The organism is Streptomyces sp. NPDC001970 (genome assembly GCF_053594115.1).
Map to the genome: position 1 here is coordinate 1 of NZ_JBSFDW010000029.1, position 114,426 is coordinate 114,426.

98 protein-coding genes and 8 pseudogenes are annotated in these 114,426 nt (G+C 70.9%); 41 read left to right on the top strand and 65 right to left on the bottom strand.

Features of this window, described 5'->3' with window-relative positions; all coding sequences use genetic code 11:
- Window positions 1-49: 49 nt before the first annotated feature.
- The 3 genes and pseudogenes from ACWCP0_RS29205 to ACWCP0_RS29215 all read left to right on the top strand — a co-directional run.
- Window positions 50-1,258 (top strand): annotated as a pseudogene (locus tag ACWCP0_RS29205) (tetratricopeptide repeat protein); the annotation flags it as partial.
- 410 nt (window positions 1,259-1,668) lie between these two features.
- The gene (locus ACWCP0_RS29210; RefSeq protein WP_451081762.1) at window positions 1,669-3,192 is read left to right on the top strand and encodes an urease accessory protein UreH domain-containing protein; all 1,524 of its coding nucleotides are present in this window, start codon (window positions 1,669-1,671) and stop codon (window positions 3,190-3,192) included.
- A 58-nt stretch (window positions 3,193-3,250) separates the two neighbouring features.
- On the top strand, window positions 3,251-4,954 hold the full coding sequence (locus ACWCP0_RS29215) for a protein kinase domain-containing protein (protein ID WP_451081763.1): 1,704 nt from the start codon (window positions 3,251-3,253) through the stop codon (window positions 4,952-4,954).
- Here the strand turns inward: ACWCP0_RS29215 and ACWCP0_RS29220 are convergent.
- Window positions 4,938-5,747: an SGNH/GDSL hydrolase family protein gene (locus tag ACWCP0_RS29220; RefSeq protein WP_451081764.1), complete on the bottom strand. Its 810-nt coding sequence runs from the start codon at window positions 5,745-5,747 to the stop codon at window positions 4,938-4,940. The two genes, ACWCP0_RS29215 and ACWCP0_RS29220, sit on opposite strands and share 17 nt — an antisense overlap.
- Window positions 5,748-5,918: 171 nt before the next feature.
- Here ACWCP0_RS29220 and ACWCP0_RS29225 point away from each other — a divergent pair, with 171 nt between their 5' ends.
- From ACWCP0_RS29225 to ACWCP0_RS29245, 5 genes are all read left to right on the top strand, one after another.
- On the top strand, window positions 5,919-6,323 hold the full coding sequence (locus tag ACWCP0_RS29225) for a hypothetical protein (protein WP_451081765.1): 405 nt from the start codon (window positions 5,919-5,921) through the stop codon (window positions 6,321-6,323).
- Window positions 6,324-6,656: 333 nt separating this feature from the next.
- Window positions 6,657-7,529 (top strand): glycosyltransferase family 2 protein, encoded by an 873-nt coding sequence (locus ACWCP0_RS29230; protein ID WP_451081766.1) that lies wholly within the window; start codon window positions 6,657-6,659, stop codon window positions 7,527-7,529.
- A complete protein-coding gene (locus ACWCP0_RS29235; protein WP_451081767.1) occupies window positions 7,526-8,650 on the top strand; it encodes a glycosyltransferase family 2 protein in 1,125 nt (374 codons plus the stop codon). The genes ACWCP0_RS29230 and ACWCP0_RS29235 overlap by 4 nt, the downstream gene beginning before the upstream one ends.
- Before the next feature lie 20 nt (window positions 8,651-8,670).
- Complete coding sequence (locus ACWCP0_RS29240; RefSeq protein ID WP_451081856.1) at window positions 8,671-9,435, top strand: polysaccharide deacetylase family protein; 765 nt, start codon at window positions 8,671-8,673, stop codon at window positions 9,433-9,435.
- Between the two features lie 84 nt (window positions 9,436-9,519).
- Window positions 9,520-10,614, top strand: coding sequence for a DUF5925 domain-containing protein (locus tag ACWCP0_RS29245; RefSeq protein ID WP_451081768.1), 1,095 nt, complete (start codon window positions 9,520-9,522; stop codon window positions 10,612-10,614).
- An 86-nt stretch (window positions 10,615-10,700) separates the two neighbouring features.
- On the opposite strand, the gene ACWCP0_RS29250 is transcribed toward ACWCP0_RS29245, so the two are convergent.
- The gene (locus ACWCP0_RS29250) at window positions 10,701-11,075 is read right to left on the bottom strand and encodes a GntR family transcriptional regulator (RefSeq protein ID WP_451081769.1); all 375 of its coding nucleotides are present in this window, start codon (window positions 11,073-11,075) and stop codon (window positions 10,701-10,703) included.
- 82 nt (window positions 11,076-11,157) lie between these two features.
- On the opposite strand from ACWCP0_RS29250, the gene ACWCP0_RS29255 reads away from it, so the two are divergent.
- Window positions 11,158-12,087, top strand: a complete 930-nt coding sequence (locus ACWCP0_RS29255) for a GNAT family N-acetyltransferase (RefSeq protein WP_451081770.1) — start codon at window positions 11,158-11,160, stop codon at window positions 12,085-12,087.
- Window positions 12,068-12,559 (top strand): DUF402 domain-containing protein, encoded by a 492-nt coding sequence (locus tag ACWCP0_RS29260; protein WP_451081771.1) that lies wholly within the window; start codon window positions 12,068-12,070, stop codon window positions 12,557-12,559. Before ACWCP0_RS29255 ends, ACWCP0_RS29260 begins: the two co-directional genes overlap by 20 nt.
- 277 nt (window positions 12,560-12,836) lie before the next feature.
- Here the strand turns inward: ACWCP0_RS29260 and ACWCP0_RS29265 are convergent, their stop codons facing one another.
- Genes ACWCP0_RS29265 through ACWCP0_RS29275 form a run of 3 tightly spaced genes read right to left on the bottom strand, consistent with a single transcriptional unit; the run spans window position 12,837 to window position 15,853 of the window.
- A complete protein-coding gene (locus ACWCP0_RS29265; protein ID WP_451081772.1) occupies window positions 12,837-14,333 on the bottom strand; it encodes a tripartite tricarboxylate transporter permease in 1,497 nt (498 codons plus the stop codon).
- A 3-nt stretch (window positions 14,334-14,336) separates the two neighbouring features.
- Window positions 14,337-14,873 carry a tripartite tricarboxylate transporter TctB family protein gene (locus ACWCP0_RS29270; protein ID WP_451081773.1) on the bottom strand — a complete coding sequence of 179 codons (537 nt, stop codon included), beginning with the start codon at window positions 14,871-14,873 and terminating at the stop codon, window positions 14,337-14,339.
- A complete protein-coding gene (locus ACWCP0_RS29275) occupies window positions 14,870-15,853 on the bottom strand; it encodes a Bug family tripartite tricarboxylate transporter substrate binding protein (RefSeq protein WP_451081774.1) in 984 nt (327 codons plus the stop codon). Before ACWCP0_RS29275 ends, ACWCP0_RS29270 begins: the two co-directional genes overlap by 4 nt.
- Before the next feature lie 230 nt (window positions 15,854-16,083).
- Between ACWCP0_RS29275 and ACWCP0_RS29280 the strand changes: the two genes are divergently transcribed.
- Window positions 16,084-16,761, top strand: coding sequence for a response regulator (locus ACWCP0_RS29280; RefSeq protein ID WP_451081857.1), 678 nt, complete (start codon window positions 16,084-16,086; stop codon window positions 16,759-16,761).
- A gap of 81 nt (window positions 16,762-16,842) precedes the next feature.
- Here the strand turns inward: ACWCP0_RS29280 and ACWCP0_RS29285 are convergent, their stop codons facing one another.
- Window positions 16,843-17,526 carry an alkaline phosphatase D family protein gene (locus ACWCP0_RS29285; RefSeq protein ID WP_451081858.1) on the bottom strand — a complete coding sequence of 228 codons (684 nt, stop codon included), beginning with the start codon at window positions 17,524-17,526 and terminating at the stop codon, window positions 16,843-16,845.
- 279 nt (window positions 17,527-17,805) lie between these two features.
- Between ACWCP0_RS29285 and ACWCP0_RS29290 the strand changes: the two genes are divergently transcribed.
- The 3 genes from ACWCP0_RS29290 to ACWCP0_RS29300 all read left to right on the top strand — a co-directional run bounded on the left by ACWCP0_RS29290 (window position 17,806) and on the right by ACWCP0_RS29300 (window position 19,695).
- A complete protein-coding gene (locus ACWCP0_RS29290) occupies window positions 17,806-18,708 on the top strand; it encodes an alpha/beta fold hydrolase (RefSeq protein WP_451081775.1) in 903 nt (300 codons plus the stop codon).
- Between the two features lie 85 nt (window positions 18,709-18,793).
- Complete coding sequence (locus ACWCP0_RS29295; protein WP_451081776.1) at window positions 18,794-19,213, top strand: NUDIX domain-containing protein; 420 nt, start codon at window positions 18,794-18,796, stop codon at window positions 19,211-19,213.
- Between the two features lie 149 nt (window positions 19,214-19,362).
- Window positions 19,363-19,695: a DUF4345 family protein gene (locus ACWCP0_RS29300; protein ID WP_451081777.1), complete on the top strand. Its 333-nt coding sequence runs from the start codon at window positions 19,363-19,365 to the stop codon at window positions 19,693-19,695.
- Window positions 19,696-20,482: 787 nt separating this feature from the next.
- Here the strand turns inward: ACWCP0_RS29300 and ACWCP0_RS29305 are convergent.
- Complete coding sequence (locus ACWCP0_RS29305; RefSeq protein WP_451081778.1) at window positions 20,483-20,887, bottom strand: hypothetical protein; 405 nt, start codon at window positions 20,885-20,887, stop codon at window positions 20,483-20,485.
- Between the two features lie 287 nt (window positions 20,888-21,174).
- Here ACWCP0_RS29305 and ACWCP0_RS29310 point away from each other — a divergent pair, with 287 nt between their 5' ends.
- Window positions 21,175-21,366, top strand: a complete 192-nt coding sequence (locus ACWCP0_RS29310) for a hypothetical protein (protein ID WP_451081779.1) — start codon at window positions 21,175-21,177, stop codon at window positions 21,364-21,366.
- Between the two features lie 142 nt (window positions 21,367-21,508).
- Here ACWCP0_RS29310 and ACWCP0_RS29315 read toward each other — a convergent pair whose 3' ends face one another.
- On the bottom strand, window positions 21,509-21,790 hold the full coding sequence (locus ACWCP0_RS29315; protein ID WP_451081780.1) for a hypothetical protein: 282 nt from the start codon (window positions 21,788-21,790) through the stop codon (window positions 21,509-21,511).
- A 418-nt stretch (window positions 21,791-22,208) separates the two neighbouring features.
- Window positions 22,209-22,589: a hypothetical protein gene (locus tag ACWCP0_RS29320; RefSeq protein ID WP_451081781.1), complete on the bottom strand. Its 381-nt coding sequence runs from the start codon at window positions 22,587-22,589 to the stop codon at window positions 22,209-22,211.
- Window positions 22,590-23,033: 444 nt separating this feature from the next.
- Here ACWCP0_RS29320 and ACWCP0_RS29325 point away from each other — a divergent pair.
- Both ACWCP0_RS29325 and ACWCP0_RS29330 read left to right on the top strand, forming a co-directional pair.
- Window positions 23,034-23,594 (top strand): annotated as a pseudogene (locus ACWCP0_RS29325) (serine hydrolase domain-containing protein); the annotation flags it as partial.
- Window positions 23,595-23,780: 186 nt separating this feature from the next.
- Window positions 23,781-24,134 carry a VOC family protein gene (locus tag ACWCP0_RS29330; RefSeq protein ID WP_451081782.1) on the top strand — a complete coding sequence of 118 codons (354 nt, stop codon included), beginning with the start codon at window positions 23,781-23,783 and terminating at the stop codon, window positions 24,132-24,134.
- Window positions 24,135-24,606: 472 nt separating this feature from the next.
- Here ACWCP0_RS29330 and ACWCP0_RS29335 read toward each other — a convergent pair.
- Window positions 24,607-24,753: pseudogene (locus ACWCP0_RS29335) on the bottom strand (IS630 family transposase); the annotation flags it as partial.
- Window positions 24,754-24,968: 215 nt separating this feature from the next.
- Window positions 24,969-26,507 carry an FAD-binding oxidoreductase gene (locus tag ACWCP0_RS29340; RefSeq protein ID WP_451081783.1) on the bottom strand — a complete coding sequence of 513 codons (1,539 nt, stop codon included), beginning with the start codon at window positions 26,505-26,507 and terminating at the stop codon, window positions 24,969-24,971.
- Between the two features lie 1,274 nt (window positions 26,508-27,781).
- On the opposite strand from ACWCP0_RS29340, the gene ACWCP0_RS29345 reads away from it, so the two are divergent.
- From ACWCP0_RS29345 to ACWCP0_RS29370, 6 genes and pseudogenes are all read left to right on the top strand, one after another.
- Entirely contained in the window at window positions 27,782-27,964 is a 183-nt protein-coding gene (locus ACWCP0_RS29345) for a hypothetical protein (protein ID WP_451081784.1), read from the top strand.
- 92 nt (window positions 27,965-28,056) lie between these two features.
- Window positions 28,057-28,801: pseudogene (locus tag ACWCP0_RS29350) on the top strand (transposase family protein).
- Between the two features lie 219 nt (window positions 28,802-29,020).
- Window positions 29,021-29,188, top strand: coding sequence for a hypothetical protein (locus ACWCP0_RS29355; protein ID WP_451081785.1), 168 nt, complete (start codon window positions 29,021-29,023; stop codon window positions 29,186-29,188).
- Between the two features lie 23 nt (window positions 29,189-29,211).
- The gene (locus ACWCP0_RS29360; RefSeq protein ID WP_451081786.1) at window positions 29,212-29,952 is read left to right on the top strand and encodes a hypothetical protein; all 741 of its coding nucleotides are present in this window, start codon (window positions 29,212-29,214) and stop codon (window positions 29,950-29,952) included.
- A gap of 204 nt (window positions 29,953-30,156) precedes the next feature.
- Window positions 30,157-31,653 (top strand): vanadium-dependent haloperoxidase, encoded by a 1,497-nt coding sequence (locus tag ACWCP0_RS29365; protein WP_451081787.1) that lies wholly within the window; start codon window positions 30,157-30,159, stop codon window positions 31,651-31,653.
- 117 nt (window positions 31,654-31,770) lie between these two features.
- Window positions 31,771-31,894 (top strand): annotated as a pseudogene (locus ACWCP0_RS29370) (Sir2 family NAD-dependent protein deacetylase); the annotation flags it as partial.
- Window positions 31,895-32,475: 581 nt separating this feature from the next.
- Here ACWCP0_RS29370 and ACWCP0_RS29375 read toward each other — a convergent pair.
- Entirely contained in the window at window positions 32,476-32,925 is a 450-nt protein-coding gene (locus ACWCP0_RS29375) for a tyrosine-type recombinase/integrase (RefSeq protein WP_451081788.1), read from the bottom strand.
- A gap of 391 nt (window positions 32,926-33,316) precedes the next feature.
- Here ACWCP0_RS29375 and ACWCP0_RS29380 point away from each other — a divergent pair, with 391 nt between their 5' ends.
- Window positions 33,317-34,318: a lytic polysaccharide monooxygenase auxiliary activity family 9 protein gene (locus tag ACWCP0_RS29380; protein WP_451081789.1), complete on the top strand. Its 1,002-nt coding sequence runs from the start codon at window positions 33,317-33,319 to the stop codon at window positions 34,316-34,318.
- 127 nt (window positions 34,319-34,445) lie between these two features.
- On the opposite strand, the gene ACWCP0_RS29385 is transcribed toward ACWCP0_RS29380, so the two are convergent.
- From ACWCP0_RS29385 to ACWCP0_RS29420, 8 genes and pseudogenes are all read right to left on the bottom strand, one after another.
- Window positions 34,446-35,327: an esterase/lipase family protein gene (locus ACWCP0_RS29385; RefSeq protein WP_451081790.1), complete on the bottom strand. Its 882-nt coding sequence runs from the start codon at window positions 35,325-35,327 to the stop codon at window positions 34,446-34,448.
- Between the two features lie 184 nt (window positions 35,328-35,511).
- Window positions 35,512-35,715 (bottom strand): annotated as a pseudogene (locus ACWCP0_RS29390) (hypothetical protein); the annotation flags it as partial.
- A gap of 234 nt (window positions 35,716-35,949) precedes the next feature.
- Entirely contained in the window at window positions 35,950-36,387 is a 438-nt protein-coding gene (locus ACWCP0_RS29395; protein WP_451081791.1) for a DUF4259 domain-containing protein, read from the bottom strand.
- 55 nt (window positions 36,388-36,442) lie between these two features.
- Window positions 36,443-36,976: an ISL3 family transposase gene (locus tag ACWCP0_RS29400; RefSeq protein ID WP_451081792.1), complete on the bottom strand. Its 534-nt coding sequence runs from the start codon at window positions 36,974-36,976 to the stop codon at window positions 36,443-36,445.
- A gap of 138 nt (window positions 36,977-37,114) precedes the next feature.
- The gene (locus ACWCP0_RS29405; RefSeq protein ID WP_451081793.1) at window positions 37,115-37,279 is read right to left on the bottom strand and encodes an SHOCT-like domain-containing protein; all 165 of its coding nucleotides are present in this window, start codon (window positions 37,277-37,279) and stop codon (window positions 37,115-37,117) included.
- A 19-nt stretch (window positions 37,280-37,298) separates the two neighbouring features.
- Window positions 37,299-37,559 carry a hypothetical protein gene (locus ACWCP0_RS29410; RefSeq protein ID WP_451081794.1) on the bottom strand — a complete coding sequence of 87 codons (261 nt, stop codon included), beginning with the start codon at window positions 37,557-37,559 and terminating at the stop codon, window positions 37,299-37,301.
- A complete protein-coding gene (locus ACWCP0_RS29415) occupies window positions 37,556-37,786 on the bottom strand; it encodes a DUF2089 family protein (protein WP_451081795.1) in 231 nt (76 codons plus the stop codon). Before ACWCP0_RS29415 ends, ACWCP0_RS29410 begins: the two co-directional genes overlap by 4 nt.
- 62 nt (window positions 37,787-37,848) lie before the next feature.
- Entirely contained in the window at window positions 37,849-38,514 is a 666-nt protein-coding gene (locus ACWCP0_RS29420; protein WP_451081796.1) for a DUF4097 family beta strand repeat-containing protein, read from the bottom strand.
- A 238-nt stretch (window positions 38,515-38,752) separates the two neighbouring features.
- On the opposite strand from ACWCP0_RS29420, the gene ACWCP0_RS29425 reads away from it, so the two are divergent.
- Window positions 38,753-39,508, top strand: a complete 756-nt coding sequence (locus ACWCP0_RS29425; RefSeq protein ID WP_451081797.1) for a helix-turn-helix domain-containing protein — start codon at window positions 38,753-38,755, stop codon at window positions 39,506-39,508.
- Window positions 39,509-39,532: 24 nt separating this feature from the next.
- On the top strand, window positions 39,533-39,715 hold the full coding sequence (locus tag ACWCP0_RS29430) for a TOBE domain-containing protein (RefSeq protein WP_451081798.1): 183 nt from the start codon (window positions 39,533-39,535) through the stop codon (window positions 39,713-39,715).
- 95 nt (window positions 39,716-39,810) lie between these two features.
- Here ACWCP0_RS29430 and ACWCP0_RS29435 read toward each other — a convergent pair whose 3' ends face one another.
- The 3 genes and pseudogenes from ACWCP0_RS29435 to ACWCP0_RS29445 form a co-directional block, all read right to left on the bottom strand.
- Window positions 39,811-40,773, bottom strand: coding sequence for a DinB/UmuC family translesion DNA polymerase (locus ACWCP0_RS29435; protein WP_451081799.1), 963 nt, complete (start codon window positions 40,771-40,773; stop codon window positions 39,811-39,813).
- Between the two features lie 128 nt (window positions 40,774-40,901).
- Window positions 40,902-41,129, bottom strand: a pseudogene (locus ACWCP0_RS29440) (hypothetical protein); the annotation flags it as partial.
- Window positions 41,130-41,212: 83 nt separating this feature from the next.
- Window positions 41,213-44,656 (bottom strand): DNA polymerase III subunit alpha, encoded by a 3,444-nt coding sequence (locus tag ACWCP0_RS29445; RefSeq protein WP_451081800.1) that lies wholly within the window; start codon window positions 44,654-44,656, stop codon window positions 41,213-41,215.
- Window positions 44,657-44,934: 278 nt separating this feature from the next.
- Here ACWCP0_RS29445 and ACWCP0_RS29450 point away from each other — a divergent pair, with 278 nt between their 5' ends.
- Window positions 44,935-46,062 (top strand): AI-2E family transporter, encoded by a 1,128-nt coding sequence (locus ACWCP0_RS29450; protein ID WP_451081801.1) that lies wholly within the window; start codon window positions 44,935-44,937, stop codon window positions 46,060-46,062.
- Window positions 46,063-46,108: 46 nt separating this feature from the next.
- On the opposite strand, the gene ACWCP0_RS29455 is transcribed toward ACWCP0_RS29450, so the two are convergent.
- A complete protein-coding gene (locus ACWCP0_RS29455) occupies window positions 46,109-47,194 on the bottom strand; it encodes a S1 family peptidase (protein ID WP_451081859.1) in 1,086 nt (361 codons plus the stop codon).
- Window positions 47,195-47,554: 360 nt separating this feature from the next.
- Between ACWCP0_RS29455 and ACWCP0_RS29460 the strand changes: the two genes are divergently transcribed.
- On the top strand, window positions 47,555-48,427 hold the full coding sequence (locus ACWCP0_RS29460; RefSeq protein WP_451081802.1) for an alpha/beta fold hydrolase: 873 nt from the start codon (window positions 47,555-47,557) through the stop codon (window positions 48,425-48,427).
- A 66-nt stretch (window positions 48,428-48,493) separates the two neighbouring features.
- Here ACWCP0_RS29460 and fxsT read toward each other — a convergent pair whose 3' ends face one another.
- From fxsT to ACWCP0_RS29485, 5 genes are all read right to left on the bottom strand, one after another.
- On the bottom strand, window positions 48,494-52,423 hold the full coding sequence (gene fxsT, locus ACWCP0_RS29465; RefSeq protein WP_451081803.1) for an FxSxx-COOH system tetratricopeptide repeat protein: 3,930 nt from the start codon (window positions 52,421-52,423) through the stop codon (window positions 48,494-48,496).
- Window positions 52,407-53,795 carry an FxsC protein gene (gene fsxC, locus ACWCP0_RS29470; protein WP_451081804.1) on the bottom strand — a complete coding sequence of 463 codons (1,389 nt, stop codon included), beginning with the start codon at window positions 53,793-53,795 and terminating at the stop codon, window positions 52,407-52,409. The genes fxsT and fsxC overlap by 17 nt, the downstream gene beginning before the upstream one ends.
- 73 nt (window positions 53,796-53,868) lie before the next feature.
- On the bottom strand, window positions 53,869-54,645 hold the full coding sequence (locus ACWCP0_RS29475; protein WP_451081805.1) for an aminoglycoside N(3)-acetyltransferase: 777 nt from the start codon (window positions 54,643-54,645) through the stop codon (window positions 53,869-53,871).
- Entirely contained in the window at window positions 54,635-56,860 is a 2,226-nt protein-coding gene (gene fxsBH, locus ACWCP0_RS29480; protein ID WP_451081806.1) for a radical SAM/SPASM protein FxsBH, inactivated beta-hydroxylase extension form, read from the bottom strand. Before fxsBH ends, ACWCP0_RS29475 begins: the two co-directional genes overlap by 11 nt.
- Window positions 56,861-56,900: 40 nt before the next feature.
- Complete coding sequence (locus ACWCP0_RS29485) at window positions 56,901-57,065, bottom strand: FXSXX-COOH protein (RefSeq protein WP_351232986.1); 165 nt, start codon at window positions 57,063-57,065, stop codon at window positions 56,901-56,903.
- 229 nt (window positions 57,066-57,294) lie between these two features.
- Here ACWCP0_RS29485 and ACWCP0_RS29490 point away from each other — a divergent pair, with 229 nt between their 5' ends.
- On the top strand, window positions 57,295-58,197 hold the full coding sequence (locus tag ACWCP0_RS29490) for a DUF4231 domain-containing protein (protein ID WP_451081807.1): 903 nt from the start codon (window positions 57,295-57,297) through the stop codon (window positions 58,195-58,197).
- A gap of 7 nt (window positions 58,198-58,204) precedes the next feature.
- On the opposite strand, the gene ACWCP0_RS29495 is transcribed toward ACWCP0_RS29490, so the two are convergent.
- From ACWCP0_RS29495 to ACWCP0_RS29525, 7 genes are all read right to left on the bottom strand, one after another.
- Entirely contained in the window at window positions 58,205-58,684 is a 480-nt protein-coding gene (locus ACWCP0_RS29495; protein ID WP_451081808.1) for a hypothetical protein, read from the bottom strand.
- Window positions 58,685-58,853: 169 nt separating this feature from the next.
- Window positions 58,854-59,759, bottom strand: a complete 906-nt coding sequence (locus ACWCP0_RS29500) for a S1 family peptidase (RefSeq protein WP_451081809.1) — start codon at window positions 59,757-59,759, stop codon at window positions 58,854-58,856.
- A 254-nt stretch (window positions 59,760-60,013) separates the two neighbouring features.
- Window positions 60,014-60,802, bottom strand: coding sequence for a DUF1684 domain-containing protein (locus ACWCP0_RS29505; protein ID WP_451081810.1), 789 nt, complete (start codon window positions 60,800-60,802; stop codon window positions 60,014-60,016).
- 5 nt (window positions 60,803-60,807) lie between these two features.
- Window positions 60,808-62,178, bottom strand: a complete 1,371-nt coding sequence (locus tag ACWCP0_RS29510) for an NtaA/DmoA family FMN-dependent monooxygenase (protein ID WP_451081811.1) — start codon at window positions 62,176-62,178, stop codon at window positions 60,808-60,810.
- Window positions 62,175-63,242, bottom strand: a complete 1,068-nt coding sequence (locus tag ACWCP0_RS29515) for an LLM class flavin-dependent oxidoreductase (protein ID WP_451081812.1) — start codon at window positions 63,240-63,242, stop codon at window positions 62,175-62,177. The genes ACWCP0_RS29510 and ACWCP0_RS29515 overlap by 4 nt, the downstream gene beginning before the upstream one ends.
- 190 nt (window positions 63,243-63,432) lie before the next feature.
- Entirely contained in the window at window positions 63,433-65,223 is a 1,791-nt protein-coding gene (locus tag ACWCP0_RS29520; protein ID WP_451081813.1) for an FAD/NAD(P)-binding protein, read from the bottom strand.
- 850 nt (window positions 65,224-66,073) lie between these two features.
- The gene (locus tag ACWCP0_RS29525) at window positions 66,074-67,300 is read right to left on the bottom strand and encodes a DUF5685 family protein (RefSeq protein WP_451081814.1); all 1,227 of its coding nucleotides are present in this window, start codon (window positions 67,298-67,300) and stop codon (window positions 66,074-66,076) included.
- A 297-nt stretch (window positions 67,301-67,597) separates the two neighbouring features.
- On the opposite strand from ACWCP0_RS29525, the gene ACWCP0_RS29530 reads away from it, so the two are divergent.
- A complete protein-coding gene (locus tag ACWCP0_RS29530; RefSeq protein ID WP_451081815.1) occupies window positions 67,598-68,032 on the top strand; it encodes a cell division protein SepF in 435 nt (144 codons plus the stop codon).
- Between the two features lie 47 nt (window positions 68,033-68,079).
- On the opposite strand, the gene ACWCP0_RS29535 is transcribed toward ACWCP0_RS29530, so the two are convergent.
- Together ACWCP0_RS29535 and ACWCP0_RS29540 are read right to left on the bottom strand one after the other, a co-directional pair.
- Window positions 68,080-69,270, bottom strand: coding sequence for an acyl-CoA dehydrogenase family protein (locus tag ACWCP0_RS29535; protein ID WP_451081816.1), 1,191 nt, complete (start codon window positions 69,268-69,270; stop codon window positions 68,080-68,082).
- A 77-nt stretch (window positions 69,271-69,347) separates the two neighbouring features.
- Window positions 69,348-71,156, bottom strand: coding sequence for an MFS transporter (locus ACWCP0_RS29540; protein WP_451081817.1), 1,809 nt, complete (start codon window positions 71,154-71,156; stop codon window positions 69,348-69,350).
- A 424-nt stretch (window positions 71,157-71,580) separates the two neighbouring features.
- Here ACWCP0_RS29540 and ACWCP0_RS29545 point away from each other — a divergent pair, with 424 nt between their 5' ends.
- Window positions 71,581-72,663 carry a phosphatase PAP2 family protein gene (locus ACWCP0_RS29545; RefSeq protein WP_451081818.1) on the top strand — a complete coding sequence of 361 codons (1,083 nt, stop codon included), beginning with the start codon at window positions 71,581-71,583 and terminating at the stop codon, window positions 72,661-72,663.
- 137 nt (window positions 72,664-72,800) lie between these two features.
- Here ACWCP0_RS29545 and ACWCP0_RS29550 read toward each other — a convergent pair whose 3' ends face one another.
- Window positions 72,801-73,016: an I78 family peptidase inhibitor gene (locus ACWCP0_RS29550; RefSeq protein ID WP_451081819.1), complete on the bottom strand. Its 216-nt coding sequence runs from the start codon at window positions 73,014-73,016 to the stop codon at window positions 72,801-72,803.
- A gap of 456 nt (window positions 73,017-73,472) precedes the next feature.
- Between ACWCP0_RS29550 and ctaD the strand changes: the two genes are divergently transcribed.
- Window positions 73,473-75,197 carry an aa3-type cytochrome oxidase subunit I gene (gene ctaD, locus ACWCP0_RS29555; RefSeq protein ID WP_451081820.1) on the top strand — a complete coding sequence of 575 codons (1,725 nt, stop codon included), beginning with the start codon at window positions 73,473-73,475 and terminating at the stop codon, window positions 75,195-75,197.
- On the opposite strand, the gene ACWCP0_RS29560 is transcribed toward ctaD, so the two are convergent.
- The 3 genes from ACWCP0_RS29560 to ACWCP0_RS29570 form a co-directional block, all read right to left on the bottom strand.
- Window positions 75,148-76,113: a helix-turn-helix transcriptional regulator gene (locus tag ACWCP0_RS29560; RefSeq protein WP_451081821.1), complete on the bottom strand. Its 966-nt coding sequence runs from the start codon at window positions 76,111-76,113 to the stop codon at window positions 75,148-75,150. The two genes, ctaD and ACWCP0_RS29560, sit on opposite strands and share 50 nt — an antisense overlap.
- Window positions 76,114-76,222: 109 nt before the next feature.
- Window positions 76,223-77,002: a hypothetical protein gene (locus ACWCP0_RS29565; RefSeq protein ID WP_451081822.1), complete on the bottom strand. Its 780-nt coding sequence runs from the start codon at window positions 77,000-77,002 to the stop codon at window positions 76,223-76,225.
- A complete protein-coding gene (locus ACWCP0_RS29570) occupies window positions 76,999-78,282 on the bottom strand; it encodes a glycosyltransferase family 4 protein (protein WP_451081823.1) in 1,284 nt (427 codons plus the stop codon). The genes ACWCP0_RS29565 and ACWCP0_RS29570 overlap by 4 nt, the downstream gene beginning before the upstream one ends.
- 263 nt (window positions 78,283-78,545) lie before the next feature.
- On the opposite strand from ACWCP0_RS29570, the gene ACWCP0_RS29575 reads away from it, so the two are divergent.
- Window positions 78,546-79,355 carry a hypothetical protein gene (locus ACWCP0_RS29575; protein ID WP_451081824.1) on the top strand — a complete coding sequence of 270 codons (810 nt, stop codon included), beginning with the start codon at window positions 78,546-78,548 and terminating at the stop codon, window positions 79,353-79,355.
- 113 nt (window positions 79,356-79,468) lie between these two features.
- A complete protein-coding gene (locus ACWCP0_RS29580) occupies window positions 79,469-79,738 on the top strand; it encodes a hypothetical protein (protein WP_451081825.1) in 270 nt (89 codons plus the stop codon).
- 166 nt (window positions 79,739-79,904) lie between these two features.
- Here the strand turns inward: ACWCP0_RS29580 and der are convergent, their stop codons facing one another.
- From der to ACWCP0_RS29610, 6 genes are all read right to left on the bottom strand, one after another.
- The gene (der, locus tag ACWCP0_RS29585; RefSeq protein WP_451081826.1) at window positions 79,905-81,353 is read right to left on the bottom strand and encodes a ribosome biogenesis GTPase Der; all 1,449 of its coding nucleotides are present in this window, start codon (window positions 81,351-81,353) and stop codon (window positions 79,905-79,907) included.
- Between the two features lie 78 nt (window positions 81,354-81,431).
- Entirely contained in the window at window positions 81,432-82,058 is a 627-nt protein-coding gene (locus ACWCP0_RS29590; protein ID WP_451081860.1) for a lysophospholipid acyltransferase family protein, read from the bottom strand.
- A gap of 38 nt (window positions 82,059-82,096) precedes the next feature.
- Complete coding sequence (gene cmk / locus ACWCP0_RS29595) at window positions 82,097-82,777, bottom strand: (d)CMP kinase (RefSeq protein ID WP_451081827.1); 681 nt, start codon at window positions 82,775-82,777, stop codon at window positions 82,097-82,099.
- 307 nt (window positions 82,778-83,084) lie between these two features.
- Window positions 83,085-84,170 carry a prephenate dehydrogenase gene (locus ACWCP0_RS29600; RefSeq protein ID WP_451081828.1) on the bottom strand — a complete coding sequence of 362 codons (1,086 nt, stop codon included), beginning with the start codon at window positions 84,168-84,170 and terminating at the stop codon, window positions 83,085-83,087.
- Window positions 84,167-84,529: a chorismate mutase gene (gene aroH / locus ACWCP0_RS29605; protein WP_451081829.1), complete on the bottom strand. Its 363-nt coding sequence runs from the start codon at window positions 84,527-84,529 to the stop codon at window positions 84,167-84,169. The genes ACWCP0_RS29600 and aroH overlap by 4 nt, the downstream gene beginning before the upstream one ends.
- Window positions 84,530-84,658: 129 nt before the next feature.
- Window positions 84,659-85,105 carry a YidB family protein gene (locus ACWCP0_RS29610; protein WP_451081830.1) on the bottom strand — a complete coding sequence of 149 codons (447 nt, stop codon included), beginning with the start codon at window positions 85,103-85,105 and terminating at the stop codon, window positions 84,659-84,661.
- 164 nt (window positions 85,106-85,269) lie between these two features.
- On the opposite strand from ACWCP0_RS29610, the gene ACWCP0_RS29615 reads away from it, so the two are divergent.
- Genes ACWCP0_RS29615 through ACWCP0_RS29630 form a run of 4 tightly spaced genes read left to right on the top strand, consistent with a single transcriptional unit; the run spans window position 85,270 to window position 87,782 of the window.
- Entirely contained in the window at window positions 85,270-85,953 is a 684-nt protein-coding gene (locus ACWCP0_RS29615) for a hypothetical protein (RefSeq protein ID WP_451081831.1), read from the top strand.
- Window positions 85,954-85,970: 17 nt separating this feature from the next.
- Window positions 85,971-86,633 carry a DUF6529 family protein gene (locus tag ACWCP0_RS29620; RefSeq protein WP_451081832.1) on the top strand — a complete coding sequence of 221 codons (663 nt, stop codon included), beginning with the start codon at window positions 85,971-85,973 and terminating at the stop codon, window positions 86,631-86,633.
- On the top strand, window positions 86,630-87,091 hold the full coding sequence (locus ACWCP0_RS29625; protein ID WP_451081833.1) for a Rieske (2Fe-2S) protein: 462 nt from the start codon (window positions 86,630-86,632) through the stop codon (window positions 87,089-87,091). Before ACWCP0_RS29620 ends, ACWCP0_RS29625 begins: the two co-directional genes overlap by 4 nt.
- Before the next feature lie 10 nt (window positions 87,092-87,101).
- A complete protein-coding gene (locus ACWCP0_RS29630) occupies window positions 87,102-87,782 on the top strand; it encodes a nucleotidyltransferase domain-containing protein (RefSeq protein ID WP_451081834.1) in 681 nt (226 codons plus the stop codon).
- A 51-nt stretch (window positions 87,783-87,833) separates the two neighbouring features.
- Here the strand turns inward: ACWCP0_RS29630 and ACWCP0_RS29635 are convergent, their stop codons facing one another.
- From ACWCP0_RS29635 to ACWCP0_RS29700, 14 genes and pseudogenes are all read right to left on the bottom strand, one after another.
- Complete coding sequence (locus ACWCP0_RS29635; protein WP_451081835.1) at window positions 87,834-88,625, bottom strand: nucleotidyltransferase domain-containing protein; 792 nt, start codon at window positions 88,623-88,625, stop codon at window positions 87,834-87,836.
- A gap of 107 nt (window positions 88,626-88,732) precedes the next feature.
- Window positions 88,733-89,755: an ADP-ribosylglycohydrolase family protein gene (locus ACWCP0_RS29640; RefSeq protein WP_451081861.1), complete on the bottom strand. Its 1,023-nt coding sequence runs from the start codon at window positions 89,753-89,755 to the stop codon at window positions 88,733-88,735.
- Between the two features lie 11 nt (window positions 89,756-89,766).
- On the bottom strand, window positions 89,767-90,621 hold the full coding sequence (locus tag ACWCP0_RS29645) for an NUDIX hydrolase (RefSeq protein ID WP_451081836.1): 855 nt from the start codon (window positions 90,619-90,621) through the stop codon (window positions 89,767-89,769).
- 5 nt (window positions 90,622-90,626) lie between these two features.
- Window positions 90,627-91,706, bottom strand: coding sequence for an AAA family ATPase (locus ACWCP0_RS29650; protein ID WP_451081837.1), 1,080 nt, complete (start codon window positions 91,704-91,706; stop codon window positions 90,627-90,629).
- A complete protein-coding gene (gene pnuC / locus ACWCP0_RS29655) occupies window positions 91,703-92,374 on the bottom strand; it encodes a nicotinamide riboside transporter PnuC (RefSeq protein WP_451081838.1) in 672 nt (223 codons plus the stop codon). Before pnuC ends, ACWCP0_RS29650 begins: the two co-directional genes overlap by 4 nt.
- 116 nt (window positions 92,375-92,490) lie before the next feature.
- On the bottom strand, window positions 92,491-93,537 hold the full coding sequence (locus ACWCP0_RS29660) for a pseudouridine synthase (protein ID WP_451081839.1): 1,047 nt from the start codon (window positions 93,535-93,537) through the stop codon (window positions 92,491-92,493).
- Complete coding sequence (scpB, locus tag ACWCP0_RS29665; protein ID WP_351233085.1) at window positions 93,537-94,109, bottom strand: SMC-Scp complex subunit ScpB; 573 nt, start codon at window positions 94,107-94,109, stop codon at window positions 93,537-93,539. The genes ACWCP0_RS29660 and scpB overlap by 1 nt, the downstream gene beginning before the upstream one ends.
- Window positions 94,110-94,153: 44 nt before the next feature.
- Complete coding sequence (locus tag ACWCP0_RS29670; protein ID WP_451081840.1) at window positions 94,154-95,275, bottom strand: segregation and condensation protein A; 1,122 nt, start codon at window positions 95,273-95,275, stop codon at window positions 94,154-94,156.
- A gap of 730 nt (window positions 95,276-96,005) precedes the next feature.
- On the bottom strand, window positions 96,006-96,578 hold the full coding sequence (locus ACWCP0_RS29675) for a hypothetical protein (protein ID WP_451081841.1): 573 nt from the start codon (window positions 96,576-96,578) through the stop codon (window positions 96,006-96,008).
- Window positions 96,563-97,699, bottom strand: a complete 1,137-nt coding sequence (locus ACWCP0_RS29680) for a ParA family protein (RefSeq protein ID WP_451081842.1) — start codon at window positions 97,697-97,699, stop codon at window positions 96,563-96,565. The genes ACWCP0_RS29675 and ACWCP0_RS29680 overlap by 16 nt, the downstream gene beginning before the upstream one ends.
- Window positions 97,700-98,128: 429 nt before the next feature.
- A complete protein-coding gene (gene ald, locus ACWCP0_RS29685) occupies window positions 98,129-99,244 on the bottom strand; it encodes an alanine dehydrogenase (protein WP_451081862.1) in 1,116 nt (371 codons plus the stop codon).
- A 147-nt stretch (window positions 99,245-99,391) separates the two neighbouring features.
- Window positions 99,392-101,498, bottom strand: a pseudogene (locus tag ACWCP0_RS29690) (tetratricopeptide repeat protein); the annotation flags it as partial.
- Between the two features lie 754 nt (window positions 101,499-102,252).
- Complete coding sequence (locus ACWCP0_RS29695) at window positions 102,253-102,879, bottom strand: NUDIX domain-containing protein (RefSeq protein ID WP_451081843.1); 627 nt, start codon at window positions 102,877-102,879, stop codon at window positions 102,253-102,255.
- An 87-nt stretch (window positions 102,880-102,966) separates the two neighbouring features.
- Window positions 102,967-104,616, bottom strand: a complete 1,650-nt coding sequence (locus ACWCP0_RS29700; RefSeq protein ID WP_451081844.1) for a CTP synthase — start codon at window positions 104,614-104,616, stop codon at window positions 102,967-102,969.
- 447 nt (window positions 104,617-105,063) lie between these two features.
- Between ACWCP0_RS29700 and ACWCP0_RS29705 the strand changes: the two genes are divergently transcribed.
- The 3 genes from ACWCP0_RS29705 (at window position 105,064) to ACWCP0_RS29715 (ending at window position 110,009) form a co-directional block, all read left to right on the top strand.
- Window positions 105,064-106,866, top strand: a complete 1,803-nt coding sequence (locus ACWCP0_RS29705; RefSeq protein WP_451081863.1) for a glycoside hydrolase family 15 protein — start codon at window positions 105,064-105,066, stop codon at window positions 106,864-106,866.
- A 91-nt stretch (window positions 106,867-106,957) separates the two neighbouring features.
- Window positions 106,958-108,340, top strand: coding sequence for an FAD-binding oxidoreductase (locus ACWCP0_RS29710; protein WP_451081864.1), 1,383 nt, complete (start codon window positions 106,958-106,960; stop codon window positions 108,338-108,340).
- 40 nt (window positions 108,341-108,380) lie between these two features.
- Window positions 108,381-110,009, top strand: a complete 1,629-nt coding sequence (locus ACWCP0_RS29715) for a PucR family transcriptional regulator (protein ID WP_451081845.1) — start codon at window positions 108,381-108,383, stop codon at window positions 110,007-110,009.
- 164 nt (window positions 110,010-110,173) lie between these two features.
- Here the strand turns inward: ACWCP0_RS29715 and ACWCP0_RS29720 are convergent, their stop codons facing one another.
- From ACWCP0_RS29720 to recN, 3 genes are all read right to left on the bottom strand, one after another.
- Window positions 110,174-111,265, bottom strand: a complete 1,092-nt coding sequence (locus tag ACWCP0_RS29720; RefSeq protein WP_451081846.1) for a glycosyltransferase family 4 protein — start codon at window positions 111,263-111,265, stop codon at window positions 110,174-110,176.
- Between the two features lie 89 nt (window positions 111,266-111,354).
- Window positions 111,355-112,092, bottom strand: coding sequence for a hypothetical protein (locus ACWCP0_RS29725; RefSeq protein WP_451081847.1), 738 nt, complete (start codon window positions 112,090-112,092; stop codon window positions 111,355-111,357).
- Window positions 112,093-112,552: 460 nt separating this feature from the next.
- Window positions 112,553-114,295 carry a DNA repair protein RecN gene (gene recN / locus ACWCP0_RS29730; RefSeq protein ID WP_451081848.1) on the bottom strand — a complete coding sequence of 581 codons (1,743 nt, stop codon included), beginning with the start codon at window positions 114,293-114,295 and terminating at the stop codon, window positions 112,553-112,555.
- Window positions 114,296-114,426 lie beyond the last annotated feature (131 nt).

Consider the following 114,426-nt stretch of genomic DNA (forward strand, 5'->3'; position numbering starts at 1 on the left):
GGCGCGGCGGGCGGGGGGCGCGGGGGGGGGGGGGGGGGCCTAACCCCCCCCCCCCCCGGCGGCGGCCACCGCGGTGGCCGCCGCGTCCGTGGCCGGGCAGGGCGTTGGTGCCCTGCAGGCCCACCTCAAGGCGCAGCCGAAGGACGCGACCGCCTGGGCGGCGCTCGGGGCCGCATACGTGGAGGAGGCCCGGGTCAGTGGCGACCCGTCCCGCTATCCGCAGGCCGAGAAGGCGTTCGCACGGTCCTTGCGGCTCCGGCCGGACGACAACGCCGAGGCCCTCGCGGGACGGGCCGCCCTCGCCGCCGCACGGCACGACTTCCCCGCGGCACTGCGGGACGCCGAGCGCGCGCTGGCCGTGAACGCCTACAGCGAGCGCGCTCTCGCCGTGCGGATCGACGCGCTCGTCGAACTCGGCCGGTACGGCGATGCGTCGAAGGCGGCGAAGCAGGCGGACACCCGCCGGCCCGGCATCCCCGTCTTCACGCGCTTCGCGTACGTCCACGAGCTGCGCGGCGACACGGCCGAGGCGCGGCGGGTGCTGGAACTCGCCCTGGACTCCGCCGCCGGCCCCGCCGACATCGCGTACACGGCCACCGCGCTGGGTCAACTCGCCTGGCACGAAGGCCAGTACGAGCAGGCGCTGCGGCACTGCGACCACGCGCTCAAGGCCGAGCCCGGGAACCTGGAGGCGCGGGAGTGCCGGGCTCGTGCTCGTGCCGGAAAGGGCGATCTCCCGGGCGCGATCGAGGAGTTCGAGGGCATTGTCGAGCGCGCGCCACTGCCGGCGCGACTCGTCGCGCTCGGCGAGCTGTACGAGGCGACCGGGCAGCGCGAACGGGCCGAGCAGCAGTACGCGGTCCTCGGTACCTGGACCGGCCTCGCCCGGGCGGGCGGGGTCAACCCCGACCTGGACACCGCGCTGGCCGCCGCCGACCACGGCAACCGCGCGGACGCCCTGCGCGCCGCCCGCGCCGAATGGCAGCGGCGCCGCACGGTCCACACGGAGGACGCGCTGGCATGGGCGCTGCATCGGTCCGGCCGGTCGGCGGAGGCGCTCTCCCATGCCAGGAAGGCGACCGCGACCGGGTACCGGAACGCCGTGTTCCTCTATCACCGCGGAATGATCGAGCGGGCGGCGGGCGACGAGGCGGGCGCGCGGAAGTCCCTGTCCCTGGCACTGGTACTCAACCCCGCGTTCTCGCCGACGGGTTCACGGGAGGCGCGACGCGCGCTGGACGGGCTGGAGGGGTCATGAGGAGGCAATTCCCGCGCTGGTTGGCAGGTTGGGTGTCCGGCGCCCGCGGCGGGCTGGGCGCCGCCCCGCATCCTCCGGCTCAATCCGGGCCCCACCGGCACTCGAGCACGGACACGCGGCACGACCGGACCATGCCGGTCCAATCCGGGCCCCACCGGCACTCGAGCACGGACACGCGGCACGACCGGACCACGCCGGTCCAATCCGGGCCCCACCGGCACTCGAGCACGGACACGCGGGCCCACACGGCGGTATCGGGCACGCACCGAGCCCGTCCGGCGTTCGAGGACGGACACGCGGGCCCACCCGGCGCTGCCGGGCGCGTCCCGGGGGGCCCGGGGGCGAAGCCCTCGGTTCGGGAAGGGGCGGGGAGGGGCAAGCTCCGCAGGACCCTCACCGGCTTCGCCGCCGTGCTCGCCGCCACCGTCGCCCTGCTGGCAGCGGGCGCCACCCCCGCCGCCGCGCACCCGCTGGGGAACTTCACCGTCAACCACTACGACGGTCTCGTCGCCACTGCGGGCGAGTTGAGGATCGACCACGTCGAGGATCTCGCGGAGATCCCGACCGCACGGGTCCGGCCCCAGACGCTCTCGGCGGCCGAGCTCGCCGCGTGGGCGCAGGCGCGGTGCGGGACGGCCGCGCAAGAGGCACGGCTGCGGGTGGACGGTCGGGCGGTACCGGTCGGTGCCGGCACCGCGCGGGCGGAGATCCGGCCCGGGCAGGCGGGGCTGCCGACGCTGCGCATGGAGTGCCGGATGACGGCACCGCTGCCCGACCGCGGCGCGACCGTGGACTTCCGGACGGGCACCGGCGGGCCGGGATGGCGGGAGATCACGGCGCGCGGCGACCGTACGACCCTGACCTCGTCGGACGTGCCCCGGGACTCCGTGTCGCGCAGGCTCTCCGCGTATCCGGCAGGCCTGCTCGACTCGCCGCCCGACCGCACCACCGCGACGCTGACGGTCGAACCGGGCGGCCCCGCCCTGGCCGAGGACACGGCAACCGCCGCGCCCCCTTCCGTGCTGCCGCGCGGCGTCGACCGCTGGACACAGGCCCTGACCGGGCTCGTCGAGCGGCGCGAGCTCACCCTCTCCTTCGGCGCGCTGGCCCTCGCGATCGCCGTCGGCCTCGGAGCGCTGCACGCTCTCGCCCCGGGTCACGGCAAGACACTCATGGCCGCGGCGGCAGCGGCGGGCGGACGGAGCTCGCTGCGGGACGTCCTGGCCCTCGGCGCCTCCGTGACGGTGACCCACACCCTCGGTGTGTTCGTGCTGGGTGCCGTCGTGGCCGCGGGCTCGACCGTCAGCCCGTCCGTCGTGGGCTGGCTGGGCGTGGCGAGCGGCGCACTGGTCACGGTGGCGGGCGCCCTGCTCGTACGCCGGGCCTGGCACCACCGCGCGCACGAGCACGGGCACGGGCACACCCACTTCCCCTGGCCCGGCGCCGGACACGCGCACTCCCACGGTCACAGCCACAGCCACAGCCACAGCCACGACCGTGCCGACGACAGCGCGGAGCCGGCCCACGAGCACCCCCACGAACACCCCCGCGGGCACTCGCACGACACGCCTCCCTCCCGCACGCAGCCGCTCCGCCGCACCGTCCTCCTCGGCTTCGCCGGAGGCCTGGTGCCCAGCCCCTCCGCCGTCGTCGTGCTCGTCGGCGCCGCGGCCCTCGGGCACGCCTGGTTCGGGTTGCTGCTCGTCGTCGCGTACGGCCTCGGCCTCGCCCTCACGCTCGCCGCCGCGGGCTTCGCCGTCGTACGGCTCGGGGCGCGCGCGGGTGCGTGGCTGGCCCGGCGGCGGGGCGGCGGGCGGCGCGGGGGACGGCTCATCGGCTTCCTGCACCGCACCGCTCCGCTGAGCACAGCCGTCGCCGTGCTCGTACTCGGGTGTGGATTGCTGTTCAGAGGGGCCGCAGGGACCATCAGTTGAGCTAGCTTGGAGAGGTTTTCACCGTGATGGTCGCTTTGCTGCGGATGGGGGGCTCGTGATGAGCGAAGTGCCGGGCGACGGCCGGAACGAGGGTCGCGACGACCAGCGGGACGACGAGGGGCTGGTCGCGGGGCGCTACCGCCTTCTCGACCGGCTGGGCGAGGGCGGCATGGGCGTCGTGTGGCGCGCCCGTGACGAGGTACTCGGCCGGGAGGTCGCGGTCAAGGAGGTCCGGGCACCCGACGCGCTCGGCACGACCGATGTGCGCCGGCTGTACGCGCGGCTGGAGCGTGAGGGCTGGGCGGCCGCCCGCATCTCGCAGCGCAACGTGGTGACGGTCTACGACGTGGCGTCCCACGACGGCCGGCCGTGGATCGTGATGGAGCTGATCCGCGGGCTCTCGCTCGCCGAGGTGCTCGAGGCCGAGGGCCCGATGCCCCCGCAGCGCGCCGCACGCATCGGGGCCGAGATCCTCGCCGCACTGCGGGCCGCGCACGAGGCCGGGGTGCTGCACCGCGACGTGAAGCCCGGGAACGTGCTGCTCGCCAACGACGGCCGGGTGGTGCTCACGGACTTCGGTATCGCGATGGTCGAGGGCACGTCGAATCTGACGATGACCGGCGAGCTGGTCGGATCGCCCGAGTTCCTGGCCCCGGAGCGGGCGTTGGGGCGCACCCCGGGCCCGGAGTCGGACCTGTGGTCGCTCGGGGTGCTGCTGTACGCCGCCGTGGAGGGGATCTCCCCGTTCCGCCAGGACACCCCTCTGAGCACCTTGCGGGCGGTCGTCGACGAAGAGCTGCCCCCGTCCCGCAGGGCGGGCGCGCTGGGGCCGGTGATCGCCGGACTGCTGCGGAAGGATCCCGCGGAACGGCTGTCCGCGGAGGAGGCCGAGCGCGAGCTGCGGATCGTGGGCGCCGGCGGCACTCCGCGCACCGGCTCCACTCCCCCGCAGCCCTCCGGCCCGTACGCCCCGACGGTCGCCTCGGGCACACCGGCCACGCCCGCACCGACGGCACCGGCCACACCTGTGGGCGGCTTCGGACCGCCCACCCCGCCGACGGGAGCGACCCCCGTCCCGCCCGGCCGGCCGCGACGTGCCACGACCGCGCTGGTCGCCGGAATCGCCGTCCTGCTCCTGTCGATCGGCGGCCTCACCTACGCGCTCGTGAACAGTGGGGGCAGCGGAGACAAGGACAACGGCAGCGGAGGCACGAGCAGCGGGGCGACGGACGGCGGCACGGCGGACGGAGGAGCCACCACCGGCCCGGCCACGTCCGGGGAAAGCTCCCCCGAGGACACGCCCGGAACGCCGAGCACCACGGACAGTTCGAGCGCCGGCGGCCACGGCTCGGCGACGGCACGGCCACCGCAGACCGTGCAGGTGTACGCCCAGGCCGTGATCGGCAGCTACAGCGGCACCTGCCCGCCGCCCGAGGCCGAGGCCCCCGCTTTCCGGGCGACGGTCACCGTGGGACGTACACCCGCCTCCGTCTCTTACCGCTGGGTGACCGAGAGCGGCAGGACGTCCGGCAAGGGCTGGAAGACGATCGACTTCCCTTCCGGGGAAGGGAAGTCGCAGCACGTGAACCACATCGAGCTGACGTACGAGGAGAACGCGACGCACCACGACCGGATCCGGCTCGAGGTGCGGAGTCCGGTCGAGGCGCACTCGAACTGGGTGGCGTTCTCGGTGACGTGCGAGGAGGAGGCCCCGACGGGCGAGCCCTCCTATCCGACGGATTCGCTCACACCGCAGAACTGAACGGAGGCAGGTAGCCGCCGGACTGTCCGGACGCGGTGGGGTGGTACGACTCGCTGATGTTCAGCCAGTTGACGCTGTGCAGCCAGGCCGCTCCGGAGCAGATCTCGTGCCCGGTGAAGGCCGGGGCGACATCGGCGAAGGTGAATCCGTGGTCTGCTGCGCGCTTGGCGATGGCGGCGTTGAGGTGGTTGGCGCCGCCGTTGATGGCCGCGCGCTCGTTCTCGGTGAGTCCGGCGAGGCAGCTGCCGTTGAGTCGGTAGAAGCGGGGGTAGCCGAGGACGACGACGTGCGCGGCCGACGCCCTGGATCTGATCGCCGAGTACACCGAGTCGAGACGCCCGGGCAGGGTCGTGTCGACATAGCGCTTCGCCTCTTCGACGCGGGCGATGCAGGTGCTCTCGGACTGCAGGACGCAGGTGGTCATGACGTCGGCGAAGCCGGCGTCGTTGCCGCCGATGGTGAGGGAGACGAGGTCGGTCGCCGAGGTGACGGGGCCGAGCTGGTTCGCCGTCACATCACTCGTACGAGCACCCGAGCAGGCGGTGAAGGCGAATGAGGAGGGTGAGTTGGCGGCCGCCCAGAGGGCGGGGTAGGCCCGGTTGGTGCGCTTGCAGTCGCCGCTGGAGCTGATGTAGGAGCCGGCGCCGAGGCCCGAGGAGTACGAGTCGCCGAGGGCCACGTAGTCCAGTGCCGCCGCGCTCTGGGCGGCCTGCGCCTGGCCCGCTCCGGTGAGAGCGAGGACGGCGCCGAGGAGGAGTGAGGATGAGAATGCCGCGATTCGGGACAGTTTCATGGAACCTCCCTTTAGCAGGATCTCTGCCTCAACTGTCGTAGCACGCCCCATAGTTCACCGGAAGTGTCCATGCCAAGAACAATCGGGGATCACCGCCCACTTCTTGACGGACCGTCGGACGCGGCCCAGCATGGATGCACGCATCTGGCGCCTTGGGGGGCAAAGTCGCCCATGCAGACGATCACCAGCAAACCGGACGCACTCCGCCGGGCCCGATCGGATGTGCTGCCGGTGCTCGCGGGGGGAGCCCTGACGGTGTCGGGGGTCGGCGCGGCACTGGCGCTCACCGGTCTCGACTCACCGTTGCGCGCGCCGCTCGCGCTCTTCCATCTCCTCGTCGCACCGGCCGCCGGACTTGCCGCGGCGCTACGACCGTTGGCACACCCGGCCCGGTTCGCCCTGTCGGCGGCCGGCGCGGTGGTCATCGATCTCTTCATCGCCCTGTTGATGCGGACGCTGGACATCCGGTCCGTCGCATTCGGTGTCACATCCGTCGCAGCGATCACCTTCTTTCTCTTTCTCACCGGGATGCGGAACAGGCTTGCGCATTTCGCCCCGGGAAGGAAAAAGAAGTAAAAACGTGAGACCTCGGTCCAGGTCTTGTCATACAGTCCTAATCATCAATACCGTCGTACATCCACCCGCAACGGCCCATCATGCAAGGCGACTCCAGGGGAGGGGTCGAGCGTCACGCCAGGGCCGGAGCGGAGCGCGGTAGGGGGGTGCCGAGTTCGGTCATGCCATTGCGCATGTGCCGATTCACGGGCCGCGCGACCAGCAATGCCGACTCACCCACTGTGCACGGAGATCCATGCCGTCATGGCCGGGGTGAGAACCCCCCTTTCGAACCGGACACTCATCCGGACCGCCCGGGACGGGCGGTCCACCGGACGAGAGGGAAACCGACTCATGAGCTCGTTCCTGCGCCCGGCGGTCCCGGGGAACACCGCCGGGGCCACTGCCACCGTCACGGCCACGGCGACCGCCATGGCCTCGGCCACACTGGGCCGCATACCGGCCCAGTACCGTCCGATCTCCTCCCATCTCGCGATCACGCCGCCCGTCAGCGTCGTGATCCCCGCCATGAACGAGGCGGAGAACCTTCCGTACGTCTTCAAGACGCTGCCCGAGTGGATCCACGAAGTCGTCCTCGTCGACGGCAATTCCACGGACGACACCGTGAATGTCGCCCGGGAACTGTGGCCCGACGTCAAAGTCGTCAAGCAGGCCGGAAAGGGCAAGGGGGACGCACTCATCAGCGGTTTCGCCGCGTGCACCGGCGACATCATCGTCATGGTCGACGCGGACGGCTCGGCCGACGGCCAGGAGATCGTCAGCTACGTCTCCGCCCTCGTCGGCGGCGCCGACTTCGCCAAGGGCTCCCGCTTCGCCAACGGCGGCGGTACGGACGACATGACGGCCATCCGCAGACTCGGCAACCGCGTCCTGTGCGCCGTCGTCAACGCCAAGTTCGGCGCGCGCTACACCGACCTCTGCTACGGCTACAACGCCTTCTGGCGCCACTGCCTCGACAGAATCACCCTGGACTGCACCGGCTTCGAGATCGAGACCCTGATGAACATCCGGGTGGTCAAGGCCGGACTGCGGGTCCAGGAAGTGCCCAGCCACGAGTACCTGCGCATCCACGGCGTGAGCAACCTCAGCGCCGTACGGGACGGTCTGCGCGTCCTCAAGGTCATCCTCAAGGAGAAGGGCGTCCGCCGCCCGGCGCGCCGTACACCCGCCCTCACCCTCAAGGCTCCGCGGGGAGAGGTCTCTTGAGCCACCGGACGTACTCCGTGGTGATCTGCGTCTACACCGAGGACCGCTGGGAGGACATTCTCGCGGCCGTCGACTCGGTGCGGGCCCAGTCGCTGGCTGCGCTGGAGACGCTGCTCGTCGTCGACCACAACCCGGCGCTGCGGGAGCGCCTCACCGAGGAGTTCACGGCGTACCGGGCGTCCGGGGCGGCGTACGGCGAGGAGGTGCGGGTGCTCGCCAACGCGGGCCCCCGCGGCCTCTCGGCGGGCCGCAACACCGGAATCGCCGCCGCGCGCGGCGAGATCGTCGCCTTCCTCGACGACGACGCCGTGGCCGAGCGCGACTGGCTGCGGTACTTCGACGAGGGCTACGACGATCCGCGTGTCGTGGCCGTCGGGGGAAGGACCGTGCCGGCCTGGGCGTCGGGCCGCCGGCCCGCATGGTTCCCCGAGGAGTTCGACTGGGTCGTCGGGTGCACCTACCGGGGCCTGCCTCCGGGCCGGGTGCAGGTCCGCAACGTCCTCGGCGGGAACGCGTCCTTCCGGCGCACGGCCTTCGACGCCGCGGGCGGCTTCGCCACCGGCATCGGACGGGACGGTGACAAACGGCCGCTGGGCTGCGAGGAGACCGAGCTGTGCATCCGGCTCGGCCGGGCCCTCCCCCACGCGGTCCTGCTGATCGACGACCGCGCCGTCATCCACCACAAGGTCCCGCGGGCCCGTGAGCGCTTGGGCTACTTCCGCACCCGTACGTACGCCGAAGGCCTGTCCAAGGCCCTCGTCGCCCGCAGTGTCGGCAGCGACAAGGGCCTGGAGTCCGAGCGCCGGTACACGACGCGGGTGCTCCCTGCGGGCGTGGTCCGCGGACTGCGTGACGCCCTGCTGGGCAGACCCGGCGGGGCTGGCCGGGCAGCCGCGATCGTGGCGGGCGTGGCCACGGCGGCGGCCGGGTACGCACTGGCGAACGTGCGTACCCGCTCCGGAGTGGCGTTCTCCCACGGCCCCATCGCCGCGTACGCGTCGCGGGGCCCGGCGGGCGCGAGCAGCCTGGCGGGGGCCGGAGGCCCGGCAGGTGCGGGAAGCCCGGCAGGTGCGGGAAGCCCGGCAGGCCCGCGAGGCCCAGGAGGTGAGCCGTCGCCGTGAACCAGGCCGTGCCGATCCTCATGTACCACGCGGTCGGGCACCGGCCCGCGCCGGCGACGTACGGACTGTCCGTGTCGCCGGATGCGTTCGCCGAGCAGATGGAGCTGCTCGCCGAGCGCGGGTTCACGCCCGTCACCACGGCGGAGCTCGGGCGGGCGTGGCGGCGGGGCGAGCCACTGCCGTCCCGCCCCGTCCTGATCACCTTCGACGACGGCTACGAGGGCGTGCACCGGCACGCCCTTCCCGTCCTCGCCAAGCACGGCTTCGTCTCGACCCTGTTCGTGTCGACCGGCTGGCTGCGGGGTGAGCACGAGACGGGCGGCGCCCTCGACACCATGCTCGACTGGGACCAGGTACGCGCCCTGGCCGCCGCGGGCACGGAGATCGGCGGCCACACCCACACCCATCCGCAGCTGGACCAGCTCGACGACCGCCGGCTGCGGTTCGAGACGCTGCGCTGCCGGGAGATCATCGCCGGGGAGCTGGGCACGGCCCCGCTCTCGTTCGCCTACCCCTACGGCTACTCCAGTCGGCGCGTACGGCACATGGTGCGCGCCGCGGGCTTCGCCCAGTCGCTCGCCGTGGGCAACGCACTGGCCCGCCGCCGCCAGGGCCCGTACGCACTGGAGCGCGTGACCGTGCGGCGGAGCACCGGCATCGAGGAGTTCGAGCGGCTCGTCGAAGGCCGCGCCATCGCGCGCAACTTCGCCGGGGACCGGGCACTGACGAAGGGATACGCCCTCGTCCGCCGGGCGCGCAGGGCGGTACGGGTGTTGCGCGAATGAGGCGCAACACCCACGCCACGCGGACCACGTGCCACGCGTCAAAACATCGTGCGCGGAGCGCCCTCGTGCCGGATCATGGGCGCCATGCCTGCCAACCCTGAGGACGCACTGCCGATCCGGCTCAACGTCGACGACAGCGATTCACCGTCGGACGTCGTCGACGCACTGTTCCTCGGCCGCTTCGCGACGGGCGAGCAACCGTACTCGCACAGTTCCACGATCGACCGGGTCAAGTCCGGCGCAACGCTGCTGCCGCCGGGCGCGTCCGTGCTGCGCGCGGCACGCGACGACGACCGCAGCGCGACACTCGCCGAGGGCGACGGCTGGACGCTGCTGATCTCCCGGTGGAACCGGGGGGCCGATGTCACGGTCACCGCGGTCAGCTCCGAGCTCGCCGAGAAGATCCACCAGCAGGCGACCGACGGTGTCCAGGACGAGCCCGAGCCCCAGCCCGAGAACGTGACGATGGGCTTCTGGTACGTGTCCCCGCGCCGCGGCCCGCACCGCACCACCCGCCAGATCAGCGCAGGCACGTGGGAAGAGGTGCGGCCCAACTACACGGCGCCGGTGGCCGACGCGATGGACCGGCTGATGAAGGTGACCCCTGAGGACATCGCGGGACGGCTGCTCCTGCTGCACGGTCCGCCGGGCACGGGCAAGACGTCGGCGCTGCGCACCCTGGCCCGCTCGTGGCGGGACTGGTGCCAGGTGGACTGTGTGCTGGACCCGGAGCGGCTCTTCAACGACGTCGGCTATCTGATGGACATCGCGATCGGCGAGGACGAGGGCACGGCGAAGGGCCGCTGGCGGCTGCTGCTCCTGGAGGACTGCGACGAGCTGATCCGCGGCGAGGCCCGGCACACTGCGGGCCAGGCGCTGTCCCGGCTGCTCAACCTGACGGACGGGCTGCTGGGCCAGGGACGCAACGTCCTGGTGGGTGTCACGACCAACGAGGACCTGGAGCGCCTCCATCCGGCGGTCGTCCGCCCGGGCCGCTGCCTCGCCCGGATCGAGGTCGGCCCGCTCACACGCGCGGAAGCGGTGAGCTGGCTGGGCACGGACGAGGGCGTGGCCCGCGACGGCGCGACGCTGGCGGAGCTGTACGCCCTGCGGCGGGGGACGACACCGGCGTCGGTGCCGGCCCAGCACGGCGACGCGGACGCGGGGCTGTATCTGTGACCGGAGGTACCCGTCCTCTGCCCGGCACAGGAGTTGTCGGCCACTGAACGAAGGGCCGGGCGAGGCACCGGGCCCTTCGTCATCCGTCACTTGCCGTACGCCGCCCGCAGCGCGTCCTCCACCGCCGCCGCCGCGTCCGCGCGGGACAGCCCGAGGCGGCGGACCTGCTCCGCGTACGCCTGTGCGGCCGACGCCGCCTGGCGCTCCGCGGCCTCGCCCGCCGCGGCGACGAACGTCCCGTTGCGGCCGCGTGTCTCGATCACCCCGTCGCCCTCCAGCGCGCGGTACGCCTTGGCGACGGTGTTCGCGGCGAGGCCCAGTTCCTCGGCGAGGCCCCGTACGGTCGGCAGCTTGTAGCCGACGGGCAGTGCGCCCGAGCGGGCCTGCCCGGAGATCTGGGCGCGGAGCTGCTCGTAGGGCGCGGTGGCAGAGTGCGTATCGATGACGATCTTCAAGGTCACCGCCCGATTGTCCCCCACCGCTCCGACGGTCGGCGGAAAATGGGAGGCGACGGCCTCGCGGGCGCACGTAGCGTGCCCTCTCATGACGGTGATTGTGCGTGAAGTACGCCCCCGGAACGCCGAGGACGCCGAGGGCTTCGCCCGGGTCCGGCGGGCCGCCCTGCCCTTCATGCTGGCGAGCGCCGAGTCGGTCGTGTTCGACGCCGCGCACGCGCATCCGGACGCCCACTACCGGCAGCTGATCGCGCTGGAGGACGACGGGATCATCGGCACGGCGCAGGTCGGGATCGTGTACGACAGTCCGGAGCCGGGCGTCGGTTACGCCAATGTCTACGTGCATCCGGACCGGCGCCGCCGCGGCGCCGGGGCGCTGATCCTCCGCGCCGCCGAGGAGCATCTGGCGGTCGCAGGGGCCGACACCGTGTACTCGTGGGTACTGGACGAGCCGGCGAACCGCGCCTTCGCCGAACGCCACGGCTACCGCTCGAGCCGCTCCGCGCACTTCCTCCGTCTCGACCTGGCGGGCGGCACCCTGCCGCCGCTGTCGGCGCCCCCGGCCGGTGTGAGGATCGTGTCCGGTGACCACTTCGCCGACGATCCGCGGCCGCTGTTCGCGCTGGACGCGGAGACCACGGCCGACGAGCCGAGCGATGTGGACTCGGAGTTCACGGACTACGAGCACTGGCTGACCGAGACCTGGAACCATCCCCTGTTCAGCCGCGAGCTGACCTCGGTGGCCCTGGTCGACGGCCGCCCGGCGGCGTTCAGCGCCGCTCGGACCGACGGCTCCACCCGCTACGGCACGGTGATGACGGGCACCGCCCGCGCCTTCCGCGGCCGGGGCCTGGCCAGGCTCGCCAAGAACGACTCCCTGCACCGCGCCCGCGCCGCCGGGTACACGGAGGCGGTCACCGGCAACGACACGGGCAACGGCCCGATGCTGGCGATCAACAAGTGGTTCGGCTACGAAATCTGTGCGACGGAGGTCCGCCATGTCCGCACCCTCGGCTGAGCGGATCGAGGTCGTCCTGGTCAAGGCGGGCCGCACCAAGATCCGATACCCGGCGGAGCTCGTCTCCGACGACGGCACCCGCATCGTCGTCCGCGCGCCCTGGGCGGGAGAGGGCGCGCGCGACTTCGGCTTCGTCCGCTTCGAGCAGGGTGACATCTTCACGGAGTACTACTGGCGCGACCGTTGGTACGCGGTGAAGGAGGTCCGCGGGCCCGGCGGCACGCTCAAGGGCTGGTACTGCGACATCACCCGGCCGGCCGTGCGCTCCGGTGCCGAGCTGGTCGTCGAAGACCTGGACCTCGATCTGTGGGTGTCGGCGGACGGTTCGGAGATCCTCCGCCTGGACGAGGACGAGTTCCGCGAGAGCGGCCTCGCGGAGACCGACCCCCGCGCGGCCGAGGAGGCCGAGCGCGCCCTGGACGCGCTCGAACTCCTCGCCCGCGGGGGCGGGTTCACCGATCTCCTCACCTAGGCCCGTTGAGAACTCCCGCCCGGCACCCGACGCCTGGCACGCTCCCCCAGAGCTTGCGCCTGGGAGGTGCCCCCACCCCGTAGCCCTTCGGGCGCGGGAGGTGCCCCGACGCTGTGTTGTCGGAGTCATCCGAGTACGTCCGGTACGAGGATGATCGTCCGTCTTGCGATCGCACGCACCGGACGCCGCGAGCCCCGCCCTACGGGCGGACGGCGCCAGTTCTCACACACGGCCCAGAGCCCTGTCTTCCGGATCGTGCCGGGCTCGCGAGCCGTGCTCACTGCGCCGGTCGACGCCCCCGGGTGATCAGCTTCTTCAGCCACGGCCACGCCAGCAGCAGCACGATCACCGCGTACACGGTCACCGAGAACGGCGTGTCGACCAGGCCGGTCACGCTGCCGTCACTGATCTGCAGCGCACGCCTCAGCTGTTGCTCGGCGGCCGGGCCGAGGATGACGCCGATCACCGCCGGCAGCACCGGGAGCCCGTACCGCCGCATGCCGAAGCCGATCAGGCCGATGGCCAGCAGGATGACGAGGTCCAGCGCCTCCCCGCCCACCGCGTAGGCACCGACGGCGGCGAAGAAGAGGATTCCCGCATAGAGGTACGGCCGCGGGATGCGCAGCAGCTTCGCCCATAGGGGCGCGAGCGGCAGGTTCAGCGCGAGCAGCAGCACCATGCCGACGAAGAGCGAGGCGATGAGGCCCCAGACCAGGTCGGGTTCGCGTTCGAAGAGGAGCGGGCCCGGCTGGATGCCGTACTGCTGGAAGGCGGCCAGCATCACGGCCGCGACCGCCGTGGTCGGCAGGCCCAGGGTCAGCATCGACACGAGCGTGCCCGCGGCCGAGGCGGACGCCGCCGACTCGGGACCGGCCACGCCCTCGATCGCGCCCTTGCCGAACTCCTCCTTGTGCTTGGAGAACCGCTTCTCCGTCACGTACGAGAGGAAGGTCGGGATCTCCGCGCCGCCGGCCGGGATCGCGCCGAACGGGAAGCCGATGACCGGTCCCCGCAGCCAGGACTTCCACGTCCTGCGTACATCCGCCGTACCGAGCCAGGGCCGGCCGACGGGGATCGCCTCGCCGGTCGTGCGCCGCAGATGGGCAGCGACCCACAGCGCCTCACCGATCGCGAAGAGGCCGACCGCGACGATGACGACGTCGATGCCGTCGGCGAGCTGGAGTGAGCCGAACGTGAGCCGCTGCTGCCCGGTCATCTGGTCCAGGCCGACGAGGCCGAGCGTCAGTCCGATGAGCAGGGAGGCAAGCCCACGGATCCGCGACGAACCGAGCACGGACGTCACGGCGATGAAGGCCAGCACCATGATGGCGAAGTAGTCGGGCGCGCCGATGTCCACGGCGAGTGCGGCGACCGTCGGGGCGAGTGCGACGAGCAGGATCGTGCCGATCATGCCGCCCGCGAAGTGGCCGACGGCGGCGGCGGCGAGCGCCTGCGCGCCGCGGCCCGCCTTGGCCATCGGGTTGCCTTCCAGGGCGGCGACGACGGCCGCGCTCTCACCGGGCGTGTTGAGCAGGATCGATGTGGTGGAGCCCCCGAACATCGCGCCGTAGTAGATGCCGGCGAACATGATGAAGGCTCCGGTCGGCTCGAGCCCGTACGTCACCGGGAGCAGCAGGGCCACGGCCATGGCGGGTCCGATGCCGGGCAGGACGCCGATGGCCGTGCCGAGCAGCACGCCGAGCGCCGCCCAGAAGAGGTTGACCGGGGTCAGGGCCGTTCCGAACCCGTCGATGAGGGAGTTGAGCGAATCCATCGGCTAGAGCACCCCCATCAGCGGGCCGCCTGGCAGCGGAACCCCGAGCAGGTTGTTGAAGACGAAGTAGGTGATGAGGGAGAGCCCGGCGGCGATCAGCGGGTCGCGGTGGTGGTGGCGGCTGCCGAGGGCGTACGCCGAGCCCCAGAAGAGCAGGGCCCCGGAGACAGGGAAGCCGAGGGGCCCGATGAGGACGGCGTTCGCGAGGAAGACCCCGGCGAGGAGCAGGACCGTACGCCAGTCGCTCGGCTCGGACAGGTCGATGTCCTCGCCGGTCTCCGACTCGCCACGGCCGCCGCGCAGGACGTCGACGGCGAGGAGCACCGCGACGGCGAGGAGGCCGATGCCGACGACGACGGGCACGGTCCTCGGCCCGATCGGACCGCGCTGGGCGATGTCGACGTCCATCGTCAGCGCGTCGGTCAGCACGAGTATGCCGATGAGGAACAGCAGCAGGCTGACGCCGAGTTCGGAGCGCTCGCGCAGCCAGGAGCGACGGGTTTCCTCGGCCGGCCGGGGTTCGGCTGTCTGTGTGGTCACAGTCCCAGCTCCTTCAGCACGGTGTCGACGCGCGTGTTCTGCTCGTCGAGGAAGTCGCCGAACGCGTCGCCCGGGAGGAAGGCGTCGTTCCAGCCGTTCTTCTTCATCGAGTCCTGCCACTGTCGGGAGTCGTGCAGCTTCTGGACGAGGCCGACGAGCTTCTCGCGTTCGGCGTCGGAGAGTCCGGGCGGGGCGACGATGCCGCGCCAGTTGGTGAATTCGGTGTCGAGCCCGGCCTCGCGCAGGGTGGGCGCGTCCAGGCCCGGTACGCGCTTCGGACCGGTCACGGCAAGCAGCCGCAGCTCCCCCGACCTGATCTGGTCGAGGTACTCGCCGACGCCCGAGACGCCGAAGGCGACCTTGTTGCCGAGGATCGAGGCGAGCAACTCGCCGCCGCCGTCGAACGGGATGTAGTTGACGGACCTGGGGGCGATGCCCGCCGCCTGCGCCATGAGCATCGGGGCGAGGTGGTCCGGCCCGCCGGGTGAGGAACCGCCGCCTACGGGCAGCTTGCCCGGGTCCTTCTTCCAGGCGTCGAGCAGGTCCTGGATCGTCCGGTACGGGGAGTCCTTCGCGACCACCACGATGTCCTGCTCCTCGGTGAGCCGGGCGATCGGGGTGGTGTCGGAGAGGGTCTTCGGGGACTTGTTGGTGTGCACGGCGCCGACCACACCGAGACCCATGGACATGGCGAGACGTCCGTTGCCGTGCTCTCCGACGAGCCGGGTCAGCCCGACGGTGCCACCGGCCCCGGGGAGGTTGAACACCTCGATGTTGTGGGTGAGCCCCGCGTCCTCGGCGTTCTTGGCCGCGGTGCGGGCAGTGATGTCGTAACCGCCGCCGGGGGTGTTGGGGACCATGAAGCGCAGGCCTGGGATCTGCGTGCCGGCTTCGGCGCCGCTGCCCGTGGTGAGCAGCGGTGGCCCTACGAGCACCAGCAGCGCTGCCCCGAGCAGGGCGAGGGGTGTGCGCAATCGCACGTGAGCCGCCTTTCGAGCAGAGCGGGGGAACTTGTGAAGTGGCCCACATGTTGCCTGCGTGTTAAGAAGCTGTCTCTCTTCCGGAATCAACGGACGTTGTGGTCGTTGCGGTCGCCGCCTAGCGTGTCGGCGTACTGCGCTTTCCCGGGGGCCGATCCCCGGACCCCCGGCCGAAGAACTGCGGCCCGGGGGCAGGGCGGCCCGGCCTCGCGAGGTGACTCCCGGTGAACGTGCTGGTGGTGGACGACGACTTCATGGTCGCGAAGCTGCACGGCCGCTATGTGTCCGCCACGGCCGGTTTTGCGGTGGTCGGGGTGGCCCACAGCGGCGCCGAAGCGCTGCGCGCGGCCGAGCGGCTGCGCCCCGACCTGGTGTTGCTCGACATCTATCTCCCCGATATCGACGGAATCAGCGTCCTGCGCGAACTGCGCGCGGCGGAGGAGCGCGACGGGGACCGTCAGCCGGCCGACGTCCTCTTCATCACCGCGGCCCGCGACGCCGGCACGGTCCGCTCGGCGCTGCGCGCGGGCGCCCTCCACTACCTGATCAAGCCCTTCAACCAGGCGGCGCTCCAGGAGCAGCTGCGCCACGTGGCGTCCCTGCGGGCCCGCCTCGACGACCTGGACGAGGCCCGCCAGGAGGACGTCGACCAGCTCTTCGGCACCCGCCCGCCCGGCTCCCGCGGACTCCCCAAGGGCCTCGCCCCGCACACGGCCGACCTGGTCGACCGCATCCTCCGCGCCCACCCGGAGGGCCTCTCGGCCACACAATGCGCCGAGGCGGGCTCCCTCTCGCGCGTCAGCGCCCGCCGCTACCTGGAGTACTTCGCGGAGACGGGCCGCGCGGAGGTCACGCTGCGCTACGGGGGGACGGGGCGTCCGGAGCGACGGTACCGGCGGATCGGCTGAGGCCGGGGCTCCGGCCCGGCCGGTACGGGGCGGCGCGCCCGGCGCCTGCACGGACGCATCGCCTCGTACCGGAGATGAGGATCAGGCCACCGTCACGCCCCGGCGCCCGGACTCGGTCACGAACCGGGCGGCGGAGATCACCGGAGCACCCTCCTGCCTGGTCACCGCCTCGGCGGCCCGCAGCGTGGACTCCATCCGCTCGCGGTCGACGTCCCAGAGGATGCATCCGCGCCGGTTGTCCCAGTACTGCCGGTGCGGCCACTCGGCGGCGATCGGGTCGTACGTGGTGTGGAACTGCTGCTGCGCGGAGGGCGGGATGTCGCCGCCGGAGGTGATCGATGTGCCGCACAGCTCGGCGCCGACGACCGCTGTCCCCTGCTGCTCGGGGTTGCCCTCCAGGTTCATGATGAAAGTGGAGTGGCGGTCACCGGTGAGGACGACGGGGTCGGACACGCGGGGCGAGGCGAACGCGTCCATCAGCTTGCAGCCGCCGGCGCGGTAGCCGTCCCAGTTGTCGAGGCCGAAGGAGTCGGCCTCGCCCGCGGTGCGGTCGTTGGTGGCCACCTGCGTCTGGTTGGCGAGCAGGTTCCACTTCTGCGGACCGTTCAGCAGCCCGGCGTCGAGCCACTTCTCCTGACGCTCGCCGAGCACGGTGCGCGAGGGGTCCTCGACCGAGGCAACCGCGCGTGACCGTCGGTTGAACGATGCAGGTCGGACTCGGAACCCCTCCGTCGGTACAGGACAAGCGTCGTGACGACACCTCAGACGTGCGGGCTCGGCATCGTTTCACCCACGGCAGATGTGCGGTTCGGCCCCATACGGGGGCAATCTGCGTACCGCTCGGACCGAACGTGCGCGCCGAACCCGTACCACTCCAGTCCGTGAGGGCGGGCGGCGCCACTCGCGTTCGTGATCGCGCCCCGCAAACGCCGCAACGAAGTAGAACGCACCGGACATTCGCCTGCCAGGCCGGCTCGTACGGGCCCCTCAGGCATGTCGGGAACCCAGTTGCTCCGTCCGGAAACCGCTGACAGGCTCTGGGCCATGCCCACCTTCTCCGCACACGACGGGACCAAGCTCGCCTACCACGTGTCCGGAGACGGCCCTCCTGTGGTCTGCCTGCCCGGGGGGCCGATGCAGGCCTCCGCATACCTCGGCGACCTCGGTGGCCTGTCCGCGCACCGGAAGTTGATCGCACTGGATCTCCGGGGCACCGGCCGGTCGGCGACACCGGAGGACGCGATCTCCTACCGGTGCGACCGACTTGTCGACGACGTCGACGCCCTCCGGGAGCACCTCGGCCTGGAAAGAATGGACCTGCTCGCGCATTCCGCAGGTACGAATCTGGCGGCCCTGTATGCAGGTCGCCACCCGGAACGCGTCGGCAAGCTCGCGCTGATCACGCCGAGCGTCATGGCCGTCGGCATCACGATCACAGCAGACGTCCGGCTCGAGGCGGCGCAGCTCCGCCGGGACGAGCCGTGGTTCCCGGCGGCGTTCGCGGCCCTGGAGGCGATCGTCGCCGGCAAGGCGACCGCCGACTCCTTCGAGGCCATCGCCCCGTTCTTCTACGGCCGCTGGGACGAGACGGCCCGAGCCCATCGGGCTGCGGAGGACGGGCAGAAGAACAAGGAGGCGGCGGCTGTCTTCGGCGCCGAGGGTGCTTTCGACCCGGACGCCACCCGCTCGGCGCTCGCACGGCTCGCATCGCCGGTCCTCGTGCTGGCCGGGGAGGCCGACCTGAATTCCCCTCCTCGCGCGATGGCCGATTTCGCCGAGCTGTTTCCCCACGCCGAACCGGTCGTCCAGCCCGGGGCCGGACATTTTCCGTGGCTCGACGATGCCGACCGGTTCGTGGCGACCACCGCGGCGTTCCTGGGACAGGAAATCGCTCAGACCTGCCCGCCGTCATCGGCCGAGAATGAACGCGGCGTGGTTCGTGGGTAGTGGATTCACGCCAGGCCGCCGCGTACGCTCGCGTGCTCTCGCAGTCGCAGGCGCTGACGGAGTGGCGACCGGGTACATGTCGAGCGTGACAACAGACTCACAGCAACCCCGCATCGGCACCGCCGCCCTCATCACCAACAGCCGCGGCGAATACCTGCTCCACCTGCGCGACGACATCGAGGGCATCTGCTGGCCCGGCTACTGGGCCTTCATCGGCGGCAGTCCCGAACCCGGCGAGTCCCTCGCCGAGACGATCGCCCGCGAGCTGAAGGAGGAGACCGGACTCACCGTCTCCTTGGAGGAGTTCACCACCGTCCATCAGGAAGGCGCCGATCACCTCGGCAAAGGCCCGATCGTCGTCTACCGCGCCCAGTGGGATGGCGACGCCCACACGCTCCCTGTCACCGAAGGCATCATGTTCCACTGGTTCCCCGCCTCGGTCCTCTCCCGACTGCGCATGCCACCGTGGTGTCGAGAGGCCATCAGCCGCCATCGGGCCCGCTGACCACGGCTGGTCCCCGCACATGATCTCCGAACTCACGCGGGCGAGGTCGGTCGCTGTCGGAGGATCGGTGCACGGAAGTCCCGGAGGCGCGAAGGCGCGGATGTCGCGGACCGCTTCGCGCAGGCTCCCGAGGTGACGGTGCCCCAGCCGTGCCCGATCGCGCGGGGGAAAGCATCGCGCTCGCCGCACTGGTCCGGCCCTTCGGCATCGAGCCGACCGTCCCGGAAGCCCGTACGGAAGTACGGGCGGTGTACGGAGGCTTCGGCGTCGCCACCGGTGTGCTGCTCGGCTGGGCGGCCACCCTCACCGACGACGGCGACCTGCGGCGCGGGATCGCGGTCTCGGTCGCCGTGGCCCTGGCCGGGATGGCCTGGGGACGGCTGGCCGCCCGTTTGGTGGAGCGGCCCTCGCGGTTCTGTCCGTCGTGGTTCTCCTTCTGGGTCGAGCTGGTGGGAGCCGGACTGCTGATGTGGGCCGGGTGAGAGCGGCCCGGACGCCGCCGGGCAGCCACGAGGGCCGTTCCGGGAGGTAGTCCCCGGCTCGAACGGGGCCGGCCCCCTCCGCAACGGGCCGGTGCTGCGGGTCAACGGCCGGCCGGCCGGCGTAAGGGATCTCCGGCGCTCTGTGCCTGCGGCAATGGGATGTCCGAGCGAACGGGCATGCGACACACTCCTGCCTCATGGAGACGTCAGTGAACGAACTCCGGCGGCTCCGGAGCGGGCCGGAGCGCTACGCGCAGGCATTCGTCGTGCGAGTGCACTTCTCGGCCGACGACCCGGTCTCGGTGGTCGAGCGTGCTCGTGACGTGCTCAAGCGAGTGATCGAGCGCGTGGAGTCATGGCCAGCCGAGGAAGTCTGGCCACAGCTACTGCCGCCTTGGTTCATGCAGAGATGCGCACCCGAATCATCGGGCGATCCCTCGTGGGACGCCACCACTTGGATGGCGAAATGGCAGGCAAAGACGCTGGCGGAGAAGGTCGCCGATTCCCAAGGGCCGTGGTCGCTGTCGAACTGGCTCTACTACTTCGATCCCGTCGACGGCCTGGGCGATGAGCGCAGTTGGTGGTGGTGGGACGCCGGCAGTAGCGGGCCGGATACCGGCTGGATCGATGTGACCACAACCGGCCGGCCGTTCGGGACCGGCGCTGTACTGGCTGATCGAGGCGTCCGGTGGGACGAACCCCGACATGGAGTGAATCCGGGGTCTATGGGCAACCGCCAGGCGCCGCACCCGACTCAGGGGCGACTCGGGGGCAGCGCAGCGTGCCGTCAGGTTCCGCTCCGTCGTCCGTCTCGTTTCACAGAGGCGATCACGGCGGAAACGACAGCGGTCACGACGAGGCTGCCCACCATGACCATCCCGACGCCGACCATGAAGAGGCCGCTGGAGTCGTCCGACCAGTCGTAATAGGCGGCAACGGTCAGACCGACCGTGGTGCCGAGCACAGCGCCTGCGAAGTAGCGCCGGGATGCCGCCCAGTACACCAGTGCCAGCAGAGTCAGCACCAGCCCGATCACCTGCCACGCCTCGTACGGGCCGGTCGTCGAACCGTCAGGTTGCACGTCACGATGCTGGTCCCAGCCCAGCCAGGCAGCCCACACCGCTGGCGTCACCACAGCCAGCAAAAGGGTCAACAACAGCTGGCGAACGAATTTCGGTAGTCCTTGGCGCATGGCCCAAGCGTTCCGGCTTCACCCCATCACCGACCAGGGCGCAAGTACTCAGTTCTACCCGAGTACATGAGCCGCGGCCCCTCATGATCGACCTGATGAGGATGAGGCCACAGGCTCAAGCCCTGCGGCCGGCCCGGGGCTCTCAGCCGGACGGAAAAGTGCCCGTGGCTCGACTCGGTCATCGAGACGCCGCCGGCAGCGAGGCTCGCCATCTGGGCAACCACCAGGTCGGCCGCTATCGTCAGGCCGAGTAGCCACAAGGGGGGTCTGTGATCGAGCTTGGCATCATGTTCGGACTCATGGTTGCGATGGCGGTCGTTCTGATCGTCAAGCTTCTACGGCGCAGCAGCACGGAGAACGTCGACGGACTCCTCATCGAGCAAGCACGGCGGGTACAGGCGCACAACGACCGGGTGTCCTACAACGCCAACGCGGTGCACAACTCCCCGCCAACCATGAGCGACCTTTACCGCCCCTAGCCCCGCGGGCCCTCGGGGGCGCCGGAAGGCCGGGAGGGCGCCGCCCGTGCCCCCTGCGTGCCCGATCAGACAGTGAGCGGCGGGGAACAACGGGGAACCTCAGTGAACCGCGCCCGAACGCGCAGGTCAACGCCACCGCAGCTCAAGCCGGATCCGCATCCGGAGTCTTCCGAACTTTTTCGGGTCCGGAAGCACGAGTCCTCCAGTAGGCCATGAAATCCATGCCGAACCCGACGACGGCGAGGACGACACCCAGCCAGAAGAGCAACAGGCTATGCCGTTCCACTCCGCCGAACAGCATCAGGTCACTGCCCAGGATCGGGAGAAGGATCCCACCGGCGGTGTACCACCGTCCTTTGCGCGCCTGGTTGATCGCCGAGGCCAGCCCGAGTAGCAGGATCAAGCCAAACACTGCTATCCACATGGCGAAATCCTCCCAGAAGATGATCTCCCTTACAACGGGCGCAGCCGACGCGGTGCCTCACGGCAGGCGTGTCATCTGACATCTACGCCTGACATCAACCCCAGCAGACAGGAGCGGCGTTGGACGACCGTGACGGGCTCGCCCCTGTGCGGGCAAGTACTCTGCAAGCGCCGTCCGATCGAACCCCTGAGGCGGGTGTCGCACACCCGTCCCGCCGCCGATGTCCAGCACCCGACGCGCGTTGAACTCCTGCACGACACCAATGTGCGGATCCAAATCGCTGCGGTCGGAATCGAGCGAAGCGTAGATCTCGGCCGGCCGCGGGCGTCCGGAGATCTCGCCAGTCATGCTGCCGAAGGCATGCGGAGCACGCGGAAGGGGTGCCCTCCCCAACTGCGGGAGGGCACCCCTAGGACGGTCAGCGGTGGCCGTAGCGGTCGTGACCCCAGCGGTGACCGTGGTGACCGTGGTGCCGGTGGTGACCGTGGTGCCGGTGGCCCCAGTGGTGACCGTGGCGCCGGTGGCCCCCGCGGTGGTGGCCCCAGCGGTCGTCGCGGTCGCCGCGCCCGTAGTCGTCACCGCGGTCGTGACCACGGTCGCGACCACGGTCGTGGCCGCGGTCGTGGCCGCGGTCGTGGCCGCGGTCGTGACCACGGTCGTGGCCGCGGTCGTGACCACGGTCGTGCGTGGCATGAGATACCACCGAAGGCGCAGAGGTGGCGGCGCTGGCGCCAGTGGCGCCGCCCAGCAGGACGGCGGCCGCGACGCCCAGCGCGGCGGCAAAACGGGAAACCCGCATTCCGTGCTCCTTTCACGGCAGGCGCCTGATGCGCCTGCCTGGGTCGGACTCATCGATGCTTGCATCCGAAATGCACCGTTAAGTCCGAATCGCCAACAAAGGCACCTCATGTAACGAAAAACCGTTGGGCCGGGAACCGGAGCCCGGCGTGTCGGCGTCACGCGCGCACGCGTACTGGTGGCCCGCTCCCTCCGTCCACCAGGGTGAACTTGCGCCACACGATCTTGCCGAACTCGCGCTCCCCTACCACCCACCCTCCTCGCGAGCGCCTCCACCAGCAGCAGCCCCGTCCCGACTCGCCCCGCAGCCCCGGTCCGGCACATGCGGAGCCATGCGCTCCGAGGTGTCACCGATGTGACTGCCATTGCGCCTTGGCAGGTGGACTGATGGGGAGCCAGACGAGGCGACACGAGACGGCTCCCCGTGGACGACCGCGGACAACGAACCGGTTTCCACGTGCCCGCCGACAAGATCGACCGGCTGCCGCCCCTCTACGCCCCCAAGCCGCAGACCGGAGAGTTCATGGTGTGGGACGAGGCCAAGGGGGGACGCCACAGCCGGCCTCCGGCGTTCCAGGGCGGCGGCGGTGGACTTTCCTCCACCGTCGACGACTACCACGCCTGCTTCCGGATGCTGCTGAATCACGGGATGCACGGGACCGAACGGATCCTGTCCAGGCCCGCCGTCCGGCTGATGACCACCAACCGTCTCACGCCCGAGCAACAAGCCGCCCGAAACGCCCTGGCCAGCAACAACGTCCATGTGTCATTCGGCCAAGGGCAGCACGGCAGCTGGGGCTTCGTGATGGCGGTGCGCACCTACCGCGGTGACTACGCGTCCATCGGCCAGTTCGGCTGGGACGGCGGAAGCGGCACCACGACGTACGCCGACCCGGACAAACAACTCACCGGAATCCTGCTCACCCAGGTCGGGCTGTCCACTCCGGATTCGGCGCGGCTTGTCCACGACTTCTGGACCCCGCTCTACCAGGCAATCGACGACTGACACCGAGCCCGCGTCCCGGTAGGCCCGCCCTCAACCCGCGACACCCAACGGTCAGCCCCATGGCGCTGGTGTGTGCCGAACCTGCGAGTGGCGGTGGCTCCGCGAGGGAAAGGCGCTCGAGTTCAGCCCGATGAGGGAGGCCTGAGTGCCTATTATTCGAAGCCGTGGCAGGTCTAAGCTCGGCGGATGACCTTGGAATGGGAACAGGTAATCGTTCACTCGGTAGATCCGGTGGCCTTGGGGCAGTGGTGGGCTACGGCTCTTGGTTGGGTTGTGGTCCACTCCTCTGATGAGGAGTTCGAGATCCGCCCGGAGCCGGATCGCCTGCCGGGGTTGGACTTCGTCCGGCTTGATGAGAGCAAGAAGGTCAAGAGCCGACTGCATCTCGACTTCAGGCCTGATGACCAGGACGCCGAGGTGGCTCGTCTGGTGGCTCATGGCGCACAGCGTGTTGATATTGGCCAGGGTGAACAATCGTGGGTTGTCTTGGCAGACCCCGAAGGCAACGAGTTCTGTGTCCTTGGCCAACGGCGGCAGTAGGGCTCACGCCTGAGTGGGGTCGATGGTGAAGCGCTCGGGGTGGGCGGCGCGGACGTAGTGGATCGCGGTGTGCGAGGTGATTCCGAACAAGCGCATCAGCCGGACCGGGTCCGCGGTCTCTCGTGCCTCGTCCAGGAACCGGTCCTGCCGCAGCTGCGTGGCGTTGATCCCAATCCGGTCACGGAGCGCGTGGAAGTTGGAGATGCCGACCGCGGGCCGACCACGTCGAGGCCAGCCTCACTGGCGGCACCCGGCTGAGCGCTGGCAGGACGATGGTCGGGGACGAGGGGGGCCGTGCGGCGGGACTGTGTACGGCTTGGGTGGCCAACGGCCGTGCATGGACGATGGCCTCTGTGGACCCGACATCGTGGTGTGGGGCGTCACATAAGCCATCGAGGCAATGCGAGCGGCGGCAGGCCAGTCAATACGCAGACCCCGAGCCCATACAGGACCTGTTACTGACTTCGGCTCGTCAGGGTGACGTTGGTTCGTCGAGGGTCAGGCCGGTGCCTGCTATGAAGCCGTCGAGGGTGTCGGGCCGGTACTGGAGGCGTTTGAGCCGATTTCGGACGAGGGCTTCGAGCCGGTCGAGGGCGACGACGGCGAGGTTGGCCAGGCTGCAGCAGCTCCTCGCCGGCATCCGCATCCCCTGACCCCTCGAACCTTTCCCGAGCACCCGAACCACCACGCGCGGACGACCTCGAACGGGGCGGCAACAGACTTGGCCCCGGGCCAAGAGCCCGGGGCTGAGGCAGGCGCGGGGTTGCTGGAAACACACGTGGCGGGTGCTCAGTCGGCGCACCCGCCATCGTGGCTGACCTTCGGTGGCTCAGGTCAGAACAGTGCCTGTCGGGGTCCCGAGTGTGAATGCCGGTCACCATCTGTCGCGGGCGGGACGCTCTGCTCGTACTGGAAGACGTTGTGCGGGTCGTACTTCGCCTTGATCTCGCGCAGCCGGTCGAAGTTGTCTCGCCAGTAGGCGGTCTCCCAATCCTGCTGCCCGATGTTCGGCACGTTGACGTAGGCGCCGTGCACGTAGGGCCGCAGCGCCTGGCTGAATTCGGCGATCCAGGTCTGGGCCTGGGGGGTGAGTGGGTCGCAGACGCCCGGCACGTCACTGCGCTTCCCCCAGCCGACGCCGGGCTCCGAGTAGAAGAGCGCGTCGCGATGCGGGAACGCGGTGCCTCCGCGGGGGCTCTTCCTGACCGCCCCGCCGAAGGCCTGCACGAAGAAGTTACTGTCATCCGTCGGGGCGCTCTGAATGAACGAGGCGACCACGTCGATCGCCTCACTCGGGAACGGCTTCCTGGCGAACTGCGAGAAGAACTTCCAGTTCGCGGGTTCGAGCTCGATCGGAATCTGGAATCCCGCGTATACGTCGCCCCAGTTACCGACCTGAACAGTGACGTCGGGGCTGTCGATCGACAGGATCGGGTCCAGCAACTCCTTCACCTCTTCCGGCGTTCCTTCGGCAAGAACCCCGAACAGGAAGATCTGGTTCCTGTGGATCTCGAGCTGGGTTCCGAGGCGGTCGTCGGTGAACGGTGCCGTACTCTGATACGCCTCGAAGATGGCAGCGAGGTCATCGATGCCCGTCCACGTCGCCTGCAGATAAGCGACGCTCTTCAGCGGAGCCAGTTTGTAGGTCAGTGACGTGACGATCCCGTAGTTGCCGTTCCCCGCTCCGCGGAGCGCCCAGAGCAGGTCCGAGTTGTGGTTCCGGTCCACCTGGATCACCTTGGCGCAGTCGTCACCCGACGGGACGACGATCTCGGCCCCCACAAGGCTGTCGCAGGCCATGCCGAGCCAGCGGGTGAGGAAGCCGAAGCCGCCGCCGAGCGTCGCACCGGACAGGCCTACGCTGCCCTCCGTTCCGGTGGTCACCGCGAAGTCCTGCTTCGCGAGCGTGGTCACCGCTTCCAGCTGGTTGAGCCCGGAGCCGACTGTCGCGATACGCGAGTCGGCGTCGATGTCGACCGACTTCAGCTCGCTGATGTCGATCACGAGGCCGTTGTCCACGTTCGACCAGCCCTCAAGGGCGTGGCGGCCGCTCCGCACCCGCAGCGCGACGTCGTTCTGCCGCGCCCACGTGAGGGCGTTGACCACGTCCTGGGTGTTCTGGGCGAAGACGATGGCCAGCGGATAGTGAGAGAAGAGCTGGTCCCAGCCGAGGCGCGCGTCTGTGTAGTTGGAGTCTTGGGGGCGGACGATGCGGCCGGTCAGCTCCGCCGGCTCACATTTCGGGCCCCCGGGCCTTTTGCTCGCGGCGCTCGCGACCGTGGCGCCTGCGACCGCGATGCCCGGGACGGCGACCGCGCCGGCACCTGCGGCCGCCGTCGCCTTGAGCAGGCCGCGACGAGAAAAGTCGTGCATGGTTTCCATATCCTCTCGACCGGGCTACGCCCGCATTCCACTAAGGCAAATCGTGTCCGCCAGCTGGCGCGTAGAATCCATTGTGGACATTCGCTGCGACCCGCAGAGTAACAGGGGTGATCGTGGCGGTTTTGCCTGACACGCTAATTGAGGGCGATGACGACATGCTGAATGAGGACGTGTGTGGGTGGGCATGAATTAGCCCAGCCGGGTGAATCCGGCGGGGCTTGATGTTCGCATTTTCGGAGTGGTGGTCATTCTTTCGCGACTTCGGCGACCGCAGTACGCGCGCTGGACTTTTCGACATGGGCGGCATCCAGTGGTGGGTGCACTCCGAAGCAGGCCCATTCTTCTTAGTCCGAATCCACCGACTCGATGTCTACGGATAACACTCGGGCGTGGTAAATCCGTGGCGCGCGCCGGTGGTGCTTTTTGTGTGCCCTGACGTGGGCTGAGGCGGGTCCGGGACGCTGGAGGGGTTCGTTCCGGCCGAGACCGATATGCCTGGCCCGTGGACGGCCCTCAGTACTACGCTGACCAGCGAGCTCACCGGCATCATTCCAGGCATTGTCCTGGCTCATGCGCAGGATGGTACGGCCGAGTTGGGAGAGCCGCCGGTCCGCCGAGGGTTTCGCGCCGTCGACCGTGCCTCCGTCGCCGCTGGCTCCGGCGCCGATGCGAGGAAGAAATAATGTTTCATGGGGAAAGACGGCCGGTGGGGGACTCCCGACAGACATTTTCGTTTCGTACGGTGGCCGCATGCGCAGGGACGGCGTTCCTCGGCTGAGGCTGGTTGTGGGCACGGACGACCGCGATGATGGGCCTCGGTTGTGCCGTGGGTGCGGTGGTCCGCTGATGCCGGCGGCGAGGGCGACGGCGCTGTTTTGCTCGTCCGTCTGCCGGTCGCGACATTGGCGGCGGATGCGGCGGGCGAGGGCGAGAACCGAGGCGGTGAAGGCCGGCGTGACGTCCAGCTGCCCGGAGTGCGGGGCGTCGTGGATGGTCGGGGTCGAACGTCCTGCCTCGGCAACGTACTGCTCTCCCCGCTGCCGCAAAAGGGCCTGGCACAGGCGGCGCGCGGTGGACGCCGGGTTGTGAGACCGCGCATTCGGCGGCTGTCACGGTGCTTCACCGGGACCGTGCGCCCTGGCCGGGGCCTGGAGCCGACCGGATGGTGCCAAGTGACGAGTCGACAGGGGCGAGTTGACGGCATGGAAGGGTGCCGCACCCGGGCCTGTGGGGGTGGTGTCCGGATGCCCGCCATGGTCGGCAGTGTGACCCGGGATCGCTACGACGAGCTGGTCAAACTGGGGCGGGACTGGGTGGCCACGATGAGCGGCGCCCAGTGGCGTCTCGGTGACGCGGCCATGGAGATCAAGCCGATGCGCCCGTATGGGGGTGCGAATCCGTCCGGACGGGACGACTTGTTCACTGAGCCTTTTCAGGGTGGCCACTGATCGGGTGACGACGTCGGTGTCCGCAACGCACGAGGCTCCCGTGCCGTTGAGGGAGGTGTTCGAAGTCTCAACTCATCAGCGCAGGAGCCTCGTTGATTCCCTATCCTGCGCACTCGACCTGCCACACGCCTTGGTCGAGTGGGTCACCATGCTCATCGTCACCCGCGAGGGTGACCGCCGCTGCAAGCTCCCGCCGCACCAGCGCGCGCTTGTCGGGCTGACGCACTTGCGCAGACACGACACGCTCGCGCAGATCGCCATCGGCTTCGGGATCCCGGTAGGCACCGCCCACGCGTACACCACCGCGGTGATCAGCCTGCTCGCCGGCCGTGCACCGGGCCTGCTCCGAGTGCTGCGCGAGAGCGATCCCGACTTTGTACTGCTCGACGGCACGCTCGCGGAGTGCGACCGCCAGGGCGGCAGTCGGGCCGACTACTCCATCAAGCACCGCCGGCACGGAGTGAACGTGCAACTGGTGACCGACCCGGCCGGCTGCTGTGGATCTCACCAGCACTGCCAGGTCGCGCCCATGACCTGACCGCCGCCCGCACCCACCGGATCATCCGGATCTGCGAACGCCAAGGCATCCCCGTCCTCGCCGACCGCGCCTACATCGGAGCCGGCCCCTGGGTGACGACGCCCATCAGACGTTTGCCGGCCCGCGACCTCACACCCACCCAGCGAACCGTCAACCGCGTACTCTCCGCGGCACGAGCACCGGTCGAGCGTGGTGTCGCACGACTGAAGTCATGGCGGATCTTCCGCAGGGCCCGATGCAGTCCGAATCGAATCTCGTCAATCACCGCCGTCGTCCTCACCCTGGAGCGGCAGCGCTGAAATGGCTCAGTAGTCGGTGGTCAGCAGCTTGCGAAGACTTGTTGTTGGCCCCGGTGAGGACCGATAGGTGGCCCCGATGGGCCACAGGTGGCGCGCGCATCCTATGAATCCTGACATTCCGGGGCACCGGGGCGGCGCCGATCCAATCGGATCCGATGGCGATTGATGACAGGGTTTGACGACAGATGGGCTCCGTTCCTCCGCACGGACAGGGCCACGATGGCGAACCTGAACTACAAACGGGTCTCGACCGACCAACAGTCGACCGCCCGCCAGAACCTCGTCCTGGCCGAGGCCGGGATCGAGGCCCCGGTCGTCTTCGAGGAGGACGCGGGCACCGTCAGCGCCTCCACCCGGTCCACCGCCCGAAGTTCGGCGAACTGCTGACCTACGCGCGGCCGGGCGACACCGTGCACATCTCCGAGATGTTCCGCCTCGTGCGCGGCACCCAGCACATCCTCGACGTGCTCGACGTCCTCCACACCGGCCGCCTCGCCCTGTGCATCCACGACGGCGCGTTCTCCACGATGGACCTCACCGCCCGCCACCCGCGCACCGGCGAGCTGCTGTCCACGGTGAAGTTCATGGTGCAGACCCTCGCCGCCGTCGGCGAACTCCAGCGCGACCTCCAGCGCGAGCTGACTTACGACGGGCTGCGCGCCGCCGAGGCCAGGGGCAGCAAGGGCGGCCGCCGCCCGGCCGTCCCGGCCGGGAAGACCGACACCGTGCGCACGGCCTACCTGGGCGGCCGGTCCATCGCCGCACTGGCCCGCGAACACGGCGTCAGCCGCAGCGCCATCCGTACTGCCGTCGCCGACCTCATGCCCGAGCGCACCGCCGCCGGCCGCGAGGACGCCCCAGCCCCGAAGCTGCCGGTCACCCTCGACATGCCGAGCAAGGTCGCCGACTTCCTCCGCGCGGCCGAGCCGGAGCCCGCCGAGCGGGCCGCGCTCGACCATGGCGTGGCCGTGCGGCGCGGCCGGGGCTACACCCTGCGCGTCAGCGCCGCGCCCGCGGTCCACCGCCGGCTCCTCGCCCGCTGCCAGCCCCTCAACGGCGCCCAGGGCGTCCCGGTCGTCCCGGCTCAGCGCAAAGCCCGCCGCGAGTACGAGAACCGCGTCAACGCCCTCGTGGCCGACGCCCGGCACTGAAGGGCCGTCAGGACCGCAGCCCCGAACGTTACGTAGAGCTACACGCCACCTGGCCGTAGCCAATGCGAGAACAGGGCCGAATCACTCGCACGAATGAAGAATTGACATTTATAACATGCACGACATATCGGCGTGGCCGATCTTAATTTTGGCATACCAGACATTACGCTGCCGCCGTTGATCAGCGACGTCGAAAGGAATGCCATGGCTCTCGAACCCGATCATGGCCGTCAGTCGGCCGCGAAGTCCGTGCTCCCACGCTTGAAGTCCCGTGCCGGCGGACGCCTGGGACGGCTACGGGCCGTCGTCGTGGCCGGTGCCCTGCTCGCCGGGCTGAGTCCGGTGGCGGCCGGTGCGCCGCAGGCCGCCGCCGCGACACGGCACAAGGACGATCCGACGCAGTACTGGAACAAGGTCCTGCTCCAGACGTTCCGCAATGCGCGGGGCTGGGACGCCTCGCCCGGCAAACTCTCCAGGTCCGGGGCGATGGTCTTCGCGGCGATCTACAACGCGGAGAGCGCCTATCAATACACGTACGGAACCTTGGAGTACGAGCCGTACCTCAGCCGGCCGCTGGAGTATGCCCACAGACACTCGCGGCCGCGTCGGCACGAGGAGGAGCGGCTGATCGACCGCACGGCGTACCGGATGATCTCGCAGCTGTACCCGGGCGATCAGGACTATATCGACACCAAGTACAAGGCCCGGACCGGCCGCTCTCCCTACGCCTACGACCCCCTCGACCGCCTGGTGGTCGACCGCGTGGTGAGGCAGATCAACAAAGCCCGGGCGAACGACGGTTCGGACAACCCGGACGTCTACAGCGGCGACACCACCACACCTGGAGCCTGGCGGCCGACGGGTGAAGAGGCGACGGATGACGAAGGGGCCTGCAAGCAGCCGAGCGACGCGGTGACCCCGAACTGGGGCAAGGTGAAACCGTTCGTGCTCCGCTCCGGCTCGCAGTTCCGGCCTCCCACCCTGCGAGGCTTCACTTCCTACGCCGATCTGGTGACCAGCCCGGAGTACGCGGCCCAGCTCGACGAGGTGCGACGGGTCGGTGCCGTCGACTCCACCGAGCGCACCTTCGAACAGACCGTTGTCGGCTGGTTCTGGGACCATGACCTGAACGGCACCTACCACCCCCCGGGACAACTGCTCGAGCTGACCGGGATCGTCGCCAAGAAGTTCGAGCTCGACACGTACGAGACCACCCACTTGTTCGCGCTGTCGGCGCTGTCGTTGGCGGATGCCGGGATCGCGGCCTGGGACTCCAAGTACGACACCCCGATCAACGAGTGGCGCCCGGTGTCCGCGATCCAGGCGATGGGCGGCGCGAACGCGAACTGGCAGCCTCTCAGCGCGGACCGCGAAGGGGCACCGTTCACCCCGTGCTTCCCCGCCTGGACCTCCGGGCATGCCAACTTCACAGCTGCGTGGGCAAGCGCGATGAAGCACTTCTTCGGTCGTGACGACGTCTCGTTCATCGCACACTCGGAGGACCCGCACACCATCGAGGAATACCGCAGGATGGCCAACTTCAGCCAGGTCGCCGAGGAGGGCAAGCTGAGCCGGCTCTGGCTGGGCGTGCACTTCCGCTGGGACGCCGAGGACGGGAACGAGATCGGTACCAACGTTGGCGACTACGTGTTCGCCAACGCGCTGCAGCCGACACGACACGGGCATCCGCACAAGCCCTGAAACGACTCCGCGGCCCACGCCTGCAGATGTGAAGTGGCTACTGCACCGCTCCGGACGGCGTCGGGATCACCTCGAAATCCGTTCGTCCGGAGCGGGCAGTCGTCCTACTCTCGGCCTGTGAACAGGCCCCTCGTCGCCATCCTCAGTGACGCAGGTATCTCCACCGATTCCGGGATCCCTGACTATCGGGGACCCAACGGGCTGTGGCGGCGCGATCCGGAGGCCGAGAAGCTCGTAGCGACCATCGACGCCCAACCGAACGGCAAGCGGGATCACTACTGTAACGCCCGACCCGAACCCGTACAGGGCGCATTAGCCACCGACCAATCCGAGGTCCTGCGTGGCAGCATCAGTGCGTCATACATAACATCGCACACGTTCGTCGAGCAGTGCGAGTCGAGAACGTCTGCGTCTTGCAAGGATTGAGCTTAGCGAGCATGATCAAAAATGTCCGACCGAAGTCGACTGTGGTCGCCATGGTGGTCGCCGGAGGCCTTCTCACCTTCGCCCCCAGCGCTAGCGCGGCTGGGAACTGCACCCACTACGGCGTCCCCGGTTACATACAGTACTTTTCTTCCGCAAGAAGCGCTGGCTCCGGCTGACATCGTCGGGTGACATCAACGGCGCCGAACGCGGGCACCCATGCACGGCCCGGCACGTTCGACCCGAGCACCCGCCAACACCACTGGGCCGCACTCGGATCGAACTCCTAAAGCGGGTGTCAGCCGAGCCAGCCCACACCGAAGCGTCGGCCCACCGTCGTGCCGGACAACCGTCATGCAGGGAGCCACCGACGCGCGCTCGTCGGTGGCTCTCGCCCTGCTAGGCCTCAGTCCTGTTGGATTCGCCGAAGATCGCGTCCATCGCCTCGGCGCCCTCGGTGATGACCGGGCGAATCTGCTTGCGGTAGATAGCCTCAGTCGTCTGGGTGCCGCTGTGCCCGACGACCCGGGCGATCACCTCCAAGGGGATGCCGTGGTCAGAGAGCAGAGAGACGAAGCTGTGCCGCAGCTCCCGAGGTGTCCACTGTTCCGGATGTGGGAATCGCGCAGCTTCGAGCATGGCTCTGAAGCTGCGGCGCACGGTGAACGCGCTGCGCTGCTCGCCACTGTCGGTTCCAAAGACGTAGCTGTCTTCCTGCCGGGTGAGTCCGAGCGTTTCTCGTCGCTGTTGCTGGGCCTCCCGGTGTGCCACGAGAACAGCGACGAGTTGGCGCGGCACGGCCAGGGTTCGCCGACTCGTTCTCGTCTTGGTCTTCCCTTGGCGACGCACCGAGCGCCATACCTCAATGTGTGGAGCAGTGCCGGCCGGTGGAGCTAGGTGGAGCCTTGCCTGGAGCCGGGGGAGCCAAACGGGGAGCCAAACGCGGCGACATGAGGCGGCTTCCCGCGGACGACTACGGACGTCAGCATGCCGAAACGCGTGGTCAGACGCTTGCGCTACGCAGCGATCCTGAGCCCCCTCTTACCCCACCCTTAAAGCGACCATAAGGATCGCCTTCACCCGCTCCCAGCAGCGGATTTCGCCCTTCCGAGCGGCTAGCTTGCTGATCGCCGGGGCGGGGTCCCCAGCGTCGGTGCCGTCGTTCGGGGGGCCGCACCGCCGTCGTGGGACCCGCCCGCAGTTCCCCCATATGCCGCTGTTGTTGAAGGAGATCGTCACCATGACCGCTCGCCGTAGGGCCGCCGCCGTCGCCGCGTTCGGGATTGCGCCGCTCGCGCTGACCGGGTTGGCCGCGTCGCCGGCCGTTGCGCATGGATCGATGACGGATCCGGTGAGCCGGGTGTCCGCCTGTTACGCCGAGGGGCCGGAGAGCCCCGACTCGGCGGCGTGCAAGGCGGCGGTCGCCGCGAGTGGGACGCAGGCGTTCTACGACTGGAACGAGGTCAACATCGGTGACGCCGCGGGCCGTCACAAGGAGCTGATCCCGGACGGGAAGCTGTGCAGCGCGGGGCGGGACAAGTACAAGGGGCTGGATCTGCCGCGGGCCGACTGGCCGGCGTCGAAGCTGGCTGCGGGCAGTCACACGTTCCACTACAAGGGAACGGCCCCGCACAAGGGCTCGTTCGAGCTGTACATCACGAAGGACGGTTACGACCCGTCGAAGCCGCTGAAGTGGTCGGACCTGGAGGCGCAGCCGTTCGCGAAGGTCACCGACCCGAAGTTGGTGAACGGGGAGTACATATTCGACGGCATCGTGCCGGCCAAGTCCGGGCGGCACCTGGTCTACTCGATCTGGCAGCGGTCCGACTCCCCCGAGGCGTTCTACACCTGCTCGGACGTCGTCTTCGGCCAGGACAGCGGCGGCTCCGCGCCGGACGGTGGCACCGCGCCCGCGCCGACCGCCTCCGCGCCGAGCGACGAGCAGATCGAGGCCGGCGCCGACGAGTCCACGGTGGACCACGGCGGTCACGGCGGTGACGGCGGTGACGGCGCGGAGGAGCACTCCGAGCAGCCGTCCACGGCTACGGCCGCGCCGGAGGCGGAGGGCGAGCCGTCGGAGGCCCCCGCTTCCAACGCCCCCGAGGCCAACGGTGCCGGTGAGAACCTCGCCGAGACCGGCGGCGACAGCAGCACCCCGTACCTCGCCGTCGGCGGTGCCGCGGTGCTCGCGCTCGGTGCGGCCGTGATGTTCGGTACCGTCCGCCGCAAGGCGTCCCGCTGATCCACGAAGAGCTGATCCGCGCACAGCCGGTCCGCGCACAGCAGGGCCACGCACAGCCGGTCCGCGAGATGTCGTACTGACGAGGAGGGGTGCCGTCCGACGGGCGGCCCCCCTCCTCGTTTCGTGCCTACTCGAAGACCGACGCGCAGGTCGTCGGGGTGGCGTGCGCCGGGTCGAGGGCGTTGACCACCTCGTGGTAGGCGATCCGGTCCCACAGGCCGATCGCCACGTGCTCCGAGAAGTCAAGGGCGCACAGATCCTGAAGGGTTACGTTCCGGACGCCCAGGCCGTCGAGGAACGCCGAGCGGTACGGGGTGACGACCTCGTCGTACTTGGTGGCGATGACGGTGTACCGCACGCCCGGAACCGTGTCGCCGCCCGCGTTGAGCTTGGTGAGGAACGCGGAGCCCGCGATCTGGTCGGCGAGGCCGGGGGTCGAGGACTTCAGCAGGTCCGCGGCGCCCGGGAAGTACGGGAGCAGGCCGGCGAGCCCGTTGAGCGTGGTGCCGTGGTTGTCGGGCGCGAGGCCGACGAGGGCGTTCACCTTGTCCGCGCCGCCCAGGAACTTCAGGTAGTGGCGCGGCATCATGCCGCCCTGCGAGTGTCCGACCATGTCGGCCTCGGCGGCGCCGGTCGCGGCGAGGACCTTGTCGACGTACGCGTCGAGCTGCTCGGCCGACTTGTCGATGGGGCCGAGGCCGTGGAAGAACGGGACGCCCGGCAGTTGGCCGTAGTCGAGCGAGAAGACGCAGTAGCCCCGGTGGACGAGGTACGGCGCGAGGGCGAGCCAGTTGTCGACGGAGTTCCCGAAGGTTCCGTGGACGAGGATCACGGGACGGGGATGGGCGGCGGACGGCTTGCAGGAGTAGTTGTTCCAGCCACTCGTCGGGCCGGCGGCGGTGGTGGCCGCGGTGGCGGTGGCAGCGGGGGCGAGACCGATGGCAGCGGCCAGCAGCAGGGCGGCGAGCGGTCTGAGGGCACGCTTCCAGGGAAGTTTCCGGGGCAGCATCGGGCGATCTCCTTGCGGCTCAAGGGAATGGCGATGACTGGGGATGTGGGGATTCCCTGCGGCCCGGACCACAAGAGAGAGCTGTGCTCATGCCAACGTACGCACGAGTAACCAACCCTGGGAAGTTACGCGTCGGTAAAATGTGAGGGATGGTCAGAGGACCGCTGATATGAGGAAAGATCCGTTACGCGGCCAGTGAGCCCGGAATGACCGCCCGTGGACCGAACCTTGCACGGGCCAGGTCGGCGACCGCCTCGCCCCGGCGGGCCTTCTCGTCGGCCGGGTCGAACGTGAGCTGATGCGCGGCGTCGTCGGCCGGGATCAGCTCCTCGGCGCGCAGGGCGAGGGCGCGGTCACGAGGGCGCTGCAGGCCGAGGCCATCGAGGAGGGAAGCGCGTGGGTTCGCGGATTCCTGGAGGCGTTCGAGCGGGAACTCGTGCCGTTTATGACGGTATTGGCGACGTCCCCAGCGTGTTGGCTGGGGACTTGCCAGTGGCCATGTACGTGAGTTGCGGACGTCGTTCGGACGCGAGATTGGGAGTCGCACGCCCGCGCGAATACCCGATGTACGCGACTTCGGGTTCTGGCTCAACTTCCGTGGTCCGTGACCGTGGGTTACCGGTCAGATCTCGAAGAGAGCTTCCTCTTGTGGCGGGACCGGAGGGTCGAGGACGTCGCGGAGGCGGACGATGCCTTGGCGCCATTTCGGACCGTGCGCAGCATCGCCCCACAGGTCGGCGAGTTCAGACGTCTCAGCGACGATCCGGTCCAGAGCATCGACTGCGAGCGTTCGGAGGTCTGCGGGGAGTTCTGGGATCGGTTCCGAGGGGCCGTAGTTTGAACACGTCGGTTCGCCCTCAGGATGCTGTGCGACAACCAGGGCCGCCGCGGCAACGGCTCGCTCGGCGTAGGCGGCGTCCAGTTCGCCCGCAGGGTTGGTGGCTCGTTCGAGCACGCTGCGGATCACGGGCTCGCGTTCTTCCATGGATGCGTCGTCCAAGTTGCCGCCGAAGTCGGCGGCGGTGTCGTTGTCGAAAGGGCCGATGTCCCAGGTGCCCACATGATCTCCTCCCGTGGCTGTCCGGGGATCCTCTCGCTGGCCACCGACAGTGACGTCATGACGCAAGCAGTACCCGCTTACGCAGGAGCTCGAAGCCAGCGCGTCCATACATCTGCCGCTTGATCATTTTGATGCGATTGACACGGCCCTCGACGACGCCTGAGCTCCACGGCAGGGTCAGGCCCGCGGTAACGGCTGCGAGTTCGCGTTCAAGGCCGTTGGTGAAGGTATTCAGGCTGGGCAGGTCGTCGGCTCGGACCGCCGCTATCCACTCGGGGAGCCGTTCCCCCTGGAGCTCCGTGAGCATCTGCCCGAAGCAACGGACGTGCCTGGCGAGGGCATTTAGTTCGGGGCAGTGAGCGAGGACGGACTTGAGCTTCAAGCCCTCGTTCTCCGGAAGTGCGTCAGGGTGGGTCAGGATCCAACCGGCAACAGTCCTGGAGACGGCGGCCGACCGCCCGGCACGGTGTCCCGGAAGCGACGAAGGTATGCGGGGACGGCCCCGTATCCACCTGCGTGGCCGTGCGTCTGGATCTCCTGCCAGAGGGTCCGGGCGTTCATGCAGCCCTCGGCCCCACCGCTCGTGCAAGTACGGCGTGAAGTCGTCGAGCTTCGTCCGCCTGCGGAGGGATGAGGCTGGTGAGCCGGACCCCGGCGCGCAGCAGCTGTAGCGGGACCCGGATGTTGACCCGGCTCGCCCCGTCGCCGCCGGAGTCGTCCGCCGCGTTCACCACCACGCGCAGGTACTTGGCCGGGGTTTCGGGCGGGATGTGGCTCCCGGCGGAGACTCGGGCTGTTCTCGTTCGAGGGCGTCGAGCAGCCGCTCGGCCTCGTCCGCGGTGATCTTGCCCTCGGCCGGCATCTGCAGGATCTGGCGGCGCTGCTCGTTCATTGTTGCTCCTTGCTCTGACTCATCTGACGCTTACCAGTACGGCCGTTCGGCCCTGCTCGATCTCGATCCGGGTGCCGGGCAGCGCCCACAGCAGTTGCCCGGTGCCGCGCAGCGCGCCCACCGGGCTGACCCGGGTGGCGAGGCATGTGACCAGTCCGGCCGGCACGGCGAGCAGCAGCAGCGTTGACAGCAACAGCAGTACCGGCAGGACAGGGACGTACAGCCGCAGCCGGCGGCCGTCGGGACGGTGATAGCGCACCGTCACCAGCTGCGGGATCATCGGGGCCTCTCCAGCTCGGCCAGCGCCTCCTGGGCGCTGATCTCCCCCCGTCGCAGGCGGTCAACGACGTCGGCGGCGCCGGTGGATGCCGGGTCGGTGTCGACGAAGTCGAGGTGCTTGGCGATCCGGTTCAGCCTGGACTTGATCGTCGGGTAGCCCACCCCGAAGATCCGCTCCATCTCCTTGAAGCCGAGCGGGCCGACCGAGGCGATCGACCCGGACGTCATGGCGACGACCGACAGGATCTCGATCGCGGTGGGCCCGGCCGGAGAGTCCTGGTTCTGCTCCTTCAGAGGCTGCGGGCGGTGATGTCGCCGCGGGAGGTGGTGGCGCGGATGTCGAGTTCGGGGGTGCCATCGTTCTTGAGGGCGTTGCTGACGCGGCCGTAGTCGGTGCCGGCGTCCAGGGCGGCCGAGACGCCGGCGGCGACGGCGATGGAAATGTCGCCGGACTGGGTGCGGAGCACGACGGTGCCGCGCACGGCCTCGGTGATCCGGATGTCGCCCCTTGCGGTGCTGATCTCCGCGGGGCCGCCCAGCCGGCCGACCTCGACGTCGCCGTCGATCGCAGTGAGGCGGACGCTCGCGGCCTCGTCGATCTTGATCTGGCGGTACGCGCCGTCGAAGGCGACGTCGCCGAGGCGTCCGACGCCGCGGAGCTCGGCGCTGGCGGCCTTGGCCTCGACGCGGGAGCCGGCGGGCAGTTGCACGGTGACCTCGATGGATCCGGAGGGGCCCAAGAGCTGGTTGTCGGGGGCCGGGGCCGTGATCCGCAGGACGCCGTCGGCGTATTCGACCGTGGTCTGCTCAGCCGCCTTCACGTCGCGGCCCTTCGAGGGGTTGGCGGGCAGGACCTCGACGGTGGTGTCGGCGCGGTCTGCGGCGATGAACTGGACGCGTCCGGCGGGGATGTCCAGGACGGCGGAGACCGGGGCGGGGGTGTCGAACTTCTGCATCGTGCTCTCCTGTGCTCGCTCGTTGTTTCTGACACCGGAAACGCTACGTTGCATTCCAAGTTCTAGCAACACACCCGTTGCACAGGATCGATATATATGCAGGTAGAGTCCGGGAAACTGTTGCAACGACCTTGAGAGTAATGCAACGACAACCGCCCTGAGCATTGCAATGGATGAGGAGTGAACGCTATAGTGGGGGGATCAGGGACCGCCACGAAGGATCACCAAGGAGATCGCGATGCCGGGAGGCAGGCTCACCCAGCAGGAACGCCAGCAGATCGCGCTGGGGCTGGCCGACAGCCTCCCCTACGCCGAGATCGCCCGACGCCTCGACCGTCCGACCTCGACGATCACGCGTGAGGTGATGCGCAACGGCGGCCCCACCGCCTACCGCGCCGACCTGGCCCACCGCGCCACCGAACGCCGCGCCCACCGGCGCAGGCAGGCCGCGCCCCGGGGGGCGGAGACGTCCCCGCAGATCCACGGACGCGACGCCGAGGCCGTGGCCGAGTACGAGGAGACGTTCACCACCGTCCTCATGGCTTCGGGCCTGCCCAAGATGACGGCCCGGGTGCTCACCTGCCTGTTCACCACCGACGCGGGCAGCCTCACCGCGTCCCAGCTCGCCCAGCGCCTCCAGGTCAGCCCGGCGTCCGTCTCCAAAGCGATCGCCTTCCTGGAGAGCCAGAGCCTCGTCCGCCGAGAACGCGACGAACGCCGCCGCGACCGCTACGTCGTCGACGACGAACTCTTCTACCAGGCGACGATCGCCAGCGCCCGATCCAACGACCAGCTCGTCGAAACCGCACGCCAAGGCGTCGCCATCCTCGGCCCCCACACCCCCGCCGCCACCCGCCTGGAGAACATCGCCCGCTTCCTCGACTTCATCAGCGAAAGCATCACCCGCGCCGCCGAACAGGCCCGCGAAGTCCTCCGCACCAAACCCGAAACGACGTCGAACGACACCGCCCAACCACGTCCAGACCACGGATAGACAGCCGTCTCGATCGCCACAGCCATGAGACGAAGCCGGCTGCGTCCTCGGGGAAACATCATGGCGGCCGTGAAGGTCCGTCTCGCGGGCGGCCAGGACATCACCGCCGCAATCACCAAGGACGCGGTCGCCGACCTGGGTCCGGCCGCCGGCACCTCCGTCCTCGCGCTGATCAAGTCGACCGCGATCTCCCTCGCCACCGCCTGATCAACACCCGCTTGCCCGTGGGCCCGTCCCTTGAGGGGCGGGCCCACGCGCATACCTGTCGGCCGACACCCGCCGACCATCCAGATCCCACTCCCTCACGCGCAGAACGCCGCCGCAGGGCCCACCGTCCCCGGCCCGAACCGGGCGTTGAGAGCGTCCACGACGGGTTCCATGCGCAGCTGTGCCTCGCGCCCCTGGTCCAAGGTCAGTTGCGTGGACGCGTGGACGGCGTCGACGACCTCAGCCGTCAGAGCAACCCGCCGGATCCGTGCCCGCTGCAGCCCGAATCCGTCCAGGACACCACTCACCACCTGCCGCAGGTCATCGGTATGAGCGGACACGGAGGCCAATCTGCGGGAGCGGGAGATCTCCTGTCGATCCGCCAGCCGCACAGCCACGGTCAGCGACCGGGCAGCCTGCCGGCGCGACCGCATCAGCGCTCCCAGCTCGGCGGACAACCGCAAGGACGCAGCACGCACCTGCCGGCCATCGAGCACATCCACCGGAAAGTCCGTCCGCACGCAGACCGACCGGGGCGCACGCCCCGCAACGACGCTCAGACGGTCCACCCCACGGGCGCGTTCTTGCAGTTCACGGCCGGCCCGGCCCAAAATCCGCGCGGCGGTCACCGCCGGCAGTTCGGCAAGCTGCCCGATGGTCGCCACGCCCAGCCGCGTGAGCGCCTCGGCCTGCACTCGGCGAATCCCGTACAACTCCGCAACCGGCAACGGACCGAGAAACCTCCCCACCTCACCCGGCGCCACGTACCGGACGCCCCCGTCTCCGGTGCGAGCTGATGCCATGGCCGCCGTCGTCCACGACGGGCCGGCACCGATCACCGTACCCACCCCGTACAACGCAGCAGCCTGAAGCCTCACCCTCTGCGCCAGCTCGACAGGACCGACGCCAAACAGCCTCAACGAACCTCCCACCTGGGCAACTGCTGCCGACGGCGCCAACGGCTGCACCAAGGGGGTGAACCGCTCGATCACCGTCATGATCTCGGCAAGTCCACCACGCTCGCGGAGCCGCACGTGAAAGAAGAGGGGATCGCTCATCGCCCGCACTCCGTACCGTAGGACTGCCCCCGGTCCGGCAACCCGACGGAGCATCGCGGCAGGATGGGCCGGTGCCCGGCGAGTTCACGCCCTGCAGGGTGCGAGAATCCAGGAACCGGTCGGCTTCGGTTCGGTCCGGCTCCGATGACGCAGTCGGCGCCGTACAGGGCGAGCACCCGCACCCGTATCAGCGAGGCGAGGCCGGCGGCATCGCGTCCGAAGTAGCGCAGCGCGCCCCGCACATCGACGAGCGCCCCGTCCGGCGGCGCCGCCTCGACCACGGGCGTGAACGCGCCGAGCAGCCCCGCGTACGCGGCCCCGTCCGGCGGCCCCCCGCCGGGCTTGCGGAAGCGCAGGTACAGAACGGACGCTTCCGGTGCGCCCGACTCGTCGGCCGCCTCGGGCGAGGCTGCCTTCCGCGGGTCCGTCCGTTCCCTCGTCATCCCGCGCTCCCCGGACTCTGGTGCCACAACTTCCTTACGGGCGCGGTCCCTTCACCCGCCGGGCGGAGGTCCGCCCAGGCGTTCATCTCGTAGCCGGTGGACATGCGGATGGTGCGGTCCGCAGGCGAGGCGGCAGGTCCGGCGGAATCCGTCGCGGCCAGCCGCTCGGCCACCGCGTCGAGACCGCCCGTACGCCGGACCTCGATCAGGTCCGCGAGGTTCCAGGCCGCCGAGCCGACCACGCTGAGGCTGCGCGGGCCCCGGCGCTGGACCACTCCCCGCACCAGGAGCAGCCAGGAGTGGAAGACGGTGTGCGCGCACGCCTCGTGGCTGTCGTCGAAGAAGGCCAGGTCGACCAGCCCCGTACCGTCGTCCAGGGTGGTGAAGATGACCCTGCGGCCGGAGCGGATCGGCGGGGTCTGGGTGGCCGCCTTGGCGCCCGCGACCAGCACGGTCGTGCCGTGTTCGGCGTCACGCAGCCGCCGCGCGGGGATCGCGCCCAGCTCGTCGAGGAAGGCGTGGTGGTCCGCCATCAGATGGCGGGACGCGTCCATGCCGAGGACGCCGAGCTCGGCGCTGAGCCGTTCGGCCTCGTTGAGGTCGGGCAGGCCGACGGGCGCGGTCCTGCGGCCGCCGCCCAGGGGCAGTTGGCCGCCGTGGGAGGCCAGGCCCCGTTGCGTGCGGTGGAGTTCGGCCAGGTGCAGCATCAGGTCCCGGCGGTTCGCGCCGAATTCGTCCAGCGCGCCGACCTGCGCGAGCCGTTCCGCGACCGGCCGCCCCGGCCGCGCCCGCTCCCAGAAGTCCAGCAGGGACGCATACGGCTGCCCCTCCTCGATCCGCGCCGCCTCCGCCTCGCTGATGCCATGGACATCGGAGAGCGCGAGGCGAATGCCCCACTTTCCATCAGACATCAGTTCGATTCGATAGGCGGCCGCCGACCGGTTCACATCCAGCGGCAGCACCGGCACTCCCCGCCGCCGTGCGTCCGCCAGCAGCAGCCGCTTCGGATACATCCCGGGGTCGTGCGTGAGCAGCCCCGCGTAGAAGGCCGCGGGATGGTGCGCCTTGAGCCACGCCGACTGGTACGTCGGCACGGCGAAGGCGACCGCGTGCGCCTTGCAGAAGCCGTACGAGCCGAACGCCTCGATGATCTCCCAGGCCCGCGCGATCACTTCGGCCGTGTATCCCTTCCGCTCCGCCTGCTGCGCGAACCACACCTTGATCCGCCCCTGCGACTCCGGGTCGGAGAGCCCGCGCCGCACCCGGTCGGCCTCGTCCCGGCCGCACCCGGTCATGATGTTCACCATCTCGATGATCTGTTCGTGGAAGACGACCACCCCGTACGTCTCCCCCAGCGGCCCGGCCAGATCCGGGTGCGGGAAGCGGACCGGTGCCCGCCCGTGCCGGGCCTCGATGAACGGCCGGACCATGTCGGCGGCGACCGGCCCCGGACGGAACAGCGAGATGTCGACGACCAGGTCGTGGAAGGTCGCGGGCTGCAGTCTGCCGACCAGATCGCGCTGGCCGGGCGACTCGATCTGGAAGCAGCCCAGCGTCTCGGCGGAGCGGATGAGCTGGTACGTCGCCGGGTCACCCGGCGGTACCTGCCCCGGGTCGTCCAGGTCGATCCGCTCACCCGTCGCCCGCTCGACCTCGGCGACGGCGTGCGCCATCGCGGACTGCATCCGCACGCCCAGCACGTCGAGTTTGAGCAGCCCGAGGTCCTCGACGTCGTCCTTGTCGAACTGGGACATCGGGAAGCCCTCGCCGCTGGTCGGCATCACGGGCGTACGCCGCAGCAGCGAGACATCCGAGATGAGCACCCCGCACGGGTGCATGGCGACGCCGCGCGGCAGCGCGTCCAGGCCCTCGACCAGCTCCCACAGCCTGCGGTGTCCGCCCTTCTCCTTCGCCACCTCGCGCAGTTCGGGCAGCTCCGCCATCGCCGCGCGGGCGTCGCGCGCGCGGATGTGCGGGAACGCCTTGGCCAGCCGGTCGATCTCGGCCGGGTCCATGCCGAGCGCGGCGCCCACGTCCCGGATCGCGTGCCGCACCCGGTAGGTCTCGGGCATGGCGACGGTGGCGACCCGCTCCTCGCCGAAGCGGTCGATGATCGCGCGGTAGACCTCCAGCCGGCGCGCGGACTCCACGTCGATGTCGATGTCGGGCAGCACGAACCGGCGCTTGGACAGGAAGCGCTCCATCAGCAGGCGCTGCTCGACCGGGTCGGCGTGGGCGATGCCGAGCAGATGGTTCACCAGTGATCCGGCGCCGGAGCCGCGTGCGGCGACCCGGATGCCCATCTTCTTGATGTCGTCGACGACCTGAGCAACCGTCAGGAAGTACGAGGCGTTGCCGTGGAAGCCGATGATGTCCAACTCGGAGTGCATCCGCTCCCAGTAGGCGCGGGCATCGGGCCTGCGGTCGTAGCCGTGCAGCACCATCCCGGCGGCGGCGCGGGAGGCGAGGACGCGCTGCGCGCTGCGCTGCCCGGCGCCGACGAGATGCGGCTCGGGGAAGTAGACGGACCCCATGCCCAGATCGCCTTCGGGGTCGACGAGGCACTCGGCGGCGGTCTCCTCGGTCACGGTGAGCAGCCGGTGCGCGGCGTCGCGCCGCCATCCGGCCGCCTCGGCGATCCGCTCCGCCGCGCGGTACATCTCGTCCGCGCCCTTGAGCCAGCGCTCTCCGCTGTCCAGGCCCTTGGCCGGGTCGACCGGGACGAGCCGGCGGGCCGCGTCCAGGACGTCGGCGACCGGGCCCTGGCCGGGGTCGGCGTACCGTACGGCGTTGCTCAGCACGGCCCGGACGCCCTGCTCGGCGGCGAAACCGGCGGTACGTGCGGCGAGCCGCAGCGAGCCGGGGCCCGTGCCCGCAAGGCCGTGGTGCACCACTTCGAGGCGCAGGGCGTCGCCGTACCGCTCCCGCCAGGGGGCGAGCAGCCGGGCCGCCCGGTCGGGGCGGCCTGCGGCCAGCGCCCCGCCGACCTCGGATGCGGGGCCGAGCAGCACGGTGAGCCCGTCCCGGGCCCCGGGAGCATCCAGCGCGTCCCACTCGACGACGGGCCGATCGGCCGCGGTGTGCGCGGCAGTGATCAGCCGGCAGAGCTCCGCCCAGCCGGCCGCGCCGTCGCGGGCGAGGAAGGTGACCCGGGGGGTCGACTCGTCGACGAAGGCTCCGCCGCGCACCGGTGTGCGCCGCCGCGCGGCGGTCGTGGGCGCCTGCTCCCGTACGGCGAGCTCGGCACCGAACAGCGGACGCACCCCCTCCCTGGCGCAGGCCTTGGCGAACCGGACCGCGCCCGCGAGGGTGTTGCGGTCGGTCAGGGCCAGTGCGTCCATGCCCCGCTCGGCGGCGCGCTCGGCCAGCCGCTCCGGGTGCGAGGCTCCGTACCGTACGGAGAATCCGGACACGGTGTGCAGATGCGTGAACCCGGGCATCCGCACCTCCTGGATCAATCCGTTCTCACCTCCCCCTCGCCTCCACCATAGACCAAGTTTCGAACAACCGTGCGATAGCTGCGGCCCTCATGTCCCATCCGACACCCGATCCCGCCCCACCTGCGCAAACGGTGTACGGGACGCCCGTGCGCGACACCCGCGCGCCACGGCGGACGGGCACAGGAGCCGGCGTCACAGCGGGCGGTCCCGGGTGCCATCGGGGGGAATGTCGATCGCGTCACGTTGGCCGCCGCTCCCCGGGTGGTACGAGTCGGGTCGTGCCGGGAGGTGGCGACGGGCAGCTGCCGGGGCGCACGGGCGGCGAGCCGCCGGTCGCGCCCGTCCTGCGCACGGCCGCCGCCTACTCCTGGCGCGTGCTGGTCGTGGGAGCCCTGGTGTACGCCGTCTTCTCGGCCCTCGGGCGCTTTCACGAGCTCGCCGTCGCCGTCTTTCTCGGGCTCGTCGTCACCGCGATGCTCCGGCCGGTGGCCGATCTGCTGGCCCGCAGGCTGCCTCGACCGCTCGCCGTCGCCGTCGCGCTGATCGGCAGCATCGTCGTCGTCCTCGGCATCCTGGCCCTCATCGGCGAGACGGTCGCCGAAGAGCGGGGCACGCTGCAGCGGGAGTTCGGCGACGGCATCGAGAGAATCGAACGCTGGCTGGAACAGCCGCCGTTCCGGCTGAACCCGGAGGCGCTCACGGACGTCCAGTCCCGGATCGGCCGGTTCCTGTCCAGCCACCGCTCGACGGTCATCAGTACGGCCCTGAGCGGCGCAGGGCGGCTGGTGGAGGTGCTGACGACGCTCGCGCTGGCGCTGTTCTGCTCGGTCTTCTTCCTGCACTCGGGCGACCGGCAGTGGGGCTGGTTCTGCGCCCAGCTTCCGGTGTCCGTGCGGGAGCGGGTGTCGGTGGCGGGCAGCACGGCGTGGAAGACGTTCACCGGATACACGCACGGCATCGTGCTCATCGCGGCGACCAACGCGATCCTCGTCGGCGTGGCCCTCTACCTTCTCGGCGTGCCGCTCGCGGTGCCCCTCGCCCTGCTGGAGTTCTTCGCCGCCTTCATTCCGCTGGTCGGCTCGCCCATCGCCCTCGCCGTGGCGGCCGTGGTGGCGCTGGCGACCGAGGGGCCGGTCATCGCGGCCGTCGTCGTCGCGCTGATCGTGATCATCGGCCAGATCGAGGGGCATCTGCTGCACCCGATCGTGATGAGCTGGGCCGTCCGGCTGCACCCGGTGGTCGTCGCGCTGTCGGTCGTCGGCGGGGCCGTCGCCGCCGGAGTGATCGGCGCTGTCGTGGCCGTACCGCTGGTCTCGGTCCTCTGGTCGGCCCACCAGGCCCTGCGCACCCTGCCCGGCAAGGGCCCGCCCGCCCCTGACGGGCGCGCCGGGCCGCGGGCGAGCTGAGGGGTACGGGGTACCTGCGACACCCCGTACCCCTCGGCCACAGGCGTCAGCCGATCTGCGCGCCGAAGACCTCCAGCGCCTCCGTCACCGGCTGGAAGAACGTCTCGCCGCCCGACGAGCAGTCGCCGCTGCCGCCCGAGGTCAGGCCGATCGCGGAGTCGTCGGAGAAGAGCGAGCCGCCGCTGTCGCCGGGCTCGGCGCAGACGTTCGTCTGGATGAGGCCGTTGACGATCTGGCCGTTGCCGTAGTTCACGGTCGCGTCGAGGCCGGTGACCTCACCGTCGTGCACCTGAGTGGTGGAACCGCTGCGGGTCACCTGCATGCCCACCGTCGCCTCGGCCGCCTGCGTGATCTCCTGCGAGCCGCCGTCGTACAGGTTCACCGCGCTCGGGTGCTCGGTGTCGCCGTCGTACTTGACGAGCGCGAAGTCGTTCTCGGGGAACTGCGAGTCGACCATCGTGCCGATCGCGGGCCCGCCCGCGGACTCGGACCACTCGCTGCCGGCCTCGCCGCAGTGGCCGGCCGTGATGAAGTGCGGCTCGCCGTCCTTGACGACGTTGAAGCCGAGCGAGCAGCGCCCGCCTCCACTGTGGATGGCGTCACCACCGGCGATGAAGGGCTTGAACTCCCCCGCCGTCTTCTTCAGTTCCGCCTTCTCGCCGAGCCCCTTCACGACCTCCTGGAGCTTGGTCCAGTCCGCGCCCTTGACCGTACGGTCGGCCGTGACGACCACCTTGTTGGTCACGTGGTCGGTGGCCCAGGAAGTGCCGGGGATGGTGGCGCGGTCGGTGAGGGTCTGCCGGGCGGACGTGAGTTCGGCCAGTGTGTTCCGGACGATTCTGGCCTTGCCGCCCGCCTCGCGCACGGACGTGGCGGCCTCCTCGTCCACGACGTTCACGACGAGGGCCTTGGCCTCGGCGTCGTAGTACGCGCCCGCCCCGTCGACGCCCAGCTCCTGGCCGAGCGTCGATGCGAGGTTTCCGGCCGCCGTCGCCGTCAGGATCTTGACCGTGAACTGGGGGGTTTCCTCGCTGGCGTTCGCAGTCTGGAAGGTGATTCCCGCGGCAACGAGAGCGACGACGGCTCCACCTGCCGCCGCCGCACGCTTCTTGGATATGCGTCGGTGCTTCAACATCGACCTCCTGTGGGGGCCGCGCACGGCCAAGTGGGGTGGCCGCACACGGAGGATGGGGCGCCCACTATTCCGACACCGGCCAGTAGCACACAAGGTCGACTTCAGGACGCGCACACGACCGCACGAATGCGCCCTCGGTTCGTTCACAACCATCGGTCACCACCGACGGTTTCGTTTGCGAACACCCGTTGCGATCGGGTCGTGGGCGGCGTGTGAGGACTAGTCCTGTCCGGTTTTCGTCGCTACCGAGCACTCCGCTTTCCCCGCACCGATGGGTAATCATCTCTAGGGCGGGGAATGCCAGGACAGTATTGCTGTATACGGCACATGCGGGCCGTACGGCTAAGGAGGCGGGGCTTGCGACGTCGGGTGCGCGCATCGGACGGGCGGCATCTGATGGTGGAGCGCATCGGTGATCCGCGCGGCAGACCTGTCTTCCTGCTCCACGGCACTCCGGGCAGCAGGCTCGGCCCGGCCCCGCGCGGCATGGTGCTCTACCAGCGCGGAATGCAGCTGATCGCTTACGACCGCCCCGGCTACGGCGGCTCCGACCGGCTGGAGGGCCGCAGTGTGGCCGATGTCGTCAAGGACGTACGGGCGATCGCCGATGCCCTGGGGCTCGACCGGTTCGCCGTCGTGGGCCGCTCCGGCGGCGCACCGCACGCCCTGGCCTGTGCCGCGCTGATGCCCGACCGGGTGACCAGGGCCGCCGCGCTCGTCACGCTGGCGCCACGGGACGCGGACGGTCTCGACTGGTTCGAGGGGATGGCCGCGTCCAACGTCCTCGAGTACACGAGGGCCACCGCCGACCCGGACGGGCTCACCGCCCGGTTCATCACACGCTCCGACGAGATCCGGCGGGATCCCATCAGGCTCCTCGACGATCTGCGCCGGGAGCTGACCGAGTCCGACCGGATGGTGGTCGCGGACGCCGGGGTGCGGTCGATGCTGCTCCGCAACTACCAGGAGGCGCTGCGCACTTCGGCGTACGGCTGGATCGACGACGCGCTCGCCTTCTGCAGCCCCTGGGGCTTCGATCCGGCCGAGATCAAGCCGCCCGTGCTCCTGTGGCACGGCGAGAAGGACGTGTTCTCACCGGTCGGCCACTCCCGCTGGCTCGCGGAGCGCATCCCGGGCGTGACGGCCGTACTGGAGCCGGCCGCCGCGCACTTCGACGCGCTGCACGCGCTCCCGCGGATCCTGACGTGGCTGCTGGAGCCGGATCACTGAGGCCCGGGCAGGGCGGCGCCGGTTCTCCCCCCGCCGAAGGCAGGGGAGAACCGGCGCCGTCTCACCTCACACCGCCAGCGGCTCCAGGTCCCGGTGGATCCTGCGCTCGTCCCGCGCGATCCTGGTCATCACATGGTCGTCGCCCAGCAGCCGCCCCAGCTCCTCGACGGTCTCCGTGCGCAGCGCCGCCGCCTCGTCCTTGCGGCCCAGCGCGCTGAGCGTGACGCACATGTTGGAGGCGACGGCGAGGGTCTCCGGGTGGTGGGCGCCCAGCACCTCGCGGAGTTTCCTGACCGCGCGCCGCTCGGTGTCCAGTGCCGCCTCCAGTTCACCCATGTCCGCACGGGCGTTGGCGAGATTGACCGTGCAGAACAGGGTGTGCGGATGGGCACTGCCGAGGATGTCCGTCATCCTCCTGATGGTCGGCTGCAGCAGCTCCTCCGCGAGATCGGGGGCGCCGCAGCCCCAGTGGTAGATGCCGAGGTTGTTGATCGCGGCGAGGGTGTACGGGTGCTTCTCGCCCGGCACCTCCATGTACTGGTCGACGACCTCCTGTGCCAGGTCCCTCGCGGCGACGGGCTCCCCGGCCGCGAACAGGTCGGCCGCCAGGTTCAGATCGCAGGCCAGCGAGTCCGGGTGGGCGTAGGTGTACTTGGCGCGGTAGCGGTTGCGCGTCGCGGTGGTGAGCCGGCGTGCGTCCTCCGCCCTGCCGGCCTTGCGCAGCGACACGGCGAGGCTCTTCGCCGCCGCCAGCGTGCCGGGGAAGGCCCGGCCGAGCGTCTCCTTGTAGACGTCGTACGTACGCGAGAGCAGCGCCACCGAGTCCTCGTACCGGCCGGCCTCCCGCAGGTCGCGGGCGAGTGAGGTGGCCGAGGAGAGGGTGTACGGGTGCTCGGGGCCGAGCACCTCGGTGCGCCGGTCGAAGACGTCCTGGTCGATCTCGCGGGCGCGCGCGTACTGGCCGACCATGCGCAGGTTCAGCGCGAGGTTGTTGGCCGCGGCCAGGGTGCGCGGGTGGGACTCGTGGAAGATCTGGCTGAAGCCCTCGTGGGCCTCGGTGGCCAGTTCCATCGCCTTGCCGTACTGGCCGAGCGTGCCGAGGTCCATCGCGAGGCCACTGGTGGTCATGTACGTGTGCGGATGGGACGGGCCGAGGACGGCCTGCTGCCGCTCCAGGGTCACCTCGTCCAGCTCCCGCGCCTCCACGTAACGCCCCTGGGAACGAAGGATGTTGGAGAGATGGAAGCGCAGGTACAGATACTGCAGGTCGTCGTTTCCGAGCATGTCGCGCCAGGAGTCGCGCAGTTCCTCGGCGAGCACCCCCGCGGTCTGCCAGTCGCCGCGCTTCCACAGATAGCGCACGCGGTCGATGAGCAGCCGCCTGGTCTCCGGCTCCTTGCAGAAACGGGCCTCCGAGGGGCCGAGGTGCGGCCAGATGGTGTTGAACCGCGGCCAGGTCTCGGGGTTGTCGATCGGCTCGTCGTCGTCGGGGCGTGCCCCGGCGAGGATCCGGTGGACGGCGTGCCGCGCGTCCATCTGCTCCTCCTCGCTGAGCTGGGCCCGGATGACGGCCTGGACCAGCCGGTGCACCTGGATGGAGTTGGAGACCTGGTCGACCTTGGCGAGGGCGAACCGGCCGATCTCCCGGATGACCCGGCCCAGCACGAGCTTCTCCTGGAGGGAGGAGTCGTACGGCTTGAGGGCTTCGATCATCTCCTTGCTGTAGAGGAGGTTCGCGGAGATCGGCTCGGGTGCGAAGAACGCACAGAGCTGGAGCAGCCGCACGGCCGCGGGCGAGCGTTCCTTGAGCCGCTCGATGGAGACGTTCCAGGTCGCGGCGACCGGCTCGGGATAGCCCACGGGCTGGTTGAGCGCGAGGACGCGCGGGGCCTGCTGGGCCAGCTGCTCCAGATACGCGGCGACGGGCGTCGCGGTCTCGGCGATCCACGCGGCGGCCTGCTCGACGGCGAGCGGCAGGTCTCCGACGGCGCCGGCGACCTGATCGGCGTCGTCGAGCGTCAGCCCGGGGGCGCGGCGCTGCAGGTGCTCGACGGACTCCTCGCGCAGGAAGACGTCGACGGGCAGGGCGTCGCCGTACTGGGACCAGGTCTGGTTCCTGGAGGTGACCAGGATGTGTCCGCCGCTCGGGAAGAACTTCTTCAGCTGCTCGGGGTCGTCGGCGTTGTCGAAGACCAGCAGCCAGCGCGAGGTCGGTACGCCGCGCCGCAGCAGGTCGACGGCCTCCTGGGAGGCGGCTGCCATGTCCTCGCCGCCCTGGGCGCCGAGCCGCGTGGCGAGTTCGGCGAGACCGGCGACGACGTCGTCGGGCTGCTCGGACGAGATCCACCACACCAGGTCGTAGTCGGCCATGAAGCGGTGCACGTACTCCAGCGCCACCTGGGTCTTTCCGACACCGCCGAGCCCGTACAGCGTCTGGGGCTGCGGCAGGACGACCGCCATTCCGCCGCCGAGCTGGTCGCGCATCCGCTCCAGGACGACGGAGCGTCCGGTGAAGCCGGGGTTGCGGGGCGGTGCGTTCCAGATCTTGGGGACGGTGCCGGGGAAGCGGGGTCCCGGCGGGACGCCGTCGGAGAGCTGCACGGGCCGGTCGAGGGCGCGCAGCAGAGCGGTGGTGGCGTGCACCTCGTCGAGGCGGAAGAGGTCGACGGGGTTGCGGTCGATGTAGGGGGTGGTGAGGCGTACGTCGCCGACGCGCAGCGGCAGCAGATGGCGCCGGCCGCCGCCGGGGTCCTCGGACGCGGCGCGCTCCCACACCTCCATGGCACGCGAGGACTTGAGGTAGGCGCTGGAGAGCAGCACGACGGTGCGGGCGGCGGTCTCGGCGGCGTGCGCGGCCGTGCCCTCCTGCGGCGGCTCGGCGGAGACGTCGCGCGGGACGACGCGGAAGCCGGCGCGGGTGAGGACGGACTCGATCCAGTCGGCCCACATACGGTTCTCGGCGACGTAGCTGAGGAAGAGGTCGGCGGGCAGGGCGGGCCGGCGGCGGGTGAAGGCGTCCCTGATCCGCAGCCTGACCTCCTCGCCCACCGCGGGCATGGAGGTGATCTCCCCGTCGGTGACGACGGACGTGAGCCGCTCGAAGGCGGAGAGCAGGGAGTTGGTGAGCCCGGTCTCGTCGCCGAAGGTGGCCAGGGTCTCCTCGTACGCGTAGTAGGGGCGGTACGGGATCTCCACCCCGCCCCAGTAGGAGGCGAGTTCGTCGCCCGCGAGACCGGTCGGGAAGCGGTCGAACTTCAGCCGGGCCAGTGCCCGTCCGGCGTCGGCCTTCTCCTTCTCGCCCTCGTCGATACGCATGGGCACGGGGAAGATCCGGATGCCGCGGCCGCCGTAGCGCTCGTCGATCTGGCGGGCGACGGCTGCCGCGCCGTCGATGGACTGGTCGCTGAGGGTGAAGCAGTCGACGAGGACGTCGGGCAGATGGACGGTGCAGATGTCGGCGATGTCGCTGAGACCGGTGCGGCTGTCGATGAGGACGTAGTCGTAGTTGGCCTTCATGTCGTCGCGCAGCGCGTCGAAGAAGTGCCCGCCGCCGAGGCGGTCGTAGAAGTTGTCCCAGTCGAAGGTGGAGACGGTCGCCGAGTACTCGCGGTTCTGCTTGCCCGCGGAGACGAAGTCGAGGGTGCCGCCCTCGGGGAACTCCCAGCCCAGGGCCTCGGGTGTGAGGGAGACGGCGTGCGGCTGGATGCGCGCGTAGTCGCGGTGCCAGTCGTCGGGGCGCTGCACGGGACTGGTGGCGGCCCAGGCGTATTCGGTGATCAGGTCGATGACACCGGTGGTGGCGCCGAGCGTCGAGGGGTCGAGGAAGGGATGGAAGAAGCGGTGCAGACCGGGGGCCTCGAGGTCCCAGTCGACGGCGAGGACCCGCCTGCCGTTCGCGGCGAGTATCCAGGCCGTGTTGGCCATGGCCATCGTCCGGCCGGTGCCTCCCTTGTAGCTGTAGAAGGTGACGATGCGTCCGTCACGACTGGCTGTCATCCGTGTCCTCCGCATCGGGCGCCTGGTCGAGCATGTCGTGGATGAAGTGCGTGGTGGCGTACTCGGCGGCCATCGGGCCGCGCAGCCGGGGGCGTTCGGTGTGGCTGCCGCCGGCGGGTGGATAGACCTGGGCGTGTCTCAGGTACTGCTGGGCGGCGGCCTCCACCACCTGGGGGAGGATCTGGCCGAAGGCCTCCATGCTGGGTACGCCGCGGGCTGCGGCCCGGCAGGCGGCGCGGCCCTGGCTCAGTTTGGTCGGCAGGGTCGCCTCGAGTTTGGCGGTGAGTTCGCTGTCGGCGGCCCGGCTCTGGTGGTCGTCGCGGTTCCAGGGGACGACCACACTGACCCAGGGGCGGTGCTCGGCGTCGAAGGCGGCGAGCCGTGTCCTTCTCTCCTCGTCCTCCAGGGCCCAGCGGTCGATGAGGAGCAACTCGGGCTGCACCGGCGGCTGTTTGGCGTCGCCGGGTGAGGCGTCGAGGTCGAAGGAGGTCACGGTGGCCTGGTAGTTGAGGGAGCGGACCAGGTCCTGTGCGACGTAGCCGAGGGGCCGGGCCGCTTCCGGGTGGTACGGGTTCCAGTCCTGCGGCATGTCGCCGTAGTAGGCGGGGTCGCGGCCCTCGGGCAGTTCGTGCCGGGTGGGAGCGGCGACCGTGACCTGGATGGGCCGGGGGCCGCTGCTGCGGGAATCGGCCGGGTTGGGTGTGCCGAAGGCGCTGGGTGCCTGCCGGTAGTCGAGGGGCCTGCTGGGCCCGACCCCGGCGGTGTCGGCGACGCTGACGATGCGCTTGGCGAGTTCGTAGACCGCGCGCTCGTACTCCTCGGTGAATATGCGGAGTTTGATGAGCCCGTAGAGGCCGTCGGTGACGTACCGGTCCCCGAAGGCGCGGTGGTTGAACTGCAACCGCTCTGCGGGGCCCGGGAGTTGTTCGGGCGGCACCGGCACCCAAAGGGCGGGCACGATGGCCTCGGCCGGCCGGTTGTTCTTGGCCTGGTGGTAGATGGCCCGCTGGGCGAACGCGTACCACTCCTTCCCGCACATCTCGCTGGCGAAGTAGCGCGGCGAGAACAGCGGTACGAAGACGCGGCAGGTGGCGAGCACTTCGCCGAGCCGCTCCGACCAGCCCTCGCCCGAGCGTATCTCCCGGTCCATGAAACCGGCCGGAGCACCGGCCGGCAGATCGGTCATGGCCATCACGTGGCCGCACAGATCGCGGAACAGCCGCTCGACCCACATATCGGGGTCGGGGCCTCCGGCTCCGTACCTCGGCGTGTGCGCATAGCTCAAGAAGAAGTACGGCCGATGGTCCGCCGCCCGCTGTTGCGATGACGCTTGCACACGACCCCCGTCCTGGTCCTGTGTGAACACCCGCACTCACGGATGATGAAGTACGAGCGAATCAATCATTCCGGAGCAGACCGGCTCCACCCCCCCATCGGTCAGTCAATCAGGGCCGCTTTTCGGTCATCCACGCCACGGCATGGTCCACCGCATCCCTGATCGAAAACAACCTTGCGGCCGTTCTCCCCAGTTGCCCCTTCTGCCCCCGGTTCTCGTCGATGGCCTCGAATGCGTCTCCGATGACGCCGAAATCGCCGTCGTCCAGCGTGACGTCCTCGTATTCCGTCCATTCCGGACCGTCCGTCCCACGCACCACACAGCGATAGCGCCGCGCCGGTGCACCGGTGCGATATTCGGCGAGATGAAAGGCGGTGCAGACCGCGAAGCCCACATTGATCAACAGCACCCGCGCCCCCGCCCGATAGAGGGCTCCCATCGGGGAATCCTCCCCGTAATGGGAGTTCAAGGGGTGTTCGGCGAGCAGTTCCTCCGCCCGGCGGCCCAGCGCGGCGAAGGAGACCTGCGGGTGGGTGCTGCGGAAGGCGCCCGGAGCGGTCCGTACGGACTCGGCCAACCGGCCCATCCCCGTGGAGGGCGTCGTGGCGGGGTCGAAGGCCGGCATCGTGGCCCGGAAGGCCGCCGCCTGTGTGGGTGTCATACCGGCCACCCGCTGTAGATGGACGCTGGACGTGTCCGAGTTGTCGGTGGTGAAGGCGGGCACGACCAGCGTGCCGTCCTCGCCCACCGCGGCCAGCAGCGCGTCGCGCAGCGTCGCGGCGTCGAGGCCGGTGCCGCTGAGCGAGGCGTGGACGAGCACCACGTGCCCCGCCGACAGCCCGAGTTCCGCGAGCTCTTGCGCGAGCCTGTCCCCCTCAGGCGCCACGGGCGGCCTCTTCCCCCAGCTGTGCCAGCAGGCGCTTGCCGTCGAGGGTCAGTTCCGGCGCGTGCTCCAGGGTCTCGACGGCCCGCAGGGCCGCCTCGGCGCTGCCCGGCTCGAAGGCGGCGAGCGCCGCCCGCTCATAGGCTCCCGCCAGCAGCTCCGACACCGGGACCGGTGCCTCCTGCCACGGCGCGGGATGGGTCCACCAACCGTCCCCGGCATGGAGGTCGGTGACGTCCAGCAGGGCTCTCAGCCGCGCCCGCCGGTGGCCGCGCAGCAGTGCGAGCGCCAGCTCCCGCGCGTCCCCGTGCAGGGGCAGGCCGAGCGCACCGAGCCCGTGCCGGCCGACCGCGGGCCCGTCACCGGCCGAGAGGGCCAGCGGGGTCAGCGTGGACAGCGATCCGGCGGCAGCCCCGGCCTGCTGCGGCACCCGCTCCCGCAGCAGGCTCCACGCGCCGGCCAGCCGTCGCGTCCAGTCGGCCGCCTCGTCGAGGCCGAGCCGTGACAGGACCGGTACGCCGAAGCAGTCCCGGTACGGGTCGAGGTCGTCGATCGCGAGATCCGGCGCCCCGTCCCGGCCCAGCCGGCGTACGGGCCGCCAGTCGACGGCGGGTTCGTCGAGCAGGTCGATGCGCCGCTCGACGCCGCCCGCCCGCACCAGGAAGCCCTTCTCGACGGGTCGCACCTCGGCGGTACCGCGCTCCGCGACGTCGGTGAACCGCAGCTCGCCGAGGGCCGGCAGCAGCAGCGCACCGTTCTCGTACGGCACGTGCACGGGCAGATCGGGCCCGCCTCGTACGACGGCGGCGGCGACGGACGCGGACAGCCGGGCGGCCGGAGCGGCGGTGGCGCCCGGCCGTTCCTCCTGCAGGGCGTCCAGGGCGTCGAGCAGCCAGCTGCGCGTGTACGGATGGGCCATCACGTCGTCGAAGCCGCCGCCGTCGGCGCGCTCGACGGCGGCCGTGAGCTCCCAGGCGCGATCCCAGTCCTCGCCGCCCCGCCCGGCGAGCTCGCTGTTGAGGCCGGCGAGCAGCAGCCAGGTCAGCTCGTGCTGTTCGGTGCCGAGTACGGCGTCGTCGGCCACCGCGGGTGACACGGACGCGGCGGAGGTGCGCAGCTCGATGCCGCGGACCAGGGCCTCCAGATCGGTGCAGTACACGGAGGTGTTGTCGAAGTCGGTGCCGGTGCGGTACCGGTGGGTGTAGAGGCCGCCTCCGCACGAACGTACGACGGGGCATTGGCGGCAGGTCTCGCTGACGCCGGCGAGGCCCAGTTGGCGGGCACGCACGCCGGGATGGGCCGCGACCTCGTCGAAGGAGTGCGTGAAGACGTCGAAGCCGGTGGCTGCGGCGCCCTCGTAGGCGCTCTTGAGGGAGTCGACCTGCTCGAGCGTGCCGTCGGTCTCGACGACGACGAGATCGGTGGGGGCGAGGCCCAGCGACTCGGTGAGGCTGGGGCCGCCGGAGAGCGTGGACAGGACCGACTCGAAGAGCCGCACCGGAACGCGGCGGCCCTGCCGGTCCCAGCGGTCGAAGACGGTGAGGATCCAGTCGGCGTACGCCGTGGGCGAGCCGTCGGGCCTCGGGGGCGGCTCGTCCCAGGTGGCGTGCGGCAACAGGAAGTCGATGCGCGGGGGGTCGAGCTCCATCAGCGCGTCGAGAACGGCGACGGGGTCGTTCGCCACGTCGATCGTGCAGAGGAGGCCGAGGTTGAGATGGCGGTAGCGGTCCTGGGCGAGCAGTTCCACGGCCCGGATGACGAGGGGGTGGCTGCTGCGGCCGTCCGCGAAGCGGCGGTGGCGGTCGTTGGCCGCCTTGTCGCCGTCGAGGGAGATGCCCACCTTGACGTCGAACTCGTCGAAGAGGTCGAGATAGCGGGGGCTGAGTTGCAGACCGTTCGTGTGGATCCGCAGGTCGAGCGCGGCGACGCCGTCGAGAGCTTGCGTGAGCTCCTCGCAGATCCGTCGTAACCGGGCGGGGCCCGCCAGCAATGGCTCCCCTCCGTGCAGGATCACTGACACGGAGGGCAGTGCATGGTCCCTTGCGTGCTCGGCCAGTCGCCGGGCCGTCCGGAGAATCGCTTCGTCAGAGATAGTTTTCGGGCGGGTTCGCCAGCTCTGATCTGCGTGTTCGTAGATATAGCAGTGGTCGCATGCGAGATCGCACCTACTGTGCACCTTGAGGACGATCTCACGGAATGGGACCAGGGGTCCTGTCATTCCACCAGTCTAGGGTCAGGCCGCACGGCCTGACGCCCGACTAGAGAGCCGAGTTGAAACTCGACACCCGGGCGGAACGGTCGACGGCAGCGGGACGCACGCGGCCCAGCTTCCTGGCGGCATCGGCGCCGCGCACGTCGATCTCGGTGACAGGCACACGATTCTTCTTCGCGGCGGCGAAGGTGGCTGAGGTCTGGAAGGTCACGACGGCCGTCCTAGGTGATGTTGTGCGAACAAGGAACCGCACCATTGCAGTGCTGGCGGCACGACTTTACTCTCATGGCCACCCACAGCAACTCGGCACGTTGAGCTGAGACAGAAGCGTTGCGCGAGTATTCCCCACCCCGTACGGAACAAGCCATTCCATCGATCGAGTGAAGCCAAATCCGCCGAGGGGGGTGCACATGGCCGGTAAAGATGGCCATCTGCAAAGCATGGTCCTTCGAAACGCTGATCTGCCGGTTCTCTTCCACCGCACGGACGAGACGGCCATCACACGGCAACGGGAGGCCGTCAACGGCACCCGGCTGCAGCTGCTCCTCCTCGTCCTCGGTGCCGCGCTGGCAGCGCTGCCGTGGCGGGGGGCGATCGGCGACTCCTTCCAACTCGTGGGCGCACTCAGCGCGTTGGCGTATGCGGGCGTCCTCGTCGTCGGCTTCCGCACATCCCGCCACCGAGCAAAGTCGCATTGGCAACTCAACCGCTCCGCAGCGGAGTTCATCCGCTCCCTGTGCTGGCGGTACGCGGTCCACGGAACACCCTTCGACGCCAACTCACCCGATCCTGACCGGCTGTTCACCACCCGGCTGGAGGAGGGCCTGCAGGAGCTGCGGAAGGTGGGCTGGGCGGACCCGCGGGAGAACGGGGAGAGCGCCGCGGGTTCGGAGCTCATCACCACACCGATGCGGCTGCTGCGGGAGAAGCCCTTCACCGTGCGCAAGGAGACGTACGTACGGGACCGGCTGATCGAGCAGCGCAACTGGTACCACCGGCGCGCGGAGGTCTCCCGGCGCGCCACCGTGCTGTGGCAGGTCACCATCGCTCTGCTCACGCTGCTGGCCCTGTTCCTCGGCATCCTGCGCACCTTCACCGTGACGGACTCGGCCGAGCCGCTCGGGCTGCTGTCGGCGGCCGCGGCGGCGTGTCTGGCGTGGAGCGAGATCCGCCGGCATCAGCCGTTGATCGCGGCCCACTCACTCGTGGAGGAGGACCTGGCCGCGATCCATATCGCCATGGAGACCTCGGTGACCGAGCAGCAGTGGCCGTCGGCCGTCTACGAGACCGAGCGGATCGTCTCCCCCCAGCACACGGACTGGCTGGTGAGGCACCGGAGTTGACGTCGCCTCAGCTGCGCTCGACGCCGTCCCGCCAGATCACCGTGACAGGCTTGCCCCGCTCGCGCGCGTACCGGACGATGTCGCCGGTACCGCCGAGCCCGCGGGCGGGGCGGCCGTCCCAGACCGCGAGCAGCCGGTCGCAGTTGTCGGCGATATAGGCACCGGCCGCGTAATAGGCCTCGTCCGTGGAGTGCGAGTAGGCCATCCGGACCTCCTGGGTGGCGCGGCCCTTGAGCCGGAGGTAGCAGGCCAGTGCCTCGGGATCGGCGAACCCCTCCTCGTAGTCACCGCTCGGGATCACCACGGTCAGCTCGGCGCCGCAGTCCAGAGCGATGTCGGCGAAGAGCTGGTCGGCGCCCTCTGCGAGGCTGGAGAGGGCGACCATGGCTCCCTCGTGGCCGCACAGCGTCGCTTTCATGACGGCCTGGACATGGGCCATGGCCTCGGGCGGAATGATCCTGTGGCCGGTCACCCCGATGCGCTTCATCCGCCCCCCGATCCCTCTGTGGCCGACCGCTCTGCCATCCTCTCAAAAGTGTGCAATACGTTCGAGCCCCCGCCCAAGGTCCGGGCGGGGGCTCTGTGCGTTCGGATCACCGTGCGTTCGAATCACCGTGCGCTCGGGTCGACGGGCGCTCGGATCAATGGCGCTCGGGTCAGTAGACGCTGACGCCGTAGGCGCTGAGGGCCTCGGTGACCGGCTGGAAGAAGGTCGTGCCGCCGGAGCTGCAGTTGCCGCTTCCGCCGGAGGTCAGACCGATGGCCCGGCTGCCGGAGTAGAGCGGGCCGCCACTGTCACCGGGCTCGGCGCACACGTTGGTGCGGATCATGCCGTAGACGATGTCACCGCCGCCGTAGTTGACCGTGGCGTTGAGGCCGGTGACGGTCCCGCTGTGGGTACCCGTCGTGGAGCCGCGCCGGGTCACGGACATGCCGACGGTGGCGTTGGCCGCGCTGGTGATGTCGACACTGCCGACGGTGCCCGGCTTGGCGATCGACGTGTTGGTGTAGCGGACGATGCCGTAGTCGTTGACCGGGAAGCTGGAGCCCGCGGTCGGTCCGAGGACGGTGGTGCGGGCGGAGTTGGCGTACCAGGTGCCCGCGCCGTCGGTGCAGTGACCGGCCGTCAGGAAGTACGACGTACCCGCGCTGTTCCGGACATTGAAGCCGAGGGAGCAGCGCCAGCTACTCGCATAGACGGCGTCGCCGCCGGAGATCAGTTTGGAGAACGTGCCGGAGGTGCGCTCGATGCGGAGCGCGGCGGCGTTGGTGCCCGCCTCCCGCTTGATCTCGGCGATCTCGGCCTTGGAGACGGTGGAGTCCACCGTGACGACCAGGGTGTTGGTCGCCTTGTCGATGTGCCAGGCGGTACCGGCCACATCGGCGTCGAGCACGGCGTCGCTCGCGGCGGAGAGCTGCGTCGCGCTGAAGGTGCGGGGAGCCTCGTCGGCACTGGCGGTGGGGACGGCCAGCGCTGCGGCGGCGACGAGGCCGGTGGTGACGGCGAGCAGACGGGTTCGTCTCGCGAAGCCGCTACGAGGGGTGGTGCGCTTGATCCTCACTTCTCGTTCCTCCCGAGGGGAATCGGGGGCCCGGCTGTGGGGTGACGGGCCCGTGAGGCGCAGTCAGCAGACGTCGGCGAATGTTCCGGATTCCGGATTCGCCGTGGCCCTGACAAGCGCTGCTCGGGAGTATTCGGGGCGTCAACAACCCGCGCAAGGGCGCCTTTCGGCCGCCTGCGCCGCTCCATGCCCAAGTGCCCCTGACCGTGGGTGCTCCGGCCGGGGCTGGGAGTGCTGCTGTCACCTGAGACGGATCAGCGGGCGAGGAGGTTCCGTTCGCCGACGGTGACATCCAAGGGGAGTGTGTTGCCGGGGGGTGGGAAGGGACAGATGAAGTGATCGGCGAAGGCACACGGCGGAAGTATCGCCCGGTTGAGATCGACGGTCACCGAGCGGTTGTCGGCGGGCGCCTCGGGGCGCAGGAAGCGAAAGCGGTAACTGCTGTCCCCGCTGGTGGCGTCGGCGAAGACGGCCCACAGCGAGCCGTCGGACTCGACGGCGGCCCGGAGGCTGTGCGTCACGCCGCCGAGTTCGAAGACGATCTCGCCGGAGAGACCCAGACCGCGCTGCCGTCCGTCGGCGTTCTCCACCCGCACGGTGCGCTGTTCGTCGTACGGACGGAAGGTGCCCGGCACCGTCCAGCGCGGGTCGTACGGCGACGCCTCGATGCCGTGGAACGCCCTGCGCGCCGGGGAGTCCGGGTCGAAGTCCCGTAATGCGAACAGCCCTTCGCGGCGCAGGACGACCAGTCGGCGCTCGCCGTGCGCCACGCGCGACGCGTGCACCGGAGCATGGTCCACGCCGAGCCGGGCCTGGCCCGTCAGGGGCTGTCCGTCCAGCGTGAGCCCGTCCTCGCCGGTGGCGGTCAGCACCACGTCGTCGCCGTCCTCGCGCCACTCTCCGGGGACGGCCGGAATTCGACCTTCCGGGACGTCGGAAAGCCAGTAGGTGCCGCGCAGGGAGAGCGGTCCGTACGGTCCCGAGATCGTGGCGACGCGCTCCTCGTGCCAGTGCTTCCAGTCCTGCCGCGGATCGGTGCGCATGGTGGTCAACCCTTCCACACCGGCTCGGCGAGCCCCAGATGCGACCGCAGGGTCGTACCTGTGTAGCGCGTGCGGAAGGCTCCGCGTTCCTGGAGGAGCGGCACGACCTGGTCGACGAAGTCGTCGAGGCCGCCGGGGGTGAGGTGCGGGACGAGGATGAAGCCGTCGGCCGCCTCGGTCCGTACGTACTCGTCGAGGGCGGCGGCGACGCCCGCAGGCGTGCCGATGAAGGACTGCCGCGCGGTGGTCTCGATGACCGTCTGCCGGATGGACAGGCCCTTGGCCTCCGACAGGGCACGCCACTCGGCGGCGACGGCGAGGGGCTCGGCGATGCGCACCCGGCCCTGGACGAGGTGGGAGTCCGGGTCGGGGTCGATGGCGGGGAGCGGGCCGTCGGGATCGTACGAGGAGAGGTCGCGGCCCCAGACCAGTTCGAGCGCGAGGATCGCGTTCTGCGGCGAGATCTGCTGTCTGCGGATCTCGGCGGCCTTCTCCTGGGCCTCGGCGTCGGTGTCGCCGAGGACGAAGGAGACACCCGGCATGATCTTGAGGTCGTCGGGCCGGCGACCGTGGCGCGCAAGTCGCGCCTTGACGTCGGCGTAGAAGGCGCGGCCCGCCTCCAGCGTGCCGTTCCTGCTGCCGTGTTTTCCTGGGGGGTGCCCCCCGGACGCCCAGCCGGCGAAGACCACGTCGGCGGACGAGGCGGCGAACTCGCGGCCCTCGTCCGAGCCGCCGGCCTGGATGACGACGGGGTGGCCCTGCGGGGAGCGGGGGACGGTGAACTCGCCTTCGATCGTGAAGTGTTGTCCGTGGTGGGCGAAGGGCCGGGAGGTGCCGTCCGGTGTCCAGGAGTCCCACAGCTCGCGGGCGGCCCTGACGAACTCCTCGGCCCTTGTGTAGCGGTCGGCCCGGTCGAGGTAGCCGCCGCGGCGGAAGTTCTCGCCCGTGAAGGCGTCGGACGAGGTGACGACGTTCCAGGCGGCTCGCCCGCCGCTGAGGTGGTCCAGCGAGGCGAGCCGGCGGGCGAGTTCGTACGGCTCGTTGAAGGTGGCGTTCACCGTGGCGGCGAGGCCGAGCCGGTCGGTGACGGCGGCGAGCGCGTTGAGGACGGTGATCGACTCGGGTCTGCCGACGACGTCCAGGTCGTGGAGGCGGCCCTTGTGCTCGCGCAGCCGCAGCCCCTCGGCCAGGAAGAAGAAGTCGAAGAGTCCGCGTTCGGCGGTGCGGGCGAGGTGCTCGAAGGAGGAGAAGTCGATCTGGCTGCGGGAGCGGGGATCGGCCCAGACGGTGGTGTTGTTGACGCCCGGGAAGTGGGCGGCGAGATGAAGGTGCTTCCTGGGCGGCCTCCGGCGGCGGTGGCTGCGCACGGTGGTCATGCGGCTCCCCCGGCACGTGCGTAGCGGCTGACGGGGCGGGCGAGACCCAGGTGCTCGCGGAGCGTGCCGCCCGGGTAGAAGGTGCGGAACAGGCTGCGGTGCTGGAGCAGCGCGACGGTGCCGTTGACGATCCGTTCCAGGTCCCTGCGGGGTGCGATCGGCGCGAGATGGAAGCCGTCCACGACACCGTCCGTGTGCCAGTCGGCGATCAGCCGGGCGAGGTCGACGGGGCCTCCGCTGAAGTGCGGGCCGCCGCCCGCGAGGGGCGGGCCGCTGACGAGGCCGGGTTCGGGCGCGGACTCACCCTCTCCGAGATCGACGACCAGCGAGAGGAGCACCCGGAGCGTGTCCGGGTCACGGCCGTCGTCCTCCGCCCCGCGGCGTATGTCCTCCCGCAGGGCCGCAGCCTGTTCGGGGGCGCCTGCGCGTACGAGGACGACATCGGCGTGGCGCAGGGTGGTCCCGCGGCTCGCGGCGGTGGTCCCGTCGACGACGGTGACGGGACGGCCCTGCGGCGGCCTGGGGACGATCGACGGGCCGCGGACGCTGAACGTGCTGCCCCGGAAGTCGACGTGGTGGAGCTTGTCACGGTCGATGAAGCGCCCTGTCGGGATGTCGCGGATCTCGGCGTCGTCCTCCCAGCTGTCCCACAGCCGGGCGACCACATCGGCGACTTCGCCCGCCTCCCGCCACAGCTCTTCGGGCGGCGCGGCGGGGCGCCGCCCGAAGAGCCGGGCCTCGGCCTCCGTGGCCGAGACCCCGACCGCCCAGCCGGCCCGTCCGCGGCTCACCCAGTCGAGGGTGGCCACGGCCGTGGACACATGGAACGGCTCGGTGTGGGTGGTGGTGACGGTCGGCACCAGACCGATCCGGTCGGTGGCGGGCGCGACTCTGGACAGCACCGCGAGGGCGTCGAGTCCGGGCCGGGCGAAGGAGTCGCCGAGGGTGACGAAGTCGAGGGCGCCCCGCTCGGCGAGGCGGGCGAGGCCGACGTAGTACGCCGGGTCGTACTGCGCCGGGCCGTCGAGGGCGACGGCCAGATGCAGCGGGCGGGTGGCAGGCATGCGGAACCTCTCCGAAGTGGTCAGGGACGGGGGCGGGGCGGGATCGGAGCCGGACGAAGCGGGGGCGGGGATCGGAGCCGGACGAAGCGGGGGCGGGGATCGGAGCCGGACGAAGCGGGGGCGGGGATCGGAGCCGGAGGAAGCGGGTCGGGGATCGGAGCCGGAGGAAGCGGGTCGGGGTCGAGGTCGGTCAGGCGCTGAGCGGGGCCCGGCAGGAGAGTTCTCGGAGGAGGCCGAGCACGGCGCGCGCGGCGGCGTCGTTCTGCGCGAACGCGGGCCCGCCCGTGCGCGGCCGGGTGAAGGCGGCGCCCGCCCGGGACGTGGTGTGCGGCCCGAGTGCGAAGCGGCGCGGATGCGGCCGGTCGCCGCGCTCCAGGATCCGCCCGTCCTCCGGGTCGACGCGGAGCAGCCCGTCCGCGGTGGCGCGCGCCCCGTCGGCGTACAGCGCGCTCAGCAGCGGGCTGCGGGTGCGCTCCAGCGTAGGGTCGGGCAGCCGGGCCTCGACGAGGGCGCGGGCCTCTGTCCACTCCCCCGGTACGGCGGGACTCCCCGCCCGGAAGAGCCCGCGGCGTTCGTCGGCCTCGACGGTGATGCCGGGGCCGAGGAAGCGGACGACACCCGCGCGGGAGAGGGCGAGCAGCTGCCGCAGCCGGGGGCCGGGCGGCCCCGATGCCAGGTAGGAGAAGAAGCCGTGCCAACGGCCGCCGTCGCCGAGGTCGCCGAGCCGCACGAGCTGACCGTAGACGGAGAGGAGCCCGAGGAACACGGCGATGTCCTCGCTCCGGCCCGGGTCGTGACGGCGGGTGAGGTCGGCGGTGATGTAGCTGCGCAGTCCGTCCTGGAGGGCGTCGGACGTGGGGTAGCGCACCCCGTCGAGCGGATGGTCGAGGGCTTCGAGATCGAGCCGGTCGGCGGGGTCGGGGACTGCGGCGGACACGAGCGCGTCGAGTGCGGCGCTGCCGGGTGCGGCGGCTGCGTAGGCCGCCTCGAACGCCCGCCGGTCGCCCCTGGTCCGCTCGGGGTGGGCGGTGAAGAGGCGGTGGTAGTGGGCGTGGCCGAGCTCTTTGTCGATGAGTGGCCAAAGATCCCGCCAAAAGTCGAGCCGTCCGGGCCGGCTCAGCAGCTCGTCGGTCTGCGCGGGCCCGAAGAAGCGGGGCAGCGGCGGGCGTTCGCCCTGCCAGATGTAGCCGATCTTGGAGTGGTACGGGACGCCTCGCCGCGAGCCGACGTACAGGACGGGCTCCCTGCCCGACAGGCGGTACGCATCGCCTTCGTACCGTCCGCCGCGGCCCTCGGTCAGCAGCACCATGAGGTCGATGAAGGCGAGTCCGAAGCCGCGCACGATGACGGGCTCCCCGGCGGGGACGGCGGACAGGTCGCTGTCGGCGGTGAAGTCCGGGGGCACGTGGACCAGCCCGTGGCGGGCGGCGAATTCGGCCAGCTTCCGCTGCTCGTCGTCGGGTTCGGCGTCCAGATGCCCGAGGGTGAGGACGACGGCATCGGCGAGGAGGGGTGTCCCGCGCCCTTCGAGCCATACGCGCTGACGGCCGTCGCGCGGGCCGCTCACCCGCAGCGCCCGGGTCCGGTGCTCGTGGACGGCGACACCCGGAGGCAGCGCGGCGACGGCCCGTTCGTGCACCCAGCGCAGATACGCGCCCTGCTGTCGGCGGCTGGGGAAGCTCTGCCCGTCGAGGCCCGCCCACTCGGCGAGCGTCGGCCCCGGGCGGACCGGCCCCGCCAGCTTCACCGAGTCGTCGGTGAACATGGTGACGTCCTCGGCCATGGAGTTCATCCAGAGCAGCGGGGACTGGTCCTGGCGCCAGATCCGCCCGCCGCCGGCCGGGAACGGGTCCACGAGATGGACGTCCAGTTCCACGTCCTGGTACAGGGCGGGGGCGTTGGCGGCCAGTCGCTCGAGGAAGCCGGTGCCGCGGGGGCCGGCGCCGACGACGACAACGGCCGGCCTCGGGGTGAGGGACATGCGAAGGCTCTCCGTGGATGCAGAGATCGAACACGGGAAGTGCCTTCACGCGGACCGAGCCCCTCAGCGGGGTCCGCGTCTCGAGGCTAGGGGGTACACGCGGCACGTTGTCAAGGCTGTCCGGACTGTGAGCCGTACGTCTCACGTCAGTTGACGGGGAAACGGATGCCTGCTCCACTTGGGCCATGCATTCACGGCAGTGGCTGGTCACGCGCTCCCACATCGACTTCGGTCGAGTGTGGTCGTCGTCCTGTTGAGACGACCCTGTTGAGCCGACCCCCTGCGTTTTCCTCCGCGCGGTGATTAGCGCGGTTCCGCGGTGCCTTCACGCGCGTGTAGCTGTACCCCCTCCCCTCGTCTGTCGTCTGTCGTCTGTCGTTTGTCGTCTGCTGTCTGCTGTCTGCGGCGGGCTTTCTCCCCGCCCCGCCCCACTGGGGGCAAGCCCCCGGACCCGCTTGCGGGGGCTCCGCCCCGGACCCCCGCGCCTCGAACTGCGGCCGGGGCCGAGGCTTCGGGTCTCCGCCCCGGACCCCTGCCCCGCACGCCCTGGCGGGCATGGGGAATGGAGCACCTCCGGAGCGCGTCCGGCAATGGAGGCCGGACACCCAGGCCGCCCGGCGGTACGGGCCCAGACCAAACCTGTCCGACCCCTGAGGACGGGCACCGAACCACCCGGCGGTACGGGCCCACATCAAGCCCGCCAGGCGCTTGAGGACAGACACCCCGACCCATCCCGCGGTACCGGCCACACACCCAGCCCGTCCGGCGCTCGAGGCGGACAGGCGGGTCGACCGGGCGGTACCGGTCACGTCCACGGAGGTCTGGCGCGGCCGAGGCCCGCCGCAAGCCGCTAGCAGCCGTCGCAGGGGCAGCAGCAGTCGCAGCTGCAGTCGCAGTCGCACTTGTGGCAGCAGCCCTCCCGCTTCTTGCGGGACCACGGACCCTCGTACTCCTTCGCGCAGCAGATCTTGCACGTGCAGCACAGGCCGATGAAGGCCCCGCAACCCGCCCAGAAGCCGCGCGGCTTCGGACGGTGCGCATCACCGGTGCCGAACTGGGGCGGCAGCCCGCCGGGGCCCCCGGGACCACCGGCGCCGCCGGGCATGCCCGAGCCGCCGCCGTACGGATTGTTCGACCCGTACGGGCCGCCGCCGGGGGTGCCGGCGCCTGCATAGGGGTTTCCCTGCGGCGGCTGCTGTCCGTGCCCCTGGTGGGAGCAGGTCGTCGTGCCGAAGGCCCGGTCGACCGACCGCCGCAGCTCGTGCGCGAGCAGCACATGCAGCAGTTTGTCGTCGACGAACTCCGCGTCGCGCAGGGCGAGCCTGATGCCGTGCAGCGCGTCGTCCGCGAGCCGCCGCGCCTCGGCGAGCGGGGTGCCGGTCGCGGTGAGCGGGTTCCAGGCTCCCGACGCGGCGTCAGCTTCCCTGTCCTCGACGGCATCCAGCAGATGCGCGAGCCTGCCGAACAGCCGGCCCGCCTCGGCCAGCGGCGCCACGTTCTGCGGCCGCCCGGCGAGCACGGCGGTGTGGGCGAAGGCGGCCGCGGTCGCCGTCTCGGTCGGCTCGGTCACTGCCAGCAGCGGCGTTCCCGGGCCGGCCAGCGCCTCGATCCCGGTCTGCCGGTCGACGGCGTCGACCAGCACGGCGGTGTCGAAGCCCAGCTCGCGCCCGGTCCGTGCGCCCGCGCGGTCCCAGCTCAGCGCCACCTTGCGGGCCGCCGCGGCCACCGGCCTGCGCGCCAACACCCCGTCCCGGTCGGCGACGTGGTCCCGCACCTTCGCCGAGGCCAGCACCAACGAGACCGCGGCGGCCAGCCTGGCACCCTCGCCCCGTGCGACCGGTGCGGTGCGCATGGCACGCAGCGGACAGGGCCCCGCCGTGCGACGCAGCTCGGCCGTGCGCACGGTCTGAGCCTCCGTCAGAACCGAGACGATGAGCCCGTCGTAGTTCGTGACGACCCTGGCGAGCTGGCCGTGGTCCGAGCGAAGTGCCAGACACAGCCCGCAGAGATGAGCCATCCACTCCGTCTTGAGGCCGTCGGTGAGCCGGTGGGTGCAGGGCCTGACGATTCCGAACACGACATTCCCCCCGAGAGTCGTCCGAGTGCGCGGGCCGCATCGTACCGGCCGCTGCGTTCACCCGTACGCCCTCAGCGTCACCCATCCGGCCCGACATTTATATTTTGCTCCGATATGAGGCTTATGAACCCCCCTCAGGCCCCGTACGCAGCAGGAATCTTGACGAATCGCCACATCTTCTGCACCAGGTACGTCACGAATCCCCTGCGCGGCGACTATCCACTTGGCGCGCGATCCGCATCATGGACGACCATAGGGATGCGGAACCACAAGTGACCGCGGTGAAAGGAGGCGTCCATGGCATCGGTGCGCAAGGCGAGTGCATGGCTGGGACTCGTCGAGGACAACGACGAGCGGTACTACGACGACGAGTACACCGAGGGTGCAGAAGCCGCCGACCAGTGGGTGACCGACCCGCGGGTCCGGGTGGCCTCCGAGTCGGCGCAGGAGCAGGGCCGCCGGATCGCGACCGTCTCGCCGAACGGCTTCCGTGACGCACGCGCCATCGGGGAGCTCTTCCGGGACGGTGTCCCGGTCATCGTCAACCTCACGTCGATGGAGCCCACCGACGCCAAGCGCGTCGTGGACTTCGCGGCCGGCCTGACCTTCGGTCTGCGCGGCTCGATCGAGCGCGTGGCGACGCGGGTCTTCCTGCTGACCCCCGCCGACACGGAGATCGTCAGCGCGGAGTCGTCGGGCCGGCCCGGCGACGGCTTCTACAACCAGAGCTGAGCAGGGCGCTCGCCCGTACCTCCCGGTACCTTCTTGCGCCTCCCGGTCTACCGGAAGGCATCGAGCCCGGTGAGCGCCTTGCCCAGCACCAGCTGGTGCATCTCGACGGTGCCCTCGTAGGTGAGCACCGACTCGAGGTTGGTCGCATGCCGCATCACGGGGTACTCGAGTGAGATCCCGTTCGCGCCGAGAATCGTGCGCGAGGTGCGGCAGATCTCGATCGCTTCCCGTACGTTGTTCAGCTTTCCGAAGCTGACCTGCTCGGGGCGGAGCGTTCCCGCGTCCATCCGCCGCCCGAGGTGGTGGGCGAGCAGGATCCCCTTGTGCAGTTCGAGCGCCATGTCGGCGAGCTTGGCCTGGGTGAGCTGGAAGCCGCCGATGGGCTTGCCGAACTGCTCGCGCGTCTTCGCGTAGTCGAGCGCCGCCTCGAAGCTGGACCGGGCCGCGCCCATCGCGCCCCAGACAATGCCGTAGCGCGCGTGCGACAGACAGCTGAGCGGACCCTTCAGCCCGGTGACCTCCGGGAGTACGGCATCGGCGGGCAACCTCACCTCGTCGAGGACGAGTTCGCTGGTCACCGACGCCCGCAGCGACCATTTGTGCATGATCTCGGGGGCCGAGAAGCCGGGCGCGTCCGTCGGCACGACGAAACCGCGGATGCCGTCGTCGGTCTGCGCCCAGACGACCGCCACCCCGGCGACCGAGCCGTTGGTGATCCACATCTTGCGGCCCGTCAGCACCCAGTCGCCGCCGTCGCGCTTGGCGTACGTACGCATTCCGGCCGGATCCGAGCCGTGGTCGGGCTCGGTCAGCCCGAAGCAGCCGATGGTCTCGCCCGCCGCCATGGAGGGCAGCCAGCGCTGCTTCTGCTCCTCGGAGCCGTACTTCCAGATCGCGTACATGGCGAGCGAGCCCTGCACGGAGACGAGGGAGCGGATGCCGGAGTCGGCGGCCTCCAGCTCGAGACAGGCCAGGCCGTACTGGACGGCGGTGGCCCCCGCGCAGCCGTAACCGGTCAGCGACATGCCGAGCGCGCCGATCGAGCCGAGTTCGCGGGCGAGCTCGCGGATGCCGGGGAGTTCGCCGCGCTCGTACCAGTCGGCGATGTGGGGCAGTACGCGGTCGGTGGCCCAGGAGCGGACGGTGTCGCGGATCGCGAGATCCTCCGGCTCCAGGAGATCGTCGACTCCGAGCGGGTCGGCGGGATCGAAGGGCGGCAGCTTCGAGGATGCGGACATGAGGGTGCCTCCGGCGGCTCGCACGGCGCTGGCAGAACCTAGCAGTGATAGTTAATGCTCGGCGCTGACGTTACGGCTCAGTGTGCCGTGCGTCCAGGGCCGATCGCGCCCGCCGCCTCCGCGGGTGCGCGGCGCGCCGGGACCGCCACCGGATCGTGGCGCTCGGCGAGCTCATGCGGCTCGCACGGCTCACGCGATTCGTACGATTCATGCGGCTCGCACGGCTCACGCGATTCGTACGATTCATGCGAGTCGTACGGCTCGCGAGGCGCCTGCTCCGGCAACTCGTGCCCCGCCGGCACCGCGTGCGACTCGTGCGGCACCTGCTCGGGCAGCTTCGCCGGCAGGGCCGCGCACTCCATCACCTTGGGCAGCCGCAGCGCCGCGACCGCCCCGAGCAGCAGCAGCCCGGCGCTCACCAGCAGGGTGACGTGCAGACCGTGGACGAACGAGGACCGCGCGGCGATCCGCAGCGCGTCCCCTGCCGGGCCGCCCAGCGCCGCCGCCACCTGGTAGGCCTCGCCGAGCGAGTTGGCGGCGGCGGTACGGGCGGCGCCGGGCACCCCGGAGGCACCGGTCAGCCCGGGGGCGTACGCGGCGTTCATGACACTGCCGAGGAGCGCGATGCCCATTCCGGCACCGAGCTGGTAGGACGTCTCGCCGATGGCCGCGGCGCCGCCCGCCTGCGCTGCGGGGGCCTCGCTGAGCATCGACTCGTAGGCCGCGAAGAGCGTGGTCTGCAGCCCGAAGCCGAGGAGCACGAACCCGGCGGTGAGCAGCAGCGGCCGGTCGTGATGCCCCATCAGCGTCAGCAGCAGCACGGCTCCGGCGGTCAGCACGAAGCCCCATCCGACCATCCGGCGCGGGCCGATGCGGCGCAGGGTGTACGAGCCGGTCGCGCCGGCCGCCATGGCGGCGAAGGTGAGCGGCAGCAGCCTCAGCCCGGTCTCCAGCGGGCTCAGCCCGAGGACCAGTTGGAGGTACTGGACGGCGATCAGCTCCAGACCGACCAGGGCGAGCATGGCCAGCACGATGCAGCCGACCGCCGTGGTAAAGGTCGCCCGCTGGAACATCCGCATGTCGATGAGGGGATGCACGCGGCGCCGCTGACGGCGCACGAAGAGGACGAGGAGCAGGGCTCCGGCGAGCAGCGGGCCCGCGGTGCGGAGCTCCAGGAGGCCGTGGCCGACACCGAGGCGCTTCACGCCGAGGACCACAGCGAGCACACCCGCCGCGGCCATCAACGCGCCGACGACGTCCCAGGGGCCGTTGCCGCTGCCTCTGGACTCGGGCAACAGCCAGCGGCTGACCGGCAGGATCATCGCCATCAGCGGGATGTTGACGAGAAAGACCGAGCCCCACCAGAAGTGCTGGACGAGGAAGCCGCCGAGCACCGGTCCGGTGGCCGCGCCGACGGCGGCGACCGCGGTCCAGATGCCGATGGCGGTGGCCCGCTCGCGCCGGTCGGGAAAGACCGCACGGAGGATCGACAGCGTCGCGGGCATGATCATCGCGCCGCCGACACCGAGCAGGGCGCGGGCCGCGATGAGCACCTCGGGGGTGGTGGCGACGGCGGCGACGGCGGAGGCCACGCCGAAGAGCGCGTAACCGAGCAGCAGTATGCGGCGGCGACCGACGCGGTCGCCGAGCGTGCCGAAGAGGATCAGCAGCGAGGCGCACACCAGCGGGTACGCGTCGACGATCCAGAGGAGTTCCACCCCGGTCGGGCGGAGGTCCTCGGTGACGGCCGGCACGGCGACATGGAGCACGGTGGCGTCGAGGGCGACAAGAAGCAGGCTGACACAGAGGACGAGAAGGACGACCCAGCGGTTGGCACCGCCGCCGGTGGCACGCACGCGTGGTCCGGCCGTGGTCGTCCCGTCCATGCACGTACCTCCCATGAGTCTCTCGCGTCGGTGGGCCAGCCGGGGGCGTGGCCCGCTGGGCGGCCCGGCATCGGCGGGCGAGTGATCAGCCAGCGTACGCGAGTCCGGGGCGCCGGTGCGTGGCGCACCTCTCACCTCGACGAACCACGGGGTGTGGCGTACGCCACGCCGGGCGCGCCACGGCGGTGGTACCCGCCGTGCTCCGAACGGCCCCGGAATTCCGTGCGGCATTCGCGTGAACTGCTTTCTCCGCGTACAAACACACTTACGGAGAAGCCCAGCTCCGCAATAGGCACAAGGCCCCCTCCATTTCCGGCCGCTACGGGGAATGAATGTGCGGCTGAGACATACTCCACATCACATCGTCATCACGAACAGCCGGGATCGGCCTGGGCTCACACTCACTCGCTGTAACGTCGATTGGGTGCGTACCGACATCTTTGCCCGTCTGGACCGGGAGCCGGAGCCGCCGAAGATAGAGATCCCGCGGATGAGCCGCACCCGTCTCGCTCTCTTCGGCGGGACGTTGGCGTTCTATCTCGCCATCGTCGTCGCCGTGCTCGTCTCGTCCTGGCTGGTGACCCTCGACTGGAAGGTCATGCTCTTCCGGCCGTATCAGCAGTGGCCGGAGCTGCACGCGTTTCTGGACTACTTCGTGGTGCTCGGACAGCGCGGCCCCACCGCGGTCATGGTGGCGGCCTGGCTGGGCTGGCGCTCCTGGCGGCAGCACACCCTGCGGCCGCTGCTGGTGCTCGGCGCCTCCCTGCTGCTGCTGAACCTGACGGTGGGCTCGGTCAAGCTCGGCCTCGGGCGGCTGGGTCCCCACTACGCGACCCGGATCGGCTCCCCCGAGCTCTTCGCCGGCGGGGATATATTTCCTTCGGGCCACACCGCCAATGCCGTGGTGACCTGGGGAATCCTGGCCTACCTCGCCACCACCCCGCGGGCCCGGCGCTATCTTTCGGCGCTGTCCGCCGTGGTCGCCCTGGGCGTCGGACTCACCACCGTCTACCTCGGTACGCACTGGCTGAGCGACGTCGTGCTGGGCTGGGCAGCCGGGCTGCTGATCCTGCTGGCGCTGCCGTGGTGCGAGCCGGTGATCGGTCGCGCCGAGGCCTTCATCCTGTCGCTGCGCGACCAGGCGCGCGACCAGCTGCGGACGCGCCGTCTGCCGGTGCCTTCGCTTCCGGTCGCCGCAGGCGGCCCGCGGCCCGCCATATACCCTCAGCGTGCGGCATCGGAGGACGGCGAGCCGGCGCGCAGCCCGATGGGCGCGGGCAGCACAGGCGGCCGGACGCCGGGTGCGGGCGCACCGGCCGGCACCACGGCTGCCGCGACGGCCGCCACGGCGACCGCGCAGCTCACGCAGTCGCGTCCGCACGCGGTCGTGCGCTCCGGGCACGGCGTGCACACGCCGCACGCCGCGCACACCCCGCACAACAGCCCGGTCGCCCCGGCCGGCAGCCGCCGTCCGCCGCGTTCGCGTCCGGTGCCAGGCGGCAGCTGACGGCGCCGGACGGAAGCGGGGGCGGCACGAACAGCCGGTCCCGCACATGGTGAAGGCCCCCGACCTCGGTCGGGGGCCTTCACCATGTGTGTGGGTGGTGGACGCCCGCTGAGACAGCGTCAGTCCGTTCGTCGGCGTCAGCCCTTCCAGCAGCGGACGACCCTGCCGCCGTCGACCTCGAAATTCAGCCGTCCCACCAGGTATTCCATGGTGATGATGGCGCCGGGCGGCAGCGATCTGACGGTGCTCCACCCCCGGCTGCGGGCGCGGCTCTCCGCGCTGTCGGCGTCGAGGCCGACGTACGTTTCGGGGGTGTCGTCGGGCTCGGCGGAAGGTGTCGGAATCGATGCCATGGGACCTCACCGTAGGTGGCAGCGGACGGTGACGGAAGTCCGCAGAGGCGAGAGTGGTACGCGTATCAGCATCCCCACGTACCCCAGCGGTCACACTTGTGTCACAGGATCACGACACGCGTTCAGCGCGCGCACGATCACTCGTAAGCAAAAACGAAGTCGCCCGCACAGGAAATTCACAGATCTGCCCGAACTTCACCGGACGCCCTCATTCCAGACTCCTGAATTTCGCCTGCCGATGCCCTTTTCCGCACCATGGACATTCGGGAATTCATCATTACTTAGGCCATCCCTACTTCGGGACGAATCAGCCGGTCACCCGTATGCGTATCGCGCGGTGTCCGGATCCGTGTCCGCGGCCTGTCGGGTGGTGCCGGGTGCCTAGCATCATGGCTCCAGCCCGAGACCGAACCAGTACCGGACGAGGCCCGCACCGCGGACCGCGAGGGGGCAACGATGGGGACGGACACCACTGCGGCGACCGCCGCCGAGGCGCCCCTCCGGAGGCGGGGCCGGATGGTGGTGGACTGGCTCACGACCACCGACCACAAGAAGATCGGGCATCTCTACCTGATCACGTCGTTCGTCTTCTTCCTGGCCGCCGGGCTGATGGCGATGCTGATGCGGGCCGAGCTGGCCCGCCCCGGACTCCAGCTGATGACGAATCAGGCGTTCAACCAGGCCTTCACCCTGCACGGCACGATCATGCTGCTGCTGTTCGCGACGCCGACCTTCGCCGGCTTCGCCAACGAGCTCGTGCCGCTGCAGATCGGGGCGCCCGACGTGGCCTTCCCGCGGCTGAACATGTTCTCGTACTGGCTGTTCCTCTTCGACGGGCTGATGGTGCTGGGCTCGCTGCTGGTGCCCACCGGTCCCGCGGCCTTCGGCTGGACCGCCTACGCTCCGCTCAACAGCCTGGAGCGCTCCCCCGGGATCGGCATCGATCTGTGGATCATGGGGCTCGCGTTCTCCGGATTCGGCACGATCCTCACGTCCGTGAACTTCCTGGCGACGATCATCGGGATGCGGGCGCCCGGCATGACGATGTTCCGGATGCCGATCTTCACCTGGAACGTCCTCTTCACCACGATCCTGGTGCTCGCGGCGTTCCCCGTGCTGGCGGCGGCACTGCTGGTGCTGGAGTCCGACCGCAGGTTCGGCTCCGTCGTCTTCCAGGCGGAGAACGGAGGCGCGCTGCTGTGGCAGCACCTCTTCTGGTTCTTCGGCCATCCCGAGGTCTACATCATCGCCCTGCCGTTCTTCGGCATCATCACGGAGATCATCCCGGTCTTCGCGCGGAAGCCGATCTTCGGCTACGCCACGCTCGTGGGCGCCACCATGGCCATCACCGGGCTCTCGGTGGTGGTGTGGGCGCACCATATGTTCGCCACCGGAGCGGTGCTGCTGCCCTTCTTCTCGATGCTGTCCTTCCTGATCGCCGTGCCGACCGGCGTGAAGTTCTTCAACTGGACCGGCACGATGCTGAGGGGATCGCTGTCCTTCGAGACCCCGATGCTGTGGTCGGTCGGCTTCCTGGTGTCGTTCCTGCTCGGCGGCCTGACCGGCGTCATCCTCGCATCGCCGCCGATGGACTTCCAGGTGACCGACTCGTACTTCGTCGTCGCCCACTTCCACTACACGGTCTTCGGCACGGTCGTCTTCGCGATGTTCGCGGGCTTCTACTTCTGGTGGCCCAAGTTCACCGGGAGGATGCTCGACGAGCGGCTCGGCAGGATCCACTTCTGGACGCTCTTCATCGGCTTCCAGGTCACCTTCCTCGTACAGCACTGGCTGGGCGCGGAGGGCATGCCGCGGCGCTACGCGGACTATCTGGCCGCCGACGGCTTCACGGTGCTCAACACGGTCTCCACCATCGGCGCCTTCCTGCTCGGCATGTCCACGCTGCCGTTCCTCTACAACGTCTGGAAAACCGCCAAGTACGCGAAGAAGGTGGAGGTCGACGATCCGTGGGGGTTCGGCCGGTCGCTGGAGTGGGCGACCTCCTGTCCGCCGCCCCGGCACAACTTCGCCGTCCTCCCCCGGATCCGCTCCGAGTCCCCCGCGTTCGATCTGCACCACCCGGAGTGGGCCGCCACGCGGCCGGCCGTAGCCGAGGCTCCGCACGACGACGTCAGCCGGGAGATCCCAGGGCCCGGGACAGCCGGTCCCGGACCGTCCTGAGGTGCTCGGTCAGTTCCTTCGGCTCGACGACCTCGAAGTCGAAGCCCATCAGGACCACATGAACGACCATCACGTCGAGGCTTCCCGCACCCGTGTGCAGCAGACAGCTCTCCGGCCCCTCGGCCTCCAGTACGCCGGCCGACGGTGACACGGCCTCGGCGGCCCGCTCGACCGGCACCCTCAGCCTGATCACCGCCCTCACGGCGTACGCGGCCGTCGACACGCCGTTGGAGACATAGGAGGCGAGATCCTCGGCGGGCGGCGTACGCGGGGCGAAGCGCGGGCCGTGCGGCGGCTTCGGGGTGATCCGGTCGACCCGGAACGTACGCCAGTCCGAGCGGTCCAGATCCCAGGCGACGAGGTACCAGCGGCGCTCGGTGCACACCAGCCGGTGCGGTTCCACGGTGCGCCGGGTCGCCGAGCCGTTGTGGTCCTCGTAGGCGAAGCGCAGCCGCTCACCGTCCCGGCAGGCATGGGCCAGCTCGGTCAGGACGGACGGGTCGACCTGGGCCTGGGGCGGACGCAGCAGCGGGACGGTGAAGGCGTTCAGGGCACCGACCCGGCGGCGCAGCCGGTGGGGCAGCACCTGCTCCAGCTTCGCGAGGGCGCGTACGGACGACTCGCCGATACCCTCGATGCCGTTGCCGGCGGCGGTGCGCAGACCGACCGCGACCGCCACGGCCTCGTCGTCGTCGAGCAGCAGCGGCGGCAGCTCGGCCCCCGCGCCGAGCTGATAGCCGCCGCCGGTGCCGGGGCTGGCGTTCACGGGATAACCGAGCTCGCGCAGCCGGTCGACGTCCCGGCGCACCGTGCGCGGGGTGACGCCGAGCCGTTCGGCGAGCTCGGCGCCCGACCATTCGCGGTGGGCCTGCAGCAGGGAGAGCAGGCGCAGCAGTCGTGCCGAGGTTTCCAGCATGAAGCGAGTCTGTCAGGGCTTGCGGACAGCTGCTGTCCTCAAGCTCGCGGGCTTCCTCGGGCTACCGGCCTTCCTCGGCCTACCGGGGCTCCTCGAGCCGTTCGTCAGGTCACTTCGCGGTCAGCCGGACGCACAGGTCGTTGTCGTTCGTGTAGCAGGGCGTTGCCCGGAAGTCGTCGGCCTCGTGCACGGGGTAGACGAAGATGCTCTTGCGGTCCCACACGTCGTCGAGGATGCGCGAGATCCGCACGGGCTTCGCGCCCTCGGCGGGCCGCAGCCACAGCGTCCACATCTGCTGCTTCTCGACAGGGGCCTCGACGAGGGTGGCGTACGGGAGCGTGAAGCGGAAGCTCCCGCCTTCCTCGCCCGTCACGGGCAGCTGGTGGACCTTGCCGCCGAGCCGCGCTTCGGCGACCGCTCCCGCGCCGAGCTCGGCTCCGTACAGCACTCCCTCGACCGTGCAGGATCCCTGCTCGAAGCCGATGTCCCCGGCCTCGGCGTGCGGTTCGCGCACCCAGCAGCGGACCGCGAGCCGCCCGTCCGCCGTCGGAAGGGGTACGCGCACGACGACCCGCCCGGCCTCCGGGACCCGGTCGACGAGCGCCCGGAGATCGCGGATGCCGGGCTCGATGGCCACGTCGTCGTCCGTGTACGCGTCCCAGTGGCCCTCGGCCAGCTCCACGGTGCTGGGCAGCACGGCCCGCGAGTGGTCCCCGCCGACCGGGGTGAGCGGCAGCCGCACGGTGTCGGCGGCGGCCGTGCCTCCGCGCCGGCGCAGCACGAGCACGGCGTCCGGAGCGTGGACCCCCGCTATGTCGAACGTGACGCCTCCCGCTGCGTCGGCGATGCAGTCGGCACGTGGCATCCGCCGCCCGGTGGACGTGGTCATCCCGTCTTTCCCTTCCGGATCACGTCGGCGGCCTGGTAGCGCAGGGCGTAGCCTCCGTCGAGCAGGGCACCGCGCGTGCGGTGCACGACGTCGCGCAGGGCGCCGCGCGAGCCGCCGCCCCCGCCCCGGGCGACCAGTTCGGCGAAGAGCCTCTCATGGCGTTCCGCGATCCGGGCCGGGTCGAAGCGCTCGGAGGCCTTGAGTGCCGCCTCTGCGGTGCGTCTGCGCAGCTCGTCGTCGTTGATCAGGGAGAGCAGTGCGTCGGCGACGGCGTCCTCGTCACCGACCGGCACGAGCCGACCGTCGACGCCGTCCTCGATGATCTCGCCGGGCCCGTGCGGGCAGTCGGTGGAGACGACCGGGAGGCCGCAACGCATCGCCTCGACGATCGTCATCCCGAAGGACTCGACGCTCGATGTGACGGCGGCGATCGAGCCCTTGACCCACTCCGCCTCCAGCGGGTTGGCGGGGCCCATCAGGAAGACGTGGTTGTGCAGCTCCCGCTGCTGGATCAGGGCCCGCAACGCGTTGCGCTCGTTGCCGGTCGCGTCGCCGCTGCCGTAGATCCGCAGCCGCCAGTCGGGGCGGGCGGCGACGACCTTCGAGAAGGCCTTGACCAGCAGGTCGTACCGCTTGATCTTGGTGAGCCGGCCGGCCGCGACGACCCATTTGCTGCCGCCGTCGGCGGGGGCGACGGTCGGCGCGGGCACGCAGTTCGGCACGGACTCGATCCATACGCCGGGCAGCTTCAGGCCCGAGCGGTAGGACCCCGCGTCGGCCTCGGTGACCGTCGTGACCGCGTCCAGCAGGGCGTACCGGTGGCCGATCTCGCGCCGCAGCCGGTATCCGTGGCTGTCCAGAGTGAGGTGCTCCTGGCCGACGCGGACGGGGCCGCGGCGGGCCTGGCGGGCGATGTGGACGTTCAGCCCGGGGCGGGTGCCGACGACGACATCGGCATCGAGGGACTTCAGATGGCCGGCGATACGCGCGTCGGTGAGGCGGCTGTACTGCTTCCAGCGGCCGTCACCGCGCGGGAACACCTTCGCGGGCCTGGTGTAGTCCGGGTGCCCGCCGTCGTAGCCGGGGCTGCCCGTGCGCAGGTCCACGAGATGCCTCATGAGGACGCCGGCGGGGGCGCCCAGCATCGGCTCGTCGCGGTGCCGGAAGACCGAGACGACCTCCACGTCGTGCCGCTCGGCCAGCGTCTGGGCGAGGTTGAACGTCGTGCGGATCGTCCCTCCGATTCCGTACGCGTTATGGAGCAGGAAAGAGATATGCATGCGCTGCCGCGTCCCCCGGTCCTCATATTGGTCAGTAATGGACTGTACTTGTCCGTAGGGGCAGTTATGCCCCTGGGGCGGGCCGGGTGCGTCGCGGTGGCGCGGCGCCGGGGACCGGGACACCGAACATCGACCTGTCGACTTGACGATGTGTCTCTCAGCATCCGCTTCCCGCGTGACCCCGGCCACGGATCGCCCGTTGTGCTCCTTGTGAGCCGGGAACCCCCGGCTGCCCACCAAGCACCGAGTCCGAGGAGCCACCCGTGCCGCGCATGCTCGACGTCAGCGAGGACGTACGCGCCGAGATCGGCGACGAAGAAGCCGACCGGCTGCTCGCCGGCGAGAACGCCCCGGGCAGCTACGACTGCACTTCCTGCCGCACCCCGGGCGACTCCGAGCAGGAACGGACCAGCACCGTGCTGTTCGTCGGCGAGGAGACCGCCGTCCTCGCGTTCGCCCACGCCAGCTGCATCCCCTCGCAGGTCGTCCAGGTCGCCGAGGAGCAGCTCAAGGGCGCCGTCCGGTCGATCACGGGCGAGGCTCCCGCCCCGGCCGCCCCCGCCGCCCAGCCGGCCCCCAGCGCGGCGAACACCTCGTCAGGGCAGGCCGTGCTCGGTGTCACCAGCGGTCTAGTCCTGATCGACGACGAACTCCACCCCGCGCTCGTCGTCGAGCCGACCGCGCCCATCGCCCGTCCCGGCTCGTTCGGCGGTGGCGACGACTTCCTGCCGCTGCTCATCGAGCAGGGCTTCCTGCCGGTCTCGGTGGTCAACGAGGTGCCCCGGCTGCTGCCGGGCTGGTCCGTCCTGCTCGCCATGGGCCAGCTGCACGCCGTGCTCCAGCCGGGCACGGGTGGCGGCAGCCCGGTGGCCTGGTGGCAGGCCCACCAGCCGCTCCAGGTCACCGAGGGCTGGCGGAGCGCGGCCAACAAGTCCCACCGGGTCCTGGTCTTCGCCGCCCCGGCCGGCGCCATCGGCCAGCAGCCCCGCGAGGACCTGCTGCGCGACGCGCTGGAGAAGGCTGCGGCCAACGGGCGGCTGGTGGCCGCGGCCATGCCGCTGGCCGGCACCTGATCCCGGCCCGACAGGTACGCGGACGGGCGCCGTGCGCCCCCGCGTACCCCCGCCGAACTGCGAATTCCCGGAGCGGCCCGCATCCGACCGGCCTGAAGGTCGTTGGCTCATACGTGCAGACATACGAGCCCACCCGCCAGCCGTACCCGAGCCGGATCCCCTCGGCCACGCCCATCTACGACGCGCTGTGCTCCGAGTACCGCACGGCGTTCCGGACGCTCCCCGGCGACCGGAGCGGCGAGGAGGATCTCGGCTTCAAGGGCTTCGGGCTCCGCCTGCACGGGGGCCGCTCCGGCTATGGCGGGCACACGGGATTCAGCTCGGGACTCTCGGCGTTCGGCGGGCATCTCGCGTTGCCACCGGCGCCCCGCAGCGGGCAGTGAGGCACGCGAGCATCTCTTCACATGAACCACGAAGTGGCCGGGGCGGCTGCCGCCCCGGCCACTTCGTCGTATGCGCCACTTCGTCGTATGCGCCACTTCGTCGTATGCGCCACTTCGTCGTATGCGCCACTTCGTCGTATGCGCTACTGAGTCGTCGTCTCCTGCACTACTTCTTCTTGCCGCGCTTCTCGCGGACCCGCACCGAGATGTGGATCGGGGTGCCCTCGAAGCCGAACTCCTCGCGCAGTCGGCGCTCGACGAAGCGGCGGTAGCCGTGCTCCAGGAAGCCGGACGCGAAGAGGACGAAACGCGGGGGCTTCGTGCCCGCCTGCGTGCCGAACAGGATGCGCGGCTGCTTGCCACCGCGGATCGGGTGCGGGTGCGAGGCGACCAGCTCGCCGAGGAAGGCGTTGAGGCGGCCGGTCGGGACGCGGGTCTCCCAGCCCTCCAGCGCCGTCTCGATCGCCGGGACCAGCTTGTCCATGTGCCGGCCGGTCGAGGCCGAGACATTGACCCGGGGCGCCCAGGAGACCTGCTGCATCTCGGTCTCGATCTCGCGCTCCAGGTAGTAGCGGCGCTCCTCGTCGAGGGTGTCCCACTTGTTGTACGCGACGACGAGCGCGCGGCCCGCCTCGACCGCCATCGTGATGATCCGCTGGTCCTGGACGGAGATCGAGTCGCTCGTGTCGATCAGGACGACGGCGACCTCGGCCTTCTCGACCGCGGCCGCGGTGCGCAGCGAGGCGTAGTAGTCGGCGCCCTCCTGGAGGTGGACCTTCTTGCGGATACCCGCGGTGTCCACGAACTTCCAGGTCTTGCCGCCGAGTTCGACGAGCTCGTCGACCGGGTCCCGGGTGGTGCCCGCCATCTCGTTGACGACGACGCGCTCCTCGCCCGCGATCTTGTTCAGCAGGGACGACTTGCCGACGTTCGGGCGGCCGATGAGGGCGATGCGACGCGGGCCGCCGACCGCGGCGCCGAACGTCTGGGCGGGGGCGTCGGGGAGCGCCTCGAGGACCTCGTCGAGGAGGTCGCCGGTGCCGCGGCCGTGGAGCGCGGAGACCGGGTACGGCTGACCGAGCCCGAGCGACCAGAGCATCGCAGCATCAGCCTCGGCCGACGGGCCGTCCACCTTGTTGGCGGCGAGGACGACGGGCTTGCCGGCGCGGCGGAGCAGCTTGACGACGGCCTCGTCGGTGTCGGTGGCGCCGACGGTTGCGTCCACGACGAAGACGACCGCGTCGGCGGCATCGATCGCGAACTCGGCCTGGGCGGCGACGGAGGCGTCGATACCGAGGACGTCCTGCTCCCAGCCGCCGGTGTCGACGACCTTGAAGCGGCGGCCGGCCCACTCGGCCTCGTACGTGACGCGGTCGCGGGTGACGCCGGGCTTGTCCTCCACGACGGCCTCGCGGCGGCCGATGAAGCGGTTCACCAGGGTCGACTTGCCGACGTTCGGGCGGCCGACGACGGCGAGGACGGGCAGGGGGCCGTGACCGGCCTCCTCGATCGCACCTTCGACGTCCTCGAGGTCGAAGCCCTCCTCCGCGGCGAGCTCCATGAACTCCGCGTACTCGGTGTCGCCGAGTGCCCCGTGGTCGTGCTGGTCGTTCATGAAGTCCGTTCCTCGTTCATTCGTGGTCGGTGAGCCGGGACGGGCCCGTGGGCCCGGGGCTCACTACTGAAGTCTCGCTCAGCGCCCGGTGAGGCGCTTGGCGTTTTCCAGGTGGGCGGTGAGCCGCTCCTGGATGCGTACGGTCGCGTCGTCGAGTGCCTGGCGCGTGCGCCGGCCACTGCCGTCGCCCACGGTGAAGGCGTCGCCGAAGACGACGTCGACGCGGCTGCGCAGCGGCGGCAGCGCCCGTATCAACCGTCCGCCCTTCGCCCCTTCTTCCCGCCCGTCCCTGTCCGCGGTTCCCAGCACCGCGACCGGAACGACCGGGGCACCGGAGCGGAGGGCGAAGTAGGCGAGGCCGCCGCGGATCGAGGAGAAGTCGCCCTCGCCCCGGGTGCCCTCGGGGAAGATGCCGAGAACGCCGCTGTTCTCGAGCACCGCGAGAGCGTTGGTGATCGCAGTGCGGTCGGCGCTCGCACGGTCCACCCTCAGCTGCCCGATTCCGGTGAGGAACGGGTCGAGCGGCCCGACGAAGGCCTCCTGCTTGATCAGGAAGTGCACCGGCCTGGGGGCGGTGCCCATGACCATCGGGCCGTCGACGTTGTGCGCGTGGTTGACGGCGAGGATCACCGGACCGGCGGCCGGGACCCGCCAGGCGCCCAGGACCCGCGGCCGCCACAGCGTGTGCATGATGCCGATGCCCATCCGCCGGCCGACGGCGGCGCCCTTCGCGGACGGTGCGGTCACGTCGCGACCCGCTTCTCCTCAACCAGAGTGACGACGCACTCGATGACCTGCGCGAGCGTGAGGTCGCTGGTGTCGACCTCGACGGCGTCGGCCGCCTTGGCGAGGGGAGAGGTCTTCCGGTTGGAGTCGGCGTGGTCCCGCTTGACGAGCGCCTCACGGGTGGCGGCGATGTCGGCCGCGTCCTTGCCCTTCAGCTCGCCGCTGCGGCGGGCGGCGCGGGCCTCCGGGGAAGCCGTCAGGAAGATCTTCAGGTCGGCGTCGGGGAGGACGGTCGTGCCGATGTCCCTGCCCTCGACGACGATGCCCTTCTCGGCGGCCGCGGCGATGGAGCGCTGCAGCTCGGTGATGCGGGCGCGCACCTCGGGGACCGCGCTGACGGCGCTGACCTTGGAGGTCACTTCCTGCGTACGGATCGGCCCGGACGCGTCCAGCCCGTCGACGGTGATCGTCGGCGCGGAGGGGTCCGTGCCGGACTCGATCACCGGCTTGGCGGCGGCGCTCGCGATCGCGAGCGGGTCGGCGACGTCGACGCCGTTGCTGATCATCCACCAGGTGATCGCCCGGTACTGCGCGCCGGTGTCGAGGTAACTCAGCCCCAGCTCTGCGGCGACCGCCTTGGAGGTGCTCGACTTGCCCGTGCCGGAGGGGCCGTCGATGGCGACGATCACGGATTCCACGGTGTCGGAGACCTTCCTGATACGCGTCTACGGGCAGGCCGAATGCCAAGGTGCCCCGCACAAGGTTACCGAGTGCGGAACGTTGCCCTTGCACCCGTTCGCAGATCCCGGCCCCGGGGGCCGCTGCGCGGGGCCCACGCGACAGAGCCGCACGTCGGCACAGCCCCGCCCGGCCCTTCCCGAACCGCGTGCTTCGGGCCTCGGGCCCCCGGGCCACGGCGGTGCCGAGGGGTGGACCCGGGTCCGTCCGTCCTCAGTCGCCGGACGGGCCCGGAATCCGCAGGCACCGCGATAGACGTGCGTCGCGCTACTGCCGCAGGGCCCAGCCCCGCTCCCGCAGCGACGCCGAGAGCACCGCCGCCGCCGTGGGCTCGACCATGAGCTGGACCAGGCCCGCCTGCTGGCCCGTCGCGTGCTCGATGCGTACGTCCTCGATGTTCACACCCGCCCGCCCCGCGTCCGCGAAGATCCGGGCGAGCTCGCCGGGCTGGTCGCTGATGAGGACGGCGACCGTCTCGTACGTGGTCGGGGCGGCGCCGTGCTTGCCGGGGACGCGTTCGCGGCCGGCGTTGCCGCGGCGGAGGACGTCCTGCACGCCGTCGGTGCCCTCACGGCGCTTGTCCTCGTCGGAGGACTGGAGGGCCCGCAGGGAGCGGACCGTCTCGTCGAGGTCGGCCGCGACGCCCGCGAGGACGTCGGCGACCGGGCCCGGGTTGGCCGAGAGGATGTCGACCCACATCCGGGGGTCGGAGGCGGCGATGCGGGTGACGTCGCGGATGCCCTGCCCGCACAGCCGCACCGCCGTCTCGTCCGCGTCGGCCAGCCGCGCGGCGACCATGGACGAGATCAGCTGCGGGGTGTGGGAGACGAGCGCGACCGCACGGTCGTGCGCGTCGGCGTCCATGACCACCGGCACCGCGCGGCACAGCGCGACCAGCTCGAGCGCCAGGTTGAGCACTTCGGTGTCGGTGTCCCGGGTCGGTGTCAGCACCCACGGCCGGCCCTCGAAGAGGTCGGCGGTCGCGGCCAGCGGGCCCGAGCGCTCCTTGCCGGACATGGGGTGCGTACCGATGTACGCCGACATGTCGACCCCGAGCGCCTCCAGCTCGCGCCGTGGGCCGCCCTTCACGCTGGCCACGTCGAGGTACGCGCGCGCGGTCCCGGCGCGCATCGCCTCCGCGAGCGTGGCGGACACGAATGCGGGCGGCACGGCCACGATCACGAGGTCGACGGGCCCCTCGGGCGCCTCGTCCGTCCCGGCGCCGAGCGCCGCCGCGGTCCTGGCCTGCGCCGGGTCGTGGTCCCTGAGGTGGACCGTGACACCCCGGCCGGCCAGCGCCAGCGCGGCGGACGTGCCGATCAGCCCCGTCCCGACGACGAGAGCCGTTCTCACTGGGCGATGTCCTTGCGGAGGGGCGCCGCGGCGCCGAGGTACACGTGCGCGATCTCGGACTTGGGCTTGTCGGACTCGACGTGCGCGAGGATCCGCACGACGCGCGGCATCGCCCCCGTGATGTCCAGTTCCTGGGCGCAGATCAGCGGTACGTCGACGATCCCGAGGCCTCGCGCCGCCGCGGCCGGGAAGTCGCTGTGGAGGTCCGGCGTGGCCGTGAACCAGACGCTGATCAGATCGTCCGCGGTGAGCCCGTTCCGCTCCAGGATGGCGGTGAGCAGCTCGCTGACCTGCTCGTCCATGTGCCCGGCATCGTCCCGCTCCAGCTGGACGGCTCCCCGGACGGCTCGTACCGCCACGTCGTGCTCCTTACCTGTCGTCACCGCGTGTGCTCCGATCAGCGTAGTCAGCTGCCCGGGCACACGATCGCGGCGACCGTCCTCCGAGACAGGAGGTGCGGCCGCCGCGGTTCGGCTGTGGGTGACCGATCACATCCCCTGCTGCCGGATGATGTCCTCCAGCGAGCCGGACGGCAGCTGCCCGTTCGGGGTCAGCTTGTCGACGGCCTGGGGCAGGGACTGCGCGATCTCGTCCGCGGCCTGCTGCGGCGTCACGCCCGTCTGCTGGGCGACCTTGTCCAGCGTCTCGGACGGCAGCGCCTCGGCGATCTGCCCGCCGCTGACCGGCTGGTTCTGGCCGGTGCCGATCCACGACTGCGCCTGGTCGGCGAGGCCGGACTTGGTGAGCATGTCGAGGAGCCCGCCGAGCGGGTCGCTCCCGCCTGCCGCACCCGCCCCGCCACCGCCGCCGCCACCGCCGCCGCCGGCGAGGGCACCGAGCAGCGCTCCGAGGATGTTTCCGGCGCCGCCCTGGCCACCGCCCTGGCCGCCGCCGAGCAGACTGCCCAGAAGACCGCCGAGATCGCTTCCCGCCATGGTCCTGCCTCTCAGGTCGGAAAAGGGTTGGGTTCACGGACAATGTCACCCACCCTCGAGGCTGCCGCCACCTGGACCACTACGGAACGTCGACGGGTGGACACGGCACGTGACGTCGGTTTGCATGGAGTTCCCCCTGCCCGCCGTCCCTGCGGAAGGCGCCGATGAAGCACCCGGGACCACTGATCACGCTGTTCGCCGGACTCGTACTCGGTCTGTTCATGCTGTCGCTGAACGCCACGACCGGTGAGCCCGTGCCTTCATCGCGCGACCGGGACCGCCCGGCCGTCAGTCCGAGCCCCAGCCCCAGCCCGCCCGCGCCCCCCTCACCGTCGCCGACGCCACCTCCGGCCGCATCCCCGACGGCGCCGACCCAGGCGAAGGCGCAGGTCGAGTTCGCAGGACGTACGAACGACGACACCGCTTCGGTGGCCATCTCCGTCCGCGGCGACAAGGCCATCGCGTACTTCTGCGACGGCCGTACCCGTGAAGCCTGGATGCGTGGCCCCGTGGAGGAGGACGGAGACATGCATCTGACCAGCAGCGAGAGCGGCGCGAAGCTGGACGCCGTCATGACCGGCGGCAAAGTCACCGGAACCGTCGAGATCGGCGAACAGAACTGGCCGTTCACCGCCGACAAGGCCGTCAAGCCGTCCGGGCTGTACCGGGCCACCGCCCAAGTGCGCGGCGCCGAGCTGAGGGGTGGCTGGATCATCCTGCAGGACGGCCGTCAGGTCGGCATCGTCAGCCGCGACGGCAAGCCCGCCGCCGCTCCCCCGATCGACCCGGAAACCGGCGCCGTCACCGTCGACGGCACCCAGCTGACCGCCCGCCCCGTCGTCCCCTGAGCGTCCCGAGGTGCTTCATGAGCGTGGACCCGCCAGCGCGGAGCGGAGACTTCCCGCCGCCACCGCCTCCTCCGCCGCCGCCCCCGTCCGGGCCCCAGGCCTCGCCCCCGCCCCCGTCCGGGCCCGAGCCCTCGCCCGGGCTCGCCGGCTCCGAGGCAGTGCGCTACCTCGTCCCGGCCCTGGTCGCGATGGCCGTCGCGGTCGCCCTCGGGGCGTACGGGAAGCTGCACGCCCCGGCCGCCACGGCCTTCAACCTGGCCGGATTCACCAGCCCGAGTGCGGTGAAGTCCTGGCTGGCCACGGCGTCGCTGGCCTTCGCGGTGGTGCAGCTCGTCACCGCGCTCGCGATGTACGGGCAGATGCCGGGCGTACGGGCCGCGCCCTGGACGCCCACGCTGCACCGCTGGTCGGGCCGGGTGGCGTTCCTGCTGGCCGTGCCCGTGGCCGTGCACTGCCTGTATGCGCTCGGCTATCAGACGACCACGGCACGGGCGGCCTGGCACTCGTTCCTCGGCTGCTTCTTTTTCGGTGCATTCAGCGCAAAGATGCTGCTGTTGCGTATGGAGCGACTGCCGGGGTGGCTGCTGCCGGTCGTCGGCGGGCTGGTTTTCGCGTCGCTCACGATGCTCTGGCTGACCTCGGCGCTCTGGTTCTTCCGCACGTTCGGAGTGACGACATGAGTGACCGCGAGAGCAGTGAGGGAACCACCCGCCGTACGGTTCTGGTGACCGGTGCCGCCCTCCTGGTGGTACCGGCCTGCACCAAGTACGGGGACGAGAGCAGCGACGAGGTGACGCTGCGCCCGGCACCCGCCTCACCGACGGGGCCCGGCAGCGCTCAGCCGCCCGCGGGCGAGGTGCTGGGCACCACCGCCGAGGTCCCGGACGGCGGCGGGAAGGTCTTCAAGAAGCAGAAGGTGGTGGTGACCCAGCCCACGCAGGGCGACTTCAAGGCATTCACGGCGATCTGCACCCACCAGGGCTGCATCGTCGACAAGGTCGAGAACGGCACGATCGACTGCCCCTGCCACGGGAGCAAGTTCCGGATCACCGACGGCTCCGTCGCACGCGGGCCCGCCGAGCGGCCGCTGGAGGCGAAGCGGATCACCGTCACCGGGGACCAGATCCGTCTCACGTAGCCTGGCGCACATGACTCCCGAGGCGCTCGTCCATGACCACATGGTCTACTCCTGCGTGATGGGCTCGCGCGCCTTCGGACTGGCGACGGACGGCAGCGACACCGACCGGCGCGGTGTCTTCCTCGCACCCACCCCGCTGTACTGGCGCTTCGAGAAGCCCCCGACGCATGTGGAGGGCCCGGCCGACGAGCAGTTCTCCTGGGAGCTGGAACGCTTCTGCGGGCTCGCGCTGCGTGCCAACCCGAACATCCTGGAGTGCCTGCACTCCCCGCTGGTCGAGCACATCGACGACACCGGCCGTGAGCTCCTCACTCTGCGCGATGCGTTTCTGTCCCGGCAGGCCCACGAGACCTTCGTCCGCTACGCCGCCGGCCAGCACCGCAAGCTCGAGGCGGACATGCGGCAGCACGGGGCTCCCCGCTGGAAGCACGTGATGCATCTGCTGCGGCTCCTGGCGACCTGTCGTGACCTGCTCCGCACCGGGAGGCTGGTCATCGACGTCGGCGACGACCGCGAGCGCCTCCTCGCCGTCAAGCGCGGCGAGGTCCGGTGGGCGGAGGTCGAGTCGTGGATGGCGCGGCTGGCGGACGAGGCGGACACGGCGGCGACACGGACGCCCCTGCCCGAGAGCCCGGACCGGGCGCGCGTCGAGGACTTCCTCGTCCGCACCCGGCGCGCGTCGGCACGCTGAGCACCAGCACGCTGAGCGCAGACACGCTCGGCGCAGACACGGGTCCGGCGACTACCGGCGCGCTCGTACGACGAAGTCGTGCAGGGCGTCGTAGGCGCTCGGCTCCGGAGGAAGGGCCGAGGCCGACTGGGCGGTGTCCAACACCTCGTGGAGCCTTTCGAAGTCGGCGCGGACGACCTCGGCGTCCGCGGACAGGCCCACCGCCGGGCCGTGTTCGGCGGCAGCCTTCGCCTCGATCAGTTCGGGCAGAAAGCCCGGCGCGTCCTGCACCTCGCCCAGCAGCGTGGGCAGATGGGCCTGCACCTCGCCCGCGCGCATCAGGTGGACACCGGTGAGCAGAGCGCGGAAGGCGTACAGGAGCGGTTTCAGCTCGCCGGTCTTCTCGTGGAGCCGCCACTGCGTGTTCGCGAATCCGCGGTAGTGGTGCGCGTGATGGCTGGTGAGCACGCCCGGGGCCAGCGAGACCAGTTCCGCGTGCGCGTCGGTCGTGTGCACGACCAGCGGCGACAGCAACTGCTCCAGCACATAGCCGTTGCGCCGCAGCATCAGCCGCACGAACTTCCGCAGGTCGTGCGTGACCAGGTCCATCTCGACGCCGTCCCTGTCCCACATCCGGGACCGGGTCTCCTCCGGCTCGCGCAGCCCGACGAGCTGCTCCACCGGCAGCAGATGGGCGCCGCGCAGGTCCACGTCGGAGTCACGCGACGGAAATCCGTACAGGTGGGCGCCGGAGACCGTGGCGAAGACCAGGGGGTACCTCCCACGCCCCCAGGGCGTAGAGGGAGGGTCGGGCTGCTCCGCGACCACGGGAGCGAGGTCTGCGGGGACGAGGGACAGTGTCATGCGCCAAGCATCCCAGAGCGATCAAATCCCAGAACCATCAGGCGTCCCAGGACGGTCAGGCGCCTCCGAGCGCTCAGGTCCCGGAACGATCGAGCGTCCCAGAACGATCAGGCGTCCCAGAGCGCCCCCAGCGTCAGCAGCTCGCTCCGGTACTCGATCCGCTCCGCCCACTCCTTCGGCCACGCCCCCGCCCCCAGGTGCGCCCCTGCGAACGCCCCCGCCAGGCACGCGATCGAGTCCGAGTCGCCCCTGGTGCAGGCGGCCCGCCGGAGGGCGAGGAGAGGCTGCTCGGGAAAGAGCAGGAAGCACAGCAGGGCCGTGGCCAGGGCCTCCTCCGCGATCCAGCCGTCGCCCGTCGCCAGGCACGGGTCGTTCTCCGGGTTCGCGTCGCGCAGCGCGGAGGTGAGGCGCTCCAGGACCGCCAGGCACTCGTCCCAGCCGCGCTCGATGAAGGACTCGGGCGTCGCGTCGTGCGCGTACGTCCACAGGTCGCCGAGCCAGCGGTGATGGTAGCGGGAGCGGTTCTCGTACGCGTACGAGCGCAGTCGGCCGACGAGACCGAGCGGTTCCGTGCCCTGGGCGAGCAGGAACACGGCACGGGCCGTGAGGTCGGACGCGGCCAGGGCCGTCGGGTGGCCGTGGGTGAGAGCCGCCTGGAGCTGGGCCGCGCCCGCGCGCTGGCCCTCGCTCAGCCCGGGCACGAGTCCGACCGGCGCCACGCGCATGTTGGCGCCGCAGCCCTTGGAGGCGATCTGGCTGGCTTCCTGCCAGGGCATGTCGCTGTCGAGCTTGTGGCAGGCGACCAGGCACGTCCGGCCCGGGGCGCGGTTGTTCTCCGGGGAGTGGTACCAGTTCACGAACTCCTCCCGCACCGGCCGGGTCAGGCGCAGCGGGGTGAGGAGACCGCGGCCCATCGCGGTGCGTATGCCGCGTGCGAGGGCGAGGGTCATCTGGGTGTCGTCGGTGACGATCGCGGGCTTCGGCAGGGACATCTCCCGCCAGGGCCCGCACTTGGCGAGGATCGCCGGCACATCGTTGAACTCGGTGGGGAAGCCCAGCGCGTCGCCGAGCGCCAGTCCGGTCAGGGCGCCGGTGGCAGCCTGCTTGGTGACGGTCCTGGTCGGGGTCATGTCGGACGCGGTCATGTCGTGTGCCGCCCTTCCGGTCGCAGCAGTGGAGGATGCAGGGCGTTCGCCGGCCCCGCCCGGTAGAGCGCGGCCGGTTTCCCCCGGCCGCCGGTCAGGCGCGCGCCCCCCTCCACCGCCTCGACGAAGCCGGGCGTGGTGAGGACCTTGCGCCGGAAGTTGGGGCGATCGAGCTCGACGCCCCAGACGGTCTCGTACACCTGCCGCAGCTCGCCGAGCGTGAACTCGGGCGGGCAGAAGGCGGTGGCGAGGCACGTGTACTCGAGCTTGGCGCCGATGCGCTCGTGCGCGTCGGCGAGGATGCGGTCGTGGTCGAAGGCGAGCGAAGCCGGATGGGGGTCCGCCCGGCCGAAGGCTGGGGGACGGCCGTGGCTGCCGTGGGGCATCCACCGGGCGTGCGCGGCGTCGCCCCCGCCCCGCGGCTCGGGCAGATCCGGTACGAGTGCGGTGTACGCGACGGACACGACCCGCATCCGGGGGTCGCGGTCCGGGTCGCTGTACGTGCGCAGCTGCTCCAGGTGGAGCGCGGCGGCGGTGCTCGCCGAGAGGCCGGTCTCCTCGGCGAGTTCACGGCGGGCGGCCTGGCCCGCGGACTCATGCGGCAGCACGAATCCGCCGGGCAGCGCCCAGGCGCCCTTGTACGGTTCCTGTCCTCGCTCGATGAGCAGTACGTGCAGCTCGCCGTCGCGCACCGTGAAGACGGCGAGGTCGACGGTGACCGCGAAGGGCGGGAAGGCGCGAGGGTCGTAGGCGCCCGGATCGGATGCACCGGAATCGGATGCACCGGAGTCGAGGGCACCGGAGTCGAGGGCACCGGAATCGGGGGCACCGGAATCGGGTCCCTCCGTCATGTCCCTCACCGCCTCTCCGGCAGGGGGTCGGCGAAGTGCCAGCCCTCGGCGAGCAGTGCGTCGACGGCTGCCACGGCCTCGGCAAGCCGCTGCTCGTGCGGACCGCTCAGGGTGGCGAACCTCCGCCCGGTGCGGGCGAGCTGGGCCGCGAGGCGCGCGGTCATCCAGGGCCGCAGCTCCTCGCCGTCGCGCAGTCCGTCGTCCTCGAACGGCACTCCGCGGTGGTCGGTGAGCAGCCACAGGTCGCCGCGGCCGCGTGCCGCGATCTCCGCGACCTCTTCGTTCGGCCCGCCCATGTACCGCTCGTGCCAGATGGTCGTGGCGAAGGCGTCGGTGTCGCAGACGAGCACGGGAGATCCGGTGCGGGCTGCGGCATCCTCCAGCTCGGTCTGCCGCCGGGCGATCAGCGGGAAGTCGTCGGAGGCGAAACGGACGTCGGACCAGGTGGCTCCGGGCCGCTCGGCGCGCAACTCGGCGAGTTTCCGCTCGCTGAACTCCCTGCCGTACTCGGGTACACAGCCGGTCCGCGTCCAGACCCCGCCACGCCGCCGGAAGCGCTCGGCGAGCGCCGTGGCCAGCGTGGTGGTGCCGGTCGACTCGGCGCCGAGCACGACGACGCGGCGGGCGAGCGCGGCGCGTACGGGCGGCTCGAGGAAGTCCCAGCAGCCGACCGGATCCTTGCGCACCGCCGTGCCGGAGACCGGGAAGACCGTACGGCCGGGGTCGACGCAGACCGAGTCGGCGCGAAAGCGACGGGCGAGTTCGTCCCCGTACGGCTCCGAGGTGAAGACGGCGTCGACCCGCCCGGGGACGGCGGCACGGAACACGGCCATGTGCGCGTCCCAGACGGCCTGGTCGGTCAGGTCGACCGGAATGTCGTCGATGGCGCCCACCACCCGCACGCCCGGGTGGACTTCGCTCATCCACGCCATCCGCTCGTCGAGCGGGACCGACTCCACCGATGCGGCGCAGACGAGCACGGTGAGCCGGTCGCAGCGGTCGGCCGCGGTGCGTACGAGATGGTGGTGGCCGGCGTGCGGCGGATGGAACTTGCCGAGTACGAGACCGTGCCGGTAGCGCTTCATGCTGTCGCCTCCGCGGGTTCCTCCGCCAACTGCCGCCGCTGTTCGGAGAGGTCGCGCGTCCAGTTGCGCAGCCCGTGCACGCAGAGGGCCGTGAACCCGACATACAGCAGCGAGGTGAGATAGAGCTCCTTGTACGCATACAGCGGTACGTAGACGATGTCGGCCGCGATCCAGAGGCGCCAGGACTCCAGCCGCTTCCGGCACTGTCCGTACGTCGCCATCAGGGAGAGCGCGGTGGTCAGCGCGTCCCAGAAGGGGACGGTCGAGTCGGTGGCGCGGTCCAGGAGCACCGTCAGGCCGAGGGTCCCCATCGCCCCCGCCGCGAGCAGCCACGTCCACTCGGTGCGCGTGGTACGGCGCACCGGGAGGGCGTCCGAGGAGGAGCCTGGTCCACCCCCGTGGGTCCAGGTCCACCAGCCGTAGGCGGCGAGGGCGATGAAGGCGACCTGCAGCCCCGCGTCGGCGTACAGGCCGGCCTGGGTGAACAGCAGGAGGAAGAGAACGTTGTTGGCGATGCCGACCGGCCAGTTCGCGAGGTGCCGGCGGGCGACGAGCCAGACGCAGAGCGCTCCGCTGCCGAAGCCGAGGACCTCGGTCCAGCTGACCGGAGTGCCGAGCAGCGTGACCAGCGGTTGCTGCAGAGGTCCGAGTACGTCCGCGAGACTCACGCCCGCCCCCTTCTTTAAGAGTCATTCTGACTATAAAGCGGGGAGGGTGGCCCGACAAGCACGAAAAAGCCCGCGGCCGTCGAAACGACGGTCGCGGGCTCTTCCAGAGGGTCCGGCTAGAGGCCGACTTCCTTCATCAGCATGCCGACCTCGGTGTTGGTCAGGCGGCGCAGCCAGCCCGACTTCTGGTCCCCGAGCGCGATGGGGCCGAAGGACGTGCGGACGAGCTTGTCGACGGGGAAGCCCGCCTCGGCGAGCATCCGGCGCACGATGTGCTTGCGGCCCTCGTGGAGGGTGACCTCGACGAGGTAGTTCTTGCCGGTCTGCTCGACGACCCGGAAGTGGTCGGCGCGGGCGTACCCGTCCTCGAGCTGGATGCCGTCCTTGAGGAGCTTGCCGACCTCGCGCGGGAGAGGGCCCTGGATGGCGGCGAGGTAGGTCTTCTGAACGCCGTACTTCGGGTGGGTGAGGCGGTGGGCCAGCTCACCGTGGTTGGTGAGCAGGATGATGCCCTCGGTCTCGGTGTCGAGCCTGCCGACATGGAAGAGGCGGGTCTCGCGGTTGGTGACGTAGTCGCCGAGGCACTGGCGGCCGTCCGGGTCCTCCATGGTGGAGACGACACCGGCGGGCTTGTTCAGCGCGAAGAACAGGTGGGACTGGGTCGCGACGGTCAGTCCGTCGACCTTGATCTCGTCCTTCTCCGGGTCCACGCGGGTGCCCTGCTCGACGACGATGCTGCCGTTGACCTCGACGCGGCCGGCGTCGATCAGCTCCTCGCAGGCGCGGCGCGAGCCCATGCCGGCACGGGCCAGGACCTTCTGCAGCCGCTCGCCTTCCTGGTCACCGAAGGTCTTCGGGGTCTTGATCTGCGGCTTGTTCGCGTACCGCTCGCGGTTGCGCTCCTCGGCGCGGGCGTCGTACTCACGCGAGCGGGCCGGGGCGGTACGGCCTCCGCCGCGCTGCGGGGACTGCTTCGGAGCGCCCTTGGCACCACCGCGGGCGGCCGCACCGCGGCCCTTCTTCGGCGCTTCCGAGGAACCGCCCACGTCGTAGCGGCGCTCCTCGGGACGGGGCTTGCCCGCGCGCTTCTGCTTGTCGTCGCGCGCGTTCCCGGCACCCCGGTAGTTGCCGCGCCCGCTGCTGTTCCTGCCGCTGCTTCGCATCAAAGTTCCGTCGTCGTCTTGTCGTCGTCGTCTGTGTCCGGAGCGTCCGGATCGAACGACGGAACCCCTTCCTGCGTCTCGGCCTCGATCGCGTCCGCTTCCGGGAGGAAGGGAGCGAGCTCCGGGAGCTCGTCCAGGCCGCGCAGGCCCATCCGCTCCAGAAAGTAGTTCGTCGTCCTGTACAGGATCGCACCTGTTTCGGGTTCCGCGCCCGCCTCCTCGACGAGACCCCGCTGGAGGAGGGTGCGCATGACGCCGTCGCAGTTCACTCCGCGCACGGCGGAGACCCGCGAGCGGCTCACCGGCTGGCGGTACGCGACCACCGCCAGGGTCTCCAGCGCCGCCTGGGTGAGGCGGGCCTGCTGCCCGTCGAGGACGAAGCGCTCGACGGCGGCGGCGTGCTCGGGGCGGGTGTAGAAACGCCAGCCGCCGGCGACGAGGCGCAGCTCGAAGCCACGGCCCTGGACCGTGTACTCGTCGGCGAGCTCGCGCAGCGCGTCGGCGACCGCGCGGCGGGGCTGCTCCAGCACCTTGGCCAGATGCTCCTCGGTGGCCGGCTCGTCGACGACCATGAGGACGGCTTCGAGGGCGGGCTTGAGGGTGGTGCTCACGGTGCTCACGCCTTCTCCTCCCGGTTCTGGGGGCTCGCTGAGCTCTCTGGGCTCTCTGGGGGGCGGTCGAATTCGTCGGTGACGTGCGGCGCGGCGGACTCGCCTGCGGCCCAGGTGACGACGAGCTCCCCGAGGGCCTCCTCCTGGTCCAGCACGATCGCCTTCTCGCGGTAGAGCTCGAGGAGGGCGAGGAAGCGGGCGACGACGGTGAGGGTGTCGCCGACGCCCTCGGTCAGCTCACGGAAGCTGACGCTCCCGCGCTCGCGCAGCATGCCCACGACCACCTCCGCCTGCTCGCGGACGCTCACGAGGGGCGCGTGGATGTGGTCCACGTACACCTGGGGTTTGGGCTTGGGCTGCATGGCCTTGACGGCGAGCTTGGCGAAGCCCTCGGCGCCGATGCTGATGACGACCTCGGGGAGGAGTTCGGCGTGGTGGTCCTCGAGGCCGACGGTACGGGGGTAGCGCCGGGCCTCCTCCTCCAGCCTGGCGTTGAAGATCTCCGCGATCTGCTTGTAGGCCCGGTACTGCAGCAACCGTGCGAACAGCAGGTCCCGCGCCTCGAGCAGCGCGAGGTCCGCCTCGTCCTCCACCTCGGCGGCGGGCAGCAGCCGGGCGGCCTTCAGGTCGAGCAGCGTCGCGGCGACGACGAGGAACTCCGTGGTCTGGTCGAGGTCCCAGTCGGGCCCCATGGCATGGATGTACGCCATGAACTCGTCGGTGACCTTGGACAGCGCGACCTCGGTGACGTCCAGCTTGTGCTTCGAGATCAGCTGCAGGAGCAGATCGAAGGGCCCCTCGAAGTTCGCCAGCCGGACGGTGAACCGCCCGTCGTCGGCGGGACCGGACTCGTCCGGGACGACTCCCTCGGCTCCCTCGGCTCCCTCACGGGGAAGGCTCCCGGTCGCGGGCCCCGTGCCGCCGAGGACCGCCTCGACGAGTCCGTCCCCCTCGGCCTCCGCCTCGGGGGCGGCCGGCCCAAGGGCGGTGCCGGGGTTACCGCCCCCGGGTCCGTCGGGGCCGGCGCTCTGCTCCACCGCCTGAGCGGTGTCGCCCACGCCGTCGGCGGAGCCGACGACCGGCTCGTCCTCCGGCCGCGGGCCGGCAGCCCCGTACCCGGGCTCCACAGGGTCCGTTCCTGGGGCCGACGGACCGGCCGCCGCCTCGGCCGATCGGCCGACGAGGGCCGACGGGGCCTCCACGGGCTGGGCCGACGAGCGGGAGTCGATTCCCTCGGCTCCCGGCATATCGGACTCGAAGCCCTGTTCCACCGCGTCGGCAGAGCCGGCAGGCCTGGGTACCGCGAGGTCCGCCGCCGAAGCGGGCCACGGCTCGGCCGACGAGCCGGCGGGAGCCAATGGGGCGATGAGGTCCGCCCCAGGGCCCACCGGACCGGGGCGCGCCTCGGCGGGCAGGTCGGCGACAGTCGGCCCAGCAGGCTCCGAGGGAAACCCCGCGGCTTCGGGCACGTCCGGGGCAGCCCTCGCACCCTCGGGACTCAACGGGAACCCGGCGGCATCGCCCGTGGACTCCGGGGGGACCACCGGACGACCCGGCGCCGCCTCGGTCGACGGGTCGGCCTCGGCCGAGGGATCGATCGACGGACAAGAGGTGACCGACGGGTCTCCCAGGGGCTCCGCCGACAGGTCTTCCACGGGCTCGGTCGACGGATCGGCCGACGGATCGGCCGGCGCCGGGGGAAATGCCGCGGAAGGGGTCGACGGGCGGGACCCGGACGTGCCCGGGCCGCGGCCCAGGGCGCGGCGAGAGCCGCGCGGGGCTGGGGTGGGGGCGTCGTCGGTCGGGGGCATCGTGGTCCAGGGAGCGGAAAAGATGGGGCGCGCGCAGGCTACCCCGTCAGCGACCGCGCAGCCGCCGCACCAGGATGCTCGCGTCGCCCCGCGACTCCAGATCTGCGAGCACGACCGCGACCGCCTCGCGGACGATGCGCCCGCGGTCGACGGCGAGACCGTGCTCGCCACGCAGCACGAGACGCGCGTGTTCGAGGTCCATCAGTTCCTCGGCCGAGACATAGACCGTGATCTTCTCGTCGTGGCGCTCACGCCCGCTGGGCCGCCGGTTGGCGGCCCGTCCCCGGCGCCGTGGCGCCGCGCCCGCCGCGGAGGCGGCAGGAGCCGCGGAGCGCCCTTTCGCGGCGGCAGCGGCAGCAGCGGAGGCGGCAGCCGTGGCCGAGCCGGGCGCGCCCTCCGAGGAAGCGCCCCGACTCCGGGGCTCGGCGGTCCCCGTCTCCTCCTCCGCCGGGGAGTGCTCCTCCGGTGACGGCTCATCCGCCTGCGCCGGCACGCGCGCCTCACCGTTCGCGCCGTTGGCGCCGCTCGTCCCCCGCCTCGGGGACGACGACTGCAGGGCCGTGCCCCCGGTCGTACGGAACAGCTCGTCGGCCCCCGGCAGACTCACTCGGCGTGACACCGGGCGAGCACCTCCCTGGCGAGCTGACGATAGGCGGCGGCACCGACGGAGTTGGACGCGTACGTCGTGATGGGCTCACCCGCGACCGTCGTCTCGGGGAACCGCACCGTGCGCCCGATGACCGTGTGGTACACGTGGTCGTCGAACGCCTCGACCACCCGTGCCAGCACCTCGCGGCTGTGCACCGTGCGCGAGTCGTACATCGTCGCGAGGATGCCGTCGAGCTCCAGCTCGGGGTTGAGCCGCTCCTGGACCTTCTCGATCGTCTCGGTGAGCAGCGCGACACCACGCAGCGCGAAGAACTCGCACTCCAGCGGCACGATCACCTTGTGAGCCGCCGTCAGCGCGTTCACCGTCAGCAGGCCGAGCGACGGCTGACAGTCGATCACGATGTAGTCGTAGTCCTGCATCAGCGGCTTGAGCGCGCGCTGCAGGGTCGACTCGCGCGCGACCTCGCTCACCAACTGCACTTCCGCGGCCGAGAGGTCGATGTTGCTCGGCAGCAGGTCCATGTTGGGCACGGCGGTCTTCAGCAGGACCTCGTCGGCGGACATGCCCCGCTCCATGAGCAGGTTGTAGACCGTCAGGTCGAGCTCCATCGGGTTCACGCCCAGCCCCACCGACAGGGCCCCCTGGGGGTCGAAGTCGACGAGCAGGACGCGTCGTCCGTACTCCGCGAGCGCGGCGCCCAGATTGATGGTCGACGTCGTCTTGCCGACGCCGCCCTTCTGGTTGCACATCGCGATGATCTTCGCGGGGCCGTGGGAGGTCAGCGGGCCCGGGATCGGGAAGTAGGGCAGCGGCCGTCCGGTGGGGCCGATCCGCTCCCGGCGCTGGCGGGCCGCGTCGGGCGCGAGCGTGGCCGCGTACTCCGGGTCCGGCTCGTACTCGGCGTCTGGGTCGTAGAAGTGCCCCTCGGGCACTTCGTCGTAGTCGGCGAAGTGGGTGGACTCTCGGCCACTCTCGTTGCCGGCCATGGCGTTCACGTGTTGGCCGTCCATCATCTTCATCGTGTGGGCTGTCGTCGGCAGGAGCTGGTGGGTCGCGAAGGTTCGGACAGCGACGGAGCCGACAGCTTCGAGCCCGGACGCAGGACCCTGGCCCCGTGTTGCTGGGGGCACCGCCCCCACGCCCTCAGGGCGTCGGGGGGGAGTTCCCGCATGACCACCCCCGGGAGAAAATGTCGACTCATTCACAAGTCGTCTTACCTCCTTGGACGTGACCAGGAAAATTTATCGATAGGTCAGCGTGGCACCATGCCGACGGTTGGCGACTCTATGGCGTGTCACCGGTCCGCAGCAACACAATCCACCGGACCCGGCCCGATGTGTCGGCAACCGAACACCCCGCTGTCAAGGGTGCGCAGCAGCCGGTCCGCGCCTTTCACGGGTGTGCGAAAGGGTCAAAGGGCTACGTTCGAGGCGAGTTGGGCCGGTACCACGAAGTGTCCGGACACACATCCGGCCGGACCTTGCTCGCCAAGGCCCGGCCGGATGCGTGTTGTTGACGATCCGTATTGACGGATCGGTCGCTTGTCAGTCGGGGTCGCCTCAGCCGAGCAGCGCGCTCAGCTCGACCGACTCGAGGCCGTGCGCCTCGGCGACCTCCTTGTAGACGACCTGGCCGTCGTGGGTGTTGAGGCCCTTGGCCAGCGCGGGGTCACGGCGCAGCGCCTCGACCCAGCCGTTGTTGGCCAGCGACACGATGTACGGCAGCGTGGCGTTGGTCAGCGCGTACGTGGAGGTGTTGGGCACCGCGCCCGGCATGTTGGCGACGCAGTAGAAGACCGAGTCGTGGACCATGAAGGTCGGCTCGGCGTGGGTGGTCGGGCGCGAGTCCTCGAAGCAGCCGCCCTGGTCGATCGCAATGTCGACAAGGACACTTCCGGGCTTCATCTTGGCGACGAGCTCGTTGGTGACCAGCTTCGGGGCCTTGGCGCCCGGGATGAGGACGGCGCCGATGACGAGGTCGGCCTCGACGACGGCCTTCTCCAGCTCGTAGGCGTTGGAGACGACGGTCTTCACCTTGGTGCCGAAAACCTTGTCGGCCTCGCGGAGCTTGTTGATGTCGCGGTCGAGCAGGGTCACGTGGAAGCCCAGGCCGACGGCGATCTGGGTGGCGTTCCAGCCGGAGACGCCGCCCCCGATGACGACACACTCACCGGCGGCGGTGCCCGGAACCCCGCCCGGCAGCACGCCACGGCCGCCGACCGAGCGCATCAGGTGGTAGGCACCGACCTGCGGGGCCAGCCGGCCCGCGACCTCCGACATCGGAGCGAGCAGCGGCAGGGCGCGGTTCGGGAGCTCCACGGTCTCGTACGCGATGGCGGTGGTGCCGGACTCGAGCAGGGCGTCCGTGCACTCACGGGAGGCGGCGAGGTGCAGGTAGGTGAAGAGGGTCTGGTCCTTGCGGAGGCGGTGGTACTCCTCGGCGATGGGCTCCTTGACCTTCAGCAGCAGGTCGGCGGTGGCCCAGACCTCGTCGGCGGTGGGCAGGATCTGCGCACCGGCGGCGGTGAATTCCTCGTCCGTGATCGAGGAGCCGACACCGGCGTTGGCCTCGATGAAGACCTGGTGGCCGTTGCGCACGAGCTCGTGCACTCCGGCAGGGGTGATCGCCACCCGGAACTCGTTGTTCTTGACCTCGCGGGGGATGCCGACCTTCACGTCGATCACGGTCCTTGGCTCAGGGGGATTTCTGGTGCACTTCCATAGTTACCCGGATACGCCAGGCGCAACGGGAGAGACCGGGTCGACACCCGGCAGAGCCAGTCTAATGAAGGACTTCTCGCTGTCTAGCCTTGCAAAGCAAAATTCCTCAAGGAAAGCACTACGGATTTCGCAGGCCGGATGAGTCGCCTCCAAGCAGTTGCTCGGCAGCCGCACGGTGCAACCGGGCCGCTGCCGGATCGCCGAGCCGGTCCAGCGTGTCGGCCAGCCTGAGCTGCAGCGCCCCCTGCAGCCGTACGTCTCCGGCCTGCCGCGCCCAGGCCACGGCGTCCGCACAGGTGCGCAGGCACTCCTGGGGGCGCCCGGCGTACTCCTGGACCCGGGCCGCCTCGCTCAACGCCCGCGCGTATCCGCCCAGATCACCCGCCCTGCGGTGTGCGGCGGCGGCGGCCCGCCAACTGCGCAGGGCCTCGCCGTAACGGCCGGCATACGTGTGCACGGCGCCGAGGCGGCCGTAGAGCCGCGCCTCGTCGGCGCGCTCCCCGCGGGCGAGACGCTGCGAGAGGGCGCGGCCGAACCAGTCCGCGGCCCGCTGCCAGTCCCCCAGCTCCTGGTACGCACCGCCTACGGATTCCGTCGCGCGACCGGTCGCGTAGGGGTCGTGTGCCCTGCGTCCGGCATCCAGCGCTGCCCGATATCGCACCAGTGCGTCCTCGGTGCGACCGGTCCCGGCATCCAGATCGGCGAGGTTCAGCAGTGCCGCGGCCTGCTCGCGGTGGAGCTCGCGGCGCTCGGACACATCGAGGACGAGCTGGTGCAGCCCGTACAGATCGGGCGCGGCCGCCTCGGTGCCACGGTGGGCGACCAGGGCGCGTACGAGTGCGGCGATCAGCCGTCGGGCCAGGGTGTCCAGCTCCCCGTCGGCGACCGCGAGGCGCGCCGCGGCGAGGAGCGCGGGGCGGCGGTCCAGCAGCCACGCCTGCGCGGCCTGCGGGTTCGGGAAGCGCAGGGCCCTGGGCAGCCCGCCGACCTTGCGGCGGGCCGGGGAGCCGTCGGGCTCGGTGACGGCCCGGCAGGACTGCAGCAGCCGTACGGTCCGCTCCAGCATCCGGGCGCGGGCGAGCTGGATCTCGGCGGGCCGGTCGTGCGTCGTCATCCGGTCGTACAGCAACGGGGCGAGACAGCCGGGCACCTCGTACGTCTCACCGGCCTCGCCCGCCCGCAGCAGGCCCAGGGCGACGAAGTCCTCCAGCGTCGACCGCGCCGCCGAGACGGAACAGCCGGCCAGCGCCGACGCGGTGTGCGCGTCGACCAGCCCGGCGGGCGCGAGGGCGAGCAGTCGCAGTATCCGGGAGGCGGGCTGCGGCAGGGACTCGTACGCGAGCCGGAAGGCGCGAGCCAGCGGCCGGGCGCCGGCGGGTTGCTCGGGGTCGTCCGGCAAGCCGCGCAGCTGCTTGGCCGCGTCGGCGACCGAGGCCTTGGGGCGCGCCGCGAGCCAGCCACCCGCCAGGACCATCGCGGCGGGCTGGCCGCCGCACTCCTCCACGAGCGACTCGGCGGCTTGCGGGTCGACCGTGATCCGCACCTCGCCCGCGTATCGGCTGAGCAGTTCGATGGCGGACTTCGGGTCCATACCGCCGAGGGTGCACGGCCGGACGTCGGGGACACCGGTGAGCGGGCCCTTGGCAACGGCGACGACCAGGCAGTCGGGGTTGTCGGGGAGCAGCGGGTCGACCTGCTCGGCGTCGTCCGCGTCGTCGAGGAACAGCAGACAGCGGCGTACGGCGAGGGCCTCGCGGACCATCTCGGTGAGCTCGTCCTCGCCGCCGCCGGCCGGGGCGTCGATCCCGAGGGCGTCGAGCAGCTCGCGCGCGGTGCGATCGGTGGGGACCGGGGCGCCGCCCGGGTCCGTGAGCCGGGCCCGCAGCACACCGTCGGGATACTCGTCGGCGAGCCGCCGCGCCAGCTCACCGGCGAGCGCGCTGCGCCCGGATCCGGGCCGCCCGGCGACGAGGAGCACTCTGGCGCGGGGCGCCTTGCGCCCGGCGAGGGTGTCCAGACCGGCCCGCTCGATGTCGGACCGCAGCGCCTTCAATTCACGCTGGCGCCCGATGAATTGCCCAACCACACCGCTTACGGTGCCACGTCCGGCCGGCTCCGCGGAGCCGGGCTCCGGCCCTGACCCCGGCCCGGCCGGCGACGGATGGCCCTGGGGCGAGGGGCCGTTCCACTCCACCGCCTGCTCCCTCACGGGCCACGCTCCCAGTCCGCCGCCGAACGAGCCGAACCCACCGGGCTTTCCCGTGCGGGCGCTCCGCAGCGTAATTCAGTCATCTCGGCGAACCCGACACACCGCGACGACACGCGACGCCCGTTTCCCCCGATCGGATCAGCCGATGGTCCCACCGGCGGCGGGTGGGGGCGCCTGCGGGCCGAACTGGGGACTTCGCCCCCAGTCCCCTTCAGGGCTCCGCCCCGGACCCGCTGCCCCTACGCCCTGGCGGGCGTGGGGGACGGTGCCCTGCCTCGATCCGCGGCGGGGCTCCTTCGAAGCCCGCCCGGCGCACGAGGACAGAGACCCGGGCACTGCCCACCTACCGGCACCGGGACATACCCAGCCCGCCCGAGGGTCGAGGACAGACACACGGGCCGATACCGGGGACCTACCCAGCCCGCCCGACGACTCAGGACGCACACCCCGCCTCACCCACCGGCACCGGCACACACCAAACCCGCCCGACGGTCGAGGACAGACACCCAGGCCCACCGCCCGATACCGGGGACCCTACCCAGCCCATCCGACGACTCAGGCCGCACACCCCGCCTCACCACCGGCACCGGCACCGGCACCGGCACACACCAAACCCGCCCGACGGTCGAGGACAGACACCCAGGCCCACCGCCCGATACCGGGGCTTCGCTCGACGACGGACACACGAGCCGCCGCACGGTCGCGGCCGCGCCCCGGGTCTGGGGCAGGTCCCGTCCCGTCCGCGCCCCGAGGGCTACGCCGCGAACGGCCGGGCCGGCCAGGGCGCCTCGGCCGGGCGGAGGGACTCCACGCCGTCACCCTTCAGCGCTGCCGTGAGCGAGAGCACCCCCACCACCAGGCAGTTGTTGTGCAGCTCCCCCGCCATTACGCCCCGCACCAGCTCCTCCAGCGGCACCCGGGCCAGCTCCATGTCCGCCTCCTCATCGGCGACCTGGAAACGCTCGCCCTCCGCCTCGGACAGGTCGCGGGCCAGGAAGATCCGTACGGCCTCGTCGCAACCGCCCGGCGTCGTGTACACGTCCGCCAGCACCCGCCAGTCGACCGCCTTGACGTGCGCCTCCTCGTACAGCTCGCGCTGAGCCGCCGTCAGCGGGTTCTCGCCGGGCACATCGAGCAGGCCGGCCGGGATCTCCCAGAGCTTCTGGCGCACGGGGTGCCGGTACTGGCGGAGCACGAGGACGCGTCCGGACTCGTCGAGGGCGAGCACCGCGACCGATCCCGGGTGGACCTGGTAGTCGCGGCGCGCGACCGTGCCGTCGGGCATGACCACGTCGTCGGTGCGGACACTCGTCTTGTTGCCCTTGAAGGGGGTGGCGGTCGCGGTGACCTGCCACTCCTCAGGGGAGTCCTTGATGATCATGAACGTCCTCCCAAACGCCGGAACCGGGGCACGGAATCTCTCCCAGTCCGTACCCCGGTCCACCGTAATGCCTTGTGGTGCCTTGCCTCAGTTGCCCGTCTTGCGCTCGACAGCCGCCTTCACCAGGCCCGCGAACAGCGGGTGCGGACGGGTCGGGCGGGAGCGCAGCTCCGGGTGGGCCTGGGTCGCGACCAGGTACGGGTGCACCTCGCGCGGGTACTCGACGTACTCCACGAGCCTGTTGTCCGGGGAGGTGCCCGAGAAGACGATGCCCGCCTTCTTCTCCAGCTCCGCGCGGTACGCGTTGTTCACTTCGTAGCGGTGGCGGTGACGCTCCTCGACGTACGGCTGGTCGTCGTAGACCTCGCGAACGATCGAGCCCTCGGCGAGCTTCGCCGGGTAGAGGCCGAGGCGCATCGTTCCGCCCAGGTCGCCCGCGCCCTCCACGTACGCCAGCTGCTCCTCCATCGTCGAGATGACGGGGTGGGCGGTGGCGGAGTCGAACTCCGTCGAGTTCGCCTCGGGGATCTCGGCCAGGTTGCGCGCGGCCTCGATCACGATGCACTGGAGGCCCAGGCACAGGCCGAGCAGCGGCACCTTGTTCTCGCGGGCGTACTGGATCGCGCCGACCTTGCCGCTCACACCGCGGTCGCCGAAGCCGCCGGGAATGCAGATCGCGTCCACGTCGGAGAGCTGCTTCGCCGCGTCCGCCGGAGTCTTGCAGTCGTCCGACGTGACCCACTTGATCTTGACGCGCGCCCGGTTCGCGAAGCCGCCGGCGCGCAGCGCCTCCGTCACCGACAGGTAGGCGTCGGGCAGGTCGATGTACTTGCCGACGAGCGCGACACCGACTTCGTGGTCGGGGTTGTGGACGCGGTCCAGCAGGTCGTCCCACGTCGTCCAGTCGACGTCGCGGAACGGCAGGTCCAGCTTGCGTACCACGTAGGCGTCCAGGCCCTCGGTGTGCAGCACCTTCGGGATGTCGTAGATCGACTTGGCGTCGATCGCCGCGACCACGGCCGCCTCGTCGACGTCGCACATCAGCGAGATCTTGCGCTTGATCGCGGTCGGTACGTCACGGTCGGCGCGCAGCACGATCGCGTCCGGCTGGATACCGATGCTGCGCAGCGCGGCGACCGAGTGCTGCGTCGGCTTGGTCTTCAGCTCGCCCGACGGACCGATGTACGGCAGCAGCGAGATGTGCACCACAAAGACGTTGTCCCGGCCGACCTCGTGGCGGACCTGGCGGACGGTCTCCAGGAACGGCTGCGACTCGATGTCGCCGACCGTGCCGCCCACCTCGGTGATCACGACATCCACGTCGTCCGTGGCCATGCGGCGGATGCGGTGCTTGATCTCGTTGGTGATGTGCGGGATGACCTGGACCGTGTCGCCCAGGTACTCGCCGCGCCGCTCCTTGGCGATGACGGTCGAGTACACCTGGCCGGTGGTGACGTTCGCGGAGCCGTCGAGGTCGACGTCGAGGAACCGCTCGTAGTGGCCGATGTCCAGGTCGGTCTCGGCGCCGTCGTTGGTGACGAACACCTCACCGTGCTGGAACGGGTTCATCGTGCCCGGGTCGACGTTCAGATACGGGTCGAGCTTCTGCATCGTGACCCGCAGACCCCGCGCCTTGAGGAGCGCACCCAGGCTGGAGGCGGTCAGGCCCTTGCCGAGGGAGGAGGCGACACCCCCGGTGACGAAGATGTGCTTGGTCGTCGTGGATTTGGGCGGCATGGCCAAGAGGGGGCTCCCGTGGTCGCGAGGTGGTCGTGCGTACCGGCGATCCCGCGGCGGAGATCCGGAGATGTCCTGGGGTGCCGTCGCTGCGGTTCGGGGGTCTGCGCCCACCGGTCCACGGGCTACCAGGGTATCAGCGCCGAAGGGAGACTGCTTCCGGCCACACGGGGCATCATGGCCATCACGGGCTTCCACGGGTTCACCCGCCGCTCACCCGTTCGGCGGCGCCGCATTGCCGGGAGCGTCGCGCGGATCACCCAGGTGCGTCGTATCCTGCTCGGACACTTGATTCGGAGATCTCGCTGCCGAGCCAGGCCGGCGATCGGCACCACCCCCGCCCTTCACCCGGAACAAGAGCTCGTCAATGACCGATTGACCGATTGACACCCTTGACCGCAGTAAGCGCCACGCAGGGCGGACGTGGCCGTTCGACTGGAGATCCACGTGGCCGGGCGCATCGAGGACTACGCACTCATCGGAGACATGCAGACCGCTGCCCTGGTCTGCCGGGACGGCACGGTCGACTGGCTGTGCCTGCCCCGCTTCGACTCACATGCGATCTTCGCCGGACTGCTCGGCACCGAAGAACACGGTTTCTGGCGGCTCGGGCCCGCGTATCCGGGCCACGCCGAGCCGCCCGCCGCGGACCGCCGCAGGTACCGCGGGGACTCGCTGATCCTGGAGTCCGAGTGGGACACGCCGCGCGGCACCGTCAGAGTGACCGATTTCATGCCGCCTCGCGACGGGGCACCGCAGCTCATCCGGGTCGTGGAGGGCGTGAGCGGCCGTGTGCCGATGCGGTCCGCGCTGCGGATGCGGTTCAGCTACGGGCGCGTCGTGCCGTGGGTGCACAAGGTCGACAACCGTACGGTCGCGGTCGCCGGGCCCGACTCGGTGTGGCTGGACACCCCGACGGAGACGTACGGCAAGGACCTGACGACGTACTCCGACTTCACCGTCTCCCCCGGCGACCGGCTGGCCTTCACCATCAGCTGGCAGCCCTCGCACCGGGAGCCGCCCGCGCTGCCCGACCCCGAGGGATCGCTGGAGGCGACCGAGGACTTCTGGCGCGAGTGGGTGGAGCACTGCACGTACCACGGGCCCTACCGAGAGTCGGTGGTCCGCTCGCTGATCACGCTGAAGGCCCTCACGTACGCCCCGACCGGCGGGATCGTCGCCGCGCCGACCACCTCCCTGCCGGAGGAGCTCGGCGGTGTACGGAACTGGGACTACCGCTACACCTGGCTGCGCGACGCGGCGATCACCCTCTCCTCGCTGCTGCGCACCGGCTACCGGGAAGAGGCCCGGGCCTGGCGTGAGTGGCTGCTGCGCGCCGTCGCGGGCGACCCGGAGAACCTGCAGATCATGTACGGCATCGCCGGCGAGCGCGAGCTCGGCGAGGCGGAGCTGGACTGGCTGCCCGGGTACGAGAACTCCGCCCCGGTCCGGGTCGGCAACGGCGCCGCCAACCAGCTCCAGCTCGACGTCTACGGCGAGGTCACCGAGGCCCTGCACCTCGCGCACATGACCGGTCTGTCGCGCAACGACTACGCCTCACTGCTCCAGCTCAAGCTGATCCGTTACCTGGAGGACCACTGGGACCAGCCCGACGAGGGCATCTGGGAGGTCCGCGGACCGCGCCGCCACTTCGTGCACTCCAAGGTCATGGCCTGGGTCGCCGTCGACCGCACGATCAAGCTGATCGAGTCGGGCGACGCCGACGGGCCGCTGGAACGCTGGCGCGAGCTGCGCGACGACATCCACCGCGATGTGTGCGAGAAGGGCTACGACAAGGAGCGGAACACCTTCACGCAGTCGTACGGCTCGAAGGAGCTCGACGCCTCCCTGCTGCTGATCCCGCAGATGGGCTTTCTGCCGCCGGACGACAAGCGCGTCATCGGCACGATCGAGGCCATCCAGCGGGAGCTGTCCACGCCGGACGGTTTCGTGCTGCGCTACCCGACAGCCGGTGACGAGGCGGGCGTGGACGGTCTGGAGGGCGACGAGGGCGCGTTCCTCGCCTGCTCGTTCTGGCTCGCGGACGATCTGGCGATGATCGGGCGCGTCGACGAGGCGCGGCGACTTTTCGAGAAGTTGCTGTCGCTGCGTAACGATCTGGGGCTGCTCGCCGAGGAGTGGGACCCGCGGCTGCAGCGTCAGGTGGGGAACTTCCCGCAGGCGTTCAGCCATGTCCCGCTGATCGACACGGCCCTGCGGCTCACCGCCTCCGGCGCGTACGGGGGCTGAGCCGGGCCCCGGCCCCTGCCCGAATGTGCGGGGCATGACCGCGCGTACCTACGATGAAGAGGTCCTGCTCGCGCCCCGGAAGGGGGCCATCATGGCGCCCCAGCCCCTCGCGGAAGCGGCCCTGAAAGGACTGCGCGAAGCCCTCACCGGCGATGTCATCACCCCGGGCGACCCGGGGTACGACGAGGCCCGCACGATCTTCAACGGGATGATCGACCGGCACCCGTCCGTGATCGTCCAGTGCGAGTCGGCGGCGGATGTGGCGGCGGCGATCCGCTTCGCCCGGGAGCACGATCTGGAGCTGGCCGTCCGCGGCGGCGGCCACAGTGTCGCGGGGCTCTCGGTCACCGACGGCGGACTCGTCGTCGATCTGCGCCGGATGCACGCGGTCACGGTCGACCCGGACGCCGGCACGGCGCGCGTCGGCGGCGGGGCGACGATGAGCCATCTCGACCGGGCCACACAGCCGTACGCCCTGGCGGTCACCGGCGGCCGTGCCTCCACGACCGGAGTGGGCGGCTTCGCCCTGGGCGGCGGATCGGGCTGGCTGGAGCGGAAGTTCGGACTCCTCTGCGACAGTCTCGTCTCCGTCGATCTGGTGACGGCCGACGGCAACGAGGTCCGCACCGACAAGGACGAGAACCCGGAGCTGTTCTGGGCGCTGCACGGCGGCGGCGGCAACTTCGGGGTGGCCACGTCGATGACGCTGGAGCTGCATCCGCTGCCCGCCATGTCCGTCGCGTTCCTGTTCTTCCCTGCGGCGAGGGGCGGCGAGGTGCTGCCGGTCTACCGGGACGTACTGGAGTCCGCGCCGGACGAGGCCGGCGGAGGCTTCATCTATCTGACCGGCCCGCCCGAGGACTTCATGCCCGAGCACCTGGTGGGGAAGGCCGTGTGCCTGGTGCTGATCACGTACGCCGGCACCGAGCCCGAACTGCGTCGGACGGCCGGGCCGCTGCTCGGACTGGGACACGAGGCGGAGGTCATCACCGAGCTCCCGTACGCCGAGCTGCAGTGCATGATCGACGACCCGCCGGGGCTGCGGAACTACTGGTCGGCGGAGTATCTCCAGGCCCTTCCTGCGGAGGCCGTGGACGTCTTCTGCGCCCGCGCGGACAGCATGATCGTGCCGTCGAACTCTCAGCACATCCTCTTCCCGATGGGCGGGGCGATGGCCCGCGGCGACTCCGCCTACCCGGTGCCCTGGCGGACCGCCCGGTGGGTGTCCCACCCCTTCGGCATCTGGGAGAACCCGGCCGACGACGAGCAGGGCAGGCAGTGGGTGCGGGAAGCGCGGACCGATGTCATGCCGTGGTCCATCGGGCAGGTGTATCTCAACTTCATCGGCGATGAGGGCGAGCAGCGGGTCGTGGCCGGTTTCGGCGCCGAGAACTACCGGCGCCTCGCCGCGGTGAAGGCACAGTACGACCCCGACAATGTGTTCCGCCTGAACCACAACATCAAGCCGAGCTGACAGTTGTCCTTCGAACTTGCGCCCAGGTAGCGTCCCGGCAATGGAAACACAGGGCGGGATCACCGTGCAGCGGGCGCTCGAGCTGCCCGGACTCCGCAGCGGGCTCCCGGAGGTCGTGGCGGGTGCCGACCGGCTGAACCGCACCGTGCGCTGGGTGCACGCCGGCGAGGTGCCGAACATCGCGTCGCTGCTGAAGGGCGGCGAGCTCCTCCTCACCACCGGCCTCGGCCTCGGCACCCGTCCCGCCGAGCAGCGCGCCTTCGTACGGCGGCTCGCCGAGCGCGGTATCGCGGCACTGGTCGTGGAACTCGGCCCGCGGTTCACCCGGCTGCCCGCGACCATCGTCGAGGCGGCCAGGTCGGCCGGTCTGCCGCTGATCCAGCTGCACCGCGAGGTGCCGTTCGTCTCGGTGACGGAGGAGATCCACACCGAGATCGTCAACCACCACTACGCGCTGCTGCAGCGGGCCGAGGAGGTGGCGCACCGGTGCACGGAGGCGCTGCTCGGTGGTGGCGGGATCCCTCAAGTGCTTCGGATCCTCGCGGACTTCACGGCCAATCCGGTGTTCCTGGAGACCGCCGACGGCCAGCTGCTGTACGCCGCCGACACCGAGTCGGGGCCTGCCGCCGCCGACCCGCTGCAGGTGTGGGAAGGGCTGCGCGGCCAGCGTGCGGCGCGCGAGGCAGGTCCGCCGACGGGGGCGGCGCTGGTGGACGTGCCGGGCGGGGGGCGCGGGGCCGCTGCGGTACGGGCCCGCCTCGTCCTCCTCGCCGTGTCCTCGCCCTTGCTCCCGGTGCACCGGATGGCGGCCGAGCGGGCGGCGGCGGTCCTCGCGGTGGTCCTCATGCAGGCCCGCCAGGAGGAGGAGCTGGCGGCGCGCGGCCGCGGCGACTTCCTGACCGACCTCGCCGAGGGCCGCATCACGGCGGAGGACGCACCCGAGCAGGCCCGGGTGCTCGGCTTCCGGCCGGGCGACGGACCCCTGCTGCCGGTGGTGATGCGGCTGGCTCCCGAGCTGTCCCCTTCGGGCAACTGGTCGCTGCTGGCCCGCGCGGTCCTCGAAGAGCTGTCGTCGGTCGGCGTCCCGGTCCTGCTGGGCGTACGCCCCGTGGAGGGCCGCGTGCCGCTCCTGCTCGGCCTTCGCTCGGAGTCGGAGCGTACGGCGGTGGCGGACCGGGTCGCCGCCGCGCTGCGCGCCGGTCTCGAGCGCGCGGGACTCAAGCGGGCCGGAGCCCACCTGCCGGTGGTCGTGGTCGGCGTCGCGGGCGGCTGGGCGGCCGCCTCGGCAAGCCTGCGGCACGCGGCCGAGACGGCGACGGCGGCGCAGGGCCTCGCGGAGCGCCCCTGGTACGACGCGCGCCGCCTCGACATCGACCTGCTGCTGTGGCGGCTGCGCGACCACCCGGACCTGGCGGCCTTCGTGGACCGGGCGATCGGTCCGCTGCGCGATCACGACCGCACCTCCCGCCCGTCCCTCCTGCCCACGCTGGAGACGTACCTGGCGCACGCGGGCCGCAAGGCGGAAACGGCCCGCGAACTCCACCTCAACCGCCAGACCCTCTACAACCGTCTGGCCCGCATCTCCGAGCTGCTGGGCACGGACCTGGACGACCCGCAGACGGTCCTGGCCCTGTCCCTGGCCCTGCGCGCCCGGCGGCACACGCCCTAGATCCGTAGTTCGCAGGTCCCTCGTTCGTGAAGATCGAGCGGTCGCAGCCGGTCAAGCAGCGGTCGACTTGGGTGCGCACGTATCCTGTCCGCTCGACAGCGGCCGGGGACGGGCAACGATCACGCGTCGAGCCGTCACTAACGGGTGACCTGCGAAGTCCGGGCCTAGATGCCCGTGCGGGCCTGGGTGAGTTCGTCGTAGATGCTCAGCACCTGCGCGATGGTCTCGTCCTCCGTCGGCCATGTGGCCGCCTGGGCGGGGCCGGCCGAGGCCAGGCGCATGCGGCGGTCCGGGTCGGCCAGCAGGCCGGTGACCGCCCTGGCGAGCGCGGCCGCGTCGCCGTAGGGCACCAGTTCCGCGGCGTCGCCGACGAGTTCGGGGATGCCGCCGACACGGGTCGCGACGAGCGGGACACCCAGACGGAGTGCCTCCTGGGCGAGGAGGGAACGGGCCTCCCAGCGGCTGGGGAGCAGCGCCAGGTCCGCCGATGCGAGCAGGTCCGTGACGTCGTCGCGGCGACCGATCAGCCGCACCGGGAGGCCCTCGGTCTCGATGCGCCGCTGCAGGGGCTCCCGTTCGCGCCCCTCCCCCGCGATCGCGACCAGCGGCGCGGGGTCGAGCCCACGCCAGTCGCGGGCCGCGTCGAGGAGGGTGGCGTACCCGCGGTCGGGTTCGAGCCGTCCGACCGCCATGAGCAACGGCCGGTCGACGGCGCCCAGTTCGGCCCGCGCCTTGTTCTCGTACGAACCCATCGGGCGCCGCGGCCCCGGCACCGTCACCGGCGAGAGCCGGGCGTCCCGGGCGCCCCGGTCACGGGCCCGGTCGACCAGCTCGGACGACGTGCCGAGCACCACCGCCGCCGCCCGCACCGCCCTGCGCTCCAGCAGCCGCTGCACCTGGCCCCGCGCGCCGTCGGCGAGTGCCCGGGTGTGCCAGGTGACGACGAGCGGCACCCGGCGCTGCCGGCCCAGGGCGAGCCCGGTGCGGACCGCGGCGTGCAGTCCGTGCGCGTGCACGACGTCCGCCGCGGCGCACACCGCCCGCAGCACCGCGAAGGCAGCCGGGTCGCCGCGCCGCGGCACGGGCACGAAGTGCGCTCCGGCGCCGAGGAAGTCGTAGTCGTGCTCCAGGGGCGCGGGGGCGCACACGGTCACCCGCACTCCCCTCGCCACGAGCCCGGCGGCCAGTGACCTGACGTGAGCGCTGCTGCCCGCGCTGCCGCCGCCCAGCACCTGGACCGTATGCAGCTGTGTCACGCGCCAAGGATGCCAGTCCGTACGCACGTTCCGGCACCGCCGAGGCGTCCTTGCCGTGTCCGGCGCCTCAACTGCGCGGTCCGGATCACTCACATGGGTGAGCGCGCGCGTTGCGTGACCCGGTCGCCGTACGCCGCCGCCGCGATCAGCGCTGCCGCGTGGGCGGCCAGCCCGGCTCGGCCGGTCCCCGCAGCCATCGCGGCGCCGAGTGCCGCGCCGAGTGCGTGCGCACCCGTGTCGCCGATCATCGTGCTCTCGCCCGGATCGTCGGCGGCGACGGCGGCCGCGGCGCCCATGGGCGCCGCGGCGAGCGGTCCCCGCAGCAGCCCGGGCGCGCCGAGCCCGAGCACCGTGAGTGCGGCGCGGCCCGGCCGTACGTCGACGAGGTTCACGAAGTGCGCGCAGCCGGCGATCACCACACCGGCGAGAGCCTTGTCGACGGCCCGCTCCTTCATCAGCGCCCCCGCGAGCAGCCCGGCGGCCCCGATCCCGAAGAGCTTCACGGCCCCACTGGTGACTTCGCCCTGCCTCAGGGCCCGGAGGTGGGCCCTGAGACCCCGCCGGTCGTCCCCGGCGGCATCGTCGTACGCCCCACAGGCCCCGGCCGCCAGCACGGCCACAGCGACCCTGGGCACCCCGGCGGCCACCGCACCGGCGGCCGCCCCTGCGACCACGGCGGGCCCGGCGCACAGATCGACGGTGCGCCCGGCGTAATTCGTGCGCTCCCAGCGCGCCTGTCCGCGCGAGCGCGCCCTGAGCGCGCCGTACACCACACGTGTGCTGCCCACGGCGAGGGCGAAGGCTGCCGACCTGCTGAAGGTTGCCATGATCAGCACCCTACGGAGAGCCGCCCACCGGGCCGGAGAGGGGTCCTCCGACGACGCACTCCGCCAGTGCAATCCGAAGGCCTGCACCAGCCCACCGGCAATGGCCTGGCCCACCGGCGCAAGCGCTCAACGAGTCGGCACCCGGCACCGGGGGTTGTGCCCACCCGTTCCGCCCCACGGAACGCATGCCCACAACAGCGAAAGCGAGCCGGCCACGCGCCCGCCCAACACCCGACGAATCCGCCCCGGACCGAGGACTGAGCCCACCCGTTCCGCCCCACAGAACGCATGCCCACAACAGCGAAAGGGAGCCGGTCAGGCACCCGCCCCATGCGCCCGACGCATCGGCATCGGCCCCCCGGGGACTTCGTCCTGGGACCCCACGCGGAACGCATGCCCACCACGGCAATGGCGAACCCGCACCGCCGCACGCCTCCGTCGCCGGGGGGCGGCAGCCTCCTCAGACCTCCGCGCGCGCCGTGGCCAGCAGTTCCTCCGCGTGGGCCCGCGCCGTCTCCGAGTCCTCCTGGCCCGCCAGCATCCGCGACAGCTCCCGCACCCGGTCCTCGCCCTCCAGCACCGTGACCCCGGAACGGGTCACGGACCCGTCGTTCGTCTTCTCGACGAGCAGCTGCCGGTCGGCGAACGCCGCCACCTGCGGAAGGTGCGTCACGACCACCACCTGCGCGGTCTTCGCGAGCTTCGCCAGCCGTCGCCCGATCTCCACCGCCGCCTTGCCGCCGACACCCGCGTCGACCTCGTCGAAGAGGTACGTCGGTACGGGGTCGGTCCCGGCGAAGACGACCTCGACCGCGAGCATCACCCGCGACAGCTCACCGCCCGACGCGCCCTTGGCGATCGGCCGCGGCTGAGCACCGGGGTGCGGGGCGAGCAGCAGCTCGACCTCGTCCGCGCCGGACGACGAGTACGCGACGAGGCGGCCGCCGACCTCGATCCCGTCGGGGTCGGCGGTCTGACGGATGTCGATGGTCACGCGCGCATGCGGCATCGCAAGGTGCGCCAGCTCAGTCGTCACCGCCTCCGCGAACCGTGCCGCCGTCTCCGTGCGCGTGTCGGTCAACGCCTGGGCCAGTCCGGAGAGTTCGGCGCGGAGCGCATCGCGTTCCGCGGTCAGCTCGCCGATCCGGTCGTCGTCGCCCTCCAGCTCGATGAGCCGCTCGGCGCTCTCCTCGGCCCAGGCCAGCACGGCGTTGATGTCCTCGCCGTACTTCCGTGTCAGCCCGGTCAGGGCCGCCCGCCGCTCCTCGACGGCCGCCAGCCGCAGCGGGTCGGCGTCGAGGTTGTCGGCGTACCCGGCGAGCTCACCCGCCACGTCGGCGAGCAGGATGGAGATCTCGCCCATGCGGTCGGCGAGAGCGGCGAGCGCGGGGTCATGGGACCGTACGGCGTCCAGGGCCCGGCCCGCGCCCGCGACGAGCGTGGTCGCGTCGACGGCCTCGGGGTCCTCGGGGTTCCCGGCGAGCGCGCCATGCGCGAGGGAGGCGGCGGAGGCGAGGGCCTCGGCGTGGCCGAGCCGCTCGGCCTCGGCGGCGAGCTCCACGTCCTCACCGGCGCGCGGCTCGACGCCCGCGACCTCGTTCAGCCCGAAGCGCAGCAGATCGGCTTCCTGGGCGCGCTCGCGGGCGCGCGTCGTCAGTTCGGCCAGTTCGGCGGAGACGGACTTGAGCCGCCGGTACGCGGCCACGTACTTGGCGTGCGGCCCGGCCACCGCGTCGCCTGCGTACCGGTCCAGTGCCTGCCGCTGCCGTGCGGGCTTCAGCAGCCCCTGCTGGTCGGACTGCCCGTGCACGGCGACGAGCTCGTCGGCGAGCTCGGTGAGCATCCCGACGGGCACCGAACGCCCGCCGAGGTGCGCGCGTGAGCGCCCCTCCGCCGAGATCGTCCGGCTGATCAGCAGCGCGCCGTCGTCGAGTTCGGCCCCGGCCTCCTCGGCCCGTACGGCCGCGGGAGCGTCGGCGGGCATGGTGACCCGCCCCTCCACGACCGCCGACTTGGCGCCGATCCGCACGAGGGCAGGGTCGGCGCGCCCGCCGAGCAGCAGCCCCAGGCTGGTGACGACCATGGTCTTGCCCGCACCGGTCTCGCCCGTGACAGCCGTGAATCCGGGCGACAGCTCGACGACCGCGTCGTCGATGACCCCGAGCGACCGTATCCGCATCTCCTCCAACACGGAGAAGACCATACGAGGTCGGGGGCCGTGTGTGCGACGACCCCCACCACGCAGGCGCAGACCCGCAGGTCGGGGACGCCCTCCGTCACCCGCCCGTGGACGGGCGCGGAGTCCCCCCGTCCCCGCAGGCCTCCCGGGCACGA

Bases quoted from the DNA above. Each gene is read 5' to 3' on its own strand.
- ACWCP0_RS29240 (WP_451081856.1), top strand. From the start codon at position 8,671: ATGTACCACGCGGTCGGGCACCGGCCCGCGCCGGCGACGTACGGACTG.
- ACWCP0_RS29265 (WP_451081772.1), bottom strand. From the start codon at position 14,333: ATGGATTCGCTCAACTCCCTCATCGACGGGTTCGGAACGGCCCTGACC.
- ctaD (WP_451081820.1), top strand. From the start codon at position 73,473: ATGGGGACGGACACCACTGCGGCGACCGCCGCCGAGGCGCCCCTCCGG.
- ACWCP0_RS29290 (WP_451081775.1), top strand. From the start codon at position 17,806: ATGCCCACCTTCTCCGCACACGACGGGACCAAGCTCGCCTACCACGTG.
- ACWCP0_RS29410 (WP_451081794.1), bottom strand. From the start codon at position 37,559: ATGATCCCGCAGCTGGTGACGGTGCGCTATCACCGTCCCGACGGCCGC.
- ACWCP0_RS29435 (WP_451081799.1), bottom strand. From the start codon at position 40,773: ATGAGCGATCCCCTCTTCTTTCACGTGCGGCTCCGCGAGCGTGGTGGA.
- ACWCP0_RS29245 (WP_451081768.1), top strand. From the start codon at position 9,520: ATGCCTGCCAACCCTGAGGACGCACTGCCGATCCGGCTCAACGTCGAC.
- ACWCP0_RS29340 (WP_451081783.1), bottom strand. From the start codon at position 26,507: ATGCACGACTTTTCTCGTCGCGGCCTGCTCAAGGCGACGGCGGCCGCA.
- ACWCP0_RS29625 (WP_451081833.1), top strand. From the start codon at position 86,630: ATGAGTGACCGCGAGAGCAGTGAGGGAACCACCCGCCGTACGGTTCTG.
- ACWCP0_RS29650 (WP_451081837.1), bottom strand. From the start codon at position 91,706: ATGAAGCGCTACCGGCACGGTCTCGTACTCGGCAAGTTCCATCCGCCG.
- ACWCP0_RS29320 (WP_451081781.1), bottom strand. From the start codon at position 22,589: ATGCGGGTTTCCCGTTTTGCCGCCGCGCTGGGCGTCGCGGCCGCCGTC.
- ACWCP0_RS29700 (WP_451081844.1), bottom strand. From the start codon at position 104,616: ATGCCGCCCAAATCCACGACGACCAAGCACATCTTCGTCACCGGGGGT.
- ACWCP0_RS29490 (WP_451081807.1), top strand. From the start codon at position 57,295: ATGGTCCTTCGAAACGCTGATCTGCCGGTTCTCTTCCACCGCACGGAC.
- ACWCP0_RS29620 (WP_451081832.1), top strand. From the start codon at position 85,971: ATGAGCGTGGACCCGCCAGCGCGGAGCGGAGACTTCCCGCCGCCACCG.
- ACWCP0_RS29640 (WP_451081861.1), bottom strand. From the start codon at position 89,755: ATGACCCCGACCAGGACCGTCACCAAGCAGGCTGCCACCGGCGCCCTG.
- ACWCP0_RS29215 (WP_451081763.1), top strand. From the start codon at position 3,251: ATGAGCGAAGTGCCGGGCGACGGCCGGAACGAGGGTCGCGACGACCAG.
- ACWCP0_RS29310 (WP_451081779.1), top strand. From the start codon at position 21,175: ATGTTCGGACTCATGGTTGCGATGGCGGTCGTTCTGATCGTCAAGCTT.
- fxsT (WP_451081803.1), bottom strand. From the start codon at position 52,423: ATGACAGCCAGTCGTGACGGACGCATCGTCACCTTCTACAGCTACAAG.
- der (WP_451081826.1), bottom strand. From the start codon at position 81,353: ATGAACGACCAGCACGACCACGGGGCACTCGGCGACACCGAGTACGCG.
- ACWCP0_RS29540 (WP_451081817.1), bottom strand. From the start codon at position 71,156: ATGGACGGGACGACCACGGCCGGACCACGCGTGCGTGCCACCGGCGGC.
- fxsBH (WP_451081806.1), bottom strand. From the start codon at position 56,860: ATGACAGGACCCCTGGTCCCATTCCGTGAGATCGTCCTCAAGGTGCAC.
- ACWCP0_RS29380 (WP_451081789.1), top strand. From the start codon at position 33,317: ATGACCGCTCGCCGTAGGGCCGCCGCCGTCGCCGCGTTCGGGATTGCG.
- ACWCP0_RS29445 (WP_451081800.1), bottom strand. From the start codon at position 44,656: ATGCCCGGGTTCACGCATCTGCACACCGTGTCCGGATTCTCCGTACGG.
- ACWCP0_RS29365 (WP_451081787.1), top strand. From the start codon at position 30,157: ATGGCTCTCGAACCCGATCATGGCCGTCAGTCGGCCGCGAAGTCCGTG.
- ACWCP0_RS29635 (WP_451081835.1), bottom strand. From the start codon at position 88,625: ATGACACTGTCCCTCGTCCCCGCAGACCTCGCTCCCGTGGTCGCGGAG.
- ACWCP0_RS29565 (WP_451081822.1), bottom strand. From the start codon at position 77,002: ATGACCACGTCCACCGGGCGGCGGATGCCACGTGCCGACTGCATCGCC.
- ACWCP0_RS29550 (WP_451081819.1), bottom strand. From the start codon at position 73,016: ATGGCATCGATTCCGACACCTTCCGCCGAGCCCGACGACACCCCCGAA.
- ACWCP0_RS29520 (WP_451081813.1), bottom strand. From the start codon at position 65,223: ATGTCCCTCACCCCGAGGCCGGCCGTTGTCGTCGTCGGCGCCGGCCCC.
- ACWCP0_RS29330 (WP_451081782.1), top strand. From the start codon at position 23,781: ATGACCTTGGAATGGGAACAGGTAATCGTTCACTCGGTAGATCCGGTG.
- ACWCP0_RS29610 (WP_451081830.1), bottom strand. From the start codon at position 85,105: ATGGCGGGAAGCGATCTCGGCGGTCTTCTGGGCAGTCTGCTCGGCGGC.
- ACWCP0_RS29615 (WP_451081831.1), top strand. From the start codon at position 85,270: ATGAAGCACCCGGGACCACTGATCACGCTGTTCGCCGGACTCGTACTC.
- ACWCP0_RS29715 (WP_451081845.1), top strand. From the start codon at position 108,381: ATGGAAACACAGGGCGGGATCACCGTGCAGCGGGCGCTCGAGCTGCCC.
- ACWCP0_RS29355 (WP_451081785.1), top strand. From the start codon at position 29,021: ATGGCGAACCTGAACTACAAACGGGTCTCGACCGACCAACAGTCGACC.
- ACWCP0_RS29315 (WP_451081780.1), bottom strand. From the start codon at position 21,790: ATGTGGATAGCAGTGTTTGGCTTGATCCTGCTACTCGGGCTGGCCTCG.
- ACWCP0_RS29695 (WP_451081843.1), bottom strand. From the start codon at position 102,879: ATGATCATCAAGGACTCCCCTGAGGAGTGGCAGGTCACCGCGACCGCC.
- scpB (WP_351233085.1), bottom strand. From the start codon at position 94,109: ATGGTCGTCGACGAGCCGGCCACCGAGGAGCATCTGGCCAAGGTGCTG.
- ACWCP0_RS29530 (WP_451081815.1), top strand. From the start codon at position 67,598: ATGGCATCGGTGCGCAAGGCGAGTGCATGGCTGGGACTCGTCGAGGAC.
- ACWCP0_RS29255 (WP_451081770.1), top strand. From the start codon at position 11,158: ATGACGGTGATTGTGCGTGAAGTACGCCCCCGGAACGCCGAGGACGCC.
- ACWCP0_RS29570 (WP_451081823.1), bottom strand. From the start codon at position 78,282: ATGCATATCTCTTTCCTGCTCCATAACGCGTACGGAATCGGAGGGACG.
- ACWCP0_RS29230 (WP_451081766.1), top strand. From the start codon at position 6,657: ATGAGCTCGTTCCTGCGCCCGGCGGTCCCGGGGAACACCGCCGGGGCC.
- ACWCP0_RS29305 (WP_451081778.1), bottom strand. From the start codon at position 20,887: ATGCGCCAAGGACTACCGAAATTCGTTCGCCAGCTGTTGTTGACCCTT.
- ACWCP0_RS29430 (WP_451081798.1), top strand. From the start codon at position 39,533: ATGAGACGAAGCCGGCTGCGTCCTCGGGGAAACATCATGGCGGCCGTG.
- ACWCP0_RS29420 (WP_451081796.1), bottom strand. From the start codon at position 38,514: ATGCAGAAGTTCGACACCCCCGCCCCGGTCTCCGCCGTCCTGGACATC.
- ACWCP0_RS29385 (WP_451081790.1), bottom strand. From the start codon at position 35,327: ATGCTGCCCCGGAAACTTCCCTGGAAGCGTGCCCTCAGACCGCTCGCC.
- ACWCP0_RS29220 (WP_451081764.1), bottom strand. From the start codon at position 5,747: ATGAAACTGTCCCGAATCGCGGCATTCTCATCCTCACTCCTCCTCGGC.
- ACWCP0_RS29225 (WP_451081765.1), top strand. From the start codon at position 5,919: ATGCAGACGATCACCAGCAAACCGGACGCACTCCGCCGGGCCCGATCG.
- ACWCP0_RS29645 (WP_451081836.1), bottom strand. From the start codon at position 90,621: ATGACGGAGGGACCCGATTCCGGTGCCCCCGATTCCGGTGCCCTCGAC.
- ACWCP0_RS29535 (WP_451081816.1), bottom strand. From the start codon at position 69,270: ATGTCCGCATCCTCGAAGCTGCCGCCCTTCGATCCCGCCGACCCGCTC.
- ACWCP0_RS29405 (WP_451081793.1), bottom strand. From the start codon at position 37,279: ATGAACGAGCAGCGCCGCCAGATCCTGCAGATGCCGGCCGAGGGCAAG.
- ACWCP0_RS29260 (WP_451081771.1), top strand. From the start codon at position 12,068: ATGTCCGCACCCTCGGCTGAGCGGATCGAGGTCGTCCTGGTCAAGGCG.
- ACWCP0_RS29415 (WP_451081795.1), bottom strand. From the start codon at position 37,786: ATGACGTCCGGGTCGATCGCCTCGGTCGGCCCGCTCGGCTTCAAGGAG.
- ACWCP0_RS29590 (WP_451081860.1), bottom strand. From the start codon at position 82,058: ATGGGCATCGGCATCATGCACACGCTGTGGCGGCCGCGGGTCCTGGGC.
- ACWCP0_RS29495 (WP_451081808.1), bottom strand. From the start codon at position 58,684: ATGAAGCGCATCGGGGTGACCGGCCACAGGATCATTCCGCCCGAGGCC.
- ACWCP0_RS29630 (WP_451081834.1), top strand. From the start codon at position 87,102: ATGACTCCCGAGGCGCTCGTCCATGACCACATGGTCTACTCCTGCGTG.
- recN (WP_451081848.1), bottom strand. From the start codon at position 114,295: ATGGTCTTCTCCGTGTTGGAGGAGATGCGGATACGGTCGCTCGGGGTC.
- ACWCP0_RS29505 (WP_451081810.1), bottom strand. From the start codon at position 60,802: ATGCGCACCGATCCGCGGCAGGACTGGAAGCACTGGCACGAGGAGCGC.
- ACWCP0_RS29560 (WP_451081821.1), bottom strand. From the start codon at position 76,113: ATGCTGGAAACCTCGGCACGACTGCTGCGCCTGCTCTCCCTGCTGCAG.
- ACWCP0_RS29510 (WP_451081811.1), bottom strand. From the start codon at position 62,178: ATGACCACCGTGCGCAGCCACCGCCGCCGGAGGCCGCCCAGGAAGCAC.
- ACWCP0_RS29725 (WP_451081847.1), bottom strand. From the start codon at position 112,092: ATGGCAACCTTCAGCAGGTCGGCAGCCTTCGCCCTCGCCGTGGGCAGC.
- ACWCP0_RS29660 (WP_451081839.1), bottom strand. From the start codon at position 93,537: ATGCGAAGCAGCGGCAGGAACAGCAGCGGGCGCGGCAACTACCGGGGT.
- ACWCP0_RS29515 (WP_451081812.1), bottom strand. From the start codon at position 63,242: ATGCCTGCCACCCGCCCGCTGCATCTGGCCGTCGCCCTCGACGGCCCG.
- ACWCP0_RS29425 (WP_451081797.1), top strand. From the start codon at position 38,753: ATGCCGGGAGGCAGGCTCACCCAGCAGGAACGCCAGCAGATCGCGCTG.
- ACWCP0_RS29710 (WP_451081864.1), top strand. From the start codon at position 106,958: ATGGCGCCCCAGCCCCTCGCGGAAGCGGCCCTGAAAGGACTGCGCGAA.